Origin of the sequence: Bradyrhizobium arachidis, from assembly GCF_024758505.1 — a bacterium.
Taxonomy (GTDB): domain Bacteria; phylum Pseudomonadota; class Alphaproteobacteria; order Rhizobiales; family Xanthobacteraceae; genus Bradyrhizobium; species Bradyrhizobium manausense_C.
In genome coordinates, this window is sequence record NZ_CP077970.1 from 8,808,730 (window position 1) to 8,922,536 (window position 113,807).

General features: G+C 62.9%; 102 protein-coding genes, 3 tRNA genes and 6 pseudogenes (2 of these 111 only partly in view). 43 read left to right on the forward strand and 68 right to left on the reverse strand.

Translation table 11 applies throughout. The features are described from left to right. Positions 1-13, forward strand: the 3' end of a protein-coding gene (locus tag KUF59_RS41045; RefSeq protein ID WP_212462167.1) for a peroxiredoxin. Its footprint begins 473 nt before the window's first position; only the last 13 of its 486 coding nucleotides appear in the window; its start codon lies off the left edge, out of view; its stop codon occupies positions 11-13. A gap of 158 nt (positions 14-171) precedes the next feature. Here the strand turns inward: KUF59_RS41045 and rnhA are convergent, their stop codons facing one another. Genes rnhA through ispH form a run of 3 tightly spaced genes read right to left on the reverse strand, consistent with a single transcriptional unit; the run spans position 172 to position 2,594 of the window. Beyond that, positions 172-639, reverse strand: coding sequence for a ribonuclease HI (gene rnhA, locus KUF59_RS41050; RefSeq protein WP_212462166.1), 468 nt, complete (start codon positions 637-639; stop codon positions 172-174). Continuing rightward, positions 636-1,619: a homoserine kinase gene (locus tag KUF59_RS41055; protein WP_212462165.1), complete on the reverse strand. Its 984-nt coding sequence runs from the start codon at positions 1,617-1,619 to the stop codon at positions 636-638. Before KUF59_RS41055 ends, rnhA begins: the two co-directional genes overlap by 4 nt. 6 nt (positions 1,620-1,625) lie before the next feature. Further along, positions 1,626-2,594, reverse strand: a complete 969-nt coding sequence (gene ispH / locus KUF59_RS41060; protein WP_212462164.1) for a 4-hydroxy-3-methylbut-2-enyl diphosphate reductase — start codon at positions 2,592-2,594, stop codon at positions 1,626-1,628. A gap of 235 nt (positions 2,595-2,829) precedes the next feature. On the opposite strand from ispH, the gene KUF59_RS41065 reads away from it, so the two are divergent. The 3 genes from KUF59_RS41065 (at position 2,830) to cuyB (ending at position 5,390) form a co-directional block, all read left to right on the forward strand. Next, the gene (locus tag KUF59_RS41065; protein WP_212462163.1) at positions 2,830-3,525 is read left to right on the forward strand and encodes a DUF1013 domain-containing protein; all 696 of its coding nucleotides are present in this window, start codon (positions 2,830-2,832) and stop codon (positions 3,523-3,525) included. Between the two features lie 178 nt (positions 3,526-3,703). Then, entirely contained in the window at positions 3,704-4,612 is a 909-nt protein-coding gene (locus KUF59_RS41070; protein ID WP_212462162.1) for a LysR family transcriptional regulator, read from the forward strand. A 61-nt stretch (positions 4,613-4,673) separates the two neighbouring features. Next, on the forward strand, positions 4,674-5,390 hold the full coding sequence (gene cuyB / locus KUF59_RS41075; RefSeq protein ID WP_212462161.1) for a cysteate racemase: 717 nt from the start codon (positions 4,674-4,676) through the stop codon (positions 5,388-5,390). Between the two features lie 29 nt (positions 5,391-5,419). On the opposite strand, the gene KUF59_RS41080 is transcribed toward cuyB, so the two are convergent. The 5 genes from KUF59_RS41080 to KUF59_RS41100 form a co-directional block, all read right to left on the reverse strand. After that, entirely contained in the window at positions 5,420-5,626 is a 207-nt protein-coding gene (locus KUF59_RS41080; RefSeq protein WP_212462160.1) for a DUF6494 family protein, read from the reverse strand. Positions 5,627-5,641: 15 nt separating this feature from the next. Beyond that, on the reverse strand, positions 5,642-5,914 hold the full coding sequence (locus tag KUF59_RS41085) for a hypothetical protein (protein WP_212462159.1): 273 nt from the start codon (positions 5,912-5,914) through the stop codon (positions 5,642-5,644). 174 nt (positions 5,915-6,088) lie between these two features. After that, complete coding sequence (locus KUF59_RS41090; protein ID WP_212462158.1) at positions 6,089-7,999, reverse strand: propionyl-CoA synthetase; 1,911 nt, start codon at positions 7,997-7,999, stop codon at positions 6,089-6,091. Positions 8,000-8,318: 319 nt separating this feature from the next. Beyond that, the gene (locus tag KUF59_RS41095; RefSeq protein ID WP_212462157.1) at positions 8,319-9,716 is read right to left on the reverse strand and encodes a tetratricopeptide repeat protein; all 1,398 of its coding nucleotides are present in this window, start codon (positions 9,714-9,716) and stop codon (positions 8,319-8,321) included. Positions 9,717-9,829: 113 nt separating this feature from the next. Next, positions 9,830-10,594: a tetratricopeptide repeat protein gene (locus KUF59_RS41100; RefSeq protein ID WP_408918057.1), complete on the reverse strand. Its 765-nt coding sequence runs from the start codon at positions 10,592-10,594 to the stop codon at positions 9,830-9,832. A gap of 109 nt (positions 10,595-10,703) precedes the next feature. On the opposite strand from KUF59_RS41100, the gene KUF59_RS41105 reads away from it, so the two are divergent. After that, positions 10,704-12,248, forward strand: coding sequence for a cation:proton antiporter (locus KUF59_RS41105; RefSeq protein ID WP_212462156.1), 1,545 nt, complete (start codon positions 10,704-10,706; stop codon positions 12,246-12,248). Positions 12,249-12,307: 59 nt separating this feature from the next. Here the strand turns inward: KUF59_RS41105 and KUF59_RS41110 are convergent, their stop codons facing one another. Next, positions 12,308-13,114, reverse strand: coding sequence for an SDR family NAD(P)-dependent oxidoreductase (locus KUF59_RS41110; RefSeq protein ID WP_212462155.1), 807 nt, complete (start codon positions 13,112-13,114; stop codon positions 12,308-12,310). A gap of 213 nt (positions 13,115-13,327) precedes the next feature. Next, positions 13,328-13,807 carry a hypothetical protein gene (locus KUF59_RS41115; protein ID WP_212462227.1) on the reverse strand — a complete coding sequence of 160 codons (480 nt, stop codon included), beginning with the start codon at positions 13,805-13,807 and terminating at the stop codon, positions 13,328-13,330. Between the two features lie 196 nt (positions 13,808-14,003). On the opposite strand from KUF59_RS41115, the gene KUF59_RS41120 reads away from it, so the two are divergent. After that, positions 14,004-14,309, forward strand: a complete 306-nt coding sequence (locus KUF59_RS41120; protein ID WP_212462154.1) for a hypothetical protein — start codon at positions 14,004-14,006, stop codon at positions 14,307-14,309. Positions 14,310-14,449: 140 nt separating this feature from the next. Here KUF59_RS41120 and KUF59_RS41125 read toward each other — a convergent pair whose 3' ends face one another. Both KUF59_RS41125 and KUF59_RS41130 read right to left on the reverse strand, forming a co-directional pair. Further along, positions 14,450-15,664: a hypothetical protein gene (locus KUF59_RS41125; RefSeq protein ID WP_212462153.1), complete on the reverse strand. Its 1,215-nt coding sequence runs from the start codon at positions 15,662-15,664 to the stop codon at positions 14,450-14,452. A 56-nt stretch (positions 15,665-15,720) separates the two neighbouring features. Next, on the reverse strand, positions 15,721-16,350 hold the full coding sequence (locus KUF59_RS41130; protein ID WP_212462152.1) for an NUDIX hydrolase: 630 nt from the start codon (positions 16,348-16,350) through the stop codon (positions 15,721-15,723). A 68-nt stretch (positions 16,351-16,418) separates the two neighbouring features. Between KUF59_RS41130 and KUF59_RS41135 the strand changes: the two genes are divergently transcribed. The 3 genes from KUF59_RS41135 to KUF59_RS41145 all read left to right on the forward strand — a co-directional run bounded on the left by KUF59_RS41135 (position 16,419) and on the right by KUF59_RS41145 (position 19,498). Further along, a complete protein-coding gene (locus tag KUF59_RS41135) occupies positions 16,419-16,844 on the forward strand; it encodes a PaaI family thioesterase (RefSeq protein ID WP_212462151.1) in 426 nt (141 codons plus the stop codon). A gap of 304 nt (positions 16,845-17,148) precedes the next feature. Further along, a complete protein-coding gene (locus tag KUF59_RS41140; RefSeq protein WP_212462150.1) occupies positions 17,149-18,171 on the forward strand; it encodes an aldo/keto reductase in 1,023 nt (340 codons plus the stop codon). A gap of 13 nt (positions 18,172-18,184) precedes the next feature. Next, a complete protein-coding gene (locus KUF59_RS41145) occupies positions 18,185-19,498 on the forward strand; it encodes a tetratricopeptide repeat protein (RefSeq protein ID WP_212462226.1) in 1,314 nt (437 codons plus the stop codon). A gap of 21 nt (positions 19,499-19,519) precedes the next feature. On the opposite strand, the gene KUF59_RS41150 is transcribed toward KUF59_RS41145, so the two are convergent. Next, the gene (locus KUF59_RS41150; protein ID WP_212462149.1) at positions 19,520-19,987 is read right to left on the reverse strand and encodes a DUF4188 domain-containing protein; all 468 of its coding nucleotides are present in this window, start codon (positions 19,985-19,987) and stop codon (positions 19,520-19,522) included. A gap of 260 nt (positions 19,988-20,247) precedes the next feature. Between KUF59_RS41150 and KUF59_RS41155 the strand changes: the two genes are divergently transcribed. The 3 genes from KUF59_RS41155 (at position 20,248) to KUF59_RS41165 (ending at position 21,715) form a co-directional block, all read left to right on the forward strand. Then, a complete protein-coding gene (locus KUF59_RS41155; RefSeq protein WP_212462225.1) occupies positions 20,248-20,826 on the forward strand; it encodes a hypothetical protein in 579 nt (192 codons plus the stop codon). 49 nt (positions 20,827-20,875) lie between these two features. Further along, complete coding sequence (locus KUF59_RS41160) at positions 20,876-21,223, forward strand: DUF3088 domain-containing protein (protein WP_258768013.1); 348 nt, start codon at positions 20,876-20,878, stop codon at positions 21,221-21,223. Positions 21,224-21,391: 168 nt separating this feature from the next. After that, on the forward strand, positions 21,392-21,715 hold the full coding sequence (locus KUF59_RS41165) for a hypothetical protein (protein ID WP_212462147.1): 324 nt from the start codon (positions 21,392-21,394) through the stop codon (positions 21,713-21,715). A gap of 119 nt (positions 21,716-21,834) precedes the next feature. Here the strand turns inward: KUF59_RS41165 and KUF59_RS41170 are convergent, their stop codons facing one another. Next, on the reverse strand, positions 21,835-22,272 hold the full coding sequence (locus tag KUF59_RS41170; RefSeq protein ID WP_212462146.1) for an EVE domain-containing protein: 438 nt from the start codon (positions 22,270-22,272) through the stop codon (positions 21,835-21,837). A 122-nt stretch (positions 22,273-22,394) separates the two neighbouring features. Next, positions 22,395-23,351, reverse strand: a complete 957-nt coding sequence (locus KUF59_RS41175) for an AraC family transcriptional regulator (protein WP_212462145.1) — start codon at positions 23,349-23,351, stop codon at positions 22,395-22,397. Between the two features lie 308 nt (positions 23,352-23,659). Between KUF59_RS41175 and KUF59_RS41180 the strand changes: the two genes are divergently transcribed. Next, positions 23,660-25,201 carry an outer membrane protein gene (locus KUF59_RS41180; RefSeq protein WP_212462144.1) on the forward strand — a complete coding sequence of 514 codons (1,542 nt, stop codon included), beginning with the start codon at positions 23,660-23,662 and terminating at the stop codon, positions 25,199-25,201. 50 nt (positions 25,202-25,251) lie between these two features. Next, on the forward strand, positions 25,252-25,641 hold the full coding sequence (locus tag KUF59_RS41185; RefSeq protein ID WP_212462143.1) for a hypothetical protein: 390 nt from the start codon (positions 25,252-25,254) through the stop codon (positions 25,639-25,641). 12 nt (positions 25,642-25,653) lie between these two features. Here the strand turns inward: KUF59_RS41185 and prfH are convergent, their stop codons facing one another. The 12 genes from prfH to KUF59_RS41245 form a co-directional block, all read right to left on the reverse strand. Continuing rightward, a complete protein-coding gene (gene prfH / locus KUF59_RS41190) occupies positions 25,654-26,301 on the reverse strand; it encodes a peptide chain release factor H (RefSeq protein ID WP_212462142.1) in 648 nt (215 codons plus the stop codon). Continuing rightward, positions 26,298-27,437 carry an RNA ligase RtcB family protein gene (locus KUF59_RS41195; protein WP_258768014.1) on the reverse strand — a complete coding sequence of 380 codons (1,140 nt, stop codon included), beginning with the start codon at positions 27,435-27,437 and terminating at the stop codon, positions 26,298-26,300. Before KUF59_RS41195 ends, prfH begins: the two co-directional genes overlap by 4 nt. Positions 27,438-27,716: 279 nt before the next feature. Then, entirely contained in the window at positions 27,717-28,154 is a 438-nt protein-coding gene (locus tag KUF59_RS41200; protein WP_212462141.1) for a VOC family protein, read from the reverse strand. Between the two features lie 194 nt (positions 28,155-28,348). Further along, positions 28,349-29,629, reverse strand: coding sequence for a flavin monoamine oxidase family protein (locus KUF59_RS41205; protein ID WP_212462140.1), 1,281 nt, complete (start codon positions 29,627-29,629; stop codon positions 28,349-28,351). A 9-nt stretch (positions 29,630-29,638) separates the two neighbouring features. After that, the gene (locus KUF59_RS41210; protein WP_258768015.1) at positions 29,639-30,349 is read right to left on the reverse strand and encodes a RibD family protein; all 711 of its coding nucleotides are present in this window, start codon (positions 30,347-30,349) and stop codon (positions 29,639-29,641) included. Between the two features lie 280 nt (positions 30,350-30,629). Continuing rightward, the gene (locus KUF59_RS41215) at positions 30,630-33,236 is read right to left on the reverse strand and encodes a bifunctional diguanylate cyclase/phosphodiesterase (protein ID WP_212462138.1); all 2,607 of its coding nucleotides are present in this window, start codon (positions 33,234-33,236) and stop codon (positions 30,630-30,632) included. A 315-nt stretch (positions 33,237-33,551) separates the two neighbouring features. Then, a complete protein-coding gene (locus KUF59_RS41220; protein WP_212462137.1) occupies positions 33,552-33,716 on the reverse strand; it encodes a copper chaperone in 165 nt (54 codons plus the stop codon). 106 nt (positions 33,717-33,822) lie between these two features. After that, positions 33,823-34,221: a nuclear transport factor 2 family protein gene (locus KUF59_RS41225; protein ID WP_212462136.1), complete on the reverse strand. Its 399-nt coding sequence runs from the start codon at positions 34,219-34,221 to the stop codon at positions 33,823-33,825. Positions 34,222-34,363: 142 nt separating this feature from the next. Beyond that, positions 34,364-35,158, reverse strand: a complete 795-nt coding sequence (locus KUF59_RS41230; protein ID WP_212462135.1) for a DUF2182 domain-containing protein — start codon at positions 35,156-35,158, stop codon at positions 34,364-34,366. Between the two features lie 48 nt (positions 35,159-35,206). After that, on the reverse strand, positions 35,207-35,839 hold the full coding sequence (locus KUF59_RS41235; RefSeq protein ID WP_212462134.1) for a DUF1326 domain-containing protein: 633 nt from the start codon (positions 35,837-35,839) through the stop codon (positions 35,207-35,209). 242 nt (positions 35,840-36,081) lie between these two features. Next, complete coding sequence (locus tag KUF59_RS41240; protein WP_212462133.1) at positions 36,082-37,065, reverse strand: LacI family DNA-binding transcriptional regulator; 984 nt, start codon at positions 37,063-37,065, stop codon at positions 36,082-36,084. A gap of 74 nt (positions 37,066-37,139) precedes the next feature. Further along, positions 37,140-37,388, reverse strand: a complete 249-nt coding sequence (locus tag KUF59_RS41245) for a hypothetical protein (protein ID WP_212462132.1) — start codon at positions 37,386-37,388, stop codon at positions 37,140-37,142. Here KUF59_RS41245 and KUF59_RS41250 point away from each other — a divergent pair. The 5 genes from KUF59_RS41250 to KUF59_RS41270 all read left to right on the forward strand — a co-directional run bounded on the left by KUF59_RS41250 (position 37,387) and on the right by KUF59_RS41270 (position 44,251). Continuing rightward, complete coding sequence (locus KUF59_RS41250) at positions 37,387-38,679, forward strand: ABC transporter substrate-binding protein (RefSeq protein WP_212462131.1); 1,293 nt, start codon at positions 37,387-37,389, stop codon at positions 38,677-38,679. The two genes, KUF59_RS41245 and KUF59_RS41250, sit on opposite strands and share 2 nt — an antisense overlap. 155 nt (positions 38,680-38,834) lie before the next feature. Beyond that, positions 38,835-39,755, forward strand: a complete 921-nt coding sequence (locus KUF59_RS41255) for a carbohydrate ABC transporter permease (RefSeq protein ID WP_249140904.1) — start codon at positions 38,835-38,837, stop codon at positions 39,753-39,755. A gap of 10 nt (positions 39,756-39,765) precedes the next feature. Beyond that, the gene (locus KUF59_RS41260) at positions 39,766-40,821 is read left to right on the forward strand and encodes a carbohydrate ABC transporter permease (RefSeq protein WP_212462224.1); all 1,056 of its coding nucleotides are present in this window, start codon (positions 39,766-39,768) and stop codon (positions 40,819-40,821) included. A gap of 18 nt (positions 40,822-40,839) precedes the next feature. Beyond that, a complete protein-coding gene (locus KUF59_RS41265) occupies positions 40,840-41,937 on the forward strand; it encodes an ABC transporter ATP-binding protein (RefSeq protein ID WP_212462129.1) in 1,098 nt (365 codons plus the stop codon). 4 nt (positions 41,938-41,941) lie between these two features. Beyond that, entirely contained in the window at positions 41,942-44,251 is a 2,310-nt protein-coding gene (locus KUF59_RS41270; RefSeq protein ID WP_258768016.1) for a glycoside hydrolase family 31 protein, read from the forward strand. Here KUF59_RS41270 and KUF59_RS41275 read toward each other — a convergent pair. The 4 genes from KUF59_RS41275 to KUF59_RS41290 form a co-directional block, all read right to left on the reverse strand. Next, entirely contained in the window at positions 44,172-44,630 is a 459-nt protein-coding gene (locus KUF59_RS41275) for a helix-turn-helix domain-containing protein (RefSeq protein ID WP_249140889.1), read from the reverse strand. The two genes, KUF59_RS41270 and KUF59_RS41275, sit on opposite strands and share 80 nt — an antisense overlap. A gap of 400 nt (positions 44,631-45,030) precedes the next feature. After that, a complete protein-coding gene (locus tag KUF59_RS41280) occupies positions 45,031-45,366 on the reverse strand; it encodes a hypothetical protein (RefSeq protein WP_212462127.1) in 336 nt (111 codons plus the stop codon). A 218-nt stretch (positions 45,367-45,584) separates the two neighbouring features. Continuing rightward, a complete protein-coding gene (locus tag KUF59_RS41285; RefSeq protein ID WP_212462126.1) occupies positions 45,585-45,767 on the reverse strand; it encodes a hypothetical protein in 183 nt (60 codons plus the stop codon). A gap of 155 nt (positions 45,768-45,922) precedes the next feature. After that, positions 45,923-46,858: a transporter gene (locus KUF59_RS41290; protein ID WP_212462125.1), complete on the reverse strand. Its 936-nt coding sequence runs from the start codon at positions 46,856-46,858 to the stop codon at positions 45,923-45,925. Positions 46,859-47,408: 550 nt separating this feature from the next. Between KUF59_RS41290 and KUF59_RS41295 the strand changes: the two genes are divergently transcribed. Continuing rightward, positions 47,409-48,308, forward strand: coding sequence for a transglutaminase family protein (locus tag KUF59_RS41295; RefSeq protein ID WP_212462124.1), 900 nt, complete (start codon positions 47,409-47,411; stop codon positions 48,306-48,308). A 293-nt stretch (positions 48,309-48,601) separates the two neighbouring features. Further along, on the forward strand, positions 48,602-50,497 hold the full coding sequence (locus tag KUF59_RS41300) for a potassium transporter Kup (RefSeq protein WP_212462123.1): 1,896 nt from the start codon (positions 48,602-48,604) through the stop codon (positions 50,495-50,497). Positions 50,498-50,596: 99 nt separating this feature from the next. Here KUF59_RS41300 and KUF59_RS41305 read toward each other — a convergent pair whose 3' ends face one another. The 8 genes from KUF59_RS41305 to KUF59_RS41340 form a co-directional block, all read right to left on the reverse strand. After that, a complete protein-coding gene (locus KUF59_RS41305; RefSeq protein WP_212462122.1) occupies positions 50,597-51,463 on the reverse strand; it encodes a carbonic anhydrase in 867 nt (288 codons plus the stop codon). Positions 51,464-51,666: 203 nt separating this feature from the next. Beyond that, entirely contained in the window at positions 51,667-51,936 is a 270-nt protein-coding gene (locus tag KUF59_RS41310; RefSeq protein ID WP_212462121.1) for a hypothetical protein, read from the reverse strand. A 179-nt stretch (positions 51,937-52,115) separates the two neighbouring features. After that, positions 52,116-52,190, reverse strand: a tRNA-Phe gene (locus KUF59_RS41315). Between the two features lie 167 nt (positions 52,191-52,357). Further along, positions 52,358-54,595 carry an NADP-dependent isocitrate dehydrogenase gene (locus KUF59_RS41320; protein WP_212462120.1) on the reverse strand — a complete coding sequence of 746 codons (2,238 nt, stop codon included), beginning with the start codon at positions 54,593-54,595 and terminating at the stop codon, positions 52,358-52,360. A gap of 875 nt (positions 54,596-55,470) precedes the next feature. Next, complete coding sequence (locus KUF59_RS41325) at positions 55,471-56,358, reverse strand: pyruvate formate lyase family protein (protein ID WP_212462119.1); 888 nt, start codon at positions 56,356-56,358, stop codon at positions 55,471-55,473. A gap of 112 nt (positions 56,359-56,470) precedes the next feature. Next, positions 56,471-56,617 (reverse strand): hypothetical protein, encoded by a 147-nt coding sequence (locus KUF59_RS41330; protein ID WP_249140887.1) that lies wholly within the window; start codon positions 56,615-56,617, stop codon positions 56,471-56,473. Positions 56,618-57,423: 806 nt separating this feature from the next. Next, complete coding sequence (locus KUF59_RS41335) at positions 57,424-57,663, reverse strand: UvrD-helicase domain-containing protein (protein ID WP_258768017.1); 240 nt, start codon at positions 57,661-57,663, stop codon at positions 57,424-57,426. A 70-nt stretch (positions 57,664-57,733) separates the two neighbouring features. After that, on the reverse strand, positions 57,734-58,639 hold the full coding sequence (locus KUF59_RS41340; RefSeq protein ID WP_212462118.1) for a LysR family transcriptional regulator: 906 nt from the start codon (positions 58,637-58,639) through the stop codon (positions 57,734-57,736). A gap of 113 nt (positions 58,640-58,752) precedes the next feature. Here KUF59_RS41340 and KUF59_RS41345 point away from each other — a divergent pair, with 113 nt between their 5' ends. The 8 genes and pseudogenes from KUF59_RS41345 to KUF59_RS41380 all read left to right on the forward strand — a co-directional run bounded on the left by KUF59_RS41345 (position 58,753) and on the right by KUF59_RS41380 (position 68,785). Then, positions 58,753-59,649: a sterol desaturase family protein gene (locus KUF59_RS41345; RefSeq protein ID WP_212462117.1), complete on the forward strand. Its 897-nt coding sequence runs from the start codon at positions 58,753-58,755 to the stop codon at positions 59,647-59,649. A gap of 237 nt (positions 59,650-59,886) precedes the next feature. Next, complete coding sequence (locus KUF59_RS41350; protein WP_212462116.1) at positions 59,887-60,084, forward strand: (2Fe-2S)-binding protein; 198 nt, start codon at positions 59,887-59,889, stop codon at positions 60,082-60,084. 385 nt (positions 60,085-60,469) lie between these two features. Continuing rightward, positions 60,470-61,450 carry an HAD family hydrolase gene (locus KUF59_RS41355; protein ID WP_249140901.1) on the forward strand — a complete coding sequence of 327 codons (981 nt, stop codon included), beginning with the start codon at positions 60,470-60,472 and terminating at the stop codon, positions 61,448-61,450. Positions 61,451-61,713: 263 nt separating this feature from the next. Then, entirely contained in the window at positions 61,714-62,721 is a 1,008-nt protein-coding gene (locus tag KUF59_RS41360; protein ID WP_212462115.1) for an AraC family transcriptional regulator, read from the forward strand. A gap of 708 nt (positions 62,722-63,429) precedes the next feature. Next, positions 63,430-64,392, forward strand: a complete 963-nt coding sequence (locus tag KUF59_RS41365; RefSeq protein ID WP_212462114.1) for an AraC family transcriptional regulator — start codon at positions 63,430-63,432, stop codon at positions 64,390-64,392. 161 nt (positions 64,393-64,553) lie between these two features. After that, positions 64,554-66,263, forward strand: a complete 1,710-nt coding sequence (locus KUF59_RS41370) for an arylsulfatase (protein WP_408918135.1) — start codon at positions 64,554-64,556, stop codon at positions 66,261-66,263. A 168-nt stretch (positions 66,264-66,431) separates the two neighbouring features. Beyond that, positions 66,432-67,197: pseudogene (locus KUF59_RS41375) on the forward strand (hypothetical protein). 100 nt (positions 67,198-67,297) lie between these two features. Next, entirely contained in the window at positions 67,298-68,785 is a 1,488-nt protein-coding gene (locus tag KUF59_RS41380) for an arylsulfatase (protein ID WP_212462113.1), read from the forward strand. Positions 68,786-68,868: 83 nt separating this feature from the next. Here KUF59_RS41380 and KUF59_RS41385 read toward each other — a convergent pair whose 3' ends face one another. Then, the gene (locus KUF59_RS41385) at positions 68,869-69,600 is read right to left on the reverse strand and encodes a S1 family peptidase (protein ID WP_212462112.1); all 732 of its coding nucleotides are present in this window, start codon (positions 69,598-69,600) and stop codon (positions 68,869-68,871) included. A 726-nt stretch (positions 69,601-70,326) separates the two neighbouring features. Here KUF59_RS41385 and KUF59_RS44150 point away from each other — a divergent pair. Next, positions 70,327-70,386, forward strand: a pseudogene (locus tag KUF59_RS44150) (cytochrome c3 family protein); the annotation flags it as partial. 348 nt (positions 70,387-70,734) lie between these two features. Here the strand turns inward: KUF59_RS44150 and KUF59_RS41395 are convergent. Continuing rightward, positions 70,735-70,860: pseudogene (locus tag KUF59_RS41395) on the reverse strand (transposase); the annotation flags it as partial. Positions 70,861-70,957: 97 nt separating this feature from the next. Between KUF59_RS41395 and KUF59_RS41400 the strand changes: the two are divergent. Beyond that, positions 70,958-71,172 (forward strand): annotated as a pseudogene (locus KUF59_RS41400) (porin); the annotation flags it as partial. 1,833 nt (positions 71,173-73,005) lie between these two features. Then, positions 73,006-73,203, forward strand: a pseudogene (locus KUF59_RS41405) (hypothetical protein). Between the two features lie 468 nt (positions 73,204-73,671). Here the strand turns inward: KUF59_RS41405 and KUF59_RS41410 are convergent. Together KUF59_RS41410 and KUF59_RS41415 are read right to left on the reverse strand one after the other, a co-directional pair. Continuing rightward, the gene (locus KUF59_RS41410; RefSeq protein ID WP_212462895.1) at positions 73,672-75,183 is read right to left on the reverse strand and encodes a porin; all 1,512 of its coding nucleotides are present in this window, start codon (positions 75,181-75,183) and stop codon (positions 73,672-73,674) included. A gap of 613 nt (positions 75,184-75,796) precedes the next feature. Next, positions 75,797-76,651 carry a recombinase family protein gene (locus tag KUF59_RS41415; protein ID WP_249141240.1) on the reverse strand — a complete coding sequence of 285 codons (855 nt, stop codon included), beginning with the start codon at positions 76,649-76,651 and terminating at the stop codon, positions 75,797-75,799. Between the two features lie 1,390 nt (positions 76,652-78,041). On the opposite strand from KUF59_RS41415, the gene KUF59_RS44495 reads away from it, so the two are divergent. Further along, entirely contained in the window at positions 78,042-78,401 is a 360-nt protein-coding gene (locus KUF59_RS44495; protein WP_212462893.1) for a helix-turn-helix domain-containing protein, read from the forward strand. A gap of 369 nt (positions 78,402-78,770) precedes the next feature. Here the strand turns inward: KUF59_RS44495 and KUF59_RS41425 are convergent, their stop codons facing one another. After that, positions 78,771-79,853 (reverse strand): SphA family protein, encoded by a 1,083-nt coding sequence (locus tag KUF59_RS41425; protein ID WP_258768019.1) that lies wholly within the window; start codon positions 79,851-79,853, stop codon positions 78,771-78,773. A 1,738-nt stretch (positions 79,854-81,591) separates the two neighbouring features. Here KUF59_RS41425 and KUF59_RS41430 point away from each other — a divergent pair. From KUF59_RS41430 to KUF59_RS41440, 3 genes and pseudogenes are all read left to right on the forward strand, one after another. Then, entirely contained in the window at positions 81,592-83,727 is a 2,136-nt protein-coding gene (locus tag KUF59_RS41430; RefSeq protein ID WP_408918136.1) for a tetratricopeptide repeat protein, read from the forward strand. 209 nt (positions 83,728-83,936) lie between these two features. After that, complete coding sequence (locus KUF59_RS41435; RefSeq protein WP_212462914.1) at positions 83,937-84,734, forward strand: bestrophin-like domain; 798 nt, start codon at positions 83,937-83,939, stop codon at positions 84,732-84,734. Positions 84,735-84,873: 139 nt separating this feature from the next. Then, positions 84,874-85,641 (forward strand): annotated as a pseudogene (locus KUF59_RS41440) (transposase); the annotation flags it as partial. Positions 85,642-85,727: 86 nt separating this feature from the next. On the opposite strand, the gene KUF59_RS41445 reads toward KUF59_RS41440, so the two are convergent. The 15 genes from KUF59_RS41445 to KUF59_RS41515 form a co-directional block, all read right to left on the reverse strand. Beyond that, a complete protein-coding gene (locus tag KUF59_RS41445) occupies positions 85,728-85,982 on the reverse strand; it encodes a DUF5131 family protein (RefSeq protein ID WP_309500897.1) in 255 nt (84 codons plus the stop codon). Beyond that, positions 85,871-86,719, reverse strand: a complete 849-nt coding sequence (locus KUF59_RS44160; RefSeq protein ID WP_309500898.1) for a DUF6538 domain-containing protein — start codon at positions 86,717-86,719, stop codon at positions 85,871-85,873. Before KUF59_RS44160 ends, KUF59_RS41445 begins: the two co-directional genes overlap by 112 nt. A gap of 85 nt (positions 86,720-86,804) precedes the next feature. Beyond that, positions 86,805-86,880 (reverse strand) — tRNA-Phe (locus KUF59_RS41455). A gap of 185 nt (positions 86,881-87,065) precedes the next feature. Next, positions 87,066-87,248 (reverse strand): DNA gyrase inhibitor YacG, encoded by a 183-nt coding sequence (gene yacG, locus KUF59_RS41460; RefSeq protein ID WP_212462909.1) that lies wholly within the window; start codon positions 87,246-87,248, stop codon positions 87,066-87,068. Positions 87,249-87,403: 155 nt separating this feature from the next. After that, the gene (locus KUF59_RS41465) at positions 87,404-88,033 is read right to left on the reverse strand and encodes a Maf-like protein (RefSeq protein ID WP_212462908.1); all 630 of its coding nucleotides are present in this window, start codon (positions 88,031-88,033) and stop codon (positions 87,404-87,406) included. Between the two features lie 152 nt (positions 88,034-88,185). Continuing rightward, positions 88,186-88,653, reverse strand: a complete 468-nt coding sequence (locus KUF59_RS41470; RefSeq protein ID WP_212462907.1) for an arsenate-mycothiol transferase ArsC — start codon at positions 88,651-88,653, stop codon at positions 88,186-88,188. Between the two features lie 6 nt (positions 88,654-88,659). After that, the gene (locus KUF59_RS41475) at positions 88,660-89,157 is read right to left on the reverse strand and encodes a UPF0262 family protein (protein WP_212462906.1); all 498 of its coding nucleotides are present in this window, start codon (positions 89,155-89,157) and stop codon (positions 88,660-88,662) included. Beyond that, positions 89,154-90,449, reverse strand: coding sequence for a histidinol dehydrogenase (hisD, locus tag KUF59_RS41480; protein ID WP_212462905.1), 1,296 nt, complete (start codon positions 90,447-90,449; stop codon positions 89,154-89,156). The genes KUF59_RS41475 and hisD overlap by 4 nt, the downstream gene beginning before the upstream one ends. A gap of 246 nt (positions 90,450-90,695) precedes the next feature. After that, positions 90,696-91,139: a DUF2948 family protein gene (locus KUF59_RS41485; RefSeq protein WP_212462904.1), complete on the reverse strand. Its 444-nt coding sequence runs from the start codon at positions 91,137-91,139 to the stop codon at positions 90,696-90,698. A gap of 201 nt (positions 91,140-91,340) precedes the next feature. Next, positions 91,341-92,000 (reverse strand): Rossmann-fold NAD(P)-binding domain-containing protein, encoded by a 660-nt coding sequence (locus tag KUF59_RS41490; protein ID WP_212457816.1) that lies wholly within the window; start codon positions 91,998-92,000, stop codon positions 91,341-91,343. Positions 92,001-92,187: 187 nt separating this feature from the next. After that, complete coding sequence (locus KUF59_RS41495) at positions 92,188-93,012, reverse strand: alpha/beta fold hydrolase (RefSeq protein WP_212457817.1); 825 nt, start codon at positions 93,010-93,012, stop codon at positions 92,188-92,190. Between the two features lie 126 nt (positions 93,013-93,138). After that, positions 93,139-93,648: a hypothetical protein gene (locus tag KUF59_RS41500; RefSeq protein WP_212457818.1), complete on the reverse strand. Its 510-nt coding sequence runs from the start codon at positions 93,646-93,648 to the stop codon at positions 93,139-93,141. 192 nt (positions 93,649-93,840) lie between these two features. Then, the gene (locus tag KUF59_RS41505; RefSeq protein ID WP_212457819.1) at positions 93,841-94,149 is read right to left on the reverse strand and encodes an EthD family reductase; all 309 of its coding nucleotides are present in this window, start codon (positions 94,147-94,149) and stop codon (positions 93,841-93,843) included. Between the two features lie 133 nt (positions 94,150-94,282). Continuing rightward, positions 94,283-95,992 carry an FAD-dependent oxidoreductase gene (locus KUF59_RS41510; protein WP_212457820.1) on the reverse strand — a complete coding sequence of 570 codons (1,710 nt, stop codon included), beginning with the start codon at positions 95,990-95,992 and terminating at the stop codon, positions 94,283-94,285. Positions 95,993-96,015: 23 nt separating this feature from the next. After that, on the reverse strand, positions 96,016-96,204 hold the full coding sequence (locus KUF59_RS41515; RefSeq protein WP_212457821.1) for a hypothetical protein: 189 nt from the start codon (positions 96,202-96,204) through the stop codon (positions 96,016-96,018). Between the two features lie 315 nt (positions 96,205-96,519). Here KUF59_RS41515 and KUF59_RS41520 point away from each other — a divergent pair. Then, positions 96,520-96,594: transfer RNA gene (locus KUF59_RS41520), tRNA-Thr, on the forward strand. A 1,333-nt stretch (positions 96,595-97,927) separates the two neighbouring features. Here the strand turns inward: KUF59_RS41520 and KUF59_RS41525 are convergent. After that, complete coding sequence (locus KUF59_RS41525; protein WP_212457822.1) at positions 97,928-99,364, reverse strand: NAD-dependent succinate-semialdehyde dehydrogenase; 1,437 nt, start codon at positions 99,362-99,364, stop codon at positions 97,928-97,930. A gap of 206 nt (positions 99,365-99,570) precedes the next feature. On the opposite strand from KUF59_RS41525, the gene KUF59_RS41530 reads away from it, so the two are divergent. After that, entirely contained in the window at positions 99,571-100,395 is an 825-nt protein-coding gene (locus tag KUF59_RS41530; RefSeq protein WP_212457823.1) for an SDR family NAD(P)-dependent oxidoreductase, read from the forward strand. Between the two features lie 12 nt (positions 100,396-100,407). Here the strand turns inward: KUF59_RS41530 and KUF59_RS41535 are convergent, their stop codons facing one another. Further along, positions 100,408-100,668: a hypothetical protein gene (locus KUF59_RS41535; protein ID WP_212457824.1), complete on the reverse strand. Its 261-nt coding sequence runs from the start codon at positions 100,666-100,668 to the stop codon at positions 100,408-100,410. Positions 100,669-100,856: 188 nt separating this feature from the next. Between KUF59_RS41535 and KUF59_RS41540 the strand changes: the two genes are divergently transcribed. Continuing rightward, on the forward strand, positions 100,857-102,422 hold the full coding sequence (locus KUF59_RS41540) for a winged helix-turn-helix domain-containing protein (protein WP_212457825.1): 1,566 nt from the start codon (positions 100,857-100,859) through the stop codon (positions 102,420-102,422). A gap of 201 nt (positions 102,423-102,623) precedes the next feature. Here the strand turns inward: KUF59_RS41540 and KUF59_RS41545 are convergent, their stop codons facing one another. Continuing rightward, a complete protein-coding gene (locus KUF59_RS41545) occupies positions 102,624-103,046 on the reverse strand; it encodes a GFA family protein (protein WP_212457826.1) in 423 nt (140 codons plus the stop codon). 26 nt (positions 103,047-103,072) lie between these two features. Then, positions 103,073-103,849: a methanethiol S-methyltransferase gene (gene mddA / locus KUF59_RS41550; protein WP_212457827.1), complete on the reverse strand. Its 777-nt coding sequence runs from the start codon at positions 103,847-103,849 to the stop codon at positions 103,073-103,075. 134 nt (positions 103,850-103,983) lie between these two features. Between mddA and KUF59_RS41555 the strand changes: the two genes are divergently transcribed. Further along, entirely contained in the window at positions 103,984-105,528 is a 1,545-nt protein-coding gene (locus KUF59_RS41555) for a winged helix-turn-helix domain-containing protein (protein ID WP_212457828.1), read from the forward strand. Positions 105,529-105,557: 29 nt separating this feature from the next. On the opposite strand, the gene KUF59_RS41560 is transcribed toward KUF59_RS41555, so the two are convergent. Next, positions 105,558-106,397 (reverse strand): alpha/beta fold hydrolase, encoded by an 840-nt coding sequence (locus tag KUF59_RS41560; protein WP_212457829.1) that lies wholly within the window; start codon positions 106,395-106,397, stop codon positions 105,558-105,560. Positions 106,398-106,563: 166 nt separating this feature from the next. Here KUF59_RS41560 and KUF59_RS41565 point away from each other — a divergent pair, with 166 nt between their 5' ends. Continuing rightward, positions 106,564-108,885, forward strand: a complete 2,322-nt coding sequence (locus tag KUF59_RS41565; RefSeq protein ID WP_212457830.1) for a molybdopterin-dependent oxidoreductase — start codon at positions 106,564-106,566, stop codon at positions 108,883-108,885. A gap of 15 nt (positions 108,886-108,900) precedes the next feature. On the opposite strand, the gene KUF59_RS41570 is transcribed toward KUF59_RS41565, so the two are convergent. The 4 genes from KUF59_RS41570 to KUF59_RS41585 all read right to left on the reverse strand — a co-directional run bounded on the left by KUF59_RS41570 (position 108,901) and on the right by KUF59_RS41585 (position 112,759). Continuing rightward, positions 108,901-111,129, reverse strand: coding sequence for a xanthine dehydrogenase family protein molybdopterin-binding subunit (locus KUF59_RS41570; protein ID WP_212457831.1), 2,229 nt, complete (start codon positions 111,127-111,129; stop codon positions 108,901-108,903). Position 111,130: 1 nt separating this feature from the next. After that, on the reverse strand, positions 111,131-111,592 hold the full coding sequence (locus KUF59_RS41575; RefSeq protein WP_212457832.1) for a (2Fe-2S)-binding protein: 462 nt from the start codon (positions 111,590-111,592) through the stop codon (positions 111,131-111,133). Between the two features lie 154 nt (positions 111,593-111,746). Further along, a complete protein-coding gene (irr, locus tag KUF59_RS41580; protein ID WP_212457833.1) occupies positions 111,747-112,235 on the reverse strand; it encodes a Fur family transcriptional regulator Irr in 489 nt (162 codons plus the stop codon). A 233-nt stretch (positions 112,236-112,468) separates the two neighbouring features. Then, positions 112,469-112,759, reverse strand: a complete 291-nt coding sequence (locus tag KUF59_RS41585; RefSeq protein WP_249140260.1) for a hypothetical protein — start codon at positions 112,757-112,759, stop codon at positions 112,469-112,471. A 174-nt stretch (positions 112,760-112,933) separates the two neighbouring features. On the opposite strand from KUF59_RS41585, the gene KUF59_RS41590 reads away from it, so the two are divergent. Both KUF59_RS41590 and KUF59_RS41595 read left to right on the forward strand, forming a co-directional pair. Further along, positions 112,934-113,254 carry a hypothetical protein gene (locus KUF59_RS41590; protein WP_212457834.1) on the forward strand — a complete coding sequence of 107 codons (321 nt, stop codon included), beginning with the start codon at positions 112,934-112,936 and terminating at the stop codon, positions 113,252-113,254. 223 nt (positions 113,255-113,477) lie between these two features. After that, positions 113,478-113,807, forward strand: the start of a protein-coding gene (locus KUF59_RS41595) for an outer membrane protein (RefSeq protein WP_212457835.1). Its footprint extends 402 nt past the window's final position; 330 of the gene's 732 nt are visible here — the first part of the coding sequence; the start codon lies at positions 113,478-113,480; the stop codon falls past the right edge of the window.

The window sequence follows — 113,807 nt, forward strand, 5'->3', positions numbered from 1 at the left end:
CGGGCAGCTCTGAAGACTGGTAGCCACACTGACAATTGTCATCGCCCGCGAAGGCGGGCGATCCAGCATTCCAGAGACAGTTGTTATTGAGCCGATAGGCCGCGGCGTACTGGATCGCCCGGTCAAGCCGGGCGATGACGGCGGAGCGCGTGGAAAGAGCTAGCGCCCGCCCTACTCTTCCCTCACCCGCGTCTGCATCCGCGCCATCGCAACACCATCACGTGCCAGTTGATCGGCACGCTCGTTCTCGGGGTGGCCGGCGTGGCCCTTGACCCAGTGCCAGCGCACCTCATGCGCTTTGAGCGCAGCGTCGAGGCGCTGCCATAGCTCGACATTCTTGACCGGCTTCTTGTCTGCGGTGCGCCAGCCATTGCGCTTCCAGCCATGGATCCAGCCGGTGATGCCCTGCCGGACATACTGGCTGTCGGTATAGAGATCGACCGTGCAGGGCTTCTTCAGTGCTTCCAGCGCGGAGATCGCCGCCATCAACTCCATCTGATTGTTGGTGGTGTGGCGCTCGCCGCCGTTCAGCTCCTTCTCCTTGTCGCCGAACTTCAGGATCGCGCCCCAGCCGCCGGGCCCGGGATTTCCCGAGCAGGCGCCGTCGGTAAAGATGGTGACGTTGGGCAGCGCGCTCACGCGACTAGTCCTGACGGCGCAAGGCCGTAGTCGCGCACGCTTGAAACGCTCTGGTGGAAGCGCAGCTTGCGGACATATTCCTGCGGATCCTTCGGGCGCACCAATGCGCCCGGCGGCACGTTGAGCCAGTCGACCAGCCGCGTCAGCAGGAAGCGGATCGCCGCCCCCCGCGCCAGCAGCGGCAGCGCGGCCTCCTCGGCGTCGGTCAGCTTGCGCTCGCGGCCATAGGCATTGAGGAAGGCGCGCGCCTTGGTGACGTTGAAGGAATGGTCGGGCTCAAAACACCAGGCATTGAGGCAGATCGCAACGTCATAGGCCAGCATATCGTTGCAGGCGAAAGTGAAGTCGATCAGGCCGGAGAGCTGGTCGCCGAGGAAGAAGACGTTGTCGTTGAAGAGATCGGCGTGGATCACGCCGTCCGGCAGGCTCGTCGGCCAGACGCCGCTCTCGAGATAGTCGAGCTCGGCGCTGAGAAACGCGCGCAGCCCCGGCTGCACCTCGTCGGCGCGGGCGGCAGCCGCGTCAAATAGCGGACGCCAGCCGGAGACGGAGAGCGCATTGGGACGCCGAACCGCAAAGTTGCGGCCGGCGAGGTGCATCTTCGCCAGCGCCTGGCCGACGCCGGCGCAATGCGTGGCGTTCGGCTTGCGCGGCCAGACGCCTTCCAGGAACGTGATGATCGCGGCCGGCCGCCCGGCGAGCTCGCGCAACGCCTCGCCATCCCTGCCCTTCACGGGCAAGGGGCAGTTGATGCCGTGCTCGGCGAGATGCGTCATCAGCGCGAGGAAGAACGGCAGATCGTTCTTCGCGACCCGCTTCTCGTACAGCGTGAGGATGTACGACCCCTTGCTGGTGTGCAGCAGGAAGTTGGAATTCTCCACGCCTTCAGCGATGCCCTTGTAGGACAAGAGCTCGCCGAGGTCGTACTGGCTCAGATAATCCGCAAGGTCGTCGGCGGCGACGTCGGTATAGACCGCCATAAAAGATTACTCGGCGGCGGCTTCGGGGCGCAGTGAGCGCGGCAGCGGGAAGAACTCGTTCTCTTCCGCAGCCGACACCGTCTCCACATGCAGCGTGTAACGCTCGGCGAAGGCGTCCATGATCTCCTCCACAATCACCTCCGGCGCGGATGCGCCCGCGGTGATGCCGAGGCTGGTGATGTTGCTGAAGCGATCCCAGTCGATCTCGGTGGCGCGCTGCGCCAGCACCGCGACCTTGCAGCCCTCGCGCTCGGCGACCTCGCGCAGGCGCTGCGAGTTCGACGAGTTCGGCGCACCGACGACGATCAGCGCGTCGACGACCGGCGCCACCTTCTTCACCGCGAGCTGGCGGTTGGTGGTGGCGTAGCAGATGTCTTCCTTGTGCGGCCCGTTGATGTTCGGGAAGCGCTCCTTCAGGAGCGCCACGATCTCCGCGGTGTCGTCGATCGACAGCGTGGTCTGGGTCACGAAGGCGAGGTTGTTGGGGTCCTTCGGCGCCACGGTCTTGGCGTCCTCAGCGGTCTCGATCAGGGTCACGGCGCCAACCGGGAGCTGGCCGAGGGTGCCGACCACTTCCGGATGGTGCGAATGGCCGATCAGAAAAATCTCGCGGCCGCGCTTGAAGTGGATGGCGGCCTCGCGGTGCACCTTGGTCACCAGCGGGCAGGTCGCGTCCAGCGAGAACAAATTACGGGTCTGGGCATCGGCCGGGACCGATTTCGGCACGCCATGGGCCGAGAACACCACCGGCGCGGTGGTATTTTCCGGGATTTCGGCCAGTTCCTCGACGAAAATCGCGCCCTTCTTCTTCAGCCCGTCCACGACGTATTTGTTGTGCACGATCTCGTGGCGGACATAGACCGGGGCCCCATAGATGGTGAGTGCCCGTTCCACGGTATCGATGGCCCGCACCACCCCGGCGCAGAAGCCGCGGGGAGAACAAAGCACGATTCTAAGGTCTGGTTTGGCTGACATGAAGCGATCTCGGGACCGAATCACCCCTAAGCCAGGAGGCCGGGAACGGTCGATATGGGGCTACGACTTACGGTATTCCTAGGACTTGGGCCCCCTTTCGGGCGCTGTCAAGGCACTATAGCAGAACCATTGCGCCCGAGGCCCCCCAGGGCTTATATAGCGTGAATTCCCGTCATCGCTGATGACCACCGGTTTCGCCTCCAAAGAGGTGGGCGAAGCACAAAGGAGATTTGCCATGAGCAACGCACCTCTGATGCCCAAGGCGACCGCCGTCTGGCTGCTCGATAACACGGCGCTGACTTTCGACCAGGTCGCCGATTTCACCAAGATGCACCCGCTGGAGGTGCGCGCCATCGCCGATGGCGACGCCGCCCAGGGCATCAAGGGCATGGACCCCATTTCCAACGGCCAATTGACCCGTGAGGAGATCGAAAAGGGCGAGAGGAACCAAGACTACCGGCTCCGCCTCCAGGAGAGCAAGGTCGTGCTGCCGCCCCAGCCCAAGCGCAAGGGGCCGCGCTACACCCCGGTGTCCCGCCGCCATGAACGTCCCAGCGCCATCCTTTGGCTGCTGCGCAACCATGCCGAGCTGAAGGACGCCCAGATCATGCGCCTGGTCGGCACGACCAAGAGCACGATCGCGAGCGTCCGCGACCGCACCCATTGGAACACCTCCTCGCTGACCCCGATCGACCCCGTCACCCTCGGCCTCTGCTCGCAGATCGAGCTCGACTTCGAGGTCGCGCGCGCCGCCAAGGAAAAGCCGCTCGACGCAGCCTATGGCGGCGCCACGCTGCTGCCGGCCTCCGAGACCACCAAGAAGGAGCCGGAATACGAGGGCGCGGAAAAGTCGAGCGACGACCTCAACGTCGACGCCGTGTTCGCCAAGCTGAAGACGCTCGGCGGCAAGAAGCAGGACGACGAGGAGTAGTCGCCCTCGTCTCGCGACATGGTTCGAACGCGGCAGGGCAACCTGCCGCGTTTTTGTTTTTGAGGGGCGGGCGCGGTCCAATGCTAGTTGGGAACGCGTTATTCCGACTTTGCATGGAATTCCGTGAGCCAACCGGGCATGCTGCAGCCGATCCAGCTCGGACGGAGAGGCTGACAATATGGAGCTGAAGTGGCTGGAGGATTTTCTGAGCCTCGCCCGCACGCGCAGCTTCTCGCGCGCCGCCGAGGAACGGCACGTCACCCAGTCCGCCTTCAGCCGCCGCATCCAGGCCCTGGAATTGTGGCTCGGCGTGTCGCTGATCGACCGCAGCAGCTACCCGACCACGCTGACCGCGGAGGGGCGCCAGTTTCTCGAGACCGCGGAAGAGACCGTGCGCATGCTGCATGCGAGCCGCCTCAACCTCCAGGCCAGCACGCGGCCAAGCACGCAGGTCGTCGCGGTCGCGGCGCTGCATACGCTCTCGCTCCGGTTCTTTCCGCGCTGGTTTCGCAGAGTGGAGGAACAAGTGGGCGAGCTCGGCAGCCGTCTCTTGCCGGACGATTTCCATAGCTGCCTGCAAGCCATCGTCGAAGGCAGTTACGATTTCCTGCTCACCTTCCATCATCCCAACGTGCCGATCCCGCTCGAGCCGGAGCTCTATCCCCATATCGTCGTCGGCGACGACAGTTTCGTTGCCGTGCGCAGCGCGACGCTGACGCGCGGCGCGGACGGCGCGCCGCTGCCGCTGCTCAGCTACGCCTCGAACTCGTTTCTCGGACGTGTCGCGACCTTCGCGCAGGCGCAGGCCGGTGCGCCGCCAGTCCAGGTCGCCCACACCAACGAGAATGCGATGGCCGAAGCTCTCAAATTCATGGCGATCGAGGGGCACGGGCTCGCCTGGCTGCCGCGCAGCCTCGTGGCCCGCGAGCTGGAAGACGCTGCGCTCGTCGCGGTCGGACCGGAGATTCCGCTCGAGGTCAGGCTCTATCGCAGCACGCGGCGGACCCGCCCGATCGTCGACAAGGTCTGGAACGCGGCGCGAGCGCTCGCATCCGAAACCATGCAAAATTCGAATAGGGCTGACTGACACGGCATTGGATTTGGCCGCACCTAGCGCGCATCCTTCTTTCGGAAACGAGGAGATCGCGATGCTTGGCGTGCTGGGTGGCATGGGCCCGATGGCCACTGTGGATTTCATGGCCAAGGTGATCAAGAGCACGCCTGCGTCCTGCGATCAGGATCATATCGAGATGGTCGTGTGCTCGGCCACCGGCGTGCCGGATCGAACGGCTGCGATCCTCGCGCATGGCCGCGATCCCCTCCCCGCCATGCTGGACGGTCTGCGCCGCCTCGAAAGTTCGGGCGCGCGCTGCATCGCCATCCCCTGCAACACCGCACATTGTTGGCACGGCGCGCTACAGGCAAAGACCTCGGTGCCGATCTTGCACATCGTGGACGCCGTGGCCGACACGCTGGCGCGTCGGGGAATGACGGGGACGACGATTGGCGTGCTCGCGACCGACGGCACCGTGCATGCGGAGGTTTACCAGACGCAACTCGCCGCGCGCGGTCACACGTGCCTGGTGCCGGACGCCAAGGCGCAGGTCAGCATCATGCAGGCGATCCGTCTCGTGAAAGCGGGGCGCGTCAGTGAAGCCGGCGCGATCCTGCGTCGCGAAGCCGAAGCGCTCGTCGATCGCGGCTGCGCGCTGGTCGCCATGGCCTGCACCGAGATTCCGCTGGCGCTTGCCGATGTCGACGCTGAGCTGCGGACGCGATTGCTGGATCCGACCGAAGCGCTGGCACGGGCCTGCGTCGAGGCGTGTCTGGCCGCGTCGAAGATGCCGACGACCGAGGCTGCGTAGCTCAACTCTCGCCAGGACCGGGCGGGCGCTTACCCCAGCTCGATCTCCTCGCCCACCTCATGGCTGAGGCCGACGCCGTCGATGGTCAGCACCATCCTCGCCTTGAGCTTTTCGTTACCCTTGAGCTTGCCGCTCGCGATCGCATCGCGCACGGCCTTCTCGATCTCGCGCTGCGACGTGACGCCGACCTGCTTGAGGAATTTGCGCAAGGACGTGTTGAACAGGTCCTCGTTCATGACGGCCTCCTGGGGTTAGGGGCGCTCCGGATGGTTCAGCATGTACTCGCCGAGATCGCGCTGGCGCCGATCGGCGCGGGCTGTAGCAGCGTTGCGCTGGACGTCACGGTCCTTTCGGCACGCAACGTATTCCGGCGAGCCCTGCGCGTAGCCGCGGCTCTGGCAGACCGCGTCGTCGTCGTCACCACCCATGGCCACCGGGGTCTGGTTGCGCGCGGCGCAGGCAGCGAGCGCGACGGCGAGAAGTGCTGCGGTAAGAAGACGCGACGCGGTAGTAACGGATGGCATGCAAGGTCCCTCAATTGCGGGCACTCTGTAGCGCGGAATGAGGAGAATGTAAGTCTATTCCACCGTCATTCCGGGATGGTGCGTCAGCACCAGACCCGGAATCTCGAGATCCCACAATGCGCAATTGCGCATTGGGGTTCGGCTCTTCGAGCCGCCCCGGGATGACGCTACGCGTCACACCCTGCCCTTCAGCGCGTCGCCGATCTCATCCAGCACCTTGGGATCCTCGATGGTGGCGGGCATGGTCCAGGCCTCACCATCGGCGATCTTCTTGATGGTGCCGCGCAGGATCTTTCCCGAGCGCGTCTTTGGCAGGCGGCCGACGGTGATGGCGAGCTTGAAGGCGGCGACGGGGCCGAGCTTGTCGCGCACCAGCGCGATGATCTCCTTTTCGATCTCGGCGGGCGGGCGCTTCACGCCGGCCTTCAGCACCAGGAAGCCGCAGGGCACCTCGCCCTTGATCGCGTCCCTGATACCGAGCACGGCGCATTCGGCGACATCGGCGTGCGAGGCGAGAATCTCCTCCATGCCGCCGGTGGAGAGGCGGTGGCCGGCGACGTTGATGATGTCGTCGGTGCGGCCCATCACCCAGACATAGCCGTCCTCGTCCTTGTAGCCGGCGTCGGAGGTTTTGTAGTAGCCGGGGAATTCGGTGAGATAGGCTTCCTTGAACCGCGCATCCTGATTCCACAGCGTCGGCAGGCAGCCCGGCGGCATCGGCAGCTTGATGACGATCGAGCCCATGGTGTTCGCGGCCACCGGCTTTGCGGCTTCGTCAACGACGTCGACCTGATAGCCCGGCATCGGCACGGTCGGCGAACCATGCTTCACCGGCAGCTGGCCCAACCCCACCGGATTGCCGGCGATGCACCAGCCGGTCTCGGTCTGCCACCAATGGTCGATGACCGGCACCTTCAACTGCTGCTCCGCCCATTCCACCGTCGGCGGATCGGCGCGCTCGCCGGCGAGGAACAGCGTGCGGAATTTCGACAGGTCATATTGCCGGATGAATTTGCCGTCCGGATCGTCTTTGCGGATGGCGCGGAACGCGGTCGGCGCGGTGAACAGCGCGACCGCCTTGTGCTCCGAGATCACGCGCCAGAACGCGCCGGCATCGGGCGTGCCGACCGGCTTGCCCTCATACATGACAGTGGTCGCGCCGTGCAGCAGCGGGCCATAGACGATGTAACTGTGGCCGACCACCCAGCCGATGTCGGAGCCGCACCACCACACCTCGCCCGGCTTGACGCCGTAGAGATTGAACATCGACCATTTCACCGCGACGAGATGGCCGCCATTGTCGCGCACCACGCCTTTCGGGATGCCGGTCGTGCCTGACGTATAGAGGATGTAGAGCGGATCGGTCGCGGCGACCGGCACGCAAGGCGCCGACTTGCCGTCGTTGAGCGCCTTGCGCCGCAGGCTCGCCCAATCATAGTCGCGGCCCGGCGTCAGCGCGCAGACATGCTGGGGGCGCTGCAGGACGATACAGGCCTTCGGTTTCGCGCTGGAGAGATTGATGGCTTCGTCGAGGAGCGGCTTGTATTGCACGATGCGGCCGGGCTCGATGCCGCAGCTTGCCGACAGGATCAGCCTTGGCTGTGCGTCGTCGATACGGGTGGCGAGTTCCTTGGCCGCAAATCCGCCGAACACCACCGAATGCACCGCGCCGATGCGTGCGCAGGCCAGCATCGCAACTACGGCCTCCGGCACCATCGGCATATAGAGGAGAACGCGGTCACCCTTGCCGACGCCAAACTCCTGCATGATCGCGCCGAATGCCTGCACCTCCGTGAGCAGCTCGGCATAGGTGAGCCTGGTGACGGAGTTGGTCAGCGGGGAATCGTGGATCAGCGCGACTTGGTCGGCGCGGCCGCCGGCGACATGGCGGTCGAGCGCATTGTAGCAGGTGTTGACGACGGCGCCGGCAAACCAGCGACCGTAGGTGCCCTGGGTCCCGTCAAAGACCTTTTTGGCAGGCTCGATCCAGTCAATCTCCCTGGCAGCCTCGGCCCAAAAACCTTCGGGGTCCGCGAGTGAGCGCGCATGGACCTCGTGATATTTGCTCTTGCCCTGAACGCTCATGAACCGCTCCCGCCTGATCTTCTTGACTGGCCTTGACCTGACCATCGGACCGCGTTCCGGCCATGATCAGGATCAATTGTCCGTCTCTATTGAGCGGTATTTTCCCGGGAACGGGCCGCGGTTCAAGCTGAAAAGGTTGGGCCTTTCGGAGTAGTCCGCGGCTATCTCCGCCTCGTCATGGCCGGGCATAGCCGTCCGAAGGACAGCGTCGCTTCCGCTCGCCTGCGTCCCGGCCATCCACGACCTTTGGCGCTCATCCAAGAACGTGGGTGCCCGGGACAAGCCCGGGCATGACGGAATACTTGGAGAGCCGAACCGTCTACCCCTCCAGCGCGCTGAGCCGCTGCAGCCGCTCCTGCATCGCCTTCTTCAGGTCATAGCCGGGGCGACCGAAGGCGGTGTTGCGGGTGGCGAGGAAATCGCGCTGGGTCTTGCGCAGGTCGCTCGCGGAACGGCCGCTCGCGCCCTTCAGTGCGCGCGCATAGGTGTCGGCGATCTGGCGGTCGAGCATGCCGAGCTGCGGATCGGCGCAGATCATCTTCTCGACCTCGCGCCTGGCGGTCGCACAATCGAACGACGGGCCGTTGCCGGAATTCGCCTGCAGCGGCCGCGACGGCTCAGCGCCGAATTTCGCGATCTCTGATATCATGATGCGGCGGCCGTTGCTGGCATTCTCATTGCCGGGATCGAGCCGCAGCGCCGCCTCGTAGTCGGCCAGCGCCTTCTTGCGCTCGCCCATCTTCTTGTAGAGCACGGCGCGGTTGTTGTAGGTGAGTTCGAAATTCGGGTTGAGGCGCAAAGCAGCGTCATAGTCGCTCAAGGCGGCCCCGAGCTCGCCCTTGAACTGGTAGGAATCGCCGCGGTTGGTCAAGAAATTCGGCCGCTGCTCCAGGCGGATCGCCTGGTCGTAATCGGCGATTGCCTTGTCGTACTCACTCATCGCCGCGTAGGTCAGGCCGCGATTGTCGTAATATTCGGCGACCTTGGGATCGAGCCGGATCGCCTCGCTGTCGTCGGCAACGGCCTTGTCGAGCTGCCCGAGCTTCTTGTAGGCCGCGCCGCGGTTGGTGTAGCCGCGCGCGTGGTTCGGATCGAGCCGCAGTGCTTCACTGAGATCCCGGATCGCCTTCTCGTAGTCGCCGCGGAGGTAAAAGGTCGTGCCGCGGTCGGACCACGCTTGCGCATAGTCCGGCTTCAGCTTGATCGCCTGTTCATAGTCCGCGAGCGCACGGTCAAGCCGGCGCTGATTGGTGTAGACGACGCCGCGCAGCTCGTAGGCCTCGGCATCCTGCGGGTCGAGCTCGATCGCCTTGGTGAGATCGGCTGCCGCGCGGTTGAGATCGCCGCCAGCCTCGCGCATGAGATCGCCGCGCAGCCGGTAGGCTTTTGCATTCTTGCCGTCGAGCGCGATGGCGCGGTCGAGGTCCTTCAAGGCGTCGGACAGTCCACCGGAGGTTCTGGCATTGGCATCGGCGCGCGCGACCAGCGCGGACGACCGCTCGGCGGCGGAATTGGCGGACTGGTCGATGATGGCTGAGCAGGCGGCGATCAGCGGCGCCGGCGCCTCCTTGCTGCCGAGCACGCAATCGACGGACGCGCCGCCGGCCGCGGCGGGGCTGACCGCAAGGGCAAGGCCCAGCATGAGGCCGAGCCCGCCGGCGCGGAGTGAAAACCTGGCAAACGCGCTGGATTGCGCGGAATAGGGGCTGCCGCACATGGCTGAGGGCTCCGTGGCAAACGGCTTTCTCCGTTGTCGCGGGGCTTCCGGATCAGGTTCAAATTGTGGCGGAGCACTCCCTCTCCCCGCAAGCGAGGAGAGGTGAAGACCTATCAATATCCGTCCACGCCATTGATCTGCTGCAGGCGTTCCAGCATGGCCTTTTTCAGATCGTAGCCGGGGCGGCCGAATTCGGCGTTGCGGCGGGCGATGTAGGCGTCCTGATCGCGCTGGAGCTTTTTTGCATCGCGCGGGTTGGTGGCTTCGCGAACCGCCCTGACATAGGAGCCTTGCACGTCGCTGTCGAGTTCGGCGAGATCGAGATCAGCGCAGATCGCCTTCTCCACCGCCCGCTTGGCGCGGGCGCAGTTGAAGCTTGGCTTGCCGGCAATCGCCATCCGCGCGCCGATGCGCTCGAGCTCCTGCGCGAGCGCCTTGTGGTTGGCCTTGGCCTTCTCGTGGTTGGGATTGAGTTTGAGCGCCGCGCCAAAGTCCTGCACCGCCTTGGGCCGGTCGTACTTCCGCAGCCAGAGTTCGCCGCGCGCATTGAAGATGTCGGCCATTGAAGGATCGAGCAGCAGGGCCTGGCTGTAGTCGGCAATCGCGCGATCGGTCATCCCGCGCCGCACATAGTGATCGCCGCGGGCGATCAGCGCCCTGAGACGGTCGGCCTTCGCCGTCTTCTCGCTGTCGATCACCCCCGGACAGAGCGCGTCGACCTTATCGTCGTCATCGACGGAAGCCGCCGCAAGGCACGGCGCGACGTCGACCTGCTCGGTCGCCACGGGCTCGCCGCCGGTCGCGGCATGGGCGATCGCCAGTGGCGCGAACAGCGCCATCGCGATACCGACAATCTTGGTCAGGACGGACAGACGCATCGTTGTTGCAGTCGCAAATTCCCTGTAAATCGCGCGAAGGCGGCCATCATGCAGCCGAATTGATGCTAGGCTATTCGCCCGGCTGCAAGCGTGTTTTGGGGATCTTTCATTGTCGACGTTCGAATGGATCATCGCGCTGCTGCTCGGCGCTGTTGCCTTATCGGCGCTGGCGCGGCGAATCAAGATTCCCTACCCGACTTTTCTCGCCATCGGCGGCGCCTTGCTCGCCTTCGTGCCAGCGAGCCCATCGTGGACGCTCGAGCCGGACCTGGCGCTGGCACTTTTCGTCGCACCGGTGCTGCTCGACGCCGCCTATGACACCTCGCTGCGCGACCTGCGCCGCAATTGGGTGCCGGTCTCGACCCTGGTGGTGGTCGCGGTCGGCCTCACCACGGCGGCCGTCGCGGCCGTCGCGCATTGGCTGATCCCGGCCATGCCATGGGCCGCGGCGGTGGCGCTAGGTGCGATCGTGGCGCCGCCGGATGCGGCGGCCGCAGTCGCGATCCTCAGCCAGGTCAAGCTGCCCCATCGCATCGTGAAGATCCTGGAAGGCGAAAGCCTGCTCAACGACGCGAGCGCGCTGCTGATCTACCGCATCGCGGTTCTCGCGATCGCCACCGAGCATCTCAAATGGAGCGAGTTCGCACCGACCATCGTGCTCGCGCTGATCGGCAGCGTCGTCGCGGGCTACGCCGCGGCGCGGGTCATGCCGTTCTTCCTGATGCGGATCACCGAGGCGCCGAGCGCGATCATCATGCAGTTCGCCACCACCTTCATGGTCTGGATCGCCGCCGAACATTTCGGCCTCTCGGGCATCCTGACCATCGTGGTCTACGCCATCACCGTCGCCCGCACCGCGCCGGCGCGCATACCGGCGCGGTTGCGCGTGCCCTCCTACGCGGTGTGGGAGACGATGGTGTTCGTGCTCAACGTGCTCGCCTTCATCCTGATCGGATTGCAGGTCGGCCCGATCTGGACCCGGCTCGACGAGGCCGTGCGCTGGGAATATTGCACGGCAGCCGCATGGATCCTGCTCACGGTGATCCTGGTGCGGCTCGTCTGGATCATGTGCTACGGCACGACGCTGCGAGCGCTCATTGTGCGCGGGATCTACCACCCGGCCGATCCCAAGGTGGTGTCGACCGGAAAAGGCGGCCTCGTCGTCGCCTGGTGCGGCATGCGGGGTCTGGTGACGCTCGCGACCGCCTACGCGCTGCCGGAGCATTTTCCATATCGCGACTTCATCCAGTTCATGGCCTTCGCGGTGGTGCTGGGATCACTGGTGATCCAGGGCCTTACGTTGCGGCCGCTGATCCTGCTGCTCGGCCTGAAGGACAATGACCCCGTCGGCACCGAGGTCGCGAAGGCACGTGCGGTGGTCTATCGGGCGGCGCTCGATGCGATCGAGGACGACCCGTCCGAGGAGGCGGAAATCCTGCGGCTGGAATATCGCGCGATGCTGATGCGGACGGACGACGACCCGCATGGCGGCGTCACGAACGGCGAGTTGCCCTCCGATCCCCTGCGCCGCCGCGCCATCGATGCTGCGCGCAAGGCCATCTTCGATCTGCGCGCAACGGAGGTGATCGGTGATGACGCCTTCCATTTGCTCGAGGAAGAGCTCGATCGCGCGGAATTGAGCGCCGGCGGCTGACCCTCGAAGCTCGTCGTCCCGGACAAGCGTAAGCGCAGATCCGGGACGTCAGCGGAGAGCTACGCCCCCGCCTTGCACGTGATCCCGCCGTCCACCACGAGCTCGATCCCCGTCACATATTTCGACTCGTCGGACGCCAGGAACAACGCGGCGTTGGCGACGTCCCAGGCCTCGCCCATGTGGCCCATCGGCACCTGCGCGTCGCGCGCGCGCCACATCGCCTCCACGTCGCCCTTGGCGTAGCTCGCGGCAAGCCCTGCCGAATGCTCGACCATCGGCGTCTTCATCAGGCCCGGCAGGATCGCATTGACGCGGACATGGTTCTTCGCGAACTCGATCGCGGTGGAGCGCGTCAGCTGGTTCATCGCCGCCTTGCTGGCGTTGTAGCTGACATAGGAAATGCCGACATGGCGGATCGAGGCGATCGACGAGATATTGATGATCGAACCGCCGCCCTGCTTCACCATGACGGGAATGACGTGCTTCATGGCGAGATAGGCGCTCTTGAGATTGACGGTGAAGACGCGGTCCCAGCTCTCCTCACCGACCTCGACCACGCCGCCCATCTCGGCGATGCCGACATTGTTGTCGAGCACGTCGATGCGGCCGTAGGCCTTGAGGCACGCGGCGACCATCGCCTCGATGTCGGCCGCGCGCGCCACATCAGCGGTGAAGGCCGTGGCCTTGCCGCCCTCGCCGTTGATGATCTTTGCGGTCTCTTCTGCCGCGGCCGCGTTGCGGTCGACGCAAAGCACCGACGCGCCCTGGCGCGCAAAGGTCACCGCGGTCGCCTTGCCGTTGCCCCAGCCCGGGCCGATCGAGCCGGCACCCACCACCATCGCAACCTTGCCCTTGAGCCGATCCATCGCGTTTCTCTCCCTTGTTGTTGTCATTGTAGCTCGGATGAGCGAAGCGATATCCGGGAACGGCAGTCCCGGATTGCGCTTCACTTCATCCGAGCTATGGCAAAACAGGGCTGCGGGAAGCAACCCTTCAGGCGCGAAACCATGGAACCGGACAGGTGCGGCGTCGTGGCGCAGTCGCGCCGCGACCTGTCGCAAGCTCTGACTGGCAAGCCCTCAATTGAACGTCATGTCCATGCACTTGGAGATGTCGGAGCCGAGCCCTGAGGAGATGATGATGCAGCCGCGGATCTTTTGCGTCGTGACGTCGGCAGCCCACACCGAATAACCGCCGGGACCGAAGAACGAGTTGGTGTTCGGCGGTTCGGTCTCGGTGGCGTCGAAATCGTAATTGCCGTCGGTTTCGAAGATGCGCGGCTTCTTGGTGCAGCCGCCGTCGGTCTGCACGTTGATCACTTCCTTATTGTCGCGGGTCAGCGCCAGCGAGACCTGGCAGCGGAAATATTCCGAGGTCTTGGCATTGAAGAGATAGGTGTAGGACCTGCAGGTCGCAGTATTGAGCTTGCCTGGGGCAAGGCCGCGGCTGCACGAAATCCGCTGGTTGTGGCTGAGCTTGTACTCATCGGCCTCGGCGAGCGGGGCCAGCGTCACCAAAGACAGCGCGGCGGCCGAACAGATTTTAGCGACCTGATACATCCGAATCATCCCCATCGAACTTCTTCTGCAATTGCGTTTTAAACGGAAAGCGGAACATAGTCGCGAGGGGCCAAAGGGAAAATCACAAACTGCTGGGCAAGACGTGATGCGCTGCGACACGGGCGCGTATTGACCGGCAAACGTCGTTCGTGATTTGTTCAGAACGGGCGGCCATCGGGTTGTGGGAGGGATGACGATGACTGGAAGTCTGACGAAGGCATTTTTGACCGCAACTGTGCTGGGCGCGCTTGTCACGCCGGCGTTTGCGCAGACCGCCGCAACGCCCTGGGAGCTGAAGCCCGACATGGGTTACGCCTATGACAAGGAAGGCAAGACGCACTCCTACAAGATGGGCACCAGCAATGCCGGCGAGCTGTTGAAGGGCGCCAAGAAGGTGCCGCGCGGCACGCTGTTCTTCATCGGCCAGAACGGCCAGCTCTACATGCGCAGCGGCCCCTATCTCGAGGGCGACGGGCGGTTCAAGTTCGGGCCGGATCAGTAAAGACGGTCTCGTAGGGTGGGTTAGCGAAGCGTAACCCACCACTTCTGTCACCGCGGAAAATAAAGAGGTGGGTTTCGCCGAGCGGTTTACGCTACGCGCAATCCGCGGGGCTAACCCACCCTACCGCAACTCGCCAAAGGCTAAAACGCTCCCGCCAGCTCCCTTGCGCCGCCCTTGCTGCTGTTGCTGTCCATCCGCTCATCCGTCACCGCGAGCAGCTTTGCCACCGTGTTGTGGCGGATCGCGACCGGGTTGCGCTCGTAGCCGCCGCGCTGGAAGAAGTTCGAGGTCGGCACCTGCTCGCGCATTGCCTGCGGCATCGTCACCATGTCGAGCCCGGTGCCGTCGCCGGTGAGGTTCATCATCTCGAGCTCGGCTGCGGAGAGCGGCCGCGTATAGCCCTTGGCGCGGGCGAACAGCACCGAGGTCAGGAGCTTGTGGGTCTGCAGCATCGGCCCGATGTCGATGTCGAGCACCATGGCATGCATGGCCCAGCCCTGCGCGGTGTTGCCGATCTTCTCGTGCTCCGACCAGGTGTCGGGCACCGACTTCGCATGCGCCACCATTTTCTTCAGCACGCCGAGCTTGTGCTCGAGCGACTGGCGCGCCGGTCCCGAGGTCTTCGCCACCTTGTCGGCGAGGGCACGGATGAATTCGTGGCCTTGTTCGGCCAAGAGCTCGACGCTGTTGGTCGTCAGCAACTGGTTGTAGCCCATCGCGGTCGAGATGGCGCGCCGACCGCCATGCTCGATTCCCGCCTGCACGTCGAAAGTGCCGGTGCCGCCAGTCTCGAACGAATAGACCCGCACTGCCTGTTCGCGCGTCAGCCCCGAGGCGAGTGCGTAGCGCGCATAGGCGCGCTTGAACTCGAGCTCGGTGCTCGGGCGCTGCGGCGTGAACTGATAAAGCTCCTGCGCCGCGCGCAGCAAATCGGAAACCACCGGAATTGGCTTTCGGACAGGACGGTCCGGCGTTTCCTCAGGCTCTGGGTTCACGGGCCGCTTCGGCCCGTTGTAAAGCGGCGGATGCGTCAGCACGTAATCGTCGAGCATGACCTGCTGGCCGCTGCGCCGTTTGGCGTTGCGGGTTTTCCGCTTCTCCGAGATCTGGCTCCAATAGGCGCCGGCCTCCTCGTCGAAGGCGGCGCGCGCCTCCTGATATTCCTTCAGCTTGCGGCGATATTCGAGCACGGCCGGCGACGCCCCGCTTTGCGCAAAAAACTGCGACAAGAGCTGAGCGTTGGCATTGCTGACGGCGGGCGGAAGCGCAGCGGACTCACCGCCGCGCGCTGATGGCGCGAGCAGGGCGAGCGCGAGCGGAACCAACCTGATGACGTGTCGAATCGAATGATGCATGGCGCCCTCTTAGCAAGCATCCGGTAACCGTCACGTTAACGCGCCGTTTACCATCGTCACTTCCAGGCAAACACCGGCTGTTCCAGCTCGCTGACGCGGGTTGCGCGCCCCGCCAGCACCTCGCGGAACTGGTAGATCAGGGCCGCGGTCGGGGCGTGGATCAGGCTGCCCTGATGATGAAAGCGGATCACCCGCCGCGCGCTTTCGGGGATCGCGATGAAGTCGAAGGCGTCCTCGCGCTCGATGGTGTCGAGGCCAATGCGGTGGACGGAGGCGACCTCCTGCGGGTTCGGCACGATCGCCGCACTGTCAGCAGCCCAGACCACGACCGGCGTGATCAGATAGCCCGAGCGGGTCGGATAATCGTCGAGCGTACCGAGCACCGCATCCTCGCCAAGCCGCAACCCGAGTTCCTCGTCGAGCTCGCGCAGCGCCGCCTCGACCGGCGTCTCGCCCTCGTCACATCGCCCGCCAGGCAAGGCCCATTGGCCGCGATGCGCGCGCAGGCTCGATGCGCGCAGCGTCAACAGGAACGCAGTGTCGCTCCCCCGTCCCGATGCGGTCAGCGCCACCGCGACTGCGGCACGCTTCAGCGCCCTCGGCTGCGCAGCATCCGGCGCGCGCGTAAAACTCGCGCAGGCTTTGGCGATATTCCGCCTTGTGGCATCGTCGAACGGTCTCATCATGCTTGACTACACCAGTCAGGCGCTCGATGAAATGAGGCCAGGATGCCCGCTGACAGACGGAAGAGGACATGATCGACAAGGCCGCCGCAAAGCTGAAGTCCGACGGCTGGACCATTCTGGAGACCACCGGCTTCATGCATCTGGTCGGCCCGCTCTGGGAGCGCAAGGTCGACGGTCACCATGAATTCGCGCTCGCGACGCAGGACAAGCATCACAACCGCCGCGGCATGGTGCAGGGCGGCGTCATGATGACCTTTGCCGACCGCACCTGCGGCATGACCGCCCGCTACGTCTCCGGCAAGGAGTACATGGCGACGGTGCAGCTCGATACGCATTTCGTCGAGGCCGGCAAGATCGGCGACATCCTGATCTCCCGCCCCCGCGTGGTGCGCTCGACCCGCAGCCTCATCTTCATGAGCACCGAAGTCACCGTCGACGACCGCTGCATCGTGATGGCGAACGGTGTGTTCAAGATTTTGAAGGGGCCGGCGTAGCTTGCCGTGGTCAGGCTGCGACCGCTGCAAACCACACCCTCCGCTGTCATTCCCCGCGAAGGCGGGGAATCCAGTACGCCGCAGCCTCTCGATTGAACCTCAGCCGTCTCGGAGTACTGGATCGCCCGATCAAGTCGGGCGATGACAGTTGAGAGTGTCGCAGGCAGCTTGCCCCTCGTCATTGCGAGCGCAGCGAAGCAATCCAGAGCCTTTCAGCGGATGCAGTCCTGGATTGCTTCGCTGCGCTCGCAATGACGGTGGTAGGCAGCTATGCTCCGCCACAACAAACCTCGAGGACCCGCCCATGCAATACCGCCAGCTCGGCCGCAGCGGCCTGAAAGTGTCGCAGATCTGCCTCGGTACGATGATGTTCGGCGGGCCGACGGATGAGGCGACCTCAGTGCGGATCATCGCGAAAGCGCGCGAGGCCGGGGTCAATTTCATCGACACGGCGGATGCGTATTCGAACGGCGGCTCGGAAGAAGTGGTAGGCCGCGCCATCGCCGACAACCGGCGGGCCTGGGTGCTCGCGACAAAACTCGCCAACCCCATGAACAATGATATGGGCAACGATCCCAATCGCAGCGGGCTGTCGCGGCGCTGGGTGTTGCAGGCGGCGGATGAAAGCCTCAAGCGGCTCGGGACCGACGCCATCGACATCTACTATCTGCACAAGGAGGACCATTCGACGCCGCTTGAGGAGACGGTGCGCGCGATGGGCGATCTGATCCGCTCGGGCAAGGTGCGCTATTTCGGCGTCTCGAATTACCGCGCCTGGCGCGTCGCGGAGATCTGCAACATCTGCGACAACATCGGCATCGACCGCCCCGTGGTGAGCCAGCCCTATTACAACGCGATGAACCGCATGCCCGAGGTCGAGCATTTCCCGGCCTGTGGCTTTTACGGCCTCGGCATCGTGCCCTACAGCCCGCTGGCGCGCGGCGTGCTCACCGGGAAATACCGCCCCGACGCGCCGCCGGACAAGGAGACGCGCGCCGGGCGCAACGACACGCGCATGATGCAGACTGAGTGGCGGCCGGAATCGCTGGCGCTCGCGCAGGAGATCAAGACCCACGCGGAGAAGTGCGGCATCACCGCCGGGCAGTTTGCCGTGTCCTGGGTGTTGAATTCGTCCTTCGTCACGTCAGTCATCGCAGGCCCGCGCACCGAAGCGCAGTGGGACGACTACATAAGCGCGCTCGATTACCGCTTCACCGCCGAAGACGAAGCGCTGATCGACCGCCTGGTGACGCCGGGTCATCCCTCGACGCCAGGCTACAACGATCCGGCCTATCCGATCGAGGGACGGCGCGCACGGACGGCGTGATGAGGAGGTCATGATGGCGCACGAGGACCGCTACGGACTTTTGATCTCGACATCGTCTGACAAGGCCGCATCAGCCTATCGCGAAGGCGTGGACCTCCTGCTCGCAGGCTGGACCGGCGCGGCTGATACGCTGGAGCGCGCGATCGATGCCGATCCCGACTTTGCACTGCCGCACATCGCCCGCGCCCGCCTGCATGCCTTCTACCAGCAGGGTGATCTCGCCCGGAAGAAAGCGGCGACCGCACGCGAGCTCGTCGCCAGGCGCGGCGACGCGCGCGAGCGCGCGCATGTTGAGGCGCTGGCGCTCGCTGTCGAGGGGCGGCTGCCCGAGGCGCTCGCTGCCACCCTGAAGCACATCGAGGCTTGGCCCCGCGATGCGCTGGTCATGGCGATGCCGCTCGGTGCGTTCGGCCTGTTTGCGTTCTCCGGCATGGCCGATCACGACCAGGCCCGGCAGGATCTGTGCGAGCGCGTCGCGCATCATTATGGCGAGGATTGGTGGTTCCTCACGCTCCACGGCTGGGCGCTGACCGAGAATGGCAATGTCGCGCGTGGCCGTCCCATGACCGAGCGCGGCTTCGATCTCAGGCGCGCGAACGCGCATGGCGCACACGCCGTGCTGCACGCGATGTTCGAGGACGGCTCGATCGAGGCAGCCGACCGGCTGGTCGACGAATGGATCCCCACTTACGACCGCGCCGGCATTTTGCACGGCCACATCCGCTGGCATCAGGCGCTCGGCGCGCTCGAGCATGGCGACGCCACGCGTGCGCTCGCGATCTACGCCGACGTGCTCCAGCCGACTGCGACACAGGCGCCGCCGCTCAACGCCATCACCGACGGTGCCTCGCTGCTGTGGCGGCTCAACGCTTACGGCCACACCGTGCCGAAGGCGCTGTGGGCCGAGGCCGACAGCGCCGCGCAAAAACTGTTTCCAAAATCGGGGTTGCCGTTCGCCGACGTCCACATGGCGCTGTTCGCGGCCGCGACGCAAAACCAGGAGGCGCTGGCGACGCGCCTTGCCGTGATCGAGCAGCGCGTCGCCGAGGGCAAGCTGCCGGCCGGCCCCGTGGTGCCGGCGATCTGCCGTGCGATGCAGGCCTTTGCCGACGAGGATTTTGCAGCTTGCGTGCGCGCACTGACCCCTGTGCTGTCAGAGGTCGTGCGCATCGGCGGCAGCCACGCGCAGCGCGAGCTGATCGAGGATACTTTTCTCGTCGCGCTGATGCGTAGCGGCGAACTTGCACGCGCCCGCGCGCTGCTCGACGCCCGCCTCCACCGCCGGCCCTCCCTGCGCGATACGCGCTGGCAGGCGGCGTTCGCCTGAGGCAGGATGGAGAGGTCGCTTCTAGGCGGCGCCCAGCCGCTGCCGCGCAGCACTCGTGTCGGGGACGGCGGCGGAGACACCGGCCTTGCCGAGACCAAACGCCGGCATGCCGCTATAGATCGCCTCGTAATCGCCGGCCCGGACCCGATAGGTTTCGTGCCAGATGCCGACGTCGCCGCGCGTCTCCTTCATGCGCCTGTTGAAATCGACCCACGCCGGCCAATGCAACGCATCGCGATTCCTGGCGTAGCGTTCGAGATGATCGAAGCTGCGCCAATATTGCACGATGATCTTGCTGAGCCCGGTGTGGCCGAGAAAGCCGACGTCGGGCGGGGCTGCTTCCAGTTCCTTCAGCATTTTCGGCATGGCCCGGGCAACCGGCAGCCACTTGTGGACGGCCCAGGGCTTGTTTATGCGCATGCCGATAAGGAAGACCACGAAGTCGCCCTCGATCCGACCGGTCACGCGGCTGGGGATGATTTCGGTCATGGGACGCCCCTCAATGGCGGGAAAAGACTGCCGGACCGCGCTCGCAGCGACAAGCCCTGCCACGAAAAAAACACGCCCTTCCCGACAGGTGCGCACCGGGACAGGATGCGGCGATCAGGCGAATCGCAGGACGTGGCCAAGGCGCGGTGGTATTCCAGGCAATGGGCTTCGCACGACAAACAAGATCGCAACCATTTGCGGGTTGGATGGTTGATGCACGGAACTTTTCCGCCCGCGGAAATCGCCGACCTCGTCCCATGATGCGCCTTTGCCGACCGGCCCTGGCCGCAACCCTGATCGCGCTTGCGGGCCCCGCTTGGGCGGGCCCGGGCGACTCCGCCTCTGCCGTCAATCCCCCGGCGCAGCAGAACGCCATCATCGACCTGCTCGCGCTGATGTCGGGCAAGTGCACGACGCTAAGAATCGCCGGGCGCGATTTCGCCTGCAAGGTGGTCGCCTACGCGCATGGCGACAAGGGCCGCGTCAACTTCGCCGTCGCCGTCGACGATCCCTCCGACGAGAACCACGTCGTCTCCTTCTCCGGCGAGAACGGCAAGCGCGCCGACGACAATTCCTACGAGCTGCCGATCGACCGCATGCTGCTCAACTCCAAGGACCGGCCCAAGGTGGACGGCCTGCCTGTGCCGGCGGAGCAGGCCTCGAAAGGCGTCTGCCGCCAGACCGGCAATTTCGCCGCCAGGAAGGTCTCCGACATCACCTGCTCTGCGACCGACACCGAGGGACGCAAATACGAGCTGCTGTTCGTCTCCGACGGCAGGCCGGCGAGCGTACGCCGCGTGCGCCAATCCGCGCCGTCGATCCAGGATCCGTTCAAATAGCCATTCGCTCGCCCTCGTCCGGAGCGACATCGCAACCGCGGAGGCTTGAATGACGCGCGATCGTCTCTTCCTGCTCAGCCCAGATTTCCTTGATCCTGCCTATCCCGGCCAGCGCTTCTATTGCTGGCACTGCGCGCTGATCGAGGGCGTGCTTGCTTCGTTTCCTGCGCTCGCCGGATCGATCGACGTCGTGCGCGTCGCGTGGCCGCGGCCGCGATTGGCCGTGCTTGCCGCCGTCGGCGAGGAGAACCAGTCACTGCCGCTGCTGGTTCTGGCGGAGGGTGCGACGTCGGCTCATCAGACCGGAAGCCACGAGGGACGCGCCCTTATCGCGGACAAGGACGGCATTCTTGCTGCGCTCGCCGAGCGGCATGGATTTCCAATTCCGCATCCCTGAGCTGTCCGCGTCAATTCGACGCTGACACGCGCGCAAACGAAGCGGCGCATCGTCGCAGCACTGCGATTTTCCGCGAAATCCTGGCCGTCTGTCGATTTCTTAATCTGCATCGCCGGAACGCGCGCGGCGCACGGTCGTTGTCGCCCTACATTCAACTGGAGTGACGAAATGAAGAATCTCGTTGTCGCGATGGCTGTCGGTGCTGCGGTGCTTGCCGGTGGATCTGCGGCGAACGCCGCCAGCAACGTCAAGGCCAAGCCCGGTGCGCAGGCGCATCCATCGCAAGCGAATCGATCGACCGACTTCAGCGCGCGCCACCGCCATCATCACTGGCATGGCCACCACCATTGGCGGCACCATGGCTATTACCGTCCGCACTATCGCAGCTACGGCTACTATCCGCGCTCCTACGGCTATTACGGCGGCGGGCCGTACGGCTACTATGGCGGCGGTCCAGGCGTGAGCTTCAGCTTCGGGGGCGGCCGCTGGTAATTGAAAGGCCCGCAGCGATGCGGGCCTTCTTCTTTCTCGCGATGCTAGAGCGTTTTCAAGCGAAGTGGATACCGGTTCGCGTCAAGAAAACGCGTCACGACAAGAAGCTCGCAACGCGATCAAGCCAGCAGCAGCGGCCGTTGCGACGTCGCCACGTGACGGATCAGCTCCATGTCCTCGGCCTCGATCTCGAACAGGCCGAGGCGGAGCTGATAGCCCCAGTTCGAATTGTCGCGGGTGAAGGCAAGACTGCCGAGCAGCGGCCGGATCGGCACCTCGGCGGCATCGCTCCAGGCGACGTCGCGGCGGAATGGCCGGAACCCTCCACCCATGTCCGCCTGATACGGCGCCCCGGGCTTGACGACGCCGATCGCGGTGATGGCCTGGAGGCGGTCCTTGCCGCCAAACGTTTCCACCGGCGAGTAATAGGCGACGTGATCGCCCGGCGAGATCCGGCGCAGCGGTCCGCCCTTGCCGTGGCAGACCTGCATGAAGCCGTTGGCCCGTCCGATCCGGACATGCTCTGCCGAGGCGACGGCGATCCAGCTTTTGGGCATTGAGGCGTACTCCATTCGAGGCGCCCGGCGCTGCGGGCCCTGGAGTCCCTAACACCCCCTCCTGCCAGATCCTGTCAGCAGTCGAGAGCGCCGCCATTGGCCGAGGCGGCAGTCCCGCGGGTTCACTTGCGAACGCGAACGTCCGACGGAGACGCACCAAAGGCCCGGCGAAAAGTCCGATTGAAGTAGGAGATGTCGTTGAAGCCGGATCGATGCGCGATCTCGCTGATCGAGTGGCTCGCAAAGCTCGCATCCGTGAGCATCTTGTAGGCGAGCGAGAGCCGATGGTTTTGAACGAAATCCGTAAAGCTCGTTCCTTCGATCTCGAACAGCCGCTGGACATAGGATTTGGAGATTTTCTGTTTGGCGGCGACCGACGCCAGGCTGAAACCCGGATTGCCCGCCTGTGCCTGAATGTAGGCCTTGATGCTGCGCATCCGGGCGGCTGCGACGCCTCGTCGATTGGCTATTTCGGCAGCGTCTTCGGTCGCGCCAAGCAACAGAGCAGCGAGATCGAGCATGTGCGTGACGACCGCCCGCCGCATGCCGGGATTTGCCAGCGTCTGCCGCTCATTGACGATGCCGAGATAATCCAGAAAGAACGACAACGCCGGATTGGATTTGTCGATCGGCCGTCCGACTCCGTCGTCGAAATTCCTGACCAGGGGCGCGATCAGGGTGCGGCTGATCCGCCAGTTGATCACGCGCCGCGTCGTGTGGGTGGTCGCCGTCCCCGGCAATCCGTTCGTGGTGAGCAGCGCGTCGCCCGGACCGAGCAGCGTCTCATGGCCGTTCTGCCGATGCGTCGCCGAACCATCGAGATTGAGCACGAAGATCGGGTCGTCGCCATCGATCATCGACGCGGTATGATCGCAGAAGATCGGCGAGGTCGTCGCCACCGCCACCGACATTCCAGGCAGGGCGCGCAGGCTCATGTCGATCTGCAGTTCGGTGTCGGGCAGCGGCTCGATGTCCAGCCTGAGAATTTCCCGGCCGTAGATCTGATGAAAGGCTTCCGCCCGCTCGCGCTTGGCAAATGCCGAGCTGGAGAGCTCCAATGCAATCAGTTCGTCGCCCATCGCCAACGACGGCTCCATCGAGGATAAATTGCCCGGCGTTCATTTTGTCGCTGGAAATCGCACAGCGTTCAAGGCTCCCGGCCATCGGGTCCAATACGGATAGCCGGGCGCTTCGCAACGCCGCCTGCGGCGACCTTTGCGGCGGACCAGCGCGCCAGCGTCTGTGGCAAGGCAACCACAGTGAAATGCCAAACATCCGAATTGTGGTGATCCGTCCAAGACGGTGTGGTGCAGACTCCAAGCCGCAAGACTCCGCGCCCCGTAAGCTCCTCGAATTATCATGGCTCACCTGGGTTGCAGAGAATTCCATGACCATCACGAGACGATCCGTTTCAGCGCTTCCATTCGTTCTTGCATTCGGCCTTGCATTCGGTCCTGCCCTGATCGATGCGGCATCTGCCGCCGACATCCCGGTCAAGGCGCCCGCGCTTGCTGCGGCCCCAATTGTCGACTGGAGCGGCGTCTATGCCGGCGTGCATGCCGGCTATGGCGGTGGCATGACGGACTGGAACAACGAGGGATTCAACTATCCCGCCGCAGGCTTTCTGGGCGGCGGACAGATTGGCATCAACAAGCAGATCGCAAGCCTCGTGTTCGGCCTCGAGCTGGAGGGATCCTGGGCCAGCATCAGCGGCACGCAGCCACTGACGACCGGCAGCATGGGGTTCTTCTTCCTCGGCACGCTCGACGACAAGCCCAAATCCCGACTGGACGGAATGGTGACCCTCGCCGGGCGCGCCGGACTTGCCGCCGACCGCTGGTTCGTATTCGCCAAGGGCGGACTCGCCGGCGTCTGGCAGACGCATTCGCTCGACCGCACGCTCAACGACGCCTTCGGCTTCACCATGACCAACAATGTCAGCGGACGCGACTTTCGCATTGCGCCGCTGATCGGCTTAGGGGCCGAATACGCGCTCGATGCGCACTGGTCGCTCAAGGCCGAGTACGACTATCTGCATTTGAGCACGAAGACCGTGCCGCTCAGCGGCGCCGCTACGTTCAACGGCGTGCCGGCCCCGGGCTTCGTCCTCAACGAGACGATCACCCAGGACGCCATTCATTTGATCAAGGTCGGCGCGAACTACCGGCTCGGCCCGGTGGCGGTCGATCCCGTCTATCCGCCGGTCAAGGCGGTGCCCGGGACCAACTGGACCGGCGCGTTTCTGGGTGTGCAGGGCGGCTACGGATTTGGCCGCCTGGATCGCTCGACATTCGCCGATCCGACCGTCCCCGGCAGCGGCACCTACGACATGAAGGGCTGGCTTGGCGGCGTCGACGGCGGCGTCAACGTGCAGTCCGGTGCGTTCGTGTTCGGCGTCGAAGGCGAGTGGATGTGGACGGGCATCCGGGGCGGCCAGAACTTCACGGGATTCGATCCCGGTTTCAACGGCAACGTGGCGACCAGCCTGACCAGCACGATCGACTGGCTGGCCATCGCGAGCGCGAAGGCGGGCTTCGTCGTCGGCGACCGGCTTCTGGTCTACGGCAAGGGCGGTGTCGCGATCGCCAGCGAGCGACACTCGAACAATTCCGTCGAGACTTTCCAGGCGCAACCTGACGTCTTCTCGATCGCCACCACCGGACGGGCCGTGCATACCGGTGTCGCCATTGGCGCCGGCGCCGAGTACGCGCTGGGCGGCAACTGGTCGATCAAGGGCGAATACGATTACATCAAGATGCTACCGCAGCGGCACACCGCAACGGGCGTTTTGACCCTCGCCGGCCCCTTCCCGGACCAGGGCAACATCGCCCCCGGCTTCGACCAGGTTCGCCAGGATCTGCATCTGTTCAAGCTCGGCGTGAACTATCACTTCAATCCGTTGTCCGGAGCGGTGACCGCGCGCTACTGATCGGCGCAGGCTGATACAGCCTGTTAAACCATCCTTGCCACAATGCAGGGATGAAGAACCTCGGCTTCGTCTGGGTGCTGCTTGCCTTTGCCGTCGTCGTGCTGGCGGCGGGCATCCCCTATTGGCGGCTGCCCTATGCCGAGATCAACCGCGGCCATTTTGCGGTTCTGCCCGGCGCAATCCTGCTCGGCTTCCTGACGCTCATCCTGGTCGTGGCCGCGGTCGCGCGGGTCAAGCTCATCGCCGTGGCGATGCTGCTCGCGGTGCCCGCGATCGACATCGTCTCGATCGCGAAAGACACCGCAGCTGACCCGACTTCGCACAATCTCTGGCCCTTCGAGTTCGTGATCGCCGCGCTCAGCGGCGCCGCGGTCGTGCTGCCCGCCGTGGCAGCAGGACTGGCGGTGCGCTGGGCGATGGCGCGGATGGCAGCGCGCTGACGCCGCGCGCCTTCAGCGCTTCGCCGGCTTGAAATCCGGCCCCTCGAAGCGCAGACCGGTTGCCCCGCGCTCGACGTTTCGATGCGACGCGTGAACCAGCCGCTCCTCGCTTTGATGCGCAAGGCGCGCCCGCGCGTCGAGCAGCGCCCGCAGGCGCTCGACCGCGAGCACCTTGTTGCGGTGCTGGGACCGGCCGTCGCGCGCAGTGGCGGTAAGCCCCGTCGGCACATGCACGGCCCGCACAGCACTCTCGGTCTTGTTCTGGTGCTGGCCGCCGGGCCCGCCGGCGCGAAAGCTTTCAAAGCGGATGTCGGACGCCATCGGCGCCTGCGCGCCTTCCGTTGCCGGCGCGACCTCCGTCACTGGAAGCGCGAAGGCGCCGACGAACCAGTTCTTCCGGGCGTAGCCCGGCCGAAGCGGACTCTTGCTGACCCAGAGAATCGAGCCCGATGTCCATCGCTTCGCAAGGTCCGAGGCCGCCGCGCCGTCGAGGATGACGATCGCGGATGCCGGCCCGTGCCTGTCCGCCCCCTCCTCTTCAACGACGGCGCAGTCGCAGTCCAGCGCCTCGGCCTCTGCGGCCAGACGCCGCAGCGCATGCGCAAGGGCGATGCGACACTCCGCAGGCCCTTGCCCCGATGTGAGGAGCATCCGGATCATCGGCGATCCTCCTTCTGCGCCGTGAGATCGACGACCTTCTTGACGGTCACGACGGGACGGAAGGAGGCGACGGCTCGTGCGAGGCCGAACGAAGCGAGGTCGGCGATCACGCCCGCGATCGACTTGTAGGCCTCCGGCGCCTCCTCGACGAGCAACGCGCGATCGTCGCAGATCACCTGTCCGCCGAACGGATTGCGCGTCAGCCGCTCGCGGTCGGACTTGGTCGCGCCGACGCGCCCCATCATCGAGGTCCGGTCGTATTTGCGCCCGGCGCCGTGTGCGATCGACGCTAAGGCCTCCGGCGGCGCACCGGCGAGCGGCTCGACCAGATAGGACAGCGCGCCGCGCGATCCCGGCACGACGACGATTCCCCTGTCGGATGGCGCCGCGCCCTTCCGGTGCAGCAGACCGTCCGCGCGATGCTCGACGCAATTGTGCGAGCACTGGCAGACGAGCTCGGCGTCGCAGCGCAGCGCCTGCGCCGCGCGACGTGCGATCAGCCGACGGTTGACGGACGCCCACCGCAACGCATGGTCGTGGGCGTGCAAATATGCGCGGCCCTTGTCGCTTGCGGGGTCGATCGGCCCCAGCCCTTCGGACATCTGCTGCTCGAGCAGCGCGTGGCCGAGGCCGCGCGATCCCGAATGCGCCAGAATGTAGGCGCGTTGGCGGTCGATGCCGAAGGATGCGTCAAAAACCTCCTCGACGATTTGCAGCTCGCAAAAATGGTTGCCGCCGCCGATGGTGCCGAGTGCGCCGTCGAAATCGGACGGCGGCAGTTCTGCCGCCTCGATCTCGCCCGCGATGTCGCCGTCGTAGGGTCGCCCGATCTTGCGCAGCCGCTCCGCGGCCTTCTCGACACGCAGCTTGCGTGCGGGAAGGTCGAGCGCGAACAGCGCCATGCCGCAGCCTGCGTCGGAGCCGACGAAGGCCGGATGGATGCGATCGGCGAGGATCGCGCAGCCGACCGGCCCGAACTTGCCGGGATGCAGGTCCGGCATGCCGGCAACGGCGCGAACGCCTGATATCGCGGCGACGGATTCCAGTTGGCGCACGGCGGCGCCCTCGATCCAGGATCTGGACGAGTAGAAGGCGTGGATCGGCGCGCGGCCGTCCACGATGGGAAGCTTGCCCATGTAAAATTACCTTGGAGAAGACAGGAGAAACCGGCGCGCTTCAGTCGCGCGCATGCCTCGGCGCGATCTCCCGCCTCACGCGAGGGATCAGGCCCGGCGGCTCCAAATGGAGCAGCGAACGAGAGTCGTCATCGTCTGTCTCCTTGTCCTAGCGGAGCGGAATGCTCGACGCGGCGCGTATACATCACAACAGACGGGAGATTGCAACCTCTCAATGCGTGGCGCGCGATCCGGCAAGCGAACCGCGCCTCACATCTGCTTGGCGCGACGGTCGTTGTCCTATCCCGCATACGCCTTGTCGAGATCGGCGATGACGATCTTCTGCATCTTCAGCATCGCCTGCATGACACGATTTGCCTTGGTCCGGTCGGGATCGCTCAGATAACGGCTCAGCGCCTTGGGGATCACCTGCCACGACAGGCCGAACTTGTCCTTCAGCCAGCCGCATCGCGATTCCTCGCCGCCGTCCGCGGTGAGCCTGGACCAGAAATAGTCCACCTCCTCCTGGGTCTCGACGCTGATGAAGAACGACACCGCCTCGGTAAACTTGTATTGCGGACCGCCGTTGAGGGCGTTGAACTTCTGCCCTTCCAGCTCGAAGACCGCCATGAAGTCGTTGACCGTTTCGACCTTGGCGTTGGGAAACACCGATTTGTAGAAGGCAACCGCCTGCGGGACGTTGTTGTCGAACCAGAGGAAAGGGGTGATCGAGGTCACGGCGAACTCCGTTTTGCGTGGGCTCGCCCGGAGGACGAACAAGCCGGCCGGCATCCGACATGGGCCTGAATTTTTTTGGCCGGTAGGGTGGGTTAGCCCCGCGGATTGCGCGAAGCGCAATCCGCTCGGCGTAACCCACCACTTCTGTCACAGGCGGACAGAAAAGAGGCGGTTACGCCTTCGGCTAACTCACCCTACCGACCTTCCAGGATCACCCGCGCCGTCTCGCGGCCGCTGGACAATGCGGCCTCGACGGTCCCCATGTCGGGGCCGCGATAGAGGGCTTCGCCGGCGAAGAGAACTGCGCCATCGGGCCTGGTGAGCGTCGCCTGCGCCGCGCGCGTCTGCGGCGTCGCGTAGGAATAGGCGCCGCGCGCGAAGGGATCCTGCGCCCAGTTGATCGCTTCGGCGGCGGCGAGTTTTTGCGCGAGCTCGTCGCGTGGCAAGCCGAAGATGGCTGCAAGCGAGGCAAGCCCGGCGTCGATCAGCGCCGCGCGGTCGAGGCCGGCAAGGCCTGCCGTCTTCGGGCCGCCGAACCAGCCGGTGAGCACGGGATGGGTGGCCGGATGCTGCGTCCACCACACCGGGATCGTCGCTTCCGACAGCAGGAAGGTGAGATCGCCGAGCTCCTTGTTCCGGTCGAGCCACCAGCGTGTCTCGAACCGCAGCAGGAGCTTGATCACGTTGCCGAAGCCGATATCTGCAGCGGCCGTTGCCTTCGCGCGCGCTGCCGGAGGAAGCGCGATCTCCTGCAGCAGCGGAACGGGCACGGTGACGACAGCCGCGTCGCCGCGATGCACCTCGCCATTGCCACAGCGGACGACGATGCCGCCATCGGCCTCCTCGATCGCGGAGACGATGCAGCCAAGGCGCATGGCGACGCCGTGGGCGTGGCACTGCTCAACCAGATGCGTGACGAGCGCGCCGTAGCCGCCGACGATACGCGTCTGCGCATGCAGTCCGCCGCCCATCCATTCGTCGCGCAGCGCCAGCGTCGAGGCGCGCTCGGGATCGGCCGCGTCATAACCCTCGACCATCCGCGCGATCGACTGTCGCATCCGCTCATATTGAGGCGCAGCAAAATGCCGGCGCAAGAATTCGGCGATGGTCAGATCGTCCGTCAACTCTGCCAGAGCGCGATGAAGCTCCGCCGCCTCATGCGGATCGTAGCGTGCCTCGCGCGAAAGTTTTCCGTCATCGAGGCTCCATTGCGTCCCCTGGATCACCTGCAGCGAAAGCTGCGCCTCGACCAGCAGAGCGCGCGTGACCCTGGCCTCGCCATGGACGAACTCGGCACCGCCTGCCGCGCCATAGCCGAACGCAGACGTCGCAAGCGGATGGATGCGTCCGCCGCATCGCTCGCGCGCCTCCAGAATCGTCACCTTGCGGCCCGCGCTCGCGAGCTCTCGCGCCGCCATCAGACCGGCCGCGCCGGCGCCGACGATGACGATGTGGCTTGCACTCTTTCGCGACATGCTGGCGCTTTACCGGCTCGCCGCCGCAGGATCGTTCGTGATGAGGTAGCGCAAGAGCAACGCGCCACCGCCGAGTGGCGTCGTGCTTTCCAGCGTCATTGCGGTGACCGGTGCGCGCTGATCGCTCTCTCCGTCCGTCGAATCGAACACGAGCGGCGCGCCCCTGGCGCCGTCCACCGCCGGACAGAGGATCAGATTGAGCTCGTCAACGAGGCCGGCGCGCAGGAACGCGCCATTGGCGGCACCGCCACCCTCGAGCAGCAGGCGCTTCACGCCAAGCTCGCGATTGAGAATTTCCAGCGTGAGCGCGAGATCGATCTCCGACTTGCCGGCAAAGACGTAGGACACGCCCTCGCCGCGCAGGCCTGCAAGATGTGCATCCGAAACGCTCTCGGTCAGCACCACGACGATCGGATCGCCGCCGATGTCGGAACGGCCCCAGCCGATCTTGCCGTGCGCGTCGAGCACGACGCCATAGGCTTTCGCATCGCACTGCGCGAACCAGTTTTCGCGCAGAAACGTCTGGCTCGTCGAAGCCGGATACGGCTTGCCCTTGGCAAACTCCGATCCGGTCACGCGCCCGATCAGCCAGGCATCGCCGCCGAGCTCCTCATGCACCCGCTCGAACAGATCCGCCCCCGCCCCCTTCGGCCGCCAGCGGCTGTGATGCGTCCGGCCATCGACGCTGGAGGCCATCAGGCAGATGATTTGGGGTTTCATGCAATTCTCCGGGCCGCCTCTCAGGCGGGCGTTGCGTTACCCTTGGCGGAGCACGGGATGGCCTCGCGGGGGGTGAGCGGTCACCAATATCATAGGCGGCGACCGGGATCGCAGCTCACGTTTCACAACGCGAGCCGGCATTGCGGCCATGCGCGGATGGTATCCCCGAACTCGCCGTTCACCCGTCCGAGCTTTGTGAGGGCTCAAGTGCCGCCCAGGGCCGCAAACGCGCCACGCAGTCGCAGGTAACGCGCCGTGCCCGCGCGCGCAGCCCTGCCCGTTACGCCGCCGTCTGGCGCCGCCGCCGCGCGGTGTGGCCTTGCCATGACAGGTCGGCCAGCGGCACGGGCTTGCTGAAGTAGAAGCCCTGGCCGAGGGCAATTCCGAGCGACTGGAGCTGACTGACCTGTTCGGAGGTCTCGACGCCCTCGGCGACGATCGAGAGCTTCAACGTTTTCGCAAGCTGCACGATGGATTTCAGCACCGCGACGGTTTCGCTGCGGTCGATCCTGTCGATGAAGGATTTGTCGATCTTGACCTTGTCGAACGGAAACGCCGTCAGATAGGACAAGGACGAATAGCCGACACCGAAGTCGTCAAGTGCAATGGAGACGCCGAGCGCCTTGAGGCGCTGGAGTGTCTTGAGGTTCTCCTGAGTATCGGCGAGAAACACACTCTCGGTGATCTCGAGCTCGAGCCGGGTTTGCGGCAGTCCGCTCTGTGCCAGTGCGAACGTCACGGTATCGACGAGGTTGGTGCCAGCAAATTGCAGAGCGGAGAGGTTGACCGCGACCTTGACATCATCAGGCATGGTCATCGCGTCGCGACACGCCTTGGCCAGCACCTGCTCGCCGAGCTCGACGATCAGTCCGCCCGTCTCCGCAACCGCAATGAACTCGACCGGTGGAATGAAGCCCCTGGTGCCGTGACGCCAGCGCGCCAGGGCCTCGACCGATTTCACACGGCCGGTGCCGAGCTCGATCACCGGCTGATAGAACACCTCGATCTCCTCGCGCCAGATCGCCTCACGAAGCTCGATCTCGAGCACGTTGCGCTGATCCGCTTCGGCCTTGAGATCCGCCGAGTAGATATGGAAGCAGTTTCGGCCGGCGTTCTTCGACTTGTAGAGCGCAAGATCGGCATTGCGAAGGATCTCATCGACCCGCGTGCCATGCTCGGGTACCACGGCAACGCCGATGCTGCAGCCGATCGCGACGGGATGGCCATCGACGTGATAGGGTTCCGCAACGGCTTGAACCAGCCGCGCCGCGAGCGCGGCAGCGCCATCGTGGATCGAGACCTTGCCCGTCGACACGATCACGGCAAACTCGTCACCGCCGATCCGCGCCGCAATATCGACGTCACGGATCTGCGCCTTGATCCGGACCGCAACCTGCTTCAGCAGCGCGTCGCCGCATTGGTGGCCGAGCGCATCATTGACGGACTTGAACTTGTCGAGATCCAGCAGGAGCACGGCGAACGGCACGCCGAGCCGGGAATGCCTCGCGAGCGCTTCGTCGATGCGGTCCTTGAACAGATTGCGATTGGCGAGGCCGGTCAGGCTGTCGTAATGCGCTAACCTCTCGATCCGGTCTTCGGACGCCTTGCGTTCGGTGATGTCTTCATGGGTGGCGACCCAGCCACCGTCCTCGCGCCGTCCGTAGGAGATATAGACGACCCGCCCATCGGGGAACTGCACGGTGTTCGAAATGTGCTCCGACTGGACGAGCCGGTTCTTCAAATCGACGAGATAAGCCTCGACGTCGAGCACGGCAGTCTGTTTTGCAAACACCTCGCGGAAATCGATGCCGATGCGAATCTCCTCCGGCGCGAGGCCATAGAGTTCGAGCCATTGTCGATTGAACGCGATCAGGCGGTCGCGGTCGTCGAACATGCTCAACCCCAGGGGAAGATTCCTGAGTGCGTCTTCGAACTTGATCGCAGAATCGCGCAGCTCGCGCTGGGCCCGATCGAGCGCTTGCTGCCGCCGCCAGTGGAACACCGTCGCGGTCAGGATGATGAACGTGAGCAGCAGCGCGCCACCGAGATAGATCTTCTTCCTGGAATCGGATCGTGCGTAGATCTCCTGCTCCGAAATGCCCACGGTGAAGATGAGCGGAAAGACGTGCGATCGGCGCGCGGTGATCAACCTGTCGGTGCGGTTCGGCCGGTTTTCGTTCCAGTACTGTGCATGGAAGCCGTCCCCCAGCTCGCCTTCGACGCGGCTCGGGGCGCGCTGCCCCAGCACGGCACCCTGGTCCACGCCGCGCGCGGCGAGCACGATATAGTTCGAGTTTCTGAGAACCAGCGTTCCTCCGGCGCCGAGTTTTGCCGTATCGTAGAACCTGCCGACGACGTCGACGCTGACCGAGCCGACGACCACGCCCACCGGATTCCTGGCGAGGTCGAACATCTTCCTTGCGAGCTGGATGGTCCATTTGTTGGACGCCCGCCCCAACACCGGCTTCGCGACATAGAGGCGATCATCGGCTTGCGACATGACATTGGCGAAGTGCTCGCGATCGCCGAGATAGAGCGGCGGACCGGAATAGCCGGCTGTCGTATCGAGCATGTAGCCGTCCAGTCCGATCAGGGAGAACTGAACCACGTCGCCGGTGGCGATACGGGCCCTGTCAGACCAGAGCTTGAGACTGAAGGTCAGCTCATCCTGGGCGTAAAGTGCGCGCACCACCAGCAACGACTGATCCACGCGTTCGAAGATGCGCTCGGTGTTTTCCTCGAACAATTCGGCGACGCTGTCGCCCTGCAGCCGCGCCTGCTGGACCGCATCCGCCCGCTCCGATGACGTGATCGCGAAGTACCCGATCCAGACCAGGGGCAGGAAGAACAATGCAATCTGCAGCGGGGCATTCCGCAGAATTGTCATCGCAGCTTTGCGCACGGAACTTCCGGGAATCACGACGCGCGCGCCCTCATCAGCCGCCAGGACCGAACAGTGATCGTCGCGAAAGAGGGCATTGCCTATCTCCGCCTCATCGGGAACAGCACAGCCGCAAGCGGGGCGCTGTCGTCATCCCGGGTCCCGAGCCTAGGGCTACAGCCTTAAGTTTTAGTTCGGAGAAAGCTCAAGTGTTAGACTTATTGCATCCGTATGATCACGGAGGGCGGCCGCTTCCGGGCGGCCTGGCGATATTAACTATCCGACAGCGTCATTTTGTCGCCGCGAGTTCCGCGGGGCTGCTCAAAATGCGCGCGCAAGAACGATCGTGCCGGACAGGATGAGCGTCACGCCCGCAGCAAGGCTCAGTCTTCGGCCGAACGGAGGCAGCTTCTCGCCGGCGACATAGAGCGCGATGCCGACGATCCGGACCAGATTCATCACGCCGCTGACGAACGGCAATGCCATCCAGAAACCAGCTCCGACGCGTCTGTTGGTTCGCGAGATCGCACTGCCACCGTAACTCCCCGAAAGGGCGCGAGCGATGCGCCCTCCCCGGTCCTCACTCCTGTCATCACGACATTGCGGCAACTTCCGCCGCCGTGTCGTAATATTCCTGGAAGTACACCAGCTTTCCCTGGCTGTATTTCAGCACATGGGCCCATTCGTTCTTGCTGGTCTTGCCCGTCTTCTTCATCCGACCGGCGGATGAGCCGAGGACAACGACGGTGTCGCCCTGCTCGATCATCTCGCGCGGCGCAAACTCGCTGAAGTCGATATTCTCCGCGATCTTCGCAAAGAAGCCGGCAATCTCCTGCTTTCCCTTGTAGCGACCGGCCCAAGGCAATTTGTCCCTGGGGCCTGGCGTTATCCAGGTGCAGTCGTCGGTCATCATGTCGTTGACCAGCGTTGCAATGTCGCCCTGCTGGAAAAGCTCATAGCCCTTCTTCGCGATCTCGAGATTGGATGCCATTGGACCTACTCCTTGCAACATTGAAGGTGGTTTTCACGCGATGAAATTCGAAAGGAAATCCGCGCTCGTATATTCGTGCAATCACCTCCTCTCAGGATCGAAGGAAGCGCCGCAAGCGGCACAGCACCTTCCATCGTGTATCTCACGCCGCCCGCGCGAGCAGAATCGCGCCTGTTATGATGAGGGTCGCTCCGGCCGCATGGCTGAGCCTGCGGCCGAACGGAAGCAGTTTCTCGCAGGCAACATAGAGTGCGATGGCGATGATCCAGGCCAGATTCATCACGCCGCTGACGAACAGCAATGCCATCAGGAACCAGCAGCAGCCGACGCAGTAGCTGCCGTGGCGAAGTCCCATGCGGAGCGCCCCGCTTCCGCCGACCCGCCAGTACCTGCTCAGGAACAGCAGCGGGTTTTGACAGTAGCGAAGGCAGGCGGTCTTGAGCGGCGTGAACTGATAGAGCCCCGCGGCCAGAAGAATAATGCCGCCCAGAACGACGCTCGTGCTTGCCATCGCCATCGACAAGAACCCGCTACGTTCGAGCGCCCATTGTGCCAGGACCGCAACGAGACTGAACCCGGCCCATGCCAGCAGATAGCCGGCGAGAAAGATCCAGACCTCCCTCGCTGCGCCGGACGCAGTCTCCTGCCTGCGCTTGACTGTCGCGTACAAGAGGACAGTGGGCGCCGCGCTCGGCACCATCATCGCGATCATCATCGTCCACCACATCGCAAACAGCAGCACGGCGTAGAGCGGCGTCCATGGCATCGGCGCCATGTCCGGCATGTCGGCCATCATGTCGGTATCCATGCCGGCGCCAACAGCGAGATAGGCCCAGGCGAGCGCCACAACCGCGACAAGCCCAGCCGCAACGACCAGGCGATCGCGACGTAGCACCTGTTCGAGCACGCCTTGTTCGAGCACGCCTGGCTCGGTCATGAGCCCCTCGCTGACAGCGCGGCAAGTTGGAACGGCGAATTCAGCGCATCAGGCGGCAACGCCGTCGGGCGTCTGCACCACCTTGGCGAGCGAACTGTGCGTGCCCTTCGTTTCGAACTTGATCGCGCCGGTCGAGCGGATGTTGCAAGAGGCGACCTCGGCGGCCCGGTGCTCGAAGCCCTCGGGCATGACCACCTGAATGCGATGCGGCGCACCCGTTACCGGATTCTTGATCGGCTCGACTTCCGTCTCCAGCACGCCCTTGACGACGAGCTTGGCGACGCGCCCGTCCTTGTCGAAGGAAAATTCGAACGGCGCAAAGACGGGATCGTGGATGGTGGTGACGATCAGGCTGAGGATGTGGAACAGCGTACCCTCGGCGGAATGCTTGCCGGAGAAGATGTCAAACAGCGCCTGCCGCTGTTCCGGCGTTGCTCGCTCATCAACGATGGGCTGCATCTTCCCGTTGCCCTCGTGCAGCGCTCCCGGGAATTCGACGGTGGCTGCGAAATAGAGCCCATCGAGCCTGGTCCCCTCGAAATGTCCCTTGGTGATCCTCATGCCGACCATGCCCTTGCAATAGCCCTGGGTCGGCAGAGCGTTGAAGTCGCAGGGGCAGCCAAACGCGCAAGTGCAGTTCTTGATCCATTCGCCTTCGAGACGCCAGTCCGTTGCAGCCATGGCACATCTCCCAATGTGAAGGGGGACGCGGCAGCCGTCGACGGGTTCGTTCAGCGTTATGTCAGCGAAAAATCGCGAGCGGGATCGAGATCCGATCAGAAGGCCGGCATCGCGGAAAAGTCCGGTGGCGAGCTGCCGTTTACCGTCCCAATGGCGAAGAGCATATATCATTCCTGGACGAGCGACCAGCGAGGCAAATCCGAACCGCGGATGCAAAGCCAACATCCCGTGAACGTCGCGTGTCAGCCGAACCTGTAGGGAAGCAGGCGTTCGCCAAAAGCCTCGCCTCGCCAGATCAATTGCAGGCCCGCGACGATCTCCGCCCCGTAGACGGCGTAGGGGATTTCGATCGACTTCAGCCAGGGTGCGACCCACTGATTGAGAGGCGTGCCGTCGATGCTGACCAGATCGCAATCGCCGGGGATTTTCAGGCCGCGTTCGAGCGCGCGCCGGTTGACGCCATAGGCGATCTGGTCGCTCACGCAGAGAATGGCGTCCGGCGTGTCGCTGCCGCCGAAAATTCGCGCGCCGGCGTCGTAGCCGACTTGCAGATGCGATCGTCCCGCGCCGTCGGCCCGGATGATCGCGTCGTCGGAACAGCCACGCTCCCGCAGCCTGGCCAAAAAACCCGACACGCGGTCCCGCGATGCGGACGAGCCCAGCCGCGGAAAGACAACAGCCGGGGCACGCCGCCCGAGATCGGCAAAATGGTCGGCGACGGCAGCGCCGGCTGCACGATCGTCGATCCCAACGAACGGGCCGTTGCCGGTCGGATTGCGGCGGGTCACGAAGACCGCCGGGGCGCCGGACGCGGAAAGCTCGCTCAGGCCGGGGCTGGCGACCGCCGCAACGAGGACATAGCCGCGCACCATCTGGGCCCGCATCGCGTAGAGATATTCGTCCTGAAGGTCGGGTCGGTCGTGCGTATCGCAGAGGACCATGACGTAGCCGGCCTCGCGCAGTGCGGCCTCAGTGGAGCTTGCGATCGTCGCCATGGCCGGATTGTCGAGATTGGCCGCGATCATCGCCACAAGCTGGCTTTGTCCGCTCTTGAGCGCCCGTCCCACCGGATTTGGCCGGTAGCCTACCGCCTCGATCGCATCGAGCACCCGCGCCACCGTCGCCGGGGAGGCGCGGCGCATCTCACCGTTGACGATCCGCGATACGGTCGAAACCGAGACGCCGGCCCGGGCCGCGACTGTGGCAAGTGAGACGTCTTCCGGCATCGGCCTCTATGGGGTTGGTCCGATTGCAACCTATAGCCACCGTCGAGGCTTCTTCCGAGACCCGACAAGACGATTTAAACCACGATTGACAGTTTGGCAAACGTTTGCCAAGATAGTTTTACCCGTTGGGGGCGCCCCGGCCGGCCCTGCCGCCTTTTGTCCGCTTCTGTGGATAACTTGCGCCCAAACGCGTGAAAAACAGCATCCGACGGGATGCCGATCTGGAAGGAAACACCTGCGCCAAAGGATCCGTCGGAGAACGGGCCCGTGGCGCCAATCTCGCGCGGACCGACCGGGCCGGCGAGCGTGGAGGAAATGATCATGCGTGCCGTCAAGCCCGTTATCGCGTCTCTTGTGCTGTCCCTTCTGTCCGCCACCGCACTCAACGGGCCAGCGTCGGCCGAGACGACCACGCTGCGAATGGCCTGGTACTCGGACGGCAACGAGGGCGAGGTGATGGCTGACCTGCTGAAGCGATTCCACGAGCAGAACAAGGACATCGACGTCGTTCTCGATCAGGTGCCCTTCAAGGCGATCAACGAGAATCTGCCCGTGCAGCTGGCCTCCGGCCAGGGCCCCGACATGGCGCGTGTCGTCGATATGGGCGGCCTGTCGCGCTACGCGCTCGACATGCGCCCCCTTCTCAAAGATCCCGGCTATTGGGAGACGAATTTCGGCCCCTTCCTCGAATGGATGCGCCCTGCGGGAGACACGCAGGCCATTCCGGGCTTCATGACCCAGCTCACCGTCACCGGCCCCTTCGTCAACAAGACCCTGTTCGAGCAGGCCGGGGTCGCGATGCCCAGCGAGAAGTCGACCTGGGAGGATTGGGCGAAAGCGGTGAAGGAGGTTGCGGGCAAGGTGCAGGCACCGTTCCCGCTCGCGCTCGACCGCTCGGGCCATCGCTTCTATGCGCTCGCCGTGTCGCAAGGCACGAAGATCTTCGGCGCGAACGGCGAGCCTGATGTCGTGGACGAGGGCTTCAAGCGCGCGGCGCAGCTCATCTACGACTGGCACAGGTCCGGCGTCATGTCGAAGGAGCTGTGGGGCTCGGTCTCCGGCACGGCCTATCGCGGCGCCAACGACGAATTCAAGAACGCACAGGTCGTGATGTATCTGTCCGGATCGTGGCAGACTGCCCAGTTCGCCAAGACCGTGGACAACGCCTTCGACTGGGTCGCGGTCCCCAATCCCTGCGGCCCCGGCGGGTGCAGCAGCATGCCGGGCGGCGCCGCTCTCGTGGCTTTCAAGACGACCAAGCATCCCAAGGAAGTCGCGCGACTGATGGACTATCTCGCCAGCGAACCGGTGCTGGCGGAGTTTTATTCGCGCGCGCTGTTCGTGCCCGGCCACCTTGGGCTCGCGAAGAAAGGCATCGACTATCCGACGGCCAGCCCGGAAGCCGCCGCAGCACTGAAGGTCTTCACCGCAAGCGCGGCCAGCATTTCGCCGCTCGCCTTCCAGACCCAGGGCTACACCAACAGCCGGATCATCTTCAACGCCGTCATCAGCCGGCTCGGGCAGGCGGTCTCCGGCGAAACGACGCTCGAAGACGCCGAAAAGCGCATCACCGCCGACGTCGCGCAGCAGATCGCCGAGCGCAACAAGAAGTGACGGCGACGGGTTCACAGGGTCCAGGGATCACCGCGATGTCGGACACTCCGTCCGCCGCCAGGCCGCAGCCCGGCATCGCCGCGGCGGCGCTCGCGGAAGTCCGGCGCGTCGCGGTCCTGCCGCTCGACGTCGCGCTACGCCTGTTCGATCCGCCGATGCGATGGCTGCAGCGCCTGATCGGCGCGCGGCGCATGGCCTATGTGTTCCTGCTGCCCAACTTCGTATTCTTCGGCCTGTTCGTGTTCCTGCCGATCGGCATCAACGTCGTGTTCTCGGTGACCGGCGGCACGGCCCTGTTTCCCTCAGAGCGTCCCTATGTCGGCAGCGACCAGTTCGCCTACCTGTTCGACTGCGGCTCCTTTCTCGATCCGTCCACATGCCGCGAAGACCACTTCTGGCGCGGTGTCGCCAATACGGCAAAATTCGTCGCGTTTCAGGTGACGGCGATGGTGCTGTTCTCGCTCGTCACCGCGCTGGTCCTCAACATGAAGATCCGCGGGCGCGGCTTTTTCCGTGCGGTCTATTTCTTCCCGGTCCTGCTCTCGCCCGTGGTCGTCGCGCTGATCTGGAAATGGATTTTGCAGCGCGACGGGCTGCTCAACGCGGCCATCACCACGCTCGGCGGTCAAAAAATCCTGTTCTTCGTCGACCCCGGCTGGGCGATGTTCTGGGCGGTGTTCGTATCCGTGTGGGCGCATATGGGCTTCTACACACTGATCCTGCTCGCCGGCCTTCAGGCCATCCCGGCCGATCTCTACGAGGCGGCGGAGATGGACGCCACGCCGCGCTGGCGCGTGCTGACACGCATCACGCTGCCGCTGCTGTGGCCGAACATGATCGTCGTGATCGTGCTCGCGCTCATCAAGGGCGCGCAGACCTTCGACGAGGTCTTCGTGCTGACCGGCGGCGGTCCCGGCACCGCGACGCTGATGGTCGTCCAGTACATCTACGAGACCGGCTTCGCCAGCCAGGTGCAGAATTTCGGCCTCGCCGCCGCCGCGTCCGTCGTGCTCGGCGCAGTCCTTTTCGTCCTGACGCTCCTGCAATTCGCCGCCGCGCGGCGCAAAGAGATCTGAGGTGGCCGCCATGCGCCTTGGGATTTTGCTTGGTCAACGTCGCAACGGTCGAGGGCGGCCGCTGCACTGGACCGACGTCGCAGCCTACGCCTATCTCGCGCTCGGCGTCGTGCTGATGTTCGGCCCGGTGCTGTGGCTGGTGCTGTCATCGTTCAAGACCCAGAGTGCGCTCCTGGAATTTCCGCCGTCGTTCCTGCCTTTCGCACAGGTCGAAGTGACGGTGCCTGGCCAGCCGCAGAAGCTGCCGCTGTTCCGCACGACGCTTCCCGACGGCACGGTCCGCGAGCTGGCGCAGGTCCGGCGCGTCGGGCTCATCGCCCAGATGGTCGATCCCGCCGATCCCTCAAAACAGTTCCGCGTGGCGATCGACAAGCGCGAGCCGGTGCGCCGCGTCGCGCTCGCGACGGAGAACTACACCGAGCCGCTGCAGCGCTTCGCCTTCCTGCGCTTCCTGTTCAATTCGGTATTCGTGACTGTCGTCGCCACGCTGATCACGCTGCTGATCAATTCCATGGCCGCCTATGCGCTCGCTATCTACACGTTTCCCGGCAAGCAGGCGGCCACGCTGGCGGTGATCGGCACGCTGATGATCCCGATGACCATCATCCTGGTGCCGGTCTATCTTGTCGTGACCGAGTTCGGCCTCGCCAACTCGCTCTGGGCCGTGATCCTGCCGGGTGCGGCGACGCCGACGGGCGTGTTCCTGCTCCGGCAATACATGCTGACGCTGCCGAAGGATCTGATCGAGGCGGCGCGCATGGACAAGGCCTCCGAGTGGCAGATCTATTGGCGCATCGTCATGCCGCTGACCCTGCCGGCGCTGGCGGTTCTGGCGATCTTCTCGATCATGTGGCGCTGGAACGAATTCCTGTGGCCGCTCGCGGTCCTGACCAAGACCGAGGTCTACACGCTCCAGATCGCGCTCAATGCCTTCCAGGGCGAGCTCCAGACCCAGTGGCACTACCTCCTTGCGATGACGGTCGTGACGCTCGCTCCCGTCGCCCTCGTCTTCGTGTTCCTGCAGCGCTTCATCACGACGGGCATCGGCTCGACGGGAATGAAATGACCGATTGGGCTATCGACCATGGCTGAATTGAAACTCACGAGCGCGCGAAAATCCTTCGGCAGCATCGACGTGCTGCACGGCATCGACCTCGCGGTGAAGGATGGCGAATTCGTCGTCTTCGTCGGCCCCTCGGGCTGCGGAAAGTCGACGCTGCTGCGCGTGATCGCCGGCCTCGAAAACGTAACGAGCGGCGAGATCCATATCGACGGTGAACGCGTCACCCACCTGCCCGCCTCCGAGCGCGGGCTGGCCATGGTGTTCCAGTCCTATGCGCTCTATCCGCATATGAGCGTCCGCAAGAACATGGGCTTTGCGCTCGAGAACATGGGGCTGAAGCCGGCGGAGATCGAGGCGCGGGTCGACCGCGCCGCCGCTATGCTGCGTCTGGCTGATTATCTCGACCGCAAGCCCAAGGCGCTCTCCGGCGGCCAGCGCCAGCGTGTCGCCATCGGCCGGGCCATCGTGCGTGATCCGAAGATTTTTCTGTTCGACGAGCCGCTGTCGAATCTCGACGCTGAACTGCGCGTCGCGACGCGCAAGGAGCTCGCCGCTCTGCATGCCAATATCGGCGGCACGATGATCTATGTGACGCACGACCAGGTCGAAGCCATGACGCTTGCGGATCGGATCGTGGTGCTCAACGCCGGCCGGATCGAGCAGGTCGGCACGCCGCTCGAGCTCTACAACCGTCCCTCGAACGCCTTCGTTGCGGGCTTCATCGGTTCGCCCCGCATGAACTTCCTGCCCGCGACCGTGCTGTCCGACGACGGCACGCTGCGCCTCGCCGTCGGCGAGCGTGAGGTCGCGTTGCCCCGCGCCGCGTCCGGCCTCACCGCCGGCGCGCGCGTGACGCTCGGCATCCGCCCCGAACATATCGACATCGCACCCGACACAGGCATGCTCGCCACGACCGTCGATCTCGTCGAGCAGCTTGGCGGCGAGACCTTTATCTATGCCACGGCTCCCGGCCTGCCGCAGATCACGCTGCGCCAGGACGGCCAGTCGCGGTTCGACCGCGGCGATGCAGTCGCGATCCGCTTCGCCACCGACCATTTGCACATCTTCGACGCAACCGGCGCGGCTCTCGCCCCGGCCGTGACCGTCCCCGGAGCCTGATCATATGAAAGCCCTGACTCACGGCCGCTTTCGCGGTCTCGACGGCAACGCCGCGCTCTTCGACCTCGCGACCGGGCCGGCGGCGGCCCCGCTCGCGAGCTTGCGCGTCGCCATCCTCGAGCGCGACATCGGCCGCGTCACGCTGCGCCGGCCGGAAGGCTATCGGCTCGATCGCGGCTGGGCAATCGCCCCTGATCGCACCGAGCCGCCGTTCGAGGGCCGGCAACGCGACGACATCTCCGGCTTTGCCAATCCGGCGACGACCGTGTCGGAGGATGGCGGCATCGTCACGCTCACTGCTGCGGGTCTGCGCGCTCAAATACGGCTCGATCCCTTCGGCATCGCCTGGTACCGCGACGGCGAGCAGCAGCCATTCCTGCAGGACCGCCCAACACAGGCTTATCTCCTGTCGCGCAAGACCGCTGCGTTGCTGCATGCGATGGAACGGCACGAGGGCGAACGCCATTACGGGCTCGGAGACAAGACCGGTCCGCTCGATCGCACCGGCCGGCGTTTTGCGATCGATGCCGTCGATCCCTGCGGCTTCGACGCCGAGCTGTCCGATCCGCTCTACAAGATGCTGCCGTTTGTCATCGTCGACGGCGCGCGCGGCGCGCACGGCATCTTCTACGACAATCTCGCGCTCGGCTCGGTCGACCTCGGCTGCACCATCGACAACTATCACGGCCTGTTCCGCTTCTATCGCGCCGAGGATGGCGACCTCGACTATTACGTGCTCGCCGGACCGACGGTGCCTGAGGTCACGCGCCGATTTTCCTGGCTGACCGGCGGACAGGCCTTTGCGCCGCGCTGGACGCTCGGCTTCGCGATGACGACCATGACCATCGCCGACGCGCCCGATGCCGACAGGCGCATCACCGCCTTCATCGAGGATTGCAGGCGCCACGGCATCCGTTGCGACAGCTTTCACTTCGGCTCGGGCTACACCTCGATCGGCAACCGTCGCTACGCCTTCCACTGGAATCGTGACAAATTTCCCGATCCGGCAGCGACGATGGCGCGACTCAAGGCGGCCGGCATGCAGCCGGTCACCAACCTGAAACCCTGCCTGCTCGATGATCATCGAAGGCTCGCTGAAGCCAAAGCGCGCGGCATCCTGGTCGCCGACGGCGAGACCGGCGAGCCGGCCGTCGCGCAATTCTGGGACGGCCTCGGCTTCCATGTCGACTTCACCAACCCGGACGGACGGCAGTGGTGGGCGAACGGCATCCGCGACGCGCTGCTCGCCTTCGGCGTGACGTCGGTCTGGAGCGACAACAACGAATACGAGATCTGGGACGAGGATGCGGTCTGCAACGGCGATGGCCGGCCGTACCCATTGGCGCTGGCCAGACCCGCACAGGCGCTGTTGATGCACAAGCTCGCCTACGAGACCCAGGCCGCGCAGGCGCCCGGCAAGCGCCCCTACACGATCACGCGCGCCGGCGGCGCCGGCATCGCACGCTACGGCCAGACCTGGAGCGGCGACAACGAAACCGCCTGGAAGACGCTGCGCTACAATCTGACCCAGGGCCTGAACATGAGCCTGTCGGGGCTCTACAACATCGGCCACGACGTCGGCGGCTTCCACGGCCCGTCGCCGGGCCCGGAACTGTTTTGCCGCTTCGTCGAGTTCTGCGCGCTGTGGCCGCGCATGGTGATGAATTCCTGGAAGGCGAGCGGCATCGTCAACACCCCCTGGATGCACGCGAGCGTGCTCCCGCAAGTTCGATCCGCCATCGAGCTTCGCCACAGCCTCATCCCCTATCTCTACACGCAGATGTGGCGTGCGGCGCACGACGACGTGCCGCCGGTGCGGCCGCTGTTTTGGGATTTTGCCTCGGACGCGATTGCAGCGACCGTCGAGGACGCGTTCATGCTCGGCCCCGATCTCCTCGTCGCACCCGTGCTCGATGAGGGAGCGACGACGCGAAAAGTCCATCTGCCCGCCCATCCCGGCGGCTGGTACGACTGGCATGACGGGACGGCATTCGAGGGCGGGCAAACCATCACCGTCGCAGCGCCCCTGGGCCGCCTCCCCGTCTTTGCCCGCGCCGGCGCGATCGTTCCGATCGAGGACGCGAACGGCCTGACGGCGATGGTGTTCGGGGCGCCTGACCACGGTGGCTCAGGCCTCGTCTATGTCGACGATGGCGAAACCGCAGATTGGCGCAACGCAGGCCGGACAATCGAATTCCGCCTGCGGCGCGATGATGTCGGCTTCGTTGTCGATGTCAGCGGAGAGTTGGCCGCACCGATCCGCGTCCGTGGCATCGGCGTGCCGAATCTACGCCTTGCCGGCGCAGCCGGCTGAGCTCCGTCATTGCGAAGCCGGTCTTGATCGGACCCGGTGCTAACGCGTTGTGCGCGGGCCAGCGCCGTGGGTCTTCGCAAAAAAATCGAGTCTGCTGGCGGCCCACCAGCCGTTCGAGTTCGGCAATGCGGGCATTCGCGCGCGTGAGCGCAGAACGCTTGTCCTCATAGGTTGCCAGGGGTTTGAGCTTTCGGGGACCAGGCTTCGGTCCCCGCTTGCGGTTCAATCCCTCTGGCCCATGGGCCTTCCACGCCTTGATCCAGTCGTGGAGGATCTTGCGCGAAATCCCAAGCTCACGAGCCACAGGCAGAACGCCTTCGCCTCGCTCAACACGTTTGATCGCCTTCAGTTTGTAGGCCGTCGGAAACTGACGGTTCATTCCTCTGCCTGCCACAGGTCATCCTCGAAATGCCTGTCACAGAGCTGCGAGATGTAGTCGAAGGTTGGGGGCAAGGACAAGCTCGGCAGCATCAGCAAGACGAGCGGAAGGTGTGCAAGAGCGGAGGTGACAACGCCTCTAAGTGCTGCCTTCATTTCCCCGGTCGGAACTTCTTCCGGAGGTGGTCTCGCTCGAACGCCAGGATCCGCCGGATGGCTCGGTAACCGGTCAGCAGAAGCGTCGACCTCATCATTTCGAGGGTCCTTTTCGACGCACGCGATGGTGTTGTTGCCGGGACATTGTCGTTCGCCGCAGTTTCGCTTGTGCGAAGCAAGACTTCAGTGATTCTTACTTCAGTGATTCTTGGCGACTGACACATCGGCATCGTCGCGTCCTCCAACTAGCTACAACCCGTGATGCGCTTGACCGCCTTCCTGTATTTGAGATGAAGCGCGCTATTGGTGGAATCAGAAGCAGTGTTGAGCCCCGAGGCGCGATCCGAATCCAGGCATGTCTCCATGTCGAATCTGACGTGCGAGCATGCTCCAATAGCGTTCTTTTCGGACTCTTCCTTCGAAAGTCCGAATCCAACGAATGTCTGAACATTGCCAGGCACAGCGTCGACCGTCGATACGAGATTGATCTCGGAGATATAGTAGGACGAGCACTGCGCCGCCTGAGCTTCCGCATGCCCGACGGACAATCCGAGAATTAGGACCAGCGTACCGTATCTCATGCCCGTTCCTTTCCGGGACTACCTTAGACAATCAGCTGCAAGGTGAGGCGGCAGCGAGATGGCGATATCATCCGCTGCGCGTCATGCCTGAACACCCAAGCCATAGTCGTGTTGTTCCTGTTGTGCTGCAGCTTCACGTCGCTCGCCGTCACCCCTGAAATGACGAGAAGCGGCGCCAGGAAAGTACCGACTTCGGAAGACCTCAGCATTTCATGACCTCAGGTTTTCTTCACGATTTGGAAGCCCTTCGCTTCCAATTCCCGCAATATTGTCTTCGTGAGGTGCGCGCATTCCTCCGGCGTGATCCAGCTGGGGCTTCGCCACTCTGGATCGCCTTCTTTCGGGTAGCTGTCAAAGGCCGAGTGAATGGCGGCCATTATGGCATCGACAGGGTCCGGCATCGGCGCCTCCATTCACTGGAAGCAAAGCCAATCGCCACAATCAGCGCTTGATCTAGGTCAAACGACGAGGATGGAAAACGTGATCATCGAACGCCTCTGGCGCGGTCCGAGGCGTAAGGACGTCTGCCTGAATCGCGATCACCCGCCATGTGCGCTCAATAGCCGGCTCCCCATCGATACTGCCACGCGATCGCGACGTTGCTGAACTGGCTGCCCGTTCTGGTGTAGATACCCGTACCGGCGTTGAGCTTGATCGAATTCTGACGATCGATCGGTAGCCCGATAGTAAAGCCCGCACGCGCGTTCTCCTGTTCGTTGTCGCCCCTGTTGCCGTTCACGGTGGTGCGGAGGCCCTTGAAGTAGATGCCGTCCAGTGAAATCCATGCGCCGGAATCAAAATTGTGAATGAGACTTGTCCGGAGTAGGTACAGCGGCGCCTGTTCGAACCTCCTTCCATCGAAGAAGTCGGGATTGACCGTGAAAAACGTCACGCTTGGCGCAACCTCGAAAGTCCATCGGCCCCAGGCCTTGGAAATGCCGAGTTCGGGCGTGAACGACCAGCGATTGTTGCCGAGATTGAGCAACTTGGTGTCATCATACTGCCCCAACGGGGCCGACACCTGAAGGCTGACGCCGACGATGAGGTCTTGCTTGTAGCTTGCGAATTCCTTCAACGACAGGGCTGGAGCACCAAGCAGGTTCACTGAAACGCGAAATCGCGGATCGCCAAATCCCGTCATGTCGCGCTCCCGTTGCAGGCCCTGCGCATGCGCCCGCGCGGAAAATTCGGAATAAGGGACGATCACATCGAACTTGGCGGAGTAACCCAGGAAATCGAACGAGCGCACGTAAGCCAAGGCGCCGGTATTGGAGTGGAATTGTGCGTCGGCAATCGGCAATTGCGGGTCAAATGCCAGCTTACCTTGCGCGTAGATGTAACCCGCGATCAGAAAATTGAGCCCGATGGGCGTGTTCGAGTACTGCCTTGGCTCAGCGTCCTGGGCTTCCGCTCTTACAGCCGCCAGGACGGTCGCAGCGACAGTGAAAATTAGCCAACGCCTGAAGCAATCGAGGAGATCGAACAAAATCATCCCCCGGTCACCCGGCTGGCACCGCAGAGCGGCATGCGTCAACCTCCCATGCTGGCGACGCCGGAGTCGATCAAAAGGCTGGTCGCCAAGGTCGGCGCCTCCTCAGCCATGGTCGCAGCATCGCCTTCCCCCGGCAAGTGTCCAGGAGATGTTGCGGCTGATCGCAGAACTGCTGCCGGAACCCCGGCCCGAGCCAGCGCGGAGGACTGCCCAAGGACGTGCATTTGGCAGGAGGGCTGCGCCCAACGTCGACAAATGACGAATAGTTCGGAGCCGAAAATACCGCTCCTCGCCCGGATGGTCGCGACCCGCCGCTGTCCGGATCGCATCTACCGGCCAGCCCCAAAACTCGCTACTATCCAACTCAGGCTTCGAGTTCATCCGGGGAATCCCGGCTCAGCACGATCGAGAGCTTCTTGTGCTTCCCCGGTCGCTTTGGGCGATCGGGCCGCGGGGAGAAAACCGCACCTTCCGCAACGTTTCCGATCATTGAGACAGTGGCTCAGCATTGCTGAGATCAACGTCTGACAACCTTGCCACGGGGGAAACAATGGCGGTTCTTTTCGAGATTGAACACATCACCACCTACAAATATGCGAACCCGGTTACGTTTGGCACACATAAGGCGATGTTCTTGCCAAGACCTGCCGCGCAAGGGCGCCTCATCGACTGGTCGGTAAGAACCAATCCTCCATCCAGGATTCGATGGACAAGCGATGCCCTCTCGAACAACGTAACGACGATGGAATTCAGCGAACCCGGCAAGGAGCTGAGTTTTGCGTTCCGGTTCAAGGGAATCCATTTTGGCGCAAAGGGCGTTGAGAATTTTCCGCTGGAACGTCGGGCGGAGGAAATCCCGGTTCAATATTCCCTTGAGGAGTGGACTGACCTGCTCCTTTATATCCGTCCTCACACCGAGGATCCCGATGCGAGTGTCGCCGCCTGGGCCAAGAGCTTCATCGCCAGCAATCGAACGAGCGATGTGCTGCTGCGGATGCTGGACGCGTTCCGCGATACATTTCGGTACAACGCCAGGGAGGCGGAGGGCACTCAGTCTCCCGGTGAAACGCTGCAGTCGAAGTCGGGCACTTGCCGGGATTATGCCTGGCTGATGATTGAGGCGTTGCGCCGGCTCGGCTTTGGGTCCCGCTTCGTCAGCGGCTACCTCTACGATGCCGCGCTTGATGGTGGCCAGGTGGGAATGGCCGGCTCCGGTGCAACGCACGCCTGGCTACAGGTGTTTCTCCCCGGTGCCGGCTGGATGAACTACGACCCGACCAATCGCATCAATGCCGGTTATGATTTGATCCCGGTGGCGATTGCCCGCCATCCAGGCCAGGCAATTCCCTTGGCAGGCTCGTGGTTTGGCGAAGCCGGGGACTACCTGGGCATGTCGGTTAAGGTCACGGTCCAAAAGCTCGGCGACGTCTCCGACCCGTCAGAAGCATAGGAAATGCAGGGCGGGACGCGGGTTCGCCAATTTGGCTTGGCGGTGTGGCGGTAGCTGATCCGGGTAACGCCAGTGGCGATGACACCTGCGAGCAGGCTTGTCGTCAACGACGCGCCCGAGCGTTCAAGGTGGTGGGAGATCACCGGCACAGTTTTGAGTCCGCAGCGCGGCCGCCGCGCGACCGGTAGGTGGGTCCTCTTCAGACGGCGCAGCCCGAGCTTGATCTATCTCAACGACTCCAACGAACAAAGCGGGCGCATCACACTAGGCAGTTGTGCGGGGGAACCACCACCATGGCCCACTCAGCGATTGAGGCACCTCACCCCGCTCCAATCCATTCCAGCGTGCCCGGATTGAGTTTGGCCGCGCTTGGAGTGGTGTTCGGCGATATCGGCACCAGTCCACTCTACACGCTAAAGACCGTGCTTGACGTGACGGGCACCGAGCGCCCGGAGCCCGCAGCCATTCTCGGTGCGCTGTCGCTGATCCTGTGGACGCTGATCATCGTCACCTCACTGAAATATGTCACCATCGCGCTGCGTTTGGACAATGGCGGCGAAGGCGGCATTCTCGCACTGATGGCACTTCTGCGCAGAACTTACGCACAGCGGAAATCCCTCGTGATGATCGGCCTGTTCGGAGCGGCGCTGGTGTATGGCGATGCCGCGATCACACCGGCCATCTCGGTCATGTCGGCGCTCGAGGGACTCAACATCGTAGCACCTCATCTGGAGCGCTATGTGCTGCCGGCAACCGTCGTTGTCCTGGTCGCGCTGTTCGCGGCGCAGCAGCAGGGCACCGAGCGCATCGGCCGGCTGCTGGGGCCGGTCATGTTGATCTGGTTCGCGACAATCTCGCTGCTCGGCCTGAGAGGCATCGTGCAGCATCCCGAAGTCTTGTGGGCGCTGAACCCGGCAGTAGGACTGCGCTATCTGTTTTCGGGCGGTGGCATCACCACCTTGCTGGTGGTCGGTGGCGTATTTCTTTGCGTTACCGGGGCGGAGGCACTGTATGCCGACCTTGGCCATTTCGGCAGGGCACCGATCCGACTCGCCTGGTCGTGCCTGGTTTTCCCGGCGCTGATCCTGAACTATGCGGGGCAGGCGGCATACGTGCTGGCCGGTGCACCGGTCGAGGGAAACATCTTCTATCACCTCTGCCCGGAGCCGCTGGTGCTGCCGCTGGTGATACTGGCAACGGCTGCAACGGTCATCGCCAGCCAGGCCGTCATCACCGGAGCCTTCTCGATGACGCGCCAGGCAATCCAGCTAGGCCTGTTGCCGCGACTGCAGATCATCCAGACCTCCGCCGCGGGTCATGGCCAGATCTATCTGCCGGGAGTGAACTGGCTGCTCATGGTCGTGACGCTCGGCCTCGCAATCAGCTTCGGAAGCTCAAGCAATCTCGCTGCCGCCTATGGGATCGCAGTCTCGACAACGATGCTGGCGACCACCGTTCTTCTGTCCGCTGCGATGCGCGAAATCTGGGGCTGGCCGCTGCCTGCAGTAATCCTGATCGCGATAGGGTTTGCCACGGTTGACGCCGGATTCATGTCCGCCAATGCACTCAAGATCGCGCAGGGTGGCTGGGTGCCGCTGCTGCTCGGCGCGTTCATCTGTTGCGTGATGCTGATCTGGCAGTCCGGCAACGACGCGGTGCAGAAACAGGCTGATGAAATGCAGATTCCGATCGGTGACATCGTGACAAGAATCAACAGCGGCGCGGTTCCGCGTGTGCCCGGCACGGCCGTGTTCGTAGCGCGCCTTACGCGGGATGTCCCGCCGATCGTGGTCTGGCACCTCAGACATATCCGATCGCTGCACGATTCGATCGTGATCGTTAACGTCATCAGCGAACTGATTCCCTACGTGGCCGACGATCACCGTACGGAAGTGCGCGAAATCGCCCCGCAGGTGTGGCGGGTCCACGCTCATTTCGGCTTCATGGAGCAGCCGGACCTCCCAGCCCTCTTGCAACGTGCTCACCACCGGGGCTATCCGGTGGATCCCAGCAACGTCACCTACTTCATCGGCCGCGAGACAGTCGTGTCGCGCGACGACGGCAAGGGACTGCCACGCCTCGTCGAGCGGATATTCTCGTTCCTGTTGCGCAATTCAAGCGAGGCGATCGAGTATTTTCACCTGCCAAGGGACAGTGTCGTGGAGATCGGGCGCCAATTCGCCATCTGATGTGGGCGTCGGAAGCGGCGGGACCGCAAGAGTGCCCACGCCGTCATTTGGTGCCACGCAGCGTTCTTCAGCTGCTCAGGACGAACCGGTGTTGCTCCGTCAATTTTCCGGATTGATAAGTGACGCTATCCGGCGCGATTGGACGATCGCCTCACCAAGCTCGACAAATCCAGCGAGGTTGTGAGGCGCCGCTGCCAACCCGATCCCGTCCATGTCGCCGAGACGCGGTGCCCACACCTCGCGAGTCTCCAGAAGATAAACGCCGTAAGCGGTATGCAAATCGGCTGGAGCGGTGCCCCCGAACTCCTGTTGTATCGAGTAAGCTGCCAGCGCTGCATTGGTGACGATCGAAGCCTCGGTTAGGGCTTTTCGGTATCCTGGACTGAGGACCACGTCAGGGCCGAACGCGGCGAGCAGCCTTTTTGCAGAGGTTTGCACTACAAGAAGCAGACGGTCGAGAATACTGCGCAACGAATGCTGGGCGGCGAGCGGCAGGTAATCGCCAGGGTTCAAGAACATGTCGACTGCTGTCGTTAGAGCGCCACACCCGCTGTGACCCAGCACCACGATAAGCTTCAGACTGCCACCGAGATTTTCCACTGCATATTTAAGGCTCCCGAGCACCTCTGTGCCCAGACCGTTGCCCGCCACGCGGATCACAAAAAGATCGTTCGGACCTTCGCCAAAAATCAGTTCGATGGGCACGCGTGCATCCGAGCAGCCGAGTACGGCAGCGAAAGGACGTTGCTTCGCCGTCTGGGGACCGCCCGCCACCAAGCCCAAATCGCGTGGATCGACCGGGATGATCTGCTGTGTTCCGATTTGATCTTTCACATGGTCGACAAGAGCGGCGAAACCCTTGTTGCCGTGCTCCAGCCGGAGCAGAGCTGCGCTGCTATCCGACGGTGACGACCTGATCGCGGTTTCTCGGGGATTGAACCGATATATGATATCGACCGTGTCCACGTCAGCCTCCGTTCGCGACGCAGGTCATCTCCACCCACCATGACCCATGTCGACCCCGCGAGTGGCACGGTATCGCGGCGCGCCGCTTGGCCGACAGGGTTTCGCAGTCTCATTGGGCTCAGGACGACAGCCCCGCTGCCCGCCAAGCCGAGACGGCGGAGCGGCATGTACGCGCGCGCCGGCGGCCCGGACCAGCGAAGATCTCAACGGCAGACGTAAGCGCCGTTGACCAGCACGCGCACGCAGGCCGTGCCGGCAGCCGCCGCACCTACGGCAGCTCCGCCAACGACCGCGCGTCGCGTCTGTCGACGCGCAACACCCGCAACGCTGACAGGAGTAAGCGGGCGACCGACCCGCGCCTGGGCGCTCTCGACAAACAGCGAGACGCCGCCCTGCTCGGACCAGCCGAATGAAAGCAACGTCGCGCTGATCAAGGTTGCAGCTGCAACGGCAAGCGTTCGCATCCGTTTCATAGGTTTTCTCCGCTACACGACCAATCCCAGTGTAAGGGCTTGCTCGCGCCAGCTTTGCCAGTCTTGATTCAGATCAACGGACCATCGCAGACCGATTCATGTCGAATCCGGTCCGGCTTCTCTTTCAACCAGAATGGGCACGTTCACCGCGAACCCGGGTTCGCAAATCTGTTCAGGAATGGTGCCCAGGGGTGGAATCGCACTACGACACTGCGATTTTCTGTCGCATGCTCTACCAACTGAGCTACCTGGGCGTACCCGACGAGAGGGCGCAAGGCCCATCGAGCGGGCGGCTTATGGTGGGCTGAGAGCTAGATCACGGCGCCAGTGCACTTAACTTACTCGATCGACGGCCTGTCAGATCGAGCCTACATTCAGCGCACCGCAATCTCCCCGTCCAACCATAAGACCACCCCGCCTATCACCCTCCCAACTGCGCCAGCGCCGCGTTGAGCGTCGCGCTCGGGCGCATGATGGCTTCGCGCTTCCTGGAGTCGGGCAGGTAGTAGCCGCCGATGTCAGCAGGTACGCCCTGCACGGAAGCGAGCTCGGCAACGATCTTCTCCTCATTCCCAGCCAGTGCATCGGCAAGCGGCTTGAACCGCGCCTGCAAAGCGGGGTCCTCGGTCTGAGCCGCTAGCTCCTGGGCCCAGTACATCGCGAGGTAGAACTGGCTGCCGCGGTTGTCGAGCTCGCCGGTCTTCGGCGAGGGCGACTTCCTGTTGTCGAGAAGCTTGCCGGTGGCGGCATCCAGCGTCTTGGCGAGCAGCTTGGCTTGCGGGTTGCGCGTCTTCAGGCCGAGGTCTTCCAGCGAGACGGCGAGCGCCAGAAACTCGCCGAGCGAATCCCAGCGCAAATGGTTCTCCTCCACCAGTTGCTGCACATGCTTGGGCGCCGAGCCGCCGGCGCCGGTTTCATACATGCCGCCGCCGGCCATCAGCGGCACGATGGACAGCATCTTGGCCGAGGTGCCCAGCTCCATGATCGGGAACAGGTCGGTCAGGTAGTCGCGGAGGATGTTGCCGGTGGCGCTGATGGTGTCCTGGCCCCGGATGACGCGCTCCAGCGTGTAGCGCATGGCGCGCACCTGACTCATGATCTGGATGTCGAGGCCGGTGGTGTCGTGCTCATGCAGGTACATCTTGACCTTGGTGATGAGCTGCGCCTCGTGCGGGCGGTACGGGTCGAGCCAGAACAGCACCGGCATGCCGGAGTTGCGGGCGCGCGTCACGGCGAGCTTGACCCAGTCCCGGATCGCGGCATCCTTGACCTGGCACATCCGCCAGATGTCGCCTTGTTCGACGCTCTCGCTCAACAGCACCTCGCCGGTGGCGAGATCGGTGATGTTGGCCACGCCGTCTTCGGGGATTTCAAAGGTCTTGTCGTGCGAGCCGTATTCCTCGGCCTGCTGCGCCATCAGGCCGATGTTGGGCACGGTGCCCATAGTCTTCGGGTCGAACGCCCCGTGCCACTTACAGAAATTGATCATCTCCTGGTAGATGCGGGCAAACGTGCTTTCCGGCATCACCGCCTTGACGTCCTTCAGGCGGCCGTCTGCGCCCCACATCTTGCCGCCGTTGCGGATCATGGCGGGCATGGATGCATCGACGATGATGTCGTTGGGTGAGTGGAAATTGGTGATGCCCTTGGCCGAGTCGACCATGGCGAGCTCGGGACGGTGCTCGTGGCAGGCATGCAGGTCGCGCTTGATCTCGTCCTGCTTGCTCTGCGGCAGGGTCGCGATCTTGTTGTAGAGGTCGACCATGCCGTTGTTGACGTTCACACCCAGCTCGTCGAACAGCTCGCCGTGCTTTTCGAAGGCGTCGCGGTAGTAGATCTTCACGCAGTGGCCGAACACGATGGGATGCGACACCTTCATCATGGTGGCCTTCACGTGCAGCGAGAACATCACGCCGGTCTTGTGGGCGTCCTCGATCTGCTGCTCGTAGAATTCCAGCAGCGCCTTCTTGCTCATGAACATCGAGTCGATCACCTCGCGGTCCTGAAGCGACACCTTGGGCTTGAGGACGATCGTCTTGCCGCTCTTGGTGATCAGCTCCATCTTCACGTCGCGCGCCTTGTCCAGCGTCATGGATTTTTCGCCATGGTAGAAGTCGCCGTGATGCATGTGCGAGACGTGCGAGCGCGAGGCCTGGCTCCATTCGGCCATGCTGTGCGGGTTCTTGCGCGCGTAGTTCTTCACCGCAAGCGGTGCCCGGCGATCGGAATTGCCCTCGCGCAGCACCGGATTGACGGCGCTGCCGACGCATTTGGCGTAACGCGCCCGGATCGCCTTCTCTTCGTCCGACTTGGGGTTCTCGGGATAATCAGGGATATTGTAGCCCTTGCCCTGCAGCTCCTTGATGGCCGCCATCAACTGCGCCACCGAAGCGCTGATATTGGGCAGCTTGATGATGTTGGTGCCGGGGAGCAGCGTCAGCCGGCCCAGTTCGGCAAGATTGTCGGGCACCCGCTGCGCATCGGTCAGAAACTCCGGAAACTCACCGAGGATTCGAGCCGCCACCGAGATATCGCTGGTGGTGACGTCGATCCCGGCCGCTGTCGTGAACGCGCGCACGATGGGCAGGAACGCGACCGTGGCCAGTGCCGGAGCTTCATCGGTCAGCGTGTAGATGATGGTGGACGACGTCGTGCTCATGCGCTGGCTTTCTCGCGAGGGTGGGAACCGGGTCCCAATGGTTACATCGCCGTTGGGAAAACTGCGCCAGGATTTTTTCGGGCCACACGCGTGATCAGGCGCTTGGAGCGCCAAGGGTCACTGCATTTTTCTGCCTGGTGGGGAAAATGGTGCCCAGGGGCGGAATCCCGCTTAGGGCTTAAGTACTTGACGAGGCTACTGAATTTCTGCGCGATTTGTATCCGATTCCAGCCCTCGTGCCGTCGCGTGTTCTCGCACCTGTTGAGCTGCAAATCCAGTCTCGCGAGGGTTGCGGTAGCACTTTCGAGATCAATTCGAGCTCTCGTTTCGCCGTGCACGACCAAGGGAGAGATTCTGCCATCGGTTGCACAATTGGCGATAACGGCATTGGTAACGCGCAGATGGGGCGCCGCAAGCAACTCTTGGGCGGTCAGGGTTGCACGCTGGCCGCCCCTCTTTCATCGGCAGCAACAGTCAGCTTTGTGGGCTTGCCCCACCTATCCTAGAGCTCGGGACATTTCGTCGAACTGCGTCATTTCTTGGCGAGAGCGCGGGCCGCAGGGGGTAGCCAATTGGACGCCCAAGCGCGGCACGATGCCCTACGGTCGAACGGTTGCTACCAGCGATGCCCGTTCGGCTCGGGTGTGAAAGGTCGTGCGCCGCCCTATTGTCATCGCCTTCGTAGCGCCCGAATCGCACTTGCAATTGATCAAGGTTCGATGCTCGGAGCGAGCGATGGTGATTGAGCCAGCAAAACCGCGTGTTTGGACCGAGGACGAGATCAAGCTCTTGATCGAACTCGCGCACCTAAAGACGAGTGCGGCAGCAATCGCAAAGCAGCTTGGACGCCACACCGCCTCGGTCAGACGGCGTGCTCACCAACTGGGATTATTGCTGCCGGCCGGCCGGCGCGAGCCGCAAAAATGCGCCCAAGCGATCGTTTCGCGATTGGGCAGGCGCAACTCGGTGCATCCCGACACCGAGTAGTCCAGCGCCTCGCGCATCTCGACGCCGTGGCTCAGGAAGAAGGGGATCTCGACCTCGTCGTTGATAACCTTGGGAGAACACTTGCCGTCCTTGATGGCGTCGGCCACGGCGTGCAGGAACTTGTCCGGGGTGCCGGCGTAGATTCGCACGGCAAGCTCCGGGTAGCTGCATTTCAGCGGGCGCGTCGACTCGAGGACGATATAGGACAGTTCGTTCGTGGCATCCCTGCCCTCCGCGGTCTGTCCACCGATGGTGACCGTCTCGTGGTGCGAGAACCCCTCCCTCCCCGACGCGGCCGACGGAGACATCTGGGACTCCACGCTCTGCATCATGTTCAGCCAGAGGCACTGGAACAGCTCCTTTGCGGCCTCGGGCGTGATCCGGCCCTTGGTTAGGTCATTCATGTAGTAGGGATAGAAGATCTGGTCGTACCTGCCCTGGCAGATCTGTCCGCCAACCATTTCCTCGAGCCGTGAGAACAGCTGCGCGAACCATTGCACCTGGATCGCCTCGTGGAACGTGCGCACAGGGTTCTCTGGTGCCCAATCGCATGCCTCGGCGATCTGCCGCAGTTCGTCTTTGCGCTGCGAGCGAGTTTCTTTCGCCGCCATCTCCCCCGCCAACTTGGCGTAGCGTCGGGCCCAGATCGAGAGTGCATCGCACGTGATGATGACCGCCTCGTAGAACGGCCTCTTGTGAACCAGATCGCGCGGGTGCTCGAGCGCCGCAAGCCGGGCCCGCGCCTCCTCTCGGATGCCCTTGCGGCCGCGCGCCATCAGCTTTCCCCAGTCGATGACCCAGTTCTGGGAGTGGCCGCATCGTGGACGTGGCTGACCAATGCCCTCGTCTGCATGACGCCGATGTTGTTTGGATCAGGTCCGAAGGAAATCAACCGCGAATCTTCGGGCAGTGCGTGCACGAAGTGGGGGTGAAGTCTTTGCCATTCCAATAGGGGAATAGCATCTCGTCGATCACCTTCTTGTCTTCCGGCGTGACATGGACGGCGTCCGGCTTGCCCGCCCGTTCCGCGGACATGAACGCCTCGGCGCCCTGCTTGATGATGCTGCCGTCGAGCTCGGGCTATGGTCATGACGGTCGCACCGCGATGAGGTCTCGTCGTAGCCGCAAACTGGTCTTCAACGACTGCCGCATTCAACATCGCTCGAGCGTCCCGATATACACCGTAGTTCCGCCAAGCTTCCGCGAACCGGCTTTCGATCTGCGCGCCTCGTCTTAAGAGCTGCATATGACGGGCCTCCTTTGCAACCGCCTGCAGTTGCGTCCGTAGGCTAGCGGCAAACGCTGCCCTAACAGCACGCCAATCAGTCATGGGATCGCCTGTAAGCGCTAAGCCCTCAACGCTCTGGATCAACTTTCGAACATCGGACCCGATGCCTCGACCGCCGAAGCCTTCATCACCGCGACGCCGCACCGCTTGACCGAGCGCGCGAAGCCGCGAAGCCCTATTTATCGCTACGTCTGAAGCGTTTTCAGAGCGCCCTAGTTCAAACTCGGCGAGACCGTCCAATAGCAGCAAATGCGCTGTCGGAGTCGTGGGTTCAAGCATGAGGGCTATTAGAGCGCCTGCGAGCATGGGCCCTCCGCCGAGACTAAGATCTCTACTGGATACCCTGGGAGACCGTGATCTGCGCGAGCCATATAGTCGAAAACCTGCACAGCAAGATTGTTCGCAGGAACAAGGATTGCAAGCGACCAATCTGGCGCCCGCCTGAGGCGGCCAATACTGCGCAGCACTTCCTGCTTAAGTGGACGCAGGCTCTGGCCGGGATACCTAGCGATCGAAACACCGGCATACGGATCCGGTCGAAATGCCCCCTCAATCATAGCGTCGGCGAACTCCAATATGTCCGTCCCCGCGCTACGACGATTTCGCCTACAAAATCGAATTCTGTTGGACGGAACTGAGCGATAAATTCTCCGAACCGACGCGGATCTGCGCCCTTGAAATCGTAGATGCGCTGTTTCGGGTCACCCAATGCGATTAGTCTGCTATGACGACCGAGTTGCGCGATCATGGCCCATTCTTCGGTGTTCGTATCTTGGAACTCGTCAACAATCATGAGCGGGTATTTGACCGCCTCAAGAGGTCGGTATTCCGCACCGGACCATGCGTCGGGTGATGTAAGGCGCCTACACGTTGATCTCGCCGGCGGCCCGCACAATCGCTGCAATGGCTGCCTTGGCTGCTGGCGACGAGGTTCTCCCTCGTAATCGGACGATGCCCGTGCTCGACGGCGGCGACACCCAGCCCTGCACGACAAGCCGAACGAGCGCGCCGGATTCCAGTTCCTCCCGTACCGCCGCGTCCGTCGCACCCAGAACGGTATCCGTGGTGAGCGCGACTGTCTTGAGCATGCCGTAGTTGTCGCACTCGAGCGCAATGGTGGCCTCCTGGCCCTCAGGCAGGCCCAGCAGGGCGGCCAGTTCAACCGTTGAGGGGCTCAGCAGCGTAGGTACCGCAAGTCCGTACGCCCAGACTTCCTGCAGCGTATGCTCGCGCCCAGCCAGCGGATGGCCTGCCCGCACATACAGGTTGGCCGGTTGCCCCCCGATCAGCTGGATGTCCAGCGCGGCATCCTTGGGCATGTCACTCACATCGGCGGCAAAGAACTCGATGTTCTCGGTACGCAGGCTCTCCAGCAACTGCACCGAGTTGCCGACCTCCATGCGCAGCGTCACCTGCGGGTGCTGGCGGCGCAGCGCCACAAGCGCGCGTGGCATCAGGGTGGCCGTCAACAACGGTCCTACACCGAACGCCGCGTCGCCGAGCTGACTGTCGCGGTAAAGATCCACGTCGCGCTGCAGGCAACGTGCCTCGAACAGCAGCTTGCGCGCCCGCTCGATGACGAATTCGCCGGCCGGGGTGGGGCGGACATCACCAACGTCGCGGTCGAACAGGCGGATACCCAAGTCGCTCTCGATGGCCTGGATGCTGCGGCTGAAGGCCGGCTGGCTCCGGTGGACGGCTTCGGCGGCGCGGGCGAAGTGCAGGGTGTCGGCAAGGGCGACGACGTGGCTCAGGCGGTGCAAATCCATGGTGTTGCGCTCCATGCATCAAGACGATGAGAATTATGCATTGGACGCATTACGATGGCACCCCCAAAATCGTCCTCACTATTAAAAAATGTGAGCGAGAGGAGACACCCCACATGAGCTCGCAACTGCAATACCTTCTGATCGGCGCCTGCATCCTGGGCTTTGCCGCCATGGAGTTCATCACCCGGCGCTACCAGAACACCGTGCGAGACCACGCGACAGCCAACGACACCTGGCTGGAGGTGCTGATGTTCGTCAGCCTGATCGCCGTCACCCAGCCGATCGCACTGCTGGGCAGCAACGCGCTGTGCAACTGGCTCATGCCCGCGGAGCACAACGCCTGGGCCAACCTGCCGTGGTGGGCCATGGCCGGCCTGCTGCTGATCGGCGATGACCTCACGCAGTACCTCTGGCACCGCGCCTCGCACACGCCGCTGCTGTGGCCGCTGCACCGCGCGCACCACAGCGCGGCCTACATGAGCGTGCGCATTACCTACCGCAACAACTTCTTCTACTACCTGATGATGCCGGGCCTGTGGATCGGCGGCGTGGCGGTGTATCTTGGTTTCGGCCCGATCTATGCGGCGTACCTGGTGATCAAGCTGGCGGTCATCCTCGGCGCGCACTGCGCCTGGGCGTGGGACGCGCCGCTGTACCGCATCCGCGCGCTGCATCCGCTCATGTGGGTGCTGGAGCGCACCATCTCCACGCCGGCCACGCACCAGGCGCACCACGCGCTCACCAACGAAGATGGCATCGGCCACTACAAGGGCAACTTCGGCAACCTGCTGTTCTTCTGGGACGTGCTGTTCGGCACCGCGCATATCACACGCAAATATCCGGCCAAGGTCGGCCTCCAGGACGACATCCTGTTTGGCCCGGAGCGCTGGACGACGCAGATGTTCTACCCGCTGGTCCACTCCAAGCGCGAGCATTCGGCGCTGCGCCCCGGCGGCTATGGCTTCACCGAAGCTGACCTACAGACCGAAGCTAAACAGGAGGCCGCATGAACGCCAGGTTCGACGTGCTGGTTGCCCCCGTGTGGGTAGCGCATTCGAGGCGCAGCAGCAGGCGTTCGCGATGCCTCGGAAGGAGCTGAAATGCGTAACGCGCACGGTTGGCGTCTGGTCCGCGAGCCGCCTCTTGGCCACGCCTAGATGACCCGAATGGAAACCATCGTGCTTGGGTGGAGCACCGCGCTTGTGGCGGTCTTCATCCGACCCATTGGTATTGGTTAGGAGAAGACGATGATCGTCTGTTCTTGCAATGTGTTTAGCGACCATCAGGTGCGGTCAGTGGTCGTAGAAGAGGCGCAACGGCCTCGTATGAGCGAGGTGTATGCCTGCCTCGGATGCAGCGCCCGGTGCGGCCGCTGCGCTCACGCTATCAAGCGGATCATGGATGAAAGGCCCCGCTCCGTTCATGCGAACGCAAGCATGCACTAACTTGGAGTTGATACAGTCACAGTCACACCCGCCCTCGATATTTCGCTTGGAAGGACACGCGAAAAACCAAGAGAAAGGGAACATCATGAACGTGCCTGTCAATTCCCGTTCGATCGACATTCCCACTGAATTTCAGTCCTGCTTTGACAAGCAGCGTGCGGCTTACCTGGCGGCGCCGGAGCCATCCTATGCTCAGCGCATTGCTGACTTGAAGTCGCTGACACGGCTCCTGAAAGACAACAAGGATGAGTGTCGGCTGCTCTGTAAGGCCTGCCGGATTTGCATAGGCAGCAAGCGTCGCTTCTTTAACATGCTCCTAATGCCCGCTTGTGGAGATCGGGAAGATTCTGCTGGAGGTCGGACAATGAAGTGCCGGGCTTTTCACATGCTCACCGTCGCAGTCGCGATCGTTGTGGCCTGGTCATTTCCCGCGTTCGCGCAGACCGATCCCCTGCCTTCCTGGAACGACACACCTGCAAAACAGGCCATTATCGAATTCGTCGGCCACGTCACGGAAGACGGCGGCTCCGACTTCGTCGCAGCGTCCGATCGCATCGCCATATTCGACAATGACGGCACGCTATGGGTGGAGCAGCCCATGTATGTTCAGCTTGCCTTCGCGCTCGACCGCGTCAAGGCGCTCGCTCCCATGCATCCGGAGTGGAAGGACAAGCAGCCTTTCAAGGCGGTTCTCGATGGCGACATGAAGGCGCTGGCCGAGTCCGGTGAGCCTGGCCTCGTCGAACTCATCATGGCTACCCACGCGGGCATGACCGTGAGCGAATTTTCGTCGATTGTGACGGACTGGCTCGCCACCGCGCGCGATCCGCGCTTCAAGCGGCTCTATACTGAACTGGTGTACCAGCCAATGCTCGAACTCCTGGCCTACCTGCGCGCGAACGGGTTCAAGACGTTCATCGTGTCGGGAGGCGGCGTCGAGTTCATGCGGCCCTGGACGGATAAGATCTACGGGGTACCGCCCGAACAAGTGGTCGGATCATCGATCAAGACCAAATTCGTCATGCGCGATGGCATACCAACGATATTCCGCCTCCCGGCCGTCAATTTCATTGACGACAAAGACGGCAAACCGGTCGGGATCAATGAGTACATCGGCCGCCGTCCGATTGCTGCCTTTGGCAACTCCGATGGCGATCTCGAAATGCTGCAGTGGACGACGTTAACAGCCGGCGTCCGGTTCGGCGTGCTCATCCATCATACTGATGCTGAACGAGAATATGCCTACGACCGGCACTCGCATTTCGGGCGCCTCGATGTCGCGCTTGATTTGGCGGCCACCAACCATTGGACCGTTGTCGACATGAAGCGCGACTGGAAGGTCATATTTCCTTTCCAAAAACAGTGAGTAGCGGAGTCGCCCACTGGCATCCCACTGAAGATATTTAGCTAGCTCCACGCTGCAACATAACATCCATTGATCTACGTCAAAGCACGGCGTCAAAATCCGTACGTTGATCTACGGTAATAACAACACCAAAATACAACTGTAATTTAGTGCCACCCTCGTCCCCTGCGTCTGCGATCCGAAGCTAAGGCTTCCTGAGGCTCATCGCCGTAGCACCGGTTGTCTGGCCAAATAGTAGTTTCTGTTTTGGGGGAAGAACAGAAGTGCCGTGGAGTAGAGTCTTCAGCATTAGCGATCCGTCGGCGTGCCACGCCGTTATTCGGACTGCCGATGTCGAACTGCTTCCCACAGCGAAGGGACGTTTTCATGCTCAGATTGCACAGATCGGCATGAACAGGCTTCTAATCCATCGATTTCATGTATCCCTACCACAGGTCAGTACTGTTGCGGTAAGGCCCGGCCGTACATCGATCGGTTTTCTAACCGAACTCAATTCGTCACCTTTCCTGCACTGTGGCCAAGAAGTCTCGCCCGGCGATATCATCGTAAACAGGTTCGACGTCGCACATCAACGATCTGACGCTAACCTTCATTTTGGCGCGATGTCTCTGCCGATTGATGATCTGGATGCTGCTGCAGAAACAATAATCGGTCGTGAGCTGCCGAGAACGCCGCACAGGCGAATTATTCGCCCGAACCATGCGCTGACGCTCCGACTACTAAAACTGCACAAGAGCGTCGCGCAGCTTGCTCACGATGCAGCGCATATTCTGGAGCTGCCGGAGGTGCTTCGGGGCTTAGAGAATGAGCTCATTCATATCATGGTGAGTTGCCTTGCTGAAGGCACCGCCGTAGAGCCGACCGCCGGCAGCCGACGTCATGACATGATCATCGCGCGGTTTGAGGAATTTTTGGAAACGCATCCCGACCAGCCGCTCTATCTTCCCGAGATTTGCGCAGAGATCGGCGTCGCGGAGCGAACACTTCGCGCCTCCTGCGAAGAGCATCTCGGCATGGGACCAATTCGCTATCTCACATTGCGCCGAATGCACCTCGTGCGGCGAACGCTCCTGCGTTCGGATCCATCCAAGGCATCAGTCACGCAGATCGTTACCGACCACGGCTTCTGGGAACTCGGGCGCTTTTCGGTTGCCTACCGCACGCTGTTCGGAGAGTCGCCATCGCGTACGTTGCGGCGGCCCGCGGAGCGGCCGGAAGTCTATTTCAATCCCCCATCATCGCTTGCGGCCACTGACTTGCGGCCCGTTTGAACCAGACACGGTGGGCTTACCACGAAATGCCTTGGCACAGAGTGCCAGAGCCGCCTCGCTGCCCTGCAGGCAGCCGTGCCCGCTTCTGATTGCCGGAGCGTCGCCGGCCTTGCCATTGTGTTGCATAGCGGGCTTGGCAACGCAGAATATCATTGTCTCGGCCGGGCTGACAAATATCGGGAAACGCTCAGTTCGTGCCCGGCAACGCTAGGCCCAGTATCCTTCAAGGAGGCGAATATACTTCGTATGCGAACGCTCTTCGCTATCGCGTTACTCCTTCCAGTCCTTGCAACCTCGCTACCGGCACAAGCAGCAAAGATGGATGTCAGAGCCGCACGCGCTGAATGCTTCAGGCAGGCCAATGCCGCGGCAAGCGGTGTAACCGTTGGTAGTTCCGGTGCTACTGCGGAAAGGCGAGCTTATGGGATGGACGCCTATCGTGAGTGCTGCGCAAGATGGGCATACGGCCGTAAATACTCGGCCATCTTCTGTTCCTGAAAGACCGCCGACGGGCGGTCTTTCTATTGATCGCGGCATCTGGTCGAGATCGCCTACCCGCCTGCCGGAATTGCATATTCGCACACGGCACGACGAACAGCCGAACTTCCGAACCCGCATAGTCGAAAACGGTCAACTACCTGATGCTGCCTCCTCGGTTGGCATCAGCCGGTCGCACGAACTGTCCGCCGGTCCGACGGGACGGGGCATATGGCAGAAAACGGTACACTCACGTTTAGCGAGCCCGATGGCTACATCGCCGAATTCGGTGATGCACGTATTAATCTCACAATAACGGGTGCCGGAGATTTCAACGCACGGCTGACACGGTTGAAATTGAAACATCTGGAAGTCTATCTGGCTTGCGAAAGCCTCCCGCGCATTGCCTATATCTCACTGCCCCCCGAGCAGGTGTTCCTGTCGTTTCCGGTCGGTACCGCATCTCTCATTTCTGATGGATTTACTTTGCGAAACGGCGACATGTTTTTGCACGGTCGCGGCGAGAGCACACATCAACGATCCGACGGCGCATGCCAATGGGGCTTCACATCATTATCGACCAAGCAATTCGAGCGTTGCAGCAAAACATTGACGGGACGAGAGATCGCACCGCCGCACCCAAGCAGAGTACTCCATCCTGCACGCGCGGATGTAACAAGATTTCAGCGTCTCTTTAAGGAGGCTTGCCATCTTGCGGAAGCCAAACGGAGATTGATCGAGCGCCCCGAGGTAACAAGAGCGCTGGAGCAGGAAATGCTTCACGCAATCATCAATTGCGTTTCCGCCAATGAGGCAAGAGACAACCAAACACTGCACCGTCACGCCGCTATCATGGCTCGCTTCGAAGAAACGCTGAGGCAACGCATTGATCAAAAGCTTAACATGCCCGCACTTTGTGCCGAGATCGGCGTGCCGGAGCGAACACTGCGGCTGTGCTGCGCCAAATTCCTCGGTGTAAGTCCCACGCGATATCTCTTGTTGCGACGATTGAACAAGGCTCGTTCGGCCCTTCGACGTGCCGATCCTTCGATAGCCACCGTCGCGGAAGTTGCCCGAGACCATCAGTTCCTGGAGCTTGGGCGCTTTGCGGTGACGTATCGCACCACCTTCGGTGAGTCGCCTTCCATGACGCTGCACCGCGATCCGCAATCGGAACCTGCCGAAAGCGCATAGCGCTTCCCGAAGGTTTCAACCAATTTCCTGTTCGCGAGGCATCCGACCGATTGCCGAAATCTGATCCTGCATGGGTCGGCAAATCGGTTGGTGGGTGGAGTTGGGCGAAGGCTGCGGCCCGGGCTTTCGGCAGTCGCCATCGAGGAAAGGCAACCATGAGTATGTTCAGAACAATCTGGGGCGCTCTTGTCGTGCTGTGTACCGCCACGACACTGGCGAGCATTCCTGCCTCCGCCCAGCAGGGACAGAAGCCCAACATCCTCTTCATCATGGGCGACGACATCGGCTGGATGCAGCCGAGCATCTACCACCGCGGATTGATGGTCGGGGAGACACCCAACATCGATCGCATCGGCAACGAAGGCGCGATGTTCACGCACTATTACGCCGAGCAGAGCTGCACGGCCGGGCGTACGGCCTTCCTCACCGGCATGCAGCCGGTTCGCGTCGGCATGACCTTGCCGGAAATCCCCGGCAGCCCATCCTATCTGCGGCCCGGGACGCCGTCGCTTGCCAGGTTCCTGCTCGATCTCGGCTACAACACCGGGGAGTTCGGCAAGAATCATCTCGGCGATCACACCGACTCGCTGCCAACTGCGCATGGTTTCCAAGAGTACTGGGGCTATCTCTATCACCTCGATGCCATGCAGGGGGTGAGCTTCCCTGACATCAACAAGACCGCGACCCAGCAGACCGTCGCCCCGCCATGCAAGAACACACCGATTCCTGGCGTACCTGAGGTTGCCGGCGCGGTTGATCCCAAGACCACAGTCTGCCTGACGCCACCGCGTCCGATGCTCGCGTGCAAGTCCTCGGATGGCACCGCCAAGAACATGACATGCAAGGACGAGGGCCCGCTTACGCTCGATCGATCGAAGGGTATCGACGAGGAAATCTCGGCCAAGGTCGTCGACTTCCTCGATCGCAACGACCCTCGCCGCACCAACAAGCCATTCTTCGTCTGGTACAATCCGGCGCGCATGCACATCACGACCGTGCTGAATGACAAGTACCTGGCCATGGTGGGCGAGCCCGGCGGCAAGGACTGGGGCATCAATGAAGCCGGCATGAAGCAGATGGACGACAACATCGGCGTGGTGCTCAAGAAGCTCGAAGACATGGGCCAGCTGAACAACACGATCGTCGTCTTCACCACCGATAACGGCGCCGAGACCATCACCTTCCCGGACGGCGGCGTCACGCCGTTCAAGGGCGGCAAGCTGAGCACCTGGGAGGGCGGCATGCGCGCCCCGATGGTGATCCGGTGGCCAGACGTCATCAAGCCCGGCACGGTCAAGAACGAAATGTTTTCCGCCCTTGACTGGCTTCCGACGCTCGTCGAGATCGCCGGCGGGCCCAAAGGCGACGCACTGAAGCAACGGATCGAGGCCGGTGAGTATCCCGGCATCGTCAAGACCACGCTCGATGGCATCAACCAGATCGACTACCTGAGCGGCAAATCTGAGAAGTCGCCACGCGACCACTTCCTGTATTACTCCAGCACGACGCCGTCGGCGGTTCGCTACAAGAACTGGAAGATGTATTTCGCAATGGTGTCCGACGACCCCGCGGGCTTCGTTTCGGGAGTGCAACCCTACTCCTGGACCCAGGTCGTCAACATCAAGCGCGATCCCTTCGAGACCTCGGTGGGTTCGCAACAGAAGACACTCTTCGGTATGGGCGGAGCGATTGCTTCTCCGTCGACCGCCTATGTCTATGACTGGAACTTGCTGCCCATCGGCCAGCAGCTTTGGTTGATGCACCTCGAGTCTTACATCAAGTTCCCGCCTCTGCAGGACCCGGCCAGCTACAACCTGGAGCAGGTCATGCGGCAAGTCAGGAATATGAAGACGGCCGGCCGCAGCGACTAGCTGCGAACGTCAGGCCGCGATCGCAGAACAAGAGAAGAAGTGGCCGGTCGGAAAGGACCGGCCACTTGTTCCAGAAATCTCGATGAATGCGCTTTCCGTGCAATCCCCTGGAGAGACCGTGAAGCTGCCCATGCGTTTGGACGGCGAAAGTATGGAGTTGCTCATACCGTGCTGAAGAATCGAACCGGCTGCATGATCATCGCCCTCCTGCTGTGCGAGGCGGCACCCGCGCTAGCCCAGACCACGCCGCCTTCGACGCCGGAGCACCAGCCGCTGCAGAAGACGATCGGCCAGGCCAAGCCGGAGATCGTGCCGTCGCTGATCGTGATGAACGCCCGCGGCGCCAGCCTGCAGGGCGGTAAGCTGACACTCACCGGCGTTGCGCCCAACTCGATCATCTTCGCGGACCGCCCGGTGCGGGCGGCCGGGCATTCGCTCACGACCGACCTGCTGGCGGAATGGTCGCCGAGCAATGACAGCGCCGAGAGCTTTACCAAGGATCCGCCGAACGCCACCGTCTCGGTGCTCAGCGCGGACGGCTTGAAAATCCGCGATGCGGTCGTGGTGCTGAAGACGGCGAAGCTCGAGGGCGACCGGCTGACCTTCGATGTGGATGTGCTCGAAGGCGAGCTGGCCGGCGGCGACGGGCCGGCGGCACTCTTCATCGACCGCTTCGGCTTCGGCGGCTTCCACGCCGGCGGCTTCCGCGGCGACTTCGACCGTGTGGGAACCGTCGGTGTCGGTCGCGTTGGTGTCGATCGCGTCGGTGCAGTTGGCGTCTGGCACCATCCCTACGTCGCTCGCGGCGCTTGGTACCGGGGGGCCGCCTACGGTGCCGCAGCGGTCGGTGCGGCCGCCGTGGGTGCGGCGGCAGAACGTGCCTATCCCTATGGCGCCGCCTGCGGCTACTACCCCTTACCCGCCTTGCTACTGAGCGACGTCATCGACGCGGAAAATACTCCATGGCGCCCACGCTTGCAGGCGGCCGCAAGCCATGAGGTCCGATCGATCGGCCCTTCTTCAGGAGATCGATGATGAATAGGTGCTGGCACATCTGGTTCGGCTTGGTGGCGTCGCTCGCTTTCATGACGGTCGCACCCGCATCAGCACAACAGCAGAAACCGAACATCCTCTTCATTCTTGCCGACAACATCGGCTATGGCGACATCGGCGCTTACGGTGGCGGGGAGCTGCGCGGGGCTCCTACACCGCGCATTGACCAGCTCGCCGCCGAAGGCTTGCGGCTGACGCAGTTCCTAGTCGAACCGGCCTGCACCCCGTCGCGTGCCGCCTTGATGACCGGACGCTATTCCATTCGCTCTGGTCTGTCGCTGGTCGCCGTCGAGGGGACAGCCATCTCCCTGCCGGCGACGGAAATCACCATGGCCGAGATGCTGCGCGAGGCAGGCTACGCCACAGCGATCTTCGGCAAATGGCATCTTGGTGGGCAATCCTACAGCCAGCCCCAGAACAAGGGCTTCGACGAATTCTACGGCATCCCTCCAGCGGTCACCTGGGACGCGTTCCTGATGGTCCAGCAGGCTCGCCAGACCAAGACACTCGATATCCCGCTCGACAGGGTGCCGCAGATCGTTGAGGCCAAGCGCGGGGAACCACTGAAAACGGTAAAGCCCTACACTGCGGAGGTACGGCGCGAGATCGACTGGGAGCTGGTCGACCGCGGCGTCGATTTCATGCGGCGCCAGAAGGCAGTCGGCAAGCCGTTCTTCCTCTATCTGCCGATCTCGCGGACGCATTTCCCTAACCTCCCGTCGACCCGGTTCGAGGGCCGATCCCGCATCGGCCAGTTCGGCGATTCCCTTATGGAAGGCGATGCCATCGTTGGCCGGATGCTCGATGCTCTCGACGAGCTCAGTCTCGTCCGCGACACAATCGTGGTCTTCGCCTCCGACAACGGTCCCGACGGCCCTGGCGCACACACTTTCGGCGGCGACATGCCGGACATGGGCTCATCCGGCCCCTATCGCGGCGCGCTCGGCGATGTCAGCGAAGGCGCGATCCGCACTGCCGCCATCATACGCTGGCCGGAGCGAATAAAGCCGCGATCATCCTACGCCATGTTTTCGATCATGGATTTCTTCCCGACCTTCGCACGGCTTGCTGGCGGCAAGGTGCCGGATGATCGCCCGATCGACGGCGTCGACCAGAGCGAGCTGCTGCTCGGGAGCAGCGACAGCGGGCGGCGCGAACATCTCCTGACCTTCGTTGGTCCATCTCTCGTTGCGGCGCGCTGGAAACAGTTCCGCGCCTATTTTGCCGACGTAGCGCCGGGCCGCAGCGGATCCGGCGGCGCCACGATATTGGGAGGTGTCGGCGCGAGCGCAGCGCCGATGAACGGCTACCCCAAAGTGTTCAACATCGAAGCGGACCCGCACGAAGAACACAACATCGGAGAGATGTACGAGTGGGTGATCGGCCCGGTGCTGAGGGCTGTGGAGCAATACAAAACAAGCCTCGTAAGAGCACCAAATCCGCCGGCGGCGAACATGACGCGGTTTTGACAACGCCCTTCCGGGGTTAGCGAGGCATCAACCGGGTAAGGCGGCTACCGCGTGCCTGCGCCCTTGCACGGAGCGCCCGCGCCTCACTCGACACGCGAAATATCCTTGAGCACCGGAATAGGTACGGAGACGACGTTCGGACTGCCCCAGGCCGTCGAGATCCGTATCGTCCGTGAAAAGAACTGCTTGGTCGTCGTGAACATGTTGCTGACGACCGCGACCACGCGCCCCGCACAATCGACTACGGGAGCTCCCGAGGCACCGTGATCGAGCACGAGGCGGTCGTCTCCGTCGTACAGCTCGAGCAGCGCTGTGCCCACTAATTTTCCGCTATCGCCATATTGCACGAATCGGCCGCCTGCGACGCGCAGGCGGTTGCCGGGATAGGCGAGGCTCACAACAGGTTCCTCGGCGACGAGCGGCTCCATCCGGAGCTGAAAGCTCTCCGCACCGGAAAATTCCGTCTGCAGTTCGAGCACGGCGATCCTTTCCGCAGAGGAACCCGCGAGGCGCTGGATGCGGGCGGGAATCGACCGCTTGATTTCCCCTTCTCGAATTTCGACTTGCTTCCAGCTCTGGTCCGAGAGGTTCATGGCATCAGCAACGTGTTCTACCGTGACCAGCAAGGTCGGAGACAGGAACCAGCCCGTGCCCATTATAGCGACCACGCCGGGCGGCGCCTCGCGCTCGTTGTCATCGAACTGCCGCACGATGCTCACCGTGGAGTGGGCGAGCGTCGCGGGATCGATACATCCCGCGTCGACCCGGGTGAAAGCCAGGATCAAGATAAGAACGAGAAACAGTCGCCGCCCCATGACGCCCCCAGGTTCGCAACGCACGCCCGTGTGCAGTCGGACCGGAAAGCGCCCCTGCAACGATGCCCCTGGGAAGATTAGCAATATTGCGGAGGGGAGCCTGCAATCTAAGGCGATCTTGTCCCCGATATTCTGCGTTTTGCCTTGTCTCCTCTTGCCACGGACTGGCGTTTACCTGCCGAAGCCGGTGCCGTAGCGTCACCTGCCGAAGGCAATATCGGCGTCCCCAAGTGACAATATCGCCCGCGCCGGTCCGGTCAGTAAGCTCGCCGATTACGAGGGCCCACCGCGATCGAGTAGACTGGATCGCGCTTCTGCCGAGCGAACGGCACGCAAGACAACCTTTCGGGCGCCAGGCCGCGGCCGTGCCACGGCAAGGGCTCCCGCCACATCAATTGGGCGCACAGCCAGCGGAGCTGGTTTGGAAAAGATGATGACCCGCGCAAGGGACTGGCCGTCTTGCTGAATGAGCGTGACGGCGTCGCTTGGCACCCCGATCCGAAGACCGGCAATCCGCAACACAGCATCGCGGCTGCATTACCACGCAGAGAGGTCGAGACCTGCGGGCTGTGCCACGCGCGACGCGGCGAATTCTCGGAAGACTGGGTGCCCGGACAACCCTTGTCCGATACGCACGCCGTCTCCCTCCTTGCTCGTGGCCTGTATTATGCGGACGGTCAGATGCGAGACGAGGTGTACAATTACGGCCCGTTCAAGCAGAGCAAGATGTTCCAGGCCGGGGTCACGTGCAGCGATTGCCATGAACCCCATGCCGCGAAGCTCCGCGCTCCAGGCGATGGCGTTTGCCTGCAATGCCACGCTTCCGACAAATATGAAGTTGCCTCACACAATCGCCACGAAGGGGTAACGCCGGCAGTGGCCTGCGCATCATGCCATATGCCTGCCAGCACCTACATGGTGGTTGACAAGCGACACGACCACAGCCTTCGAATTCCCAGGCCGGATCTTTCCGTGAAGCTTGGCACCCCCAATGCCTGCAACGATTGTCATGCCGACCAATCCGCACAATGGGCGGCCGACGCGATCGAGCGCTGGCACGGGCCAGTCCGAAAGGGTTTTCAGAATTACGCCGAGGCATTCCATGCCTCCTGGACCGACCGCTCCGATGCAGCGCCGCCGCGCCACCCCACAAACAGTCTCGCCGGCCTGCATGGTCTCCTCGACGAGGCGAACCTTCTCGTCGTAACTCCAGCGACGCCGACGTTCGACGCCCAATACCTTCACCTGCATTCGCCACATGACCTTAAGGCTAGACTTAAGGTCACACCCTCAGGCAGCTCGCCGAATACGTCAAACCAGTTTGCGAGAAAGTACTCCTCGCCGCCCCGCTGTATGCACCAACGGCAACGCCTCGGCCGGTTCGCTCGGCGTGTACTACGCCTTTATCCAGTTCGCTGATCACGATGGGTAAGCCGTGTCGCAGTTCGACGCGCATTATTCCGGCAACAACTTCGACCTTCTCGACGGCGGCAGTGGCACGGTCACTGGTGTCAACTAATCACCTACACCGCTGACTTCGGTCAGTGCGTGACGGCGGCGTTCTCGGCGGAAAAGGAGCCTCAACCATCAGCTGTCACGAACGTCGATAGCCAGCAATCGTGCAGCCAGTCGAGCGCTCTGTCGAGTTTCTTCTCGATCATTTTGGTCCTGGTTTCGATGCTAAACGATACTGCCGGAGGTTGAATTGCAGCAATAGCAGCCCTTGACACTTTCAAGAAATAATTCATTCAAAAATTGTGCACGCAGCCGCCTTGCTGAATGAGGCACGGTGTTGAGAACTGTCCTCATGATAGCTCTTGTCGCGAGCCGGATCTGACGGAAGCCGTGAGCAAAGTGTCGCCCCGACGAGGCAAAAGACAAGCATGTGATCAGTGGTCGCGAACCAAGCCTACTACGAATTTTGCAACGCCGATCAATGATCTGATCGAAGGCTAGGGAAATTTGTATAAAGATTGGAATGCATTATCCCAAAGCTCTTGCACAAAACTACGGTCCTTTGGGCTGCTCGCAGTAGTACCGATCGACCGGACCGAGCTGAAATGGGATCGAGTTGGAGCGCCGCATTGGGGCCAATGTACCCGACGAAAATTTCCAGGAAGCCCTTTGCCGAGAGCGCGCGTATCAAATTGCGAACTACTCCTGAATCCACGCCAACGTCTTTCGCTCGAAGCCGGGAGATCGCAATTCTTGTCCACGACGGCGAATGGTCTGGATCAGAACAGATCATCGTCTCTCTAATGATGGCTCCAATGACACACTTAACCTCGGGCCTCAGGCGCGAGGGTTCGTTTCGCTTAATAATAGCGCTATCGTACCTGATTGCTGTCCATACTGAGAGCACCATTTGGTGACCTGGAACGGATAGCGCGCCACAGGTCAGGTCGCCATTCGGAAACCGATTTCGCTCGAACGAGCGGGCCTGTGATCTACCAACTTCAGTATCAGATCGCCCACTTAGCGACCGCAGCCTATGTTGTACGCTGATGTAGCTGCGCTTCATCATTGATGCGATTTCAGCGGCGGTTCGACCTTCGGACGCCAGCAGGAGTAGATGGGTCTCGTCGTCTCGAGTCCACCGCTTTCCGCCACGGCTTCTTTCAGAATCTCCAGTGCCTTTCATCCTTTAACCCATGGCGTTCAGTCGAACCGGACGCACGTCGCTGACCGATTCTGGGAAACGGCTTGACGGCCGTAATGGCAAGGCGTCGGCGCCGATAGCGAAACATCGCTCGCGGTATATCCAGCCGTCGTGCCGATGTTCGGCAGCAAACTGAAGCTCTAGGAATTGAGTAGCCTGCACATGCCCGACCGGAAAACAAATCTGGTCTTAATGCTGATGTGTACCACTTGCGACCGGAAGCAGTCGACACGAACACTCGAGCCGCTGTCTTGTAGAGATATCTCACCCGCCCGACGAGCTCGCGGCTCAGCGAGTGGGCTGCAATGCATGGCGCCGTCGAAGCAAAATGAAGATCCGTCGGGTCGTGCTCCTACCGAGCAGGACCACCCATCTTCGCGCTGAAAGGTGATACGGCTCGATCCCATTCCGATAACACCTGGCCGCATTTTCGAAATTAGATGAACCCCAGCATGCCTGAAAGTTCGAGTCCGGTCCACGGTACATGGTAGCCCTGCGGCTCAGCTCTCAATACGCGCCCGCGACGATCAATCTGGCGGATTTGTACGGCAGTTGGCCGCAATGGCAGAAGGACAGTATCACTTCTTCACGCGCCAGGACGCCGGATCATTAACTTACGCCCCATGCTATGGCGTACGAGCTTTGCCTGGCGACAGCCGGCAAGCAGGTCCCATCGGGGCCGGACTGGATCCACGAGGTAAAGCACGACGGCTACGCACGTCAACAAGGTCCATCACGTCACCACCATCACCCAGGTTGCGAAGACCTTGGCGAAGACGAAGATTGGCTGCGCGACATCTCGATAGAAATGGAGATCGAGGACGGGGTCATCTGGGTCTATGGCGTCGACAAGACGGTGTTCAGGCGTTCACCGACGTCGGAATCGAGAACCTGATCGAGCTGATCAAGTTCTACAAGGAAAACTTGGACTGCTGAAGCGGTGATCCTGCAGGATACCGTGTGATGCGGCCTCTGGTCTCGAACTCGGCGAACACCCCGAGCGTAGGCATCACGCCCGGCCCCTTTGTTGGTGGTCACAATCGGTCGTACGACGAGAGCGGCAGTTGAGCTGATTTGTCTTGATATTTCAAAGTGAAGGGTGAGCGGCGGTCGCGTCGTTCTGGGCGCGCCGATTATCCAGGCCGGATAGAGCTGCGAGCCTAACCTAGACTGGCTGCAACTAGTTGAGCTGTGTACGGGGTCTGCGCGTGCGGGACGCAGGCCGATGAGATGGACGGTCGCAGTTCGCCCTCGCCATCCTCGGCTCTGCACCTCCAACCCCTACCCTTATCGTTTCGTTGAGCCGGCGAAGGCGACTTCACCAGCTAAGCTTCTCAGCGCGATGCCGTGCGCGCAAAAGAAATCCCCGGCAGTTGCCCGCCGGGGTTCTCTGATCGGTCGAGAGATCGATCTTAGAAGTTGCGCTGAGCGCGGAGGAGCAGGGCGAGCGAGTCCTGATCCTTCAGCTCGTACACAGCTGCCGGCTTGGCGGGGGCAACAAGCGCCGGGATCGCAATCGTGCCCGAGTACTTCTGGTCCAGACGCGAGTAGCTCAGGTCAGCCGTGAAGGCCAGGCCCTTGACCGGGGTCCACACGGTGTTGACACCGATCACACCGAAGTTGAAGTCCGGGTTGCAGGTCGCAGTGGCGGCACCAAATGCGGCGACGAAGTTGGTGCAAATCATCGCCTTGCCCGCATCGCCGTACTTCACCTGACCATAGCCACCATAGATGGCGCTCGCCCAGTTCGGGCTCCAGTTGTGGGTATAGCCGCCACGGAAGCCCCAGGTCTTGACGGTATCGATGCCGGTACCGGTACCGAAGACGCCGTCAGCAAGAGCAGCGATACCTATGCTCTGGTAGGCGCCAGGCACGCCAGTACCGCCGTACATGAAGAAGGCTTGCGGGAACAAGCTCTGGAAGTTGTAGCGAGTCGCGCCGTCCGTGTAGACCGCCTGCATGTTGATCGAGTCGCCCGCACCGGTCGGGATGTTCTTGATCGACAAAGCGCCCTGGACAGCGAAGCCCCACTTGTCGGACGGATGACCGGTCAGCTCAGTCGTACCGTACCAGGCGGGATGGAGGTTATGCCCAACAACCGACAACTGGGCGAGACCCCAAGCCTGGTCAACGCGGATCTGACCGACGATGTCGGGAGCACGCGTTCCACCCCAAGCGTTGACACCGTAGGCGCCAGTCGAGAACCCAGTGCCGAAAGCAGTAATGATAGCAGCAGGCGTCGCCCCGCCAAATGAGGTGTTAAAGAGGTTCGACTCGCCGCCTGCCGACGTCGTTTCATCCTGCAACGACACCGAACCGGTGATGCCCTGACCGAAGTCAGCCGTGTAGGTCACCTGGTTCACACCGGTGACGTGGTTCGAACCGCCCGGAAGCGTATCGGGACCGCCAGCCGGATAGCTCTGCCACGGAGCGTCGAAGATCGAAACCGTACGGCCGAACGTGAAGCCGGCGAACTGGATGAACGCATGGTAGAGGCCGAGCGAGGCCGAACCGGTCGAGAAGATCGACGGGCTGCTGCCGCTGACCGTTGTCGTATCCCAGCTGAAGACCATATCGGCGTAGGTACGGACCACGCCATACTCGGTCGCCGTGCGCGTATCGACGGTGAAGTCCATACGGGCGCGGGAGCCCCAGTAGTTGGTCAGACGGTTATTCGAACCCTGGTTCACCCCTTGACGGAAACCGTAGTCGCCGCCCTGGACCCAGTTATCGGCACGCAGATAGCCGCCGAACTTGATGCAGGTGTCAGTGCCCGGCATGTAGTAGAATCCGGCACCGTACAGGGAGCAGATCTTCACGTATTCGACCGCCTTGGCCTTTACGGGGAGATCGGCTGCCTGCGCTCCGCCAACGGCGATCAGACCCGCCGCTGAACCGAGCAAAAGGCTCTTAACCAACTTCATGTTAAACCTCCAAGTTTGCTCTATAGGGAAGGTTCCGGATCCGCTGGGTGACGACACCCTAAGGTTGGTTCCTTTGTCCCTTAACTAACCGCTTAGCCGCTTCGCGCCTTCGGACACACCCGCTGAACGCGAGGGACTTAAGCGAACCACCTAAAACGGGACGACCTTGGGATGCCCCCCTCCGTCGCACTCACGATATGAAACGAACAGTTGCGATCAATCAATCACTGAGTGCCCCAATTGGGACGAGAACGGCGCGTTTTTGGGCGATTGTTGCACAAATATCACGACAGCTTGATCAAGCTAAGCCGACCCAACGCATTGGAATGCTTAGCAATTATCGCCAGCAAAGGAGTTCGACCGTCCTTTCTTACAAACGGCCAACCCCGTACACGTAGAAAGCCTTCTGACCTAGCCACTTAAGTGAATCCACCATTCAACGCCCGGCTGCGCTAGGAACGCGAGTGAGCGTGAATCGGGATCACACTGCCGAAACCGCTTACGGTCAGGGCGCTAAAGCCGCAGGAAGATCTACATTGCCTACCGTCTCAAAGGCAGAAATAGCCGCGTGGCGGTTCGCGATTGGAATCAAACGAACCTTTGCGCTTGGACTTTATCCAACCGAGATCCCCCTATACAGAGGTCCATCCCAGAGTCGGATTTCAAAAAACCTTCCAGAGATATCACGGCCAATTAGGGCGTCGGGGAGTCTTTGTTGCGGTTCTGAACCGGCGCTTGAAATGCTCAGTTCCGAGATGATTTCCTTGAGGAGCAGGGTGATGTTGAACCTGGCACTGTAAACCTTTTCGTCCGAGCGCTGCATAATGAGGCCAACAAGGTCGGACATGATCTCTTGTTGTTTAAGGTTCAGTTTCTCCGCCAATGCTGGATGCGCCAAGAAACCGAGAACGTTCAGTTCAAAGTCAAGGTACGACCAAGCTGTACGGGTGCATCCATCGTCGTTGATTACTCTCGAGCAGAAGAGGCTCTTAGCATGGCTGTCAAATTTGATCTCGCTACCACAATACGCGCAAGTCGCTAGTTTACTAAAGATATTCGCAATGTTGTTTCCTTTACGACCCCGGCCCGAGATTAGATTTTGACGTCGAGCTGCTTGAGCAGCATTGAAGGTCGCTTCGTCTATTGCGGCTGGGTAGTAGTTAGCGACTGGATGGCCGACGGGCACGCCTTTCTTACTCCCACCAGCGTAGCTCTTGGGCTGGCGCTCGCCAAAGGTGGCTCGATTTCTCAGCATGCTGTCGATAGTGGTATGGTCCCAAGTCTGAGATGGGCCGAATGATGGAATTTTCTCTCTATTGAGGTGGTTTGCTATTGCGTAGCTACCCATTCCTCCGATCGCCAATTCGAATATGTTGCGGACGACCTCGGCTCTTTCCGGCAAAAAGACGAACTTCCAACGGTCCTCGGTCAACCCTAGCCAACCGGGGCATGCTGAAATCTTCTTCATGCTTGTTTCAGACAAAGCCAACCTCTCGATCTAATGTTCCAAAATAGGCCTCCCCACGCCCTCCTGTACGCAAGACGAGGTGTTAATTTCGTCAAGCCGCTTTGCGGTGAAATTCGTGACAAGAGGAACAAGCGAGAGACGGGCGAAGCGACGACGGCCCAAACGCCTTTGCGTGGGCTATCTAACGCTTCGCCTAAGTTGCGGCAGCTCTAGGATATCTCGCAATTCGAACAAATTGCCCAACAGCTTTCGTGTGCTCGGGGCATAGACGATGTTGGTCCCGGCAAGACTTGCAGCCGCCTTGGGAGGTTCTCGCCAACGAGCCCGCCTCGCGCCTCCGCAACCCAATCAAGTCATCGACCACGACCAAGCCGGCCGCAATGTCGACTCGGGCCTACAGCGGACTACGAGTCTTCAATCTCCCTATTTCCGCAATCAACTCTATGGGCTGCTCATGCCTCTTCCGGCATCATCCTGATGAGCCGGCGGATAACAGCTGAGGTCGCCCGAAATCATCAGCGCCTCGCCATGTCACATTCCATGCATTGATCCACGTCAAACAACCCAGGATTGATCACGTGGCCTCGCGGCGGTTAGAGTAGACCATTCAAATGGCCCGCGATCACATTGCCCTTTGCCCACTCCTCTCGACGACCCATTTTCGTCCGACCAAATGGGACTTTTTGTTTTTGGAGGGAGAACGAAGCCTCAGATCGTTGATGTACGACCTCGGACCTGTTCACGACGATGTCACCGGGCAAGACTTCATAGCCACAATGAAGGAGTGGTGCCGAGTTAGGTCCGATAAGAAAGCCGATCGATATACGGCCGTGCTTGACCGCGACAGTATTTACCTCCGGCAGCGATATATGAACTCCGTGTATCAAAAGGCGGCCCATACCGATTTGTGTAATCTCGGCATGAAAGTTCCCCCGCACTGTCGGAAATAGCTCGACATCTGCAGTTTGAAAAACCGTCCGGCACGCCGACGGATCGTTAAAGCCAGTTACGTGGCGCGGGCACGCGAGATCGAAATGGGTCGCATTCCGGCAGGATCAGCAAGACCGGTTTCCGTTTCACTATGTAAGCTCAGCGCTGCGCAAACAGGTACCAGAGCATCGGGCAGCTCGCCCACGACATTCCGAATATTCTGCAGCTTCCGGAAATATGTCGCGCGCTAGAGAATGAGCTCATTCATGTCATGGTGAAGTGCCTTGCCGAAAGCCCCTCCGTGGAGCCCACCTCGCGCTCCGTTCGTCACGGCGCCATCATCGCGTTTTGAAGAATTTTTGGAGATAAACCCGGACAGGCCGCTTTATCTCACCGAAATTTGCGCAGCGATCGGCGTCGCGGAGCGAACACTTCGCGCCTCCTGCGAAGACATCTCGGCATGGGACCAATCCGCTATCTTGCCTTGCGCCGAATGCGTCTCGCGCGGAGGGCAGTCGTACGTTCGGATCCGTCCAGGACAACCGTGACAAAAATTGTTTCCGACCACGGCTTTTGGGAACTTGGACGCTTTTCCGTTGCCTACCGCATGCTCTTCGGAGAGTCGCCGTCGTGCACCCTGCAGCGACCCGCCGACAATCCTGGAGACTTTCTCAATCGCCCGTCATCGCTCGCTGCCGCAGACGCCAGGCTCGCGACGGTGCCGGGCAAGGGGTATTTCGCCATCCTCCGTCTCTATGGCCCGACCGAAGCCGCCTTCGACAACAGCTGGAAGCCGGGCGACCTCGTGAAGATGAACTGAGCGTGCGGAAGATAATGCAACCCAATTCATTTGAGGGAAGTCCGCTTCTGATGCTGTGACGGCTCCTGCACCGGGCACGCGAGTGCCATGGATTGGGGGGCAGCTAGGGCTCCCACGATCTGGAGGAGCTATCCATGCAAACGAGCACGACGATTGGTCTGGCCCATCACGCCATTGTGCTGCGGTTGCACAACAATGGTCGTTATCGGAGCGAAGCGGACACGGCCGAAATTTATGAGAGTACGCGCCCTAGTCACCCGAAACGTAAATCTCTTCCAATCCTGCGCGGTAACGCAGCACCCCGGCCGGCCGCGTCCTCACCGACGCTATCGCGCAGCAATCGCAAGAGTCATGATTGGCACCGTACTTCTATTTCGTGAACCTCGGCCTTGAGGATGTCGGCGGTGTTGCCGCCGGGGGCGAAAGATTGAACGTCAGCCAGACGTTCCAGCCGTCTGGCCGATTTGCGTTGGCGAATTCGCCGTAAGCCTTCAGGTTGAGATACCCCTGCATGTCTCCAACCGGAAAAATGTAACCGACCTGCGGTCCGATGCCCTGCACCCGCGACCGGAAGCACCCGACGCGATCGCCGGAGCCGCTGTCGCAGCCGATCTCCTGATAAAGGTAACCCACGAGGCCGACCTGCCACTGCTTGGTCAGGAATTGAGACGCGCCCCAGTCGAGGTGCATGTCGACGCCATTCTGATATTGAGTGGCGGGATTTTTGAAGTTGTATGTGAATCCGAGCACCGCCGAAGCTTCGCGCCCTGTCTTTTGGTCAAAATAAGTGTAGCCGCCGCCGGCATCGATCGCCCAATGCCCGATCCCTATGTTGGCAAGACGGGCTGAGTCGTAAGCCCCTACCGGGATGTCACCGGTAATGTAGGTCATGTAGTTGTTTACGCCGGCGTTCCACTTCAGCGTGAACTGCGGGTACACATCACCGAACCCCATGATCGAGCTATTGATGCTGTCGGAACGCGAGAAGGGAAATGTGCCGCCGGGTGTCGTCACCGTTCCTGTGAGGGTCCCCGCTAGCGATGTGCTATTGGCGCCGTAGGCTGCAAGGAAGCCGGCAGAGGCCTGACCGCCGAACACGGGCGTTTCAAAGGCGTAGTTTGCGATCAAGAAGCCGACATCCAGATTGGCATGAACACTGGCGTTCGCGGTGGCCGTGACATTCGCTGGGATATTGCCGATCGTGATCTGGCGGGCGCGCGCCACGTCGCCGCCAGCAGAGACCGAGTCATGCCAATAAATGGTGGTCGCCGACCATCCTGGTGCCTGCTGGGGCACGGCTGCGAGGCTGCCATAGAGGCCCGGCACCCAGAAGCTGACGCCGCCTTCATCTGCACAAGCGATTTGAGGGGAAAGCGCGAGTAGCGCGGCCAACGTCCCAATACCAAACCGCCCGGAAAAACTACGGCCCCGGCCCGATCGAACGTACTGCATCCGCCGCCCCAATTAGCCTTGGCCCCAAACCCGTTAAGAGAGTCAGCACGCGAATACTCAATCAGCTCGGCACAACCGTCTATGCAGAATCGGCAAGTCGCCCTATCTTCGGTTGTTTCTTGGAGGACTGTGTCTGGGACGCCACAGCTGCGCCTGTCATTGTCGCACAGCCGCACTCCTTTCTCATCGCCCTAGAGTCTCATCACTCGAAAGGGCTCGCGGGTCTGCCTCGTCGATCGGAGTCTGCTCATCCTTCTGAGCCGTGCAGGTGCGGCCGAATGTCCTTGCGCCGATTATGTTGAAGAAGTCCGCGAAGTTATGATCCAGGTTGGACGAGTTGTCGCACGGTGGGTTGACCGTGTCTAAGCGGGCTGAAGCCTGAGCAGCGGGATTAGCTTTGCGAGCTTGCGTAGGTTCTGCGCCATGGCAGCGACACCGGCATCAATCTCCGCAATTTCGCGAGCAACGCCTCTCGCCTATTTCGGTGACGCAAGTTTTGTCGCTCCGGCTCGCTGCAAGCACGACTGGCAACCTCGCCACCCACGGGATGCGCGTTTGAGTGCGTCAAGACTGAGGAGACGGCGTCCTGACATGGCCGATCCTCGTGCCGCGCTCGGGGCGTCAAGGCGCAGCCTGGCAGCGTAGCGACTTCAGCACAGCATCACGGTCGGCCTTGACGGCCCCTTGCGCGCGGCGCCTCTGCGCGCGCAGGCCGGGACGAAGGAAGGACCGCCAGGCAGTAACAAAGGAACAGCGCGAAGTGAGGAGCTATCGAGATGACGTAACCAACATCCCTTACCCGCCGAGGTCTGCGAGTTGGATGAGACGATGATGGAAGATCGTCCCGGCGCATGCGAACACTGGTGACCCGAATGGGCCGTTCGAGGCCTGTCCGCTAATCAGCTCGAATGCGCGCTGATATCCATGATGGCCCGGAGCACAGCTCGCTTCAATCAGAGGCCGGATACATTGATGCAAGACCGCATCTGACAGGTTGACAAAATCTCTTGCAACGCGCGGCCGGATCATACATTTGGTCAAATTTATTCCGCTTCCATTCGTGACCGCTGCGCGGCCGAAGGGACGATTGGCGGGACAGGCAGCTATGCTGACCTGTATGCAGATGACCGATCCGGCGACAATGTCATCAAAACCGTAAGAGGCGCGAGCAAGAATCGGAATAAGAACTAGTGCCAAGCGCCGGCCGGCGGCTGGCTGAGCCCCGCCCGACTGCCGAGCGAAATGCCCTTTTGCCGAAACTGCATAGCCAATCTTGGAGCTTCGCTCCAACTTCAGTCGACGATCTGCATTGTCAGAAGCCGATCGTCGAGGGCTAATACGGCTCTCAGACATGGGGACTCTGGGCGTTTCCCAGCCATACAGCGGGTAACAGTTCGTGGCGCGCAAAAGGATCAGAGCCGGCAAGACCGATAAGTCTTCTAACCGCCCTTCTACGTCGAGATCAGCTGAACTTTCGACAGGCGTCCGCCCCGACGGTGCCCACACCCCGTCCCGCCGTTCGTGGAAGTCGGCGGCGCGCGTAGCGGTGCTGGCGACAGTCGCGGCCCTCGCAGGTGGCCTGACCTTGCTGTTAACCACCAAGGAAGGATTCCTCCTGCCCAAAGCTCTTCGCAGCGGCGGCGCCGCCCCTGCCATGGCCTTTGTCGGCAGCGACGCCTGCGCCGGGTGCCACCAAGCCGAAACCGCACTGTGGAAAGATTCCCAGCACAAGCATGCCATGCAACACGCGACAGCCGCTTCCGTGCTCGGCAATTTCGATGATAACAGTTTCGACTATTTCGGCGTCCACTCCCGCTTTTTTAAGAAGGACAGCAAGTTCTTCGTTGAGACCGACGGCCCCGACGGCAAGCTTGCGACCTTCGAGGTGAAATACACATTCGGCATCTATCCCCTGCAGCAATATCTGAGCGAATTCCCGGACGGCCGGATCCAAGCGCTTTCAATCGCCTGGGATAGCCGGCCGAAGGACCAGGGCGGCCAACGCTGGTTTCATCTCTATCCCAATGAAGAGATCAAACACGACGACGTGCTGCACTGGACCAAGCTCAATCAAAACTGGAACTTCATGTGCGCGGAGTGTCATTCAACGGGCGTGCAGAAGAACTACGACGCGACCAATGACAGTTTTCACACGACGTGGACGGAAATCAGCGTGGGCTGTGAGGCGTGCCACGGCAAGGGCTCCCGCCACATCAATTGGGCGCACAGCCAGCGGAGCTGGTTTGGAAAAGATGATGACCCGCGCAAGGGACTGGCCGTCTTGCTGAATGAGCGTGACGGCGTCGCTTGGCACCCCGATCCGAAGACCGGCAATCCGCAACACAGCATCGCGGCTGCATTACCACGCAGAGAGGTCGAGACCTGCGGGCTGTGCCACGCGCGACGCGGCGAATTCTCGGAAGACTGGGTGCCCGGACAACCCTTGTCCGATACGCACGCCGTCTCCCTCCTTGCTCGTGGCCTGTATTATGCGGACGGTCAGATGCGAGACGAGGTGTACAATTACGGCCCGTTCAAGCAGAGCAAGATGTTCCAGGCCGGGGTCACGTGCAGCGATTGCCATGAACCCCATGCCGCGAAGCTCCGCGCTCCAGGCGATGGCGTTTGCCTGCAATGCCACGCTTCCGACAAATATGAAGTTGCCTCACACAATCGCCACGAAGGGGTAACGCCGGCAGTGGCCTGCGCATCATGCCATATGCCTGCCAGCACCTACATGGTGGTTGACAAGCGACACGACCACAGCCTTCGAATTCCCAGGCCGGATCTTTCCGTGAAGCTTGGCACCCCCAATGCCTGCAACGATTGTCATGCCGACCAATCCGCACAATGGGCGGCCGACGCGATCGAGCGCTGGCACGGGTCAGTCCGAAAGGGTTTTCAGAATTACGCCGAGGCATTCCAGGCGTCCTGGGCCGATCGTGCCGACGCCACCACGCTACTGGCTGTGGTGGCGGCGAGTCCCACAGCGTCGGCAATCGCGCGTGCAAGCGCGCTAAGCGAACTTCATTCGCGGGTCTCGCCTGCGAATATTGAGCTCGCCCGCAAAGGATTGGCCGATCCCGATCCAATGGTCCGTGTCGCAGCGCTTGGCATGCTCGACGGCCTTCCGGGCGAACGGATCTGGCCGCTTGTCTCGTCGCTTCTTTCCGATCCAAGCCGCGGCGTACGTATCAGGGCGATGTCCGTTTTGGCCGCCGTGCCTCCTGCAAACCTGCCCGCCCCTGGCCGCGCACCATTTGAGCGGGCGGCGGCCGAGTTCGTTGCGGCGCAACGCCTCAATGCGGACCGACCCGAAGCCCGCTCGACGCTTGGAAACTTCTATGCGTCGCGCAGGCTGACAGCTGATGCAGAGAGCGAGTACAAGGCAGCCTTGCGGCTCAGCCCCCAATACTCGCCCGCGGCCATCAATCTGGCGGACCTATACCGGCAACTTGGCCGGGATGCCGAGGGAGAAAGCGTACTGAGAACAGCGATCACGTCTTCACGGCGAGACGGCGGTTTGCACCATGCTCTGGGTCTCACTCTTACAAGGCAGAAACGGCTGAATGATGCGCTGAGCGAATTTCGCACAGCAAGCGAGCTCGAACCTGACAGGTCGCGCTATGCCTACGTGTATGCCGTGGCGCTGCATTCGTCGGGCCACATCGGTGACTCGACAAATGTCTTGAAGGAGAACCTCACGAGGCATCCAGGCGATCGAGACACCTTGTTGGCCCTCATAACGTTCAGCCGCGATGCCGGAGATATCGGCGCCGCCCTCGAATACGCCGAGCAGCTCTCGCGCGCCACTCCAAATGACCGCGAGCTAACTCGTGTTATCGACGATCTCCGTGCACGACTGAAGCGGTAGCATCGACCGACACTGAGGCGACGATTGGTTGACTGCGCCGCTCATGCCGTATCCACCGGCTGCTTTCGCGGCCGAGCAGACGTTCTTGAACAGCTCGGTTGGCATCATTTTCGGCTTTGACGGCTAGGGCACGGAAACGGCCGCACAGCAACCGGCTTACGTAATTCGCACGGGCATGATCAGCGCTTGATTGATCGACGGGCACGTATATGGAAAATCTAACACACTACCCCTTGCTCTTGTTCGTGGTTTTCTTCGTGGCGCTATCGCTCGTCGCGGTAGCAGGCTCCTGGTTACGCAGGCGTTATCCGGATTCCGACGATGAAAAGAACGAACATCTCGGCATCATCCTATCGGCCGCCTTGACCCTACTCGGGCTGATCATTGGCTTCAGTTTTTCCATGGCGATCAGTCGCTATGACCAACGCAAGAATTTCGAGGAGGCGGAAGCCAACGCCATCGGAACCGAACTTTTACGCGCCGACTTTCTGCCATCAGCGGATGCCGAAAACGTCCGCAAGCTACTCGCCGAGTACACCCGCCTACGAATCCAATTCTACCTCAACAAGGACGACGATCAGCGCATGCGGATCGACGAGCGGACAACTCGATTGCAGAGCGATCTCTGGTCTGCAGTCCGCGCTTCGTTGGCAGCACAGCCAACTCCGGTGGAGGCGCTGGCGCTTTCCGGCATGAATGACGTGATCAACTCGCAAGGCTATACGCAGGCGGCATTCTTGAACCGAATCCCCATTGCCGCGTGGTTTCTCATGGCGATCATCGCGCTTTGTTCTAACGCGCTGATGGGCTATCGGTCGCGAAGCGGCAAGGCCGGCGGAGGGCTGGTGTTCGTGCTGCCGCTGATCGTTTCGTTTGCCTTCCTCCTGATCGCCGATATCGATGCTCCGCGGCATGGCTTGATCGAGGTGCGGCCGCAGAACCTGGAAGGCCTGGCGAATTCCCTCGGTAATCAAGTCCAGGTCATCCACGTCCCACGTAGCCCGTAGCGTCGAACCTCGATGCTCGCGTTGACCCTGCTAAGCGTAAAACAGACGTCGTCGGGGCATAACCGACGCTTTTTGACCCTGGCTGTGTGAAAACGCCGCTGGTTGCTACGATTCTCCGGTGATTCTGCGGGGGAAGCTGATGAGGCGCTTCGTTGAGCCGGCGGATCGTGCGCAGTGGACGCTATTGCCCGAATGCCTCGATGATTTCATTGACGAGAGCAACCCTGTTCGCGTGATCGACGTATTTGTCGATACGCTCGATTTGGCTGAGATGGACTTTGAGGGGGTGGAGCCGGCGGGGACCGGGCCGCCGTCATACCGTCCCTCGGTTCTCCTGAAGCTGTACATCTATGGCTATCTGAACCTGGTGCAGTCAAGCCGGCGGCTGGAACGCGAGGCCGGACGCAATGTCGAGGTCATGTGGCTGCTGGGTCGGCTCGCTCCTGATCACAAGACGATGGCGGACTTCCGCAAAGACAATGGCCTGGCGCTGCGCAAGGTATGTGCGCGTTTCGTCGAACTCTGCCGTGAGATGGGCCTTCTCGCGACGGCGAGCGTCGCCATCGATGGCAGCAAGTTCAAGGCCGTGAACAACCGTGACAAGAACTTCACGCGGGCGAAGGTGGAACGGCGGCGTGCCCAGTTGGAGGAGAGCGTTGCGCGCTATCTGAGCTAACTTGACACGACCGACCGGCAGGAGCCGATGGAGGCGTTGGCAGCGAAGGTGACGAGGCTCTCCGAGAAGCTGACAAAGCTGAAGGAGGAAATGGGCAGGCTTGCTGTCTACGAGAAGCAGATGCTCGCTTCGCCCGATCAGCAAATCTCTCTTACTGATCCCGACAACCGCTCGATGGCAACGAGCGGCCGCGGCTCAGGCGTCGTCGGCTACAACGTGCAGGCCGCGGTCACTATTGCCATCGCAAAGAAACAGCGCGCCGCGCTGGCAACGGTATCAATGCTGCAGTAGTTTATGCGCCTCACAGGATTGCAGGGTCACACAATTGGGAATTGACTCCACTGCACGTCGTCGAGGTCGCGACCGCCGGATTTTGGCCTGATCCCGCCCCATTGCTTGAAAAAGAATGCGACCGAGTTGTCGATGCATTGATCGCGAATCTCCCGAACCCAATCGGCGTTCATGGGGCGCGCTCGAGGCCCGCTTTCCCCACCCACAATGACCCAATCGATACCGGCGAGATCGAGTTTGCCGATACGGCCAATGAGCGGCTCGATCGACAGGAAACGCACACCAGCTGGAGATTGTTGCAAATGGCGAATGCGGCTGGCCGTCGCTCCGCCTTCCAACCATCGAGAAGATCCTGGAAGGAGACTGCGCGTTGTGGCGCGCGCGGGGTTGCCGAACCGGGCAACACAGAGAAGTTCGGAAAAGGAAATTCCGGAAGGGTTTCTCCTTTGGTCAGCCTGGCGAGCACGAGGCTTGCGCGCTGTATGGCAGCCCCAATTGCGCGCGCCATTGTCTGTCGATTTTGCCAATCGTCAGATAGCCCGCGAGCGCTAAGGTAGCCATCTGCGGCTTCTAGACAGGCCTGCTCCATTCTTGCGATCTTGTACGAGTCCGGCTCGGGAGCGGAGAAATCTAAGGACTGCGCAAGAGCGGCGTCATTCTCTTCCCTGGTCGGCGGATGGCCAAAGGGCCGATCGCCAACGCCGATATCCCAACTGGTCTGTTGACTCGGATTGTCCCTGTATTGCTCCAACCAGCGATCATACGAGACAATAGCTAGTTGGTGAGCTTCACGCTCAGTCAGAAATTTTGGTCCCGCGCGCAGATTGGCCCATCGAGCCTCGAGCTCGGCGAGTGCCTTGGCATGTCGCACCTTTGCTTCGGCTGGATCGCGGGTCTGAAGGCTGACCTTCTCCTCGCGTTTGCCGACAAGCTGGCGGAGATCGTCCGGTACAGCTTTTCGGAGTTGATAGATCCCGGTTTTCGGGTGCTTCCATGGACGTGACATCGCAAGCGGCATTGTACCACCGTTCTGTACCAAACGCGTAGCGCTAAGCCGTTGAATTTGCTGAATTGCTTTGGATATCAGGCTCTTAGAAGAGCCGTGGTGCCCAGGGGCGGAATCGAACCACCGACACTGCGATTTTCAGTCGCATGCTCTACCAACTGAGCTACCTGGGCGTACCCGACGAGAGGGCGCAAGGCCCATCGAGCGGGCGGTTTATAGTGGGCTGAAGGCGGCCTGTCCACCCGGCTTCGCCAGGAGGCTTCGCCGGGCACGGCCCGGCTGTGAACAACGGTCGGCGGTGCTGGCGCGACTGTCGCCGCCGGCGCCGGGCGATAGTTTAAACAATTGATATTATTGATTATTCTACGTCGTCATCGTGGTTCTCACGACCCGGGATGACGTAGCCGCCTTTCAGCCAGCGGTTCAGGTCGACGTCGCGGCAGCGCGAGGAGCAGAACGGGCGGGTGGCGTGCTCGGCCGGCTTGCCGCAGATCGGGCAGGTTTTGAGCGGGCCGGCAGGTTTTTTGACGTGGTCGTCCATGATGGCGGCAGCTTACACGAGGTGACGGCGTCCAGGGGCCTGTCGGCAAACGGGTTCCTGGCGCGGACGCGCAGGCGTCCCGGCCTGGGGCCTGCGGGGCCGGTCTACTGTGCATGGGGTTGTTTCGATGCTTTGGCGCGGACGCGGGTCCGCGCTCAGATGCCGGCGGCGTTGAGCCAGCCGAAGCGGATCGGGAAGCCCTCGCCGCCGAGCAGCGTCGTGGTCTCGTAGAGCGGCAGGCCGACGACGTTGCTGTAGGAGCCGACCATCTTGACCACGAAGGAGCCGGCGATGCCCTGCACGGCATAGCCGCCGGCTTTGCCGCGCCATTCGCCGGAGCCGATATAGGCCTGGATGTCGTCCTCGGAGAGGCGCTTGAAGCGCACCCTCGTCTCGACCAGGCGCTGGCGAAAGGCCTCGCGCGGCGTCACCAGGGTGATCGCGGTGTAGACGCGGTGGTTGCGGCCCGAGAGCAGCCGCAGGCACTGCGCAGCCTCGTCCACCAGATTGGCCTTGGGCAGGATGCGGCGGCCGACCGCCACGACCGTGTCGGCGGAGAGGATGAAGGCGCCGCGCAGCTCGTCGTCGAGCTGCACCGATTTGAGCGCCGCATCGGCCTTGGCGCGGGCCAGGCGGTTGGCGCAGGCGCGCGGCAGCTCGCCCCGCTTCGGCGTCTCGTCGACGTCGGCCGGCCGCAAGGCATCGGGCTCGATGCCGGCCTGGTTGAGCAGCGACAGGCGCCGTGGCGAACCGGAGGCAAGAACGAATTTGGGGCGGCCGAGCATCAGGAGATTTTGGGAGGACGAAGCAGGGGGTGAATTTGCGCGCGGAACCTATCGGAAGGGGGCTGCTTTCACAACCCGGGAACCCGGGGCGGAGTTAACTGATTCGAGGCCTGCACAAGCGTGTGCCCGCCGTCTGTGACGTGGGTGTTACGTCACCCGCTCGCCGCGCCCACCTTCGCGAAGCGGCGGCGGATGCGCATCAGGAGCTGGTCGCAGACCTCGCGATAGGCGGCGAGCTTCTGCTCACGGTTGCCTTCGGTGCCGGTCGGGTCGTGCATCGGCCAGTATTCGACGTCGGCGGCGAGCGTCCGGGTCAGATCCAGCGCCTTGTGATGGGCCTCCGGCGACAGCGTGATGATGAGGTCGAAATTCAGCCCCTCCCAATCCTCGAGCTCGTCGAAGGTGGTCGGCTTGTGGGTGGAGATGTCCTGGCCGAGCTCGGCCATCACGGCAATCGCGAAGGGATCCTGCTCGCCCTTCCTGACGCCGGCCGACTTCACATAGAGGCCTTGCGGAAACATGTGCTTCAACAGGCTCTCGGCCATCGGCGAGCGCACGCTGTTCATCGCACAGGCAAACAGCACCGACTGCGGATTGCGTGCGCGTGGGGGCGCAGCCATCCGTGATCAGCCTTTCCAATGGAGGACAGTAATGAGCGTGAACAGCCGGCGCGAGGTCTCGAAATCGACCCGCACCTTGCCCTTCAACCGCTCCTGCAGCGTGCGCGATCCCTCGTCATGGATGCCGCGGCGGCCCATGTCGATGGCCTCGATCTTGTCCGGCGTCGCGGTCCGGATCGCCTGATAGTAGCTGTCGCAGATCATGAAATAGTCCTTCACGATTCGCCGGAACGGCGTCAGCGACAACAGATGAGCGACCACGGGCGTGCCGTCCTCGCGGCGGATGTCGAACATCAGGCGGTTGCCGGTGATGCCGATATGCAGCGTGAACGGCCCCGCGGCCCCTGCGCCTTCCGGCGCGAACAGGTTCTGCTCGATCAAATCGTAGATCGCGATCGCGCGCTCGTGCTCGATGTCGGGCCCGGAGCGGCCGATCGATTCCTCGTCGAGCGTGACGCCGACGATGCGATTGTTCGAGTCGTCCTGTTCGGGCGGCTTGTTCATGACAGATTGAGGCGCAATCCAACCGAGCGCGAATGGGCGTCCAGCCCCTCCGCCTTGCCGAGAATCATCGCAGCAGGACCCAGCGCGCGCAACTGGTCGGGACCGCATTTCAGGATCGAGGTGCGCTTCATGAAGTCGTGCACGGAGAGCCCCGAGGAGAACCGCGCCGAGCGCGCGGTCGGCAGCACGTGGTTGGAGCCGCCGACATAGTCGCCGATCGCTTCCGGCGTATGCGCGCCGAGGAAGACCGCGCCGGCGTTGCGGATTTTGCCGGCAAGCGCATCCGGGTCGCTGGTCATGATCTCGAGATGCTCGGCGGCGATGGCGTCCGCGAGCGGAATGGCCTCGGCCAGGTTCTTCACCATGATGACGGCGCCAAAATCATTCCACGAGGCGCTGGCGATCGCCGCGCGCGGCAGCGTCGTCAACTGCGCCGTGACCGCGGCCTCGACATCGGCGGCGAGCCGGGCCGAGTCCGTGATCAAAATCGACTGCGCGCTCGCATCGTGCTCGGCCTGCGCCAGGAGGTCGGCGGCGATCCAGTCGGCATTGCCGGTGTCGTCGGCGATGACCAGCACCTCGGACGGACCGGCGATCATGTCGATGCCGACCTTGCCGAACACCAGCCGCTTTGCGGCGGCGACATAGGCATTGCCGGGGCCGACGATCTTTGCCACCGGCGCGATCGTCGCGGTGCCATGGGCGAGCGCGGCCACCGCCTGCGCGCCGCCGACGCGATAGATCTCGGTGACGCCGCCGAGCTTTGCTGCCGCCAGCACCAGCGGGTTGAGCTTGCCGTCGGGCGACGGCACCACCATCACGAGGCGCGCAACGCCGGCGACCTTGGCGGGCACCGCATTCATCAGCACCGAGGACGGATAGGCCGCGGTGCCGCCGGGCACGTAGAGGCCGGCCGATTCGATCGCCGTGTAGCGCCAGCCGAGCTCGACACCGAGCGGGTCGGTGAAGCGCTCGTCCTTGGGCAACTGCCTGGCGTGATAGGTCTCGATGCGGTCGCGGGCGAGCTTGAGCGCGTCCAGCGTCGCGCTATCGCAAGCCTTCACCGCGGCGTCGATCTCGTCGGCCGAGACGCGCAAGGAGGCGGCATCGAGCGAGAGCCGGTCGAACTTCTTCGTCGCCTCGATCAGGGCGGTGTCGCCGCGCTTGGCCACGTCGTCGACGATGGCGCGTGCAGCGGCCTCGACATCGGCCGAAACCTCGCGCTTGGCGGCGAGGAAGGCCGCAAATCGCGTGTCAAAATCGGCGCTGCTGCGGTCGAGGCGAATGGGCATTTTGGCGTGTCGTTCCGGCGTGTCAGGGGCGCCTTCGGGACGGCGCGGCCCCCTGCTCAATGGCGCGGCGGGCATCCGGCGTCAACCCAGCTTGACGTCGTCCTGGCGAAAGCCAGGACCCATTACCCCAAGTCTTTGTTATTGAAACGAGATGTGGCCCCGTCCTGCCGCCTCATTCAATCCTGTGGTTAAGGGTCCTGGCTTTCGCCAGGACGACAGCGGAGGATGTGGCGCTGCCTCGCCCCCTTACCTGTCGACATCCGCCTGCCCCACCTCCCCGGTCCCGAGATCGTCCGTCCCGAGGTCGGTCAGCTCGCATTCCAGGCATTCGACATCGAGCCGGATGGCGCCGCCATGGGCGAACAGCAACAGCGCGCTGCCGCCGGGCACGTCATGGGCGTGGAATTCGATGCCGACAAGGTCCAGCACCTTGTCAGGCGTGGCGAGGTCGATGTTGCGCGATTTGCAGGCGAGCACGCGGTCGAAGCGGAGCGCTGAGACCAGCCGGCGCGGCTCCGTCTCGCCTTGAAGCGTCTGCTCCCAGTCGAGCCGGTTGAGGCCGACCACCAGCCGCTTCTCGCCCTGCCGCCAGATGATGTCCGATGTCTGCACCCGCGCGTCCTGCACATGGGTCGAGATCACCGCGAGGTCGTCGGCGTCGAGCGCCATCAATTTGAGCTGGGGAGCCATGGCCGACCTCTAACGTCGCGAGCCGTGGGCCCGTTCCACCGCGTCGCCACGGCTAAAGCGCGATGAATTCAGGTTGAATCGTCATCGCGCTTTAGCTCCTTGTTTGAGCATGATCTCCGCGCAAACGCGTTCCGCGTTTGTCGCGAGGGAAAACCGCTGCACACTTTTCCGGATCATGCTCTAGGCTATCGAGCCGGCCGGCTAGAATCTATTGATATCCTCGTTCTCCAGGACAGTGCTGGAATAGCCGTTCCGGGCGACACCGATCATGGCGCGGCCCACCTTCTCGGTCGTAGTCATCAGGCGCGGCGCGAGGCGATGCGTGAGCGACAGCAGCGGCGCGGTCGCGACATAGAACGCGTTCACCCAGCCGGTCTTCGAGCGCGCGCCATGGAGCGGCTGGATGGCGCCGGGGCGGAACATGTAGGCGGCCTTGAACGGCAGTTTTGCCAGATCGTTCTCGGTCTTGCCTTTCACGCGTGCCCACATCACACGGCCCTGCTCGGTCGTATCGGTGCCGGTGCCCGTGACGTAGACGAAGGTCATCTGCGGATTGAGCCGCGCGAGCGTCTTCGCCGCAGCCATGGTGATGTCGTAGGTCAGACGACGGTAGCGCTCCTCGTCCATGCCGATCGAGGAAACGCCGAGACAGAAGAAGCAGGCGTCGTAGCCTGTAAGCTGCGCCTCGATCGCCGAATAGTCGAGGAAGTTGTCGTGGACGATCTCGGTGAGCTTGGCGTGGCGCTGCCCGGTCGGGCTGCGGCCGATCACCAGCACGCGCGCGACGTCGGGATCGATCAAGCATTCGCGCAGCACGCCCTGCCCGACCATGCCGGTCGCGCCGAAGATGATGACTTGCATCGGCAGCCTCGATGAAGATGCACCCTCTCCCCTTGTGGGAGAGGGTGGCTTCGCGGAAACGCGAAGCCGGGTGAGGGGTCTCTATCCGCGAGTCAATCTCTCGCAGTTTTGCTCGCGGATGCAACCCCTCATCCGTCGCGCTACGCGCGCCACCTTCTCCCACAAGGGGAGAAGGAAGGAAGCATGCTCAGCCCCTGAAGAACGCCAGCAGGTCGGCGTTGATGGTCGGCGCTTCCGTGGTCGGCATGCCGTGCGGAAAGCCCTTGTAGGTCTTTAGCGTGCCGTTCTTGAGGAGCTTTGCCGACAGCGGCGCGGAATCGGCGTAAGGCACGATCTGGTCATCGTCGCCGTGCATCACCAATACCGGCACGTTGATCTTCTTCAAATCCTCGGTGAAGTCGGTTTGCGAGAAGGCGACGATGCCGTCGTAATGCGCCTTCGCGCCGCCCATCATGCCCTGGCGCCACCAGTTCTGGATCACCGCCTCCGACGGCTTTGCGCCGGGCCGGTTGTAGCCGTAGAACGGACCCGCGGCTATGTCGCGGTAGAAGCCGGAACGGTTGGCCGCGACCTGCGCCTGGAAATCGTCGAACACGCTCTTGGGCAGGCCGCCCGGGTTGGCCGCCGTCTGCACCATCAAAGGCGGTACGGCGGCAATGATCGCGGCCTTCGCCACCCGGCTCTCGCCATGGCGCGCGATGTAGTGCACGACCTCGCCGCCGCCGGTGGAATGGCCGACATGGATGGCGTTCTTCAAATCGAGATGCGCGGTGACCGCGGCGAGATCGTCGGCATAGTGATCCATGTCGTGGCCATCAGCGACCTGTGTCGAGCGGCCGTGGCCACGGCGGTCATGGGCGATGACGCGATAGCCGTTGTTGAGGAAGAACAGCATCTGCGCGTCCCAATCGTCCGACGACAGCGGCCAGCCGTGACTGAACACGATCGGCTGGCCCTTGCCCCAGTCCTTGTAGAAGATCTCGACGCCGTCCTTGGTGGTGATGGTGGGCATGGAAGGCTCCTTCTTGTTCTCTGAAGTCATTCCGGGGCGCGCGTTAGCGCGAACCCGGAATCCGGAGATTGTTTTGCGAGATTCCGGGTTCGATGCTCCGCATCGCCCCGGAATGACGGGGTTGGCTCAGGCGAATGCCATCGGCCTGAAGCGGCGCCAGGTGCCGATGATCACGACCACGAAGAAGATCAGCGCGACGCCCTGCGCGACCGCGAATACCGGACCCGATGGCGGCGCCGGCGGCACCGCCGGCGCGAGCGCGGCCAGCGCCGGGATCTTCAGGAAGGACTGGGTGATCAGCACGAAGACGTTGAGATAGAGCGACACCAGCGCCGTCACCACATAGATGGGACGCCAGACGCCCGACAGCTTCATCACATAGAGCGCGATGCAGGCGATCGCGAGCAGCACCAGCGAGAGGATGCCGACCATGTGCGACGGCAACAGCTCCTTGAACGGAAACAGGAAGCCGGTGACGCTGGTGAGGATGGTGAAGAGCAGGAAGATCGCGGTCAGTCCCGGCGCCGACTTCGAGCCGAGCATGCCGAACATCACGATGAGGCCGGCGACGATGGCGATCAGGCTGATGACGACATGGACCAATGTGAACGCAGGCAGGCTCAATCCCAGGACCATGACACTCTCCCCGTTGAGATAGGAGCGAATGGTATTACGGCCCTCATTGGATTGCACCATGCGATGTTGCCACACGCATAGGGCGAGCCATGCGTTCGCCGTTCGCGACGGCAAACGCATGCGCGTATTTTTTGCATTGCTGTCACATCAGACAGCAAGCCTTCGACGAAAGTCGAATCGATCCTGGACGGATCAAACTTCCTTGGTGTCGAAGATGAGCAGGTCGGCGCCGCCGCTCGCGAACTTCGGCACGTCGCCGCCTGCTGCCTTGCCCGCTTCGCTGGCAAAGCCCGCCTGAATGTCGGCAACGCTGTCGAAGGTGAGAATGGCGACGAGATGGACTCCGGAAGGTCCAGCGGGCGAGGCGACCGGTCCCTTGCTGACCGCATATTTCTTCAGGCCCGGAATCTTCTTCGCAAGCGGAATGTGGGTCTCGGCGTAGTATTTGTCGAAAGCGGCAGCATCCTTGGGCGTCTTGTAGAGCACGACGACTTCAGCCATTTAGTCCTCCCGTTGAGAATTCGTTCTATTGTTAGACCGCTCGGTAAGTCGATAGTCCGCATTACCCGAGGAGATGGCAAGTCACATCGCGCTTGCCCTTTGCTTGTCTTATCCTTGACTGCTTGTTTGCGCGCTAAAGCGCCGGTTTTGCGGCGTCGCCGAGATAGCCGTGCAGGGACGCCACGACCTGCGCGCCCTCGCCGATGGCACCGCCGACGCGCTTGACCGAGCCGGAGCGCACATCGCCGACGGCGTAGACGCCGGGCACGGACGTTTCGAGCGGAGCAACGAGCCGACCCTGATTCTGCTCGGACTGCGCGCCGGTGACGACAAAACCGCCGCGATCGAGCGTGACACCGCAGCCATCGAGCCAGTTGGTGGCGGGATCGGCGCCGACGAACAAGAAGAGGTTGCGGATGTCGGCGCTGTCCTCTTCCGGCGAGAGCCGGCTGCGCCAGCGGATCCGCCGCAACAGGGAGGCCTCGTCGCCCTCGAGCGCGACCACCTCGGTGTTGAACAGCAGTTCGATGTTCGGCGTCGCTTCGATGCGCTCAATGAGATAGCGCGACATGCTGGCCCCGAGCCCGCCGCCACGGATGACCATGAGCACCTTCCTGGCGTGGCCGGAGAGGAAGACGGCCGCCTGCCCCGCCGAATTGCCGGCGCCGACGAGTGCGACCTCTTCGCCAGCACACAGCCGCGCCTCGACGGGCGAGGCCCAATACCAGACGCCACGGCCCTCGAACTTGTCGAGATTCTCGATCTCGGGCCGGCGATAGCGCGCGCCGCTGGCGACCACCACCGAACGCGAACGCAAGAGATCGCCGCCGTCGAGCGCCAGCGAAAACGTCCCGCCGCGGAGTGAACAGTCCAGCGACTTCACCGTCATCGGGATCATGACGTCGGCACCAAACTTTTGCGCCTGGGTGAAGGCGCGGCCCGCCAGCGCCTGGCCGGAGATGCCGGTCGGAAAGCCCAGATAGTTCTCGATCCGCGCACTGGCGCCGGCCTGGCCGCCGAAGGCGCGGATATCGAGCACGGCGACCGACAGTCCTTCGGAGGCCGCATACACCGCGGTCGCAAGGCCCGCCGGTCCGCAGCCGACGATCGCGACATCATAGATGCGATCGTTCCGCGGACCGCCGATCATGCCGATGGCGCGGCCAAGCTCGGTCTCGCTGGGATTGCGCAGCACGGTGCCGCCGGCCGTGACGACCAGCGGCCAGTCCTCAGGTTTTGGCGAATAGCGCGCGATGATCTCGGCGGCATCGTGCTCGCCTTCGGGATCGAGCAGATGATGCGGCTGGCCGTTGCGGGTAAGGAAACCCTGGAGGCGCACGACGCCTGCGGAATGCGGCGGGCCGATCAGCACGGGGCCGCCGATGCCGCCTTGGATCAGGCTGACCCGGCGCAAGATCAGCGCGCGCATGATGCGCTCGCCGAGCTCGGCTTCGGCGACCAGCAGCGCACGCAGCCGGTCCGGCGGGATCAACAATGTCTCGACATCGCCATCGGCATGACCGTCGACCAGTGCCGGCCGACCTGAGAGCTGACCGAGCTCGGCGAGGAATTGGCCGGGGCCCTGATCGATGACCGGCGTGACATGCCCGAGGCCGTCGCGCTGGGTAATCGAGACATGGCCCGAGAGCACGACGAACATGCCCGGACCTCGCTTGCCGGTTTCGAACAGGAGATCACCGCTCTTGTAACTGCGTATCTCGCCGAACTGGCGCAGGCGCGCGATTTCGGTCTCGTTGAGCGTCGGGAAGGTCTGCTCGGGGCGCGAGAACCGCGAGATCAGCGCGTCTCTATCGGTCGGTTGCGGTTCGCCGTCCTGCGCCATGGTCACTCCCACTCATTCCAAAACTAGTCGCCGGTCTTCTCGGCGATCCCCTGATGTGGGGCGGCTTCGTCATGGTGCGAGGGCTCGGCCGGCTTGCTGCGCTCGCGCGCCTGCGCCTTCCGCCGCTTCAGGTTTTCGCGCAGCGCCGATGCGAGGCGATCCTGCTTCGTGTCGCGGCGGCCTGGCGCGGCTTTGTCGGTCCCATCAGTCATTGTCAGATCATATCTCGTGGGGGTCACCGACAGGATGCCATCGCAGGACGACAGCTCAAGGGGTTCGACGCGATCAAGCTGCCAGATTGGGGCGAATTCCGGATGATCGCCAACTGACCACTTGGCTAATCGTCGTTAGGGAACCAAATCGGGCCAAAGGGAAGCGTTTCGGGGCGAAATGACCCGTTTGAGCCCGGGACCGGCCCGATTTTATCGGTTTACCGGGGCCGGCAAGCTTGCACATGAGGGGGGCTTGTGGCACAGAACAGCCCGCTTGGTAGGCCCCTCGTGGCGGCCGATTCTCGACCAGCGTTTGCTGCCGTAGCTCAGTGGTAGAGCACTCCCTTGGTAAGGGAGAGGTCGACAGTTCAATCCTGTCCGGCAGCACCAGCCTCAAACACATGCATCAGCAGTCTCGTGGCACGAGATGCCCGAGTTGTGCTCGATTCCGCCCCCTCGTTCAGGTCGGCCATACCACGGCTCAACGGAGCGGCGGACTGCAACGAACTGTCCCGCCTTGCTGACAGCGGCCCGACAACGAAGAACCTTGCGCCCGAGCACGACATCAAGCGGATGACAGGGACGTCGAAGGGCGCCACGAGGAAGCATGTGCTGATCTTGGCTCGCCAGTTTGCGAGAGCTTAACAAACGACGTGCCATTCCTCTCAACGGTGAACATCACCGTGGGCGGGGTGATCGAGAGCCTTCGACTGCCAATCCGCGCATTCTGAACAAGGCTGGAGGAAAAATGAGACTTCATCTGACCATATTCGTCGTCGCTGCCCTATCGATTCCTGTCGGGGGAACATCAGCCTTTGCCGATAGCTGCAGCCAGTGGAGGGTGACGTGTATATCCAGCGGCCCTCCCGCAGACGGTGACAGGAACGTGAAGAAGTGCACAGCAGCGGCCGACGAATGCCGCGTACAATGCAAGAAGGGACAGAAGATATTTGTCGGCCCTTTCAACGGGCAACACCACCCCGTGACTTCTTGTAACTGAATGGCGACAGGACACGCTCGTAACGTCTAACCGCAGCGGGCCCCGGCTGATACCTTGTTGGCCGGGGCTGGTCCGGCAGCACCATCCTCACACACATGCATCAGCAAGCATCGCGGCATCAGCTGCCCGAGTTGTGCTCGATTCCGTGACCCTCTTCTTGGAAAGAGGGCGCAGGGAAGAATGGGTGCCGGCCGGCACCCATGGCCCGCTCGTCTTCCAACGATCCCCTCGGCAACATTCAGCGTTCAATTTGCTGGTCGTGGGGAATTTCAACGAACCTGCGCTGTCATATCCATAAGGCAATGCAAGCGCCGGTGCCTGAACCCTTTGTAAGTTCCCAGCAGGTCGATCAGAGGGAGATTACGATGCGCTCTTTTTTGGCCTTGAGCCTCTTGATCGCGGTGTATGCATCCGCCCACGCCGCTACGGCGTCTCAGTCACACCGACGGCATGCCGTTGCTCCCGCCAACCAAGGTGTGAAGTTACGCACCGTTCCGGGTTTTGCCTACGCACCGCCAAGGCTCCCGAGCCACCGCCAAACACAATTTGATAGCGAGACTGGTTCGTACAACAACCGCTATTCGAACTGGGGAATGTAGGTCGATTGAAGCAGATCGACTTCGGTGCGATCGACGCGCCGGAGAATATTGGCTGCGCTCCACCTATCCCACGAGCCGCGGCTGCGCACCTTTCCGATGCGCCGCCGCGTCCGTCTCGTTCAGATCACACACCGGTCTGCGTGATGAACTTGGTGTTGAAGTACCCTTCCATCGCCTCGGTGCCGCCTTCCGAGCCGTAGCCGGAATCCTTGATGCCGCCGAACGGCACTTCGGGCAGAGCGAGACCAAAGCTGTTGATCGACATCATGCCGGCCTCCACGGCCGAGCCGATCGCGGTTGCGGTCTTGGTCGAGCTGGTAAAGGCGTAGGAGGCCAGACCAAAAGGCAGGCGGTTGGCTTCTTCCACCACTTCATCGAAGCTCGAGAAGCGCGAGATCAGCGCCAGCGGGCCGAACGGCTCCTCGTTCATGGCGCGCGCGTCCTTCGGGACGTCGCTGACCACGGTCGGCTCGAAGAAATAGCCCTTGTTGCCGACGCGTTTGCCCCCGGTCTCGAGCTTGGCACCCTTGCCGACGGCATCCTGCACCATGCCTTCGATCGCGGTGACGCGGCGCGGATTGGCGAGCGAGCCCATCTTGGACTCGGGATCGAGGCCGTTGCCGACCTTGAACGCCTTGGCGCCGTCGACGAACTTGTCGACGAACTCCTTGAACACGTCGTCCTGCACCAGCATGCGGGTCGGCGAGATGCAGACCTGACCGGCGTTGCGATATTTCGCCGCCGCCAGAATCTTCGCGGCCGAGGTGACGTCGGCGTCCTTGAACACGATCGCCGGCGCGTGGCCGCCGAGCTCCATGGTGGCGCGCTTCATGTGCAGGCCGGCGAGCGCGTTGAGCTGCTTGCCGACATTGGTCGAGCCGGTGAAAGAGATCTTGCGGATCACCGGATGCGGGATGAGATATTCGGAGATCTCTGCCGGCACGCCATAGACCAAGTTGATCACGCCGTCGGGCACGCCTGCGTCGGCGAAGGCGCGGATGAGCTGCGCGGGCGAGGCCGGCGTTTCTTCCGGCGCCTTGACGATGATCGAGCAGCCGGCGCCGAGCGCGGCCGAGAGTTTTCGTACCACCTGGTTGATCGGGAAGTTCCAAGGGGTGAACGCCGCGACCGGGCCGACCGGCTCCTTCATCGCAAGCTGGTAGATGCCGGGGCCACGCGCCGGGATCAGGCGGCCATAGGCGCGCTTGGCTTCCTCGGCGAACCATTCGATGACGTCGGCGGCGGCCATCGCTTCCATCTTGGCTTCCGCCAGCGTCTTGCCCTGCTCCATGGTCAGCAGCGGGGCGATCTCGTCATTGCGCTCGCGCATGATCGCGGCGGCCTTGCGCATGATGCGGCAGCGCTCGAACGGCGCAACGTTGCGCCAGGTCTTGAAGCCCGCGGCGGCGGCCGCCAGCGCCTCGTCGAGGTCGGCCTTGCCGGCATGGGCGACGGTGCCGATCACCTCTTCGGTGGCGGGATTGAGAACTTCGATGACCTTGCCCGATTGGGCCGGGCGCCATTTGCCGCCGATGAAAAGCTGCGTGTTCGAATAGGCCAACGGATTCTCCCTGTTGTTGCTTCCGCGCTGGATTGAAGTGGCTGGACGATGGGACCCCATCTGAGTCACCTCTAGCATGAAGACGGCCGCCGTCTCACGCGTCAAATTTGCCTGCAAGGCTGCCGTGACAAATTGCGCTGGATCGCGCCCCCTTGCGACCAGCCGCAGCCTCGCGGCAGACTGCGCCAAGTTCACGGGAGAAGATCATGGCATCGCATGACGGGACGAAGATATTGGCCGGCCAGGTGGCGCTGGTGACGGGTGCGGGTCGCGGGCTCGGTCGCGCCTTTGCGGAAAGGCTTGCCGCACTCGGCGCCGACGTCGCAATCCATGGCATGCGCGAAAATGGTCCGGCGGAGTATGGCGAGGGCACCACGCTCACCGCGGTTGCCGCCGAGATCGGCGCAGCGTTTGGCGTGCGCACCCGGCGCGTGCTCGGCGACCTCACCAGGGCCGACGACATCTCGCGCGTGATTGCGGAGACCGAAAGCGCGCTCGGCCCGATCGATATCCTCGTGCACAATGCCGGCGGCGATATCGCGGCCGCCGGCGGCAAGCCCGATCCGAACGATGCCGTCAACATCAAGGAAGCCGACGTCCGCGCCGTGCTGGAGCGCAACCTGCTCTCGACGATTTTGACCTGCCAGGCGGTGGCGCGCGGCATGATGGAGCGGCGGCGCGGGCGCATCGTCACGCTCGGCTCGGTCGCTGCCTTCAAGGGCCGCACCAACGGCTCGATCTATGCGGTGGCAAAGGCGGGCGTGACGCATTACACGCGCTGCCTCGCCGACCAGCTCCGCCCCTACGACATCGCGGTGAACTGCATCGCGCCGGGCGACACCCGCACCGGCCGCTTCCTCGGCACCCGCGCGGTCGATCCGGACCGCATGGTCGAGGCCGGCACGCTCGACCGCATCGCGACCGTCGACGAGGTCGCGCGCGTCGTCGAGTTCTTCGCCGGTCCCATGGGGGCATTCGTCTCGGGCCAGGTGCTGCGCATCGATGGCGGCGGACAGGCGTGGCCGGCGTGAGGCGCGCGGCGATCAGTCGCTTGGGCTGATCGCGATCGATTCCGGGGCGTGCGCCAGCGCGTGATCGACGATCATGACCGCGCAGATCGCATGGGCCAGGATCAGGAGCACCGCGAGCGTGCCGAGCAGCGCGCCGGGTTGCCATGGCTCCGCGGCGTGCGGATCCCGTGCCGGCCGCGTCACGTGCAGCCGCTCGGCCGGACCCTGGCTGGCGAGCAGGTTCGCATGCGCAGACAGGATGGAGGTGGCCTGGCGCTGGCGCGACTGATGCATGGCCTCGAGCAGCCTCTCATGAAGCCGCCGATTTCTCTCAGAAGTTGTATTCCCATCAGCAAATGGCATAGCAGGCATCCTTCCGTCGCAATGAACCAAGGATGCCCCTCGGTGGACTCAAAGACTCGACCGCCATTTTCATTTTGTCTTTTCATTCGCTTGATTTTCTCGTGAGGCCAGAGTTCCCAGTGCAATTTCTGTTTGGGGATCATCTACTTGACACCGACAGGCGCGAGCTGAGCCGGAGCCACGCTCCTGTTTCAGTGGAGCCGCAGGTGTTCGACCTCGTCGTCCACCTGATGAAAAATCGCGACCGGGTGGTGACCAAGGAGGAGCTGATCGACAAGATCTGGCACGGGCGCTCGGTCTCGGAATCGACGCTCACCAGCCGGATCAATGCCGCGCGCAAGGCGGTCGGCGACAGCGGCGCGAACCAGGCCCTGATCCGCACCATCGCGCGAAAAGGGTTCCGCTTCGTCGGCGACATCGAGCTGCGGCCCGGCCATGCGGTGGCCGGGGAACCCGCGCTTGTCCTGGAGAAGGACGCGCAGGTCTCGTTGCCGCTGCCGGACCGGCCGGCGATCGCGGTGCTGCCTTTCACCAACATGAGCGGGGACCGCGAGCAGGATTATTTTTCCGACGGCATCAGCGAGGACATCATCACCGCGCTGTCGAAGCTGCGCTGGTTCTTCGTCATCGCGCGCAACTCGTCCTTCATCTACAAGGGACGCGCGGCGCACCTCAGCGAGATCGCACGCGAGCTCGGCGTGCGCTACGTGCTTGAAGGCAGCGTGCGGCGGAGCGGCAGCCAGGTCCGCATCTCCGCCCAGCTCAACGACGTCTCCACCGGCAGCCATCTCTGGGCCGAGCGCTACGACCGCAGCCTCGCCGACGTCTTCGCCGTGCAGGACGAGATCACCGAGGCGATCGTCGCGGCGATCGAGCCGCAGCTCTACGCCGCGGAGAGTTTTCGCGCGCAACAGAAGCCGCCGGGCAGCCTGGATGCCTGGGATCTCGTGATGCGCGCGCTGTCGCATTTCTGGCGCATCACCCGCGAGGACAACTTTGCAGCGCAAGCGCTGCTGGAGAAGGCGATCGCGATCGATCCGCATTACGGCAAGGCGCTCGGCCTGCTCGCGACCAGCCACATTTTTGGCGCGCATATGGGCTGGGCCGGCATGGGCGCGGCGGTGCCCGTTGCCGAGCGCGCGGCGCTCGCGGCCGTCGAAGCCGACGGCGAGGATGCCTGGGCCCATCACGGGCTCGGCTACACCCATCTGTTCCAGCGCCGCTTCGACGATGCGATTGCAGAGTTCGAGTTGGGGCTGCGCCTCAATCCGAACTTTGCGATGGCGCAGGCCTTCTATGGCGTGGCGCTGTGCTATTCCGGCCGCTGGCAGGACGGCGATGCGGCCGCGCGCCGTGCGCTGCGGCTTAGCCCGCGCGATCCGTTCTCGGCGATCTATTACGGCATTGCCGCCTATGCCCAGTTCATCGGCCGCAACTATGACGAGGCTATTCAGCTCGCGCGCGAGTCGCTGCGCCAGCGCGGCGACTTCGTCGGCGCCCACCGCGTGCTGACGGCGTCCGCCGGTATGTCCGGACAGCGCGCGCTCGCCGCGTCAGCACTCGAAGGATTGCACCGCGCCCAGCCCAACGTCACGCTCGCCTGGATCACCAACGAGCTGCCAATGAAGCATGCGGCGGATCGGGAGCATTATCTCGATGGACTGCGGCGCGCGGGGCTGGAGTAGGAAGCGAGAGACTTACACCGCCACTGACGATGCCACCCTCCCCTGGAGGGGGAGGGTCGATCGCGCGCAGCGCGAGCGGGGTGGGGTGATCTCTCAACCCGGGCAGTGCTCGGCGTGGAGAGACTGTCACCCCACCCCGCTACGCATTTCGCTTCGCTCATGCGTAGCGCCCCTCCCCCTCAAGGGGAGGGTAAGAGCCACCTACTCCGGCACCATTTCGCCGCTGCCGCCGAACTCGGCGGGAAAATCTTTCAGCTTTGGCAAGCCGTCGCGCATCGGCAACACCGTCTCCGCATAGTTGACGTGAACGGCGGGCGCGAAGGCGAGCGACGGAATCGTGGCGGTGAAGACGTCGATGAGATCGAGCGGCGGATGAACGGTCATGAGATGACCGCCGCATTTCCGGCAGAACTTTCGCTGGCTGAGCGGCGTCTTCGAAAACGTCTCGACATGATCGCCGCCGGCGGTGACGCGCACCGCCTCCGGCTTCCAAAGGCTGAACGCGTTCACCGGGCCGCCGGACCACGAACGGCACGAGCTGCAGTGGCAATAGCCCATCGCTTCCGGCGATCCCGTGACCTCGATCGCGACACCGCCGCAAAAACATTTGCCGGTATGTTTCATTTTCTTCTCCTTCATCCGGATTGATTTCAAATCGATCGGCGCCAGGGAATAAGCATCGCGACGCGTTGTTTGTATTGCCGGTACTCGTCGCCGAAGAGGTCGATGAGATCCCGCTCCTCCAGGGCAATGCCGAGCAGGATGTAGATCGTGGTCACGGCTGCGAACAGCAGATGGCCCACGGTCATGGTCGGCGCCGCCCAGAACGCGATGATGAAGCCGAGATAGAGGGGATGGCGGACGAATTTGTAGAACAGCGGCGTGCGGAAGCGCGGTGGCGAGGCCTCCTTGTCGATGAGATGATTGGTCACCTGATGCAGGCCGAACAATTCAAAGTGATTGATCATGAAGGTGCTGGTGAACGCCAGCACCCAGCCGGCGAACGACAGCGTGACGACGGTCACGGCGAGATCGGGATCCTCGACGTTCCACACGATGGCGGGCATCGGCCGCCACTGCCAGAACAACAGCAGCAGCGACAGGCTCGCGAACAGCACATAGGTGCTGCGCTCGACGGGTTTTGGGACGTATTGCGTCCACCAGGCCTTGAAACGCTGCCGCGCCATCACGCTGTGTTGAACTGCAAACAGGGCCATGAGGAGCAGATTGATGACAACAGCCTCGACCGCCGACGTATCCGCACCGGTATCGATGCTCTTCGGCACCACCAGGCCCATCACGAAGCCGATGGCGTAGAGGACGGTCACGAGAAAAATGAGATAGGCCGCAATTCCGTACAGAAATGCGAAGAACTTGAATATTCTGGAGCCCGCAACTTCGGGGCCGATGGAATGAACTTGGGTCATAGACAGCTCCGTTGCGCCGAGAAATCGGCACTCGTTAGGTCGCTGCACCCTGCCGCATCGGACGTACCAATGCTTTTGCGGACGATTGATTTTCGCCTGAGACGACAGTGATTTTTGCTTGAGACGACGGGAAAATGCGATTTCGCTTTGAAAATCATACGCTCGACAGCGACCTTCGCGAGTTGAGCTGCGACGGCGCGGCGGTTCCATTGCAGCCGCAGGTGTTCGATCTCCTGGTCTATCTCGTCGAGCAGCGCGAGCGGGTCGTCAGCAAGGATGACCTGATTGCCCACGTTTGGGCCGACCGCATCGTCTCGGACTCCGCGCTGAACAGCCGGATCAATGCAGCGCGGAAGGCGCTCGGGGACGATGGTGAGGCGCAGCGGCTGATCAGGACCGTCCCGCGGAAGGGGTTCCGCTTCGTCGGCGAAGTCGTCGGCCAGGCCGCGACGACACCGACCGAGATTGCACCGGCCGCACCACGCGCGGCGCCGGATCGGCCCGCGATTGCCGTGCTCGCTTTCGAGAACATGAGCGATGATCCCGAGCAGGAATATTTTTGCGACGGGATCAGCGAGGACATCCTCACCGCGCTGTCCAAGGTGCGCTGGTTCCTGGTGATCGCGCGCAACTCGTCCTTCACCTACAAGGGACGCGCCATCCATATAAGGCAGATCGCCGACGAGCTCGGCGTCGGCTACGTCGTCGAAGGCAGCGTGCGCAAGGCCGGCGACCGCGTCCGCATCACGGCTCAGCTCAACGACGCCGCCACCGGCAGCCACATCTGGGCCGAACATTACGACCGCGAGCTCGGCGACGTCTTCGCGGTCCAGGACGAGATCACCAACGCCATCGTCGCGGCAATCGAACCGCAGATCTACGCGGCGGAAAACTTTCGCGCCCGGCGCAAGCAACCGGCGAGCCTGGATGCGTGGGACCTGTTGATGCGCGCGCTATCGCATTACTGGCGCATCACACGGCAGGATCATCAGGTGGCGCAGGTGCTGCTCGAACGGGCGATCGCGATCGATCCCAATTACGGCCAGGCGCTATCGCTGATGGCGGCGAGCCACATGTTTGGCGTGCATCTCGGCTGGTCGGAGCGCGCCACGGCGGTGCCGATCGCGGAACGCGCGGCGCTCGCGGCGGTCAGAAGCGACCACGAAGACCCTTGGGCGCACACCGCGCTCGGCAGCGTCTATTTCTCGACCCGGCGACTGGACGACGCGTTGTCCGAGTTCGAGCAGGCGCTCGCGCTCAATCCGAACTTTTCGCTGGCGCAAGGTTACTACGCGCTGGCGCTGTCCTATGCCGGCCGAAGTGGCGAGTCCTACGAGGCGGCGCAGCGGGCGATCCGGCTCAGCCCGCGTGATCCCTCGCTTGCGATCTACTACGGCATTGCCGGCTATGCCCGCTTCACCGAGCGCAACTATGTCGAGGCCATCGCGCTCGCGCGCGAGGCCATCCGTCACCGCGGCGATCTCACTGGCGCCTATCGCGTGCTGGCGGTGTCGGCCGGGATGAGCGGCAACAGGCCACTTGCCGAGACGGCGCTTTCCGAACTGCGCCGCACCCAGCCCAACATCTCGCTCGCCTGGATCGCGACCCAACTACCGTGGAACAGAGATGCCGACCGCGAGCACTATCTGGAAGGATTTCGGCGCGCGGGGCTTGGGTAATTTTTCTTACCCTCCCCTGGACGGTAAGCTCAAACACTTCCCGCGAACTCGTCGAGCAGCATGCTGAAGGCCTCCGCCTTCTCCCATTGCGCGGCGTGGCCGGCGCCGTCGATCACTTGCACCGCGCCGCGCCACAGCGTCGGGGCCGGAAGGCGCTGGAGATAGCCGAGGTCGACGATCTGCTCCTCGGCGCCCTGCACGATCGCGAGCGGAATTTTCAGGTTGCGCACGATCTCGACCTCGTTGGCCAGGCGGCCTGCCTGCGCATTCGCCCCGAGGTAGCCGCGCGCATTGCCATCGGTCCGGCGAAAGTCCGCCTCGACAAAAGGCGGAATCGGCGCATAGCCGGGCGCGAAGGCCGACAGCACCCATTCCCTGATCTGCTCCTCGCTCGGCTGCGGCGTGAAGACGGTTGCCGACAGGCCCTTGAAGCCGGCAAAGCCTTCCGGCCCGGCGCCGATCGGCGGCGTGCCAAAGATCATCAGGCCGGCGGCCCCGGGCAGTGACGCAGCCGCATTCAACACCGCGTGGCCGCCAAGGCTCCAGCCGACGACAATCGCATCCTTCAGGCCGAGCTCGCGGGCGACGTTCGCGATGAGCGCCGCATAGCCGCGGCCGGAATAGTCCTGCTCCGGATTGGGCGGCGGCGACGAGGCACCATGGCCGGGGAGATCGATCGCGATCACCCGATATTTGTTGCCGAGCGGGCCCTGCAACTGCTTCTGCCAGATGTGCGAGGACGACGAATTGCCGTGGATCAGCAGGATTGAACGGCCGGCGCCCGGGCTTTCGAAACCTGCAATCGTCTGCGCGCCGAGTTCGAGGCGCACCGGGCGCAAGGCGGGGCCGGGAAAAGGCTGTTCAGTCATGATTCCACCGATCTGATTTCAAAACTGTTTTTGGCGATCGGAACCAGTCTGGCACGCCGGACGACGCAGCGCCATCACCGTTGCGTGTCCCGTTACGGGCCGCTTGTAGATATTACGGTCATCATATAACGTGGCGCCAGCCAAGACGATCCCGGGAGAGATGCCGATGCAAAATTCCGAATGGCGCAAGACCGCCTGCAATCTCTGCTACATCAATTGCGGCATCGAGGTCCGGGTCGACGACGGCCGCATCACAAAGGTGCGCGGCGACCGCGAGCATCCGAGATCGCAGGGTTATCTCTGCAACAAGGCCTCGCGCATCCCGTTCTACGCCCATCACCGTGACCGGCTGACCGCGCCGCTGCGCCGTCGCGCCGACGGCGGTTTTGACGAGATCGACTGGGACACCGCGATTACGGAGATCGCCGCCAGGCTGCGCGACCTGGTCGAGCGCCACGGCGGCAAGAGTATCGCGCTCTATGGCGGCGGCGGCCAGGGCAACCATGCCGGCGGCGCCTACGCCAACGCGCTGCTGCGCGCGCTCGGCTCGCGCCACGTCTTCAATGCGCTGGCGCAGGAGAAGACCGGCGACTTCTGGGTCAATGGCCACATGTTCGGCAGCCAGACCTGCCACACCGCCGAGGACGTCCATCACTGCGACCTCCTGTTCGTGATCGGTGCCAATCCCTGGGTCGCGCACGGTTTTCCCAACGCGCGCGATCACCTCAACCAGATCCGGAAGGATCCGGCGCGCAAGATGATCGTGATCGATCCGCGCCGTTCGGAGACGGCCGAGATGGCCGATCTGCATCTCGCTGTGCGGCCCGGCGCCGACGCCTTTCTGCTCGGCGCGATTTTGGCGACGCTGGTCCGACGCGAGGCGATCGACCACGACTTCATCGCAGCCCATACCGTCGGCTATGACGAGGTACGCGACGCGCTGCTGAAGATTCCCGTCGCGCAATGGGCCGATGCCGCGGACGTTCCGCTCGACCAGATCGAGCGCTGCGCGCACATGATCGTCGCGGCCAAAGCCATGACCGTGCGGGTCGAGCTCGGCATCCAGCAGGGCGTGCATTCGACGCTCAACTCCTACCTGGAAAAGCTTTTGATCATGCTGACCGGCAGCTTTGGCCGGAAGGGCACCAACCAGCTCCATAGCTGGCTGCAACCTCTCTGGGGCAATTCGCCGAACCAACGCTTTGCCGCCACGGACACCGAAGTGATCGGAGGCTTGCTGCCGCCAAATCTGTTCTGCGACGCCGTGCTGGCCGACCATCCCGATCGCCTGCGCGCGGCATGGATCGATTCATCCAATCCGGCGAATACGGCTGCCAACACGGCCGCGGTCGAGCTTGCGCTGCGCGCGCTCGATCTCGTGGTCGTGGTCGACGTCGCCATGACCGAGACCGCGCAGCTTGCGCATTACGTGCTGCCGGCCTCCTCACAATATGAGAAGACCGAGTTCACGCTGTTCAATTTCGAATTCCCGGCGAATGTCTTCCACGTCCGGGCCGGCGTGGTGGCGCCGCTCGAAGGCACCCTGCCCGAACCCGAGATCTACACGCGGCTGGCGCGCGCGCTCGGCCTGTTGCCCGGCGACAATGCGCTGGCGCCATTGCGCGAGGCCGCGTTCGACTCCCGGGCCGCCTTTGCCGGCGAATTCCGCGCCTTCATGGGCGCCAACCCGCAGCTCGCGAGCCTCGGCGCGCTCGTGCTCTATCATACGCTGGGCGCGACACTGCCCGATGGCACGGCAGCGGCAGCCCCGCTGTGGATGGCGTCGCTCGCCTGCGCAAAGCGCTCGCCGCAGGCGGTGCGGCGCGCGCTGAAAGTTGGGCCGGAGGTGCCGGACGTGGCACTTGGCGACGCGCTGTTCGATGCCATCGTCGGCGCGCGCCACGGCACTGTGATCACCGAGCATGACTATAACGAGGTGTGGACGCTGCTCGCCCATCCCGACCGCAAGGTACGGCTCGCGATCGCGCCGATGCTGGAATGGCTTGAAAAGCTCGATCCGGCAAGCGCGCGCCCCGGGCACGACTATCCCTTCGTGCTCGCGGCCGGTCAGCGCCGCATGTTCAACGCCAACCAGATCTTTCGCGATCCGGCCTGGCGGCGCGACGATCCGGACGGCGCGCTTCTCATCAACGCGAACGACCTCGCAACGCTCGGCGCCAGCGACGGCGACTGGATCGCGGTCCGCTCGCCTGTCGGCCGCATCGTCGCCCGCGCCAAGCGGGACGATTCCATGCGCGACGGCCAGCTCGCGCTTCCCCACGGCTATGGCCAGACCTACCCGACTGCCAATGGCGAGCGCCTGAACAACGGACCGCGCATCAACGCGCTCACCGAAAGCGGCAACCGCGATCCGATCGCCGGCACGCCTTATCACAAGCACGTCGCGGTGCAGCTCGAACTGCTGGCAGCATCGGAAGCGGCGACCTACGAGGAGCAGTCGCGGCGGATTCACGCCGCGTCAGGCTAACCCCGCGGCAGGCGATCAAGCCTTGCCGCTCTGGGCCGCCTTCACCCGCTCCGGCGTGAACGGAACGGTCCGCAGCCGCAGGCCGGTTGCATCAAAGACGGCGTTGGCGAGCGCGGCGCCGACCGCCGCGCAGGCAGCTTCGCCCGCACCGAGCGGCGGTTCGCTCGGACGATCGACCAGTTGAATCTCGATCTGGGGGACATCCGAGAATCTCAGAATCGGATAACCGGCCCAGTCGACGCTCGTCACGCGCGCGCGGTCGAACTTCACCTCCTCCATCAGCACGCGGCTGATGGTTTGCAGGATGCTGCCCTCGACCTGGGAGCGCACGCCATCGGGATTGATGACCTGTCCGCAATCATGGACGCAGAACACACGCTCGACCTGGATTTTGCCGCTCGCCTGCTCGACCGCGACTTCCATGCCCATCGCAACCAGCGTCTCGCTATGCTTGTAGTGGATATAGGACACGCCACGGCCGCGGGTGATCGCCGCGGCGGTGTCCGCGCCCGGCGACGGCCGGGTCTCCCATTTCATCATCGCTGCCAGCCGCTTGATCAGCTCGACGCCGCGCGGGTTCTTCAGACCGCGCAGACGAAACGCGATCGGATCGAGCCGGGCCGCGGCGGCCAGCTCGTCCATAAAACTCTCGACGGCAAAACAATTGGCAGGCTTGCCGGGCGAGCGCAGCGGCGCAGGCCGAAGCGGCGTCTCCTTCAGCCAATGCACGACGACCTGCATCTGGCCGGCCTCATAGGGCGGGTCGCCGTTCTGCGAGATCAACCCGGTGTTGAGGCCGACGACATTGTCGAGCCCGGCCGCCTGCGGTCCCAAAAGCGGGATATTGAGCAGGCCCTTGGTGGTCTGCGGAATCCACATTTCGGTGCGCCAGTCCAGGATCCGGCCTTCGGTGTCCACGCTACCCGCGAGATCGAGCAATTGCGGCGGCCCCTTGGGGTCCCAGCCGAGCTCATCGGCGCGCGACCATTGCACGCGCACGGGCCGCCCCACCGCCCGCGACAGGATCGCAGCATCGGCGGCCGCGTCCTCGTGGCCGTTCATGCCGTAGCAGCCGGAGCCTTCCAGATAGATCAGCCGCACCTTGTCCAGCGGCAGGCCGAGGAAGCGGGCATACGTGACACGGTTGTCGTGCATGCCCTGCGATGCCGTCCAGATCGTCGCCTCATCAGCGTGTACGTCGGCGACCGCGCAGGAGGGCCCGAGCGAGGCGTGGCTCTGCATCGGCCAGAAATAGCTGGCGGCCAGCGTCTTCGTGTCCGGCGACTGCGCCGATGCTGGCGCGCCCTTGGCGACGAGGGTCTCCGCCGTGGCGCCCGGAGCTTCGCGCAGCGATTGCGTGAGCCGGTTCTGGTCCGGCAAGCTCGACGCCTCGCTCCATTGCGCGCGCAAGCTGCGCGCGGCGCGGACCGAGGTCCACTCGTCATCGGCCACAACGGCCAGAAAATCCTTGATCCTGACCACCTTCACCCCGGCGAGATCCTTGATCGAGTCCTCGTCGACTGAGACAAGCGTGGCGCCGATTGCGGGTGGCCGGATCACGCGCGCATGCAGCATCTCCGGCAGGGTGAGGTCATGAACGTAGGTCGCCGTTCCCAGGCATTTGGCGGCGACGTCGGGGCGCGGCAGCGGCTTGCCGACGATCGTGTAACTCCTGAAATCCTTGAGCGGGGCGTTGGGGTCGAGCTTGAGATCGAACTTGCGCCCCTCGAGCAGAGCCGCAAAACCAATCCCTGCGCCGCCAGCCCTCGGCCGAACCTCGCCGTCTGCGGCGATCAGTTCGTCCGGCTTCAGGTTCAGGCGTTGCGCGGCGAGGTCGACCAGCGCCTTGCGCGCGGTCGCTGCGGCTTGCCGGATCTGCATGCCGCCGCGCTGGATGCCGCTCGAGCCCGCCGTCCGCCCCTGGTTTGGCGTCAGCGCCGTGTCGCCCTCGATATATTTGATCCTGTCGACGCCGATGCCGAGCTCCTCGGCCGCGATCTGGGGGATGGCGATGCGAAGTCCCTGACCGAGATCGACCTTGCCGCAATACAGCGTCACGGTGCCGTCTGCGTTCACGGCGAGATAGGCGTCGACCTGCGTGGCGTCGGTGCGGCGCGACAAGCTGCCAGCAGCCTGCGCGAAGGCTGCACTTGGTGTCAACGTCAGTGCAAATCCGACGGTCAGCGCGCCGCCCTTGAGGATCGCACGGCGGGAAAGTTGAACCCGATCCAATGATGCACTCATCTCAGCCTCGCTGTCCCGACGCCGCCATGACCGCGCTCACGACCCTGGTATGCGAGCCGCAGCGGCAGAGATTGAGCTCCAGCGCCGAGCGTATCTCGCTTTCACTTGGTTTCCGGTTTTTCTCCAGCAGGGCAGCCGCACTCATGATCATCCCGCTGGTGCAATAGCCACATTGCGGCACCTGGTGCGCGATGAAGGCCGCCTGAAGCGGATGCGGTTTTGCAGCGGTTCCCAGTCCCTCGAGCGTCGTGATGGACTTGTCTTGCGCATCGGCGACCGTCATCTGGCAGGACTGCACGGCCGTGCCGTCGGCCAGAACCGTGCACGCGCCGCATTGGCCGAGACCGCAGCCGAACTTGGTCGCCGTCAGGCCGAGGCCGCGCAGCACATAGAGCAGCGGCTTGTCGGCATCGGACTCCACGGACAGCACGCCTTCGTTGATACGTAGCCGGTATCGGGGCATGTCTTCACTCCCTGTGCGACGCCCACGATGTTAGCTGAAGTCGGAATGCGAATTGAAGGGCCATCGCGGCACAAGGGGGGCGATCGGGATCACGGATTGTCGACCGCGGCCAGGCATGGCGCGGCGGAACTCGCCCCGACGTCAGGCCGTCAGGCTACGGCTTCTTCCGCCGGATGTGCACGATGACGTCGAGCCTGGAGATCTCGTGGCCCGGCAGCGCCTGAGGCATCTGCCTGAAGATCAGATCCTGCGAGATGTCGACCAGCACGTCCTCGCCTTCGAGATAGAAATGGGGATGAACGCTGGTGTCGGTATCGAAGAACGACTTTGAGCCGTCGGCAGAAATCCGGCGCAACAGGCCGGCCTCGGTGAACTGGTTGAGCGTGTTGTAGACGGTTGCGAGCGACAGCCGCATGTTCGCCGCGGCCGCTTCCTCGAACAACGTCTCCGCCGACACGTGACGATGGCGGTTCAGGAACAGGAGCTGCCCCAGCGCCAGGCGCTGGCGGGTCGGCCGCAGGCCGGCGTCGCGCAGCAGGCGTTCGCAATGAGCTGCGGCATCTTCGACGCGCAGCGGCTCGCTGGGCTCGGGCGCGACCTCGCCGACGTCATCGATGAAGGTCGTGGTGGACAGGATATCCATCGAGGGCCGTCTCTCGGTTTGATCGTACCGGAGCACGCGCCTTCGATTGCCCCTGTTGCCATCGGATCGCAAAAACGGCGCTTTCGCTTTGATCCGGATCAAATTTGGCGGCGTCGCCGCCGCGCCTGAACACAGCTACGCGCCCGAGCTGGATCTCTGCAGTGCCCGGACAAAAAGTGCGCGCGCCGGCGGCATAACGCGGTCCGCCGCAGCGTATACAAGAATAGCGCCGTCTATCTGGCCGGAGGATTGGTGTTGCTCCAGGTCGGAACCGCGTTGGTCACGCCGACCGACGGCCAATTGTATGTTCCGACCGAGGGCGCTGTGACCGTCCCGACCGTCTGTCCGGAACTCCCGTAAGTCCTGGGCTGCGCCGCCGACACTCCGGCGCTCCCGATGGTCGGGGACGGCACGCTCGTGCTGTAATGCCGGCTGGACCTGTACTTCTTCGCTTCAGCTGCGAAGGGCGCTACCGCCAGCCCGAGGGCGACAAATGCAGCAATGGCGAGTCTTGTGCTTGTCATGACTGATCCTTTCGCTGACGCGGCTCCATTGCACTGGCCATGCATTGATCGAACGGCTTTATAACGCCCGACATGCGCAAATGTGCCGCGCTCGCGCGGGCCGCGGCGCTGTCTTCGGATGGCCCCGAATCAGCGCTAGTCATTCACCTCATCGACTTCGCGCATTGAGGCGACATGACCGGACCTGAACTGAAGCAACTGCGCGCCGACCTCTCCGACGCGATCGGCAAGAAGCTGACGGCCGCCGACATGGCGAAGCTGTGCGGATTGCCGGCCACCGGCGGCGCGGACACGATCCGGCGCTGGGAGGTGAAGGGCACGACCGCAGCGGCGACCAAGGTGCTCCGCGTGCTCGCGATGGCGAGCGAGCGCTATCCGATCATGGACAGTTTCAACGTGTTCGACCGTCATACCGTCCACGAGAAGGACCGGCCCGCACGCCGCGCCGAGTTTCGCGAGCAGATGCGCGAGGAAGTGCGACGACGACTTGGTTAACGGGGGCTTGCACGCCAGCGGCCAGCACCTGCGATTTTTAACCCTTCCTTCAGCCTTTCTTTACCCGCTGTTAGGCACAAAAATCATTTACCGGCCAATAAGTTAGGTCGCCATTCATTGTGCCACGCGAGTGACAGCATTTTAGTCGAAAGCCCGCTATCTGCGTAACCAACGACGGCGCCAGTGGCGCGCCTGCCGGGTTTTGAGTGTTGGAGTAAAGACGATGAAGAAGATTCTGTTCGCGACCGTTGCGCTGCTCGCCTTGAGCGCGGCCGCCCCCGCCCTCGGTGCCGACCTCGGCAACCGTTCCTATTACAAGCAGCAGCCTGCGCCCGCTTATGCCGCGCCGCTCTACAACTGGACCGGCTTCTATCTCGGTGCGCATCTCGGCGGCGCCTTCTCGAGCGACAGCAATTTCAGCGGCCTGACCACCGGCAACAACGGCAATGGCCGTTTCCTCGGTGGCTTGCAGGTCGGCGCCGACTGGCAGTTCAACCCGAACTGGGTGGTCGGCGTCGAAGGCCAGTATTCCTGGCTCTCCGGCAGCGTCGGC

What these genes read in the sequence shown, in the direction of transcription:
- KUF59_RS41430 (WP_408918136.1), top strand. Translation starts at nt 81,592, where the DNA reads ATGCAACACGCGACAGCCGCTTCCGTGCTCGGCAATTTCGATGATAAC.
- KUF59_RS41215 (WP_212462138.1), bottom strand. Translation starts at nt 33,236, where the DNA reads ATGACAATTCTGCGGAATGCCCCGCTGCAGATTGCATTGTTCTTCCTG.
- KUF59_RS41080 (WP_212462160.1), bottom strand. Translation starts at nt 5,626, where the DNA reads ATGAACGAGGACCTGTTCAACACGTCCTTGCGCAAATTCCTCAAGCAG.
- KUF59_RS41495 (WP_212457817.1), bottom strand. Translation starts at nt 93,012, where the DNA reads ATGCCCACCATCACCACCAAGGACGGCGTCGAGATCTTCTACAAGGAC.
- KUF59_RS41095 (WP_212462157.1), bottom strand. Translation starts at nt 9,716, where the DNA reads ATGTGCGGCAGCCCCTATTCCGCGCAATCCAGCGCGTTTGCCAGGTTT.
- KUF59_RS41585 (WP_249140260.1), bottom strand. Translation starts at nt 112,759, where the DNA reads ATGACAAGCACAAGACTCGCCATTGCTGCATTTGTCGCCCTCGGGCTG.
- KUF59_RS41250 (WP_212462131.1), top strand. Translation starts at nt 37,387, where the DNA reads ATGCGTGCCGTCAAGCCCGTTATCGCGTCTCTTGTGCTGTCCCTTCTG.
- KUF59_RS41135 (WP_212462151.1), top strand. Translation starts at nt 16,419, where the DNA reads ATGATCGACAAGGCCGCCGCAAAGCTGAAGTCCGACGGCTGGACCATT.
- KUF59_RS41470 (WP_212462907.1), bottom strand. Translation starts at nt 88,653, where the DNA reads ATGGCTGCGCCCCCACGCGCACGCAATCCGCAGTCGGTGCTGTTTGCC.
- KUF59_RS41565 (WP_212457830.1), top strand. Translation starts at nt 106,564, where the DNA reads ATGCAAAATTCCGAATGGCGCAAGACCGCCTGCAATCTCTGCTACATC.
- KUF59_RS41225 (WP_212462136.1), bottom strand. Translation starts at nt 34,221, where the DNA reads ATGGCATCCAATCTCGAGATCGCGAAGAAGGGCTATGAGCTTTTCCAG.
- KUF59_RS41325 (WP_212462119.1), bottom strand. Translation starts at nt 56,358, where the DNA reads ATGGCGCGCGGCCGCAAGGGCATCCGAGAGGAGGCGCGGGCCCGGCTT.
- KUF59_RS41295 (WP_212462124.1), top strand. Translation starts at nt 47,409, where the DNA reads ATGGCGGTTCTTTTCGAGATTGAACACATCACCACCTACAAATATGCG.
- KUF59_RS41280 (WP_212462127.1), bottom strand. Translation starts at nt 45,366, where the DNA reads ATGAGATACGGTACGCTGGTCCTAATTCTCGGATTGTCCGTCGGGCAT.
- hisD (WP_212462905.1), bottom strand. Translation starts at nt 90,449, where the DNA reads ATGCCCATTCGCCTCGACCGCAGCAGCGCCGATTTTGACACGCGATTT.
- KUF59_RS41275 (WP_249140889.1), bottom strand. Translation starts at nt 44,630, where the DNA reads ATGAACCGTCAGTTTCCGACGGCCTACAAACTGAAGGCGATCAAACGT.
- KUF59_RS41310 (WP_212462121.1), bottom strand. Translation starts at nt 51,936, where the DNA reads ATGAAACGGATGCGAACGCTTGCCGTTGCAGCTGCAACCTTGATCAGC.
- KUF59_RS41245 (WP_212462132.1), bottom strand. Translation starts at nt 37,388, where the DNA reads ATGATCATTTCCTCCACGCTCGCCGGCCCGGTCGGTCCGCGCGAGATT.
- KUF59_RS41320 (WP_212462120.1), bottom strand. Translation starts at nt 54,595, where the DNA reads ATGAGCACGACGTCGTCCACCATCATCTACACGCTGACCGATGAAGCT.
- KUF59_RS41385 (WP_212462112.1), bottom strand. Translation starts at nt 69,600, where the DNA reads ATGGGGCGGCGACTGTTTCTCGTTCTTATCTTGATCCTGGCTTTCACC.
- KUF59_RS41055 (WP_212462165.1), bottom strand. Translation starts at nt 1,619, where the DNA reads ATGGCGGTCTATACCGACGTCGCCGCCGACGACCTTGCGGATTATCTG.
- KUF59_RS41180 (WP_212462144.1), top strand. Translation starts at nt 23,660, where the DNA reads ATGACCATCACGAGACGATCCGTTTCAGCGCTTCCATTCGTTCTTGCA.
- KUF59_RS41365 (WP_212462114.1), top strand. Translation starts at nt 63,430, where the DNA reads ATGGCAGAAAACGGTACACTCACGTTTAGCGAGCCCGATGGCTACATC.
- KUF59_RS41240 (WP_212462133.1), bottom strand. Translation starts at nt 37,065, where the DNA reads ATGCCGGAAGACGTCTCACTTGCCACAGTCGCGGCCCGGGCCGGCGTC.
- KUF59_RS41345 (WP_212462117.1), top strand. Translation starts at nt 58,753, where the DNA reads ATGAGCTCGCAACTGCAATACCTTCTGATCGGCGCCTGCATCCTGGGC.
- KUF59_RS41065 (WP_212462163.1), top strand. Translation starts at nt 2,830, where the DNA reads ATGAGCAACGCACCTCTGATGCCCAAGGCGACCGCCGTCTGGCTGCTC.
- KUF59_RS41465 (WP_212462908.1), bottom strand. Translation starts at nt 88,033, where the DNA reads ATGCTCGGCCGCCCCAAATTCGTTCTTGCCTCCGGTTCGCCACGGCGC.
- KUF59_RS41265 (WP_212462129.1), top strand. Translation starts at nt 40,840, where the DNA reads ATGGCTGAATTGAAACTCACGAGCGCGCGAAAATCCTTCGGCAGCATC.
- KUF59_RS41110 (WP_212462155.1), bottom strand. Translation starts at nt 13,114, where the DNA reads ATGGATCGGCTCAAGGGCAAGGTTGCGATGGTGGTGGGTGCCGGCTCG.
- KUF59_RS41380 (WP_212462113.1), top strand. Translation starts at nt 67,298, where the DNA reads ATGAATAGGTGCTGGCACATCTGGTTCGGCTTGGTGGCGTCGCTCGCT.
- KUF59_RS41415 (WP_249141240.1), bottom strand. Translation starts at nt 76,651, where the DNA reads ATGAAGAAGATTTCAGCATGCCCCGGTTGGCTAGGGTTGACCGAGGAC.
- KUF59_RS41335 (WP_258768017.1), bottom strand. Translation starts at nt 57,663, where the DNA reads ATGATTGTTGACGAGTTCCAAGATACGAACACCGAAGAATGGGCCATG.
- KUF59_RS41475 (WP_212462906.1), bottom strand. Translation starts at nt 89,157, where the DNA reads ATGAACAAGCCGCCCGAACAGGACGACTCGAACAATCGCATCGTCGGC.
- KUF59_RS41130 (WP_212462152.1), bottom strand. Translation starts at nt 16,350, where the DNA reads ATGATGAGACCGTTCGACGATGCCACAAGGCGGAATATCGCCAAAGCC.
- yacG (WP_212462909.1), bottom strand. Translation starts at nt 87,248, where the DNA reads ATGGACGACCACGTCAAAAAACCTGCCGGCCCGCTCAAAACCTGCCCG.
- KUF59_RS41165 (WP_212462147.1), top strand. Translation starts at nt 21,392, where the DNA reads ATGAAGAATCTCGTTGTCGCGATGGCTGTCGGTGCTGCGGTGCTTGCC.
- KUF59_RS41090 (WP_212462158.1), bottom strand. Translation starts at nt 7,999, where the DNA reads ATGAGCGTTCAGGGCAAGAGCAAATATCACGAGGTCCATGCGCGCTCA.
- KUF59_RS41570 (WP_212457831.1), bottom strand. Translation starts at nt 111,129, where the DNA reads ATGAGTGCATCATTGGATCGGGTTCAACTTTCCCGCCGTGCGATCCTC.
- KUF59_RS41160 (WP_258768013.1), top strand. Translation starts at nt 20,876, where the DNA reads ATGACGCGCGATCGTCTCTTCCTGCTCAGCCCAGATTTCCTTGATCCT.
- KUF59_RS41545 (WP_212457826.1), bottom strand. Translation starts at nt 103,046, where the DNA reads ATGAAACATACCGGCAAATGTTTTTGCGGCGGTGTCGCGATCGAGGTC.
- KUF59_RS41270 (WP_258768016.1), top strand. Translation starts at nt 41,942, where the DNA reads ATGAAAGCCCTGACTCACGGCCGCTTTCGCGGTCTCGACGGCAACGCC.
- KUF59_RS44495 (WP_212462893.1), top strand. Translation starts at nt 78,042, where the DNA reads ATGGGACCAATCCGCTATCTTGCCTTGCGCCGAATGCGTCTCGCGCGG.
- KUF59_RS41140 (WP_212462150.1), top strand. Translation starts at nt 17,149, where the DNA reads ATGCAATACCGCCAGCTCGGCCGCAGCGGCCTGAAAGTGTCGCAGATC.
- KUF59_RS41515 (WP_212457821.1), bottom strand. Translation starts at nt 96,204, where the DNA reads ATGACTGATGGGACCGACAAAGCCGCGCCAGGCCGCCGCGACACGAAG.
- KUF59_RS41560 (WP_212457829.1), bottom strand. Translation starts at nt 106,397, where the DNA reads ATGACTGAACAGCCTTTTCCCGGCCCCGCCTTGCGCCCGGTGCGCCTC.
- KUF59_RS41590 (WP_212457834.1), top strand. Translation starts at nt 112,934, where the DNA reads ATGACCGGACCTGAACTGAAGCAACTGCGCGCCGACCTCTCCGACGCG.
- KUF59_RS41195 (WP_258768014.1), bottom strand. Translation starts at nt 27,437, where the DNA reads ATGGGCAAGCTTCCCATCGTGGACGGCCGCGCGCCGATCCACGCCTTC.
- KUF59_RS41555 (WP_212457828.1), top strand. Translation starts at nt 103,984, where the DNA reads ATGCGATTTCGCTTTGAAAATCATACGCTCGACAGCGACCTTCGCGAG.
- KUF59_RS41500 (WP_212457818.1), bottom strand. Translation starts at nt 93,648, where the DNA reads ATGGTCCTGGGATTGAGCCTGCCTGCGTTCACATTGGTCCATGTCGTC.
- KUF59_RS41120 (WP_212462154.1), top strand. Translation starts at nt 14,004, where the DNA reads ATGACTGGAAGTCTGACGAAGGCATTTTTGACCGCAACTGTGCTGGGC.
- KUF59_RS41490 (WP_212457816.1), bottom strand. Translation starts at nt 92,000, where the DNA reads ATGCAAGTCATCATCTTCGGCGCGACCGGCATGGTCGGGCAGGGCGTG.
- KUF59_RS41150 (WP_212462149.1), bottom strand. Translation starts at nt 19,987, where the DNA reads ATGACCGAAATCATCCCCAGCCGCGTGACCGGTCGGATCGAGGGCGAC.
- KUF59_RS41205 (WP_212462140.1), bottom strand. Translation starts at nt 29,629, where the DNA reads ATGTCGCGAAAGAGTGCAAGCCACATCGTCATCGTCGGCGCCGGCGCG.
- mddA (WP_212457827.1), bottom strand. Translation starts at nt 103,849, where the DNA reads ATGACCCAAGTTCATTCCATCGGCCCCGAAGTTGCGGGCTCCAGAATA.
- KUF59_RS41485 (WP_212462904.1), bottom strand. Translation starts at nt 91,139, where the DNA reads ATGGCTCCCCAGCTCAAATTGATGGCGCTCGACGCCGACGACCTCGCG.
- ispH (WP_212462164.1), bottom strand. Translation starts at nt 2,594, where the DNA reads ATGTCAGCCAAACCAGACCTTAGAATCGTGCTTTGTTCTCCCCGCGGC.
- KUF59_RS41175 (WP_212462145.1), bottom strand. Translation starts at nt 23,351, where the DNA reads ATGGGCGACGAACTGATTGCATTGGAGCTCTCCAGCTCGGCATTTGCC.
- KUF59_RS41350 (WP_212462116.1), top strand. Translation starts at nt 59,887, where the DNA reads ATGATCGTCTGTTCTTGCAATGTGTTTAGCGACCATCAGGTGCGGTCA.
- KUF59_RS41100 (WP_408918057.1), bottom strand. Translation starts at nt 10,594, where the DNA reads ATGCGTCTGTCCGTCCTGACCAAGATTGTCGGTATCGCGATGGCGCTG.
- prfH (WP_212462142.1), bottom strand. Translation starts at nt 26,301, where the DNA reads ATGATCCGGATGCTCCTCACATCGGGGCAAGGGCCTGCGGAGTGTCGC.
- KUF59_RS41185 (WP_212462143.1), top strand. Translation starts at nt 25,252, where the DNA reads ATGAAGAACCTCGGCTTCGTCTGGGTGCTGCTTGCCTTTGCCGTCGTC.
- KUF59_RS41535 (WP_212457824.1), bottom strand. Translation starts at nt 100,668, where the DNA reads ATGCATCAGTCGCGCCAGCGCCAGGCCACCTCCATCCTGTCTGCGCAT.
- KUF59_RS41210 (WP_258768015.1), bottom strand. Translation starts at nt 30,349, where the DNA reads ATGAAACCCCAAATCATCTGCCTGATGGCCTCCAGCGTCGATGGCCGG.
- KUF59_RS41425 (WP_258768019.1), bottom strand. Translation starts at nt 79,853, where the DNA reads ATGCAGTACGTTCGATCGGGCCGGGGCCGTAGTTTTTCCGGGCGGTTT.
- KUF59_RS41070 (WP_212462162.1), top strand. Translation starts at nt 3,704, where the DNA reads ATGGAGCTGAAGTGGCTGGAGGATTTTCTGAGCCTCGCCCGCACGCGC.
- KUF59_RS41145 (WP_212462226.1), top strand. Translation starts at nt 18,185, where the DNA reads ATGGCGCACGAGGACCGCTACGGACTTTTGATCTCGACATCGTCTGAC.
- KUF59_RS41285 (WP_212462126.1), bottom strand. Translation starts at nt 45,767, where the DNA reads ATGCCGGACCCTGTCGATGCCATAATGGCCGCCATTCACTCGGCCTTT.
- KUF59_RS41510 (WP_212457820.1), bottom strand. Translation starts at nt 95,992, where the DNA reads ATGGCGCAGGACGGCGAACCGCAACCGACCGATAGAGACGCGCTGATC.
- KUF59_RS41260 (WP_212462224.1), top strand. Translation starts at nt 39,766, where the DNA reads ATGCGCCTTGGGATTTTGCTTGGTCAACGTCGCAACGGTCGAGGGCGG.
- KUF59_RS41435 (WP_212462914.1), top strand. Translation starts at nt 83,937, where the DNA reads ATGGAAAATCTAACACACTACCCCTTGCTCTTGTTCGTGGTTTTCTTC.
- KUF59_RS41530 (WP_212457823.1), top strand. Translation starts at nt 99,571, where the DNA reads ATGGCATCGCATGACGGGACGAAGATATTGGCCGGCCAGGTGGCGCTG.
- KUF59_RS44160 (WP_309500898.1), bottom strand. Translation starts at nt 86,719, where the DNA reads ATGCCGCTTGCGATGTCACGTCCATGGAAGCACCCGAAAACCGGGATC.
- KUF59_RS41330 (WP_249140887.1), bottom strand. Translation starts at nt 56,617, where the DNA reads ATGTCCGCGGAACGGGCGGGCAAGCCGGACGCCGTCCATGTCACGCCG.
- KUF59_RS41575 (WP_212457832.1), bottom strand. Translation starts at nt 111,592, where the DNA reads ATGCCCCGATACCGGCTACGTATCAACGAAGGCGTGCTGTCCGTGGAG.
- KUF59_RS41505 (WP_212457819.1), bottom strand. Translation starts at nt 94,149, where the DNA reads ATGGCTGAAGTCGTCGTGCTCTACAAGACGCCCAAGGATGCTGCCGCT.
- KUF59_RS41230 (WP_212462135.1), bottom strand. Translation starts at nt 35,158, where the DNA reads ATGACCGAGCCAGGCGTGCTCGAACAAGGCGTGCTCGAACAGGTGCTA.
- KUF59_RS41155 (WP_212462225.1), top strand. Translation starts at nt 20,248, where the DNA reads ATGCGCCTTTGCCGACCGGCCCTGGCCGCAACCCTGATCGCGCTTGCG.
- KUF59_RS41115 (WP_212462227.1), bottom strand. Translation starts at nt 13,807, where the DNA reads ATGTATCAGGTCGCTAAAATCTGTTCGGCCGCCGCGCTGTCTTTGGTG.
- KUF59_RS41235 (WP_212462134.1), bottom strand. Translation starts at nt 35,839, where the DNA reads ATGGCTGCAACGGACTGGCGTCTCGAAGGCGAATGGATCAAGAACTGC.
- KUF59_RS41355 (WP_249140901.1), top strand. Translation starts at nt 60,470, where the DNA reads ATGCTCACCGTCGCAGTCGCGATCGTTGTGGCCTGGTCATTTCCCGCG.
- KUF59_RS41290 (WP_212462125.1), bottom strand. Translation starts at nt 46,858, where the DNA reads ATGATTTTGTTCGATCTCCTCGATTGCTTCAGGCGTTGGCTAATTTTC.
- KUF59_RS41170 (WP_212462146.1), bottom strand. Translation starts at nt 22,272, where the DNA reads ATGCCCAAAAGCTGGATCGCCGTCGCCTCGGCAGAGCATGTCCGGATC.
- KUF59_RS41125 (WP_212462153.1), bottom strand. Translation starts at nt 15,664, where the DNA reads ATGCATCATTCGATTCGACACGTCATCAGGTTGGTTCCGCTCGCGCTC.
- KUF59_RS41220 (WP_212462137.1), bottom strand. Translation starts at nt 33,716, where the DNA reads ATGGCATTGCCGTTCGTCAGCGGCGTGATGAATCTGGTCCGGATCGTC.
- KUF59_RS41085 (WP_212462159.1), bottom strand. Translation starts at nt 5,914, where the DNA reads ATGCCATCCGTTACTACCGCGTCGCGTCTTCTTACCGCAGCACTTCTC.
- KUF59_RS41410 (WP_212462895.1), bottom strand. Translation starts at nt 75,183, where the DNA reads ATGAAGTTGGTTAAGAGCCTTTTGCTCGGTTCAGCGGCGGGTCTGATC.
- KUF59_RS41255 (WP_249140904.1), top strand. Translation starts at nt 38,835, where the DNA reads ATGCGATGGCTGCAGCGCCTGATCGGCGCGCGGCGCATGGCCTATGTG.
- irr (WP_212457833.1), bottom strand. Translation starts at nt 112,235, where the DNA reads ATGGATATCCTGTCCACCACGACCTTCATCGATGACGTCGGCGAGGTC.
- KUF59_RS41340 (WP_212462118.1), bottom strand. Translation starts at nt 58,639, where the DNA reads ATGGATTTGCACCGCCTGAGCCACGTCGTCGCCCTTGCCGACACCCTG.
- KUF59_RS41370 (WP_408918135.1), top strand. Translation starts at nt 64,554, where the DNA reads ATGTTCAGAACAATCTGGGGCGCTCTTGTCGTGCTGTGTACCGCCACG.
- KUF59_RS41300 (WP_212462123.1), top strand. Translation starts at nt 48,602, where the DNA reads ATGGCCCACTCAGCGATTGAGGCACCTCACCCCGCTCCAATCCATTCC.
- cuyB (WP_212462161.1), top strand. Translation starts at nt 4,674, where the DNA reads ATGCTTGGCGTGCTGGGTGGCATGGGCCCGATGGCCACTGTGGATTTC.